This is a genomic window from Arthrobacter sp. B2060 (assembly GCF_059090445.1).
This window is the reverse complement of sequence record NZ_JBNHFR010000013.1, coordinates 1-112,313: the sequence shown is the minus strand read 5'-3', so window position 1 is coordinate 112,313 and position 112,313 is coordinate 1. Positions and strand designations below refer to the sequence as shown.

General features: G+C 65.1%; 110 protein-coding genes, 1 tRNA gene, 1 pseudogene and 1 riboswitch (1 of these 113 running past the window's edge). Of the genes and pseudogenes, 64 read left to right on the top strand and 48 right to left on the bottom strand.

Translation table 11 applies throughout. The features are described from left to right. The 4 genes in view from AC5RUM_RS19375 to AC5RUM_RS19360 are tightly spaced (each overlapping or abutting the next) and all read right to left on the bottom strand, a layout consistent with a single transcriptional unit that may run on beyond the window. Positions 1-276: the 5' portion of a YbaK/EbsC family protein gene (locus AC5RUM_RS19375; RefSeq protein WP_494036466.1), read on the bottom strand. 225 nt of this gene lie to the left of the window's left edge; only the first 276 of its 501 coding nucleotides appear in the window; it begins with the start codon at positions 274-276; the stop codon falls past the left edge of the window. Then, positions 260-1,135 carry an SURF1 family cytochrome oxidase biogenesis protein gene (locus AC5RUM_RS19370; protein ID WP_494036465.1) on the bottom strand — a complete coding sequence of 292 codons (876 nt, stop codon included), beginning with the start codon at positions 1,133-1,135 and terminating at the stop codon, positions 260-262. The genes AC5RUM_RS19375 and AC5RUM_RS19370 overlap by 17 nt, the downstream gene beginning before the upstream one ends. Further along, entirely contained in the window at positions 1,136-1,399 is a 264-nt protein-coding gene (locus tag AC5RUM_RS19365; protein ID WP_494036464.1) for a hypothetical protein, read from the bottom strand. It abuts the gene before it with no gap. After that, a complete protein-coding gene (locus AC5RUM_RS19360; RefSeq protein WP_494036463.1) occupies positions 1,396-1,800 on the bottom strand; it encodes a DUF3099 domain-containing protein in 405 nt (134 codons plus the stop codon). Before AC5RUM_RS19360 ends, AC5RUM_RS19365 begins: the two co-directional genes overlap by 4 nt. Before the next feature lie 170 nt (positions 1,801-1,970). Here AC5RUM_RS19360 and fabG point away from each other — a divergent pair, with 170 nt between their 5' ends. The 3 genes from fabG (at position 1,971) to AC5RUM_RS19345 (ending at position 4,566) form a co-directional block, all read left to right on the top strand. Then, the gene (gene fabG, locus AC5RUM_RS19355; RefSeq protein WP_494036462.1) at positions 1,971-2,696 is read left to right on the top strand and encodes a 3-oxoacyl-ACP reductase FabG; all 726 of its coding nucleotides are present in this window, start codon (positions 1,971-1,973) and stop codon (positions 2,694-2,696) included. Positions 2,697-2,847: 151 nt separating this feature from the next. Further along, the gene (locus AC5RUM_RS19350; RefSeq protein ID WP_400576434.1) at positions 2,848-3,600 is read left to right on the top strand and encodes an SDR family oxidoreductase; all 753 of its coding nucleotides are present in this window, start codon (positions 2,848-2,850) and stop codon (positions 3,598-3,600) included. 120 nt (positions 3,601-3,720) lie between these two features. Then, the gene (locus AC5RUM_RS19345) at positions 3,721-4,566 is read left to right on the top strand and encodes a VOC family protein (protein ID WP_494036461.1); all 846 of its coding nucleotides are present in this window, start codon (positions 3,721-3,723) and stop codon (positions 4,564-4,566) included. A 51-nt stretch (positions 4,567-4,617) separates the two neighbouring features. Here the strand turns inward: AC5RUM_RS19345 and serB are convergent, their stop codons facing one another. Next, a complete protein-coding gene (gene serB, locus AC5RUM_RS19340) occupies positions 4,618-5,523 on the bottom strand; it encodes a phosphoserine phosphatase SerB (protein WP_494036460.1) in 906 nt (301 codons plus the stop codon). Between the two features lie 157 nt (positions 5,524-5,680). Here serB and AC5RUM_RS19335 point away from each other — a divergent pair, with 157 nt between their 5' ends. From AC5RUM_RS19335 to lplAB, 6 genes are all read left to right on the top strand, one after another. Next, positions 5,681-6,466: an ABC transporter ATP-binding protein gene (locus tag AC5RUM_RS19335; RefSeq protein ID WP_400576426.1), complete on the top strand. Its 786-nt coding sequence runs from the start codon at positions 5,681-5,683 to the stop codon at positions 6,464-6,466. A 17-nt stretch (positions 6,467-6,483) separates the two neighbouring features. After that, positions 6,484-7,269 (top strand): sulfite exporter TauE/SafE family protein, encoded by a 786-nt coding sequence (locus AC5RUM_RS19330; protein ID WP_494036459.1) that lies wholly within the window; start codon positions 6,484-6,486, stop codon positions 7,267-7,269. 7 nt (positions 7,270-7,276) lie between these two features. Then, positions 7,277-8,086 (top strand): TrmH family RNA methyltransferase, encoded by an 810-nt coding sequence (locus tag AC5RUM_RS19325; protein WP_494036458.1) that lies wholly within the window; start codon positions 7,277-7,279, stop codon positions 8,084-8,086. A gap of 134 nt (positions 8,087-8,220) precedes the next feature. Beyond that, positions 8,221-10,266, top strand: a complete 2,046-nt coding sequence (locus tag AC5RUM_RS19320) for an EAL domain-containing protein (RefSeq protein WP_494036457.1) — start codon at positions 8,221-8,223, stop codon at positions 10,264-10,266. 191 nt (positions 10,267-10,457) lie between these two features. Next, on the top strand, positions 10,458-10,715 hold the full coding sequence (locus AC5RUM_RS19315) for a type B 50S ribosomal protein L31 (RefSeq protein WP_028267311.1): 258 nt from the start codon (positions 10,458-10,460) through the stop codon (positions 10,713-10,715). Positions 10,716-10,797: 82 nt separating this feature from the next. Further along, positions 10,798-11,892 carry a lipoate-protein ligase LplAB gene (gene lplAB / locus AC5RUM_RS19310; protein ID WP_494036456.1) on the top strand — a complete coding sequence of 365 codons (1,095 nt, stop codon included), beginning with the start codon at positions 10,798-10,800 and terminating at the stop codon, positions 11,890-11,892. Here lplAB and pepN read toward each other — a convergent pair. Both pepN and AC5RUM_RS19300 read right to left on the bottom strand, forming a co-directional pair. After that, positions 11,889-14,525: an aminopeptidase N gene (pepN, locus tag AC5RUM_RS19305; protein WP_494036455.1), complete on the bottom strand. Its 2,637-nt coding sequence runs from the start codon at positions 14,523-14,525 to the stop codon at positions 11,889-11,891. The genes lplAB and pepN overlap by 4 nt on opposite strands. 4 nt (positions 14,526-14,529) lie before the next feature. Beyond that, positions 14,530-15,615 carry a YeiH family protein gene (locus AC5RUM_RS19300; RefSeq protein ID WP_494036493.1) on the bottom strand — a complete coding sequence of 362 codons (1,086 nt, stop codon included), beginning with the start codon at positions 15,613-15,615 and terminating at the stop codon, positions 14,530-14,532. A gap of 132 nt (positions 15,616-15,747) precedes the next feature. Between AC5RUM_RS19300 and AC5RUM_RS19295 the strand changes: the two genes are divergently transcribed. The 3 genes from AC5RUM_RS19295 (at position 15,748) to AC5RUM_RS19285 (ending at position 19,154) form a co-directional block, all read left to right on the top strand. Continuing rightward, entirely contained in the window at positions 15,748-17,307 is a 1,560-nt protein-coding gene (locus AC5RUM_RS19295) for a circularly permuted type 2 ATP-grasp protein (RefSeq protein ID WP_400576409.1), read from the top strand. 72 nt (positions 17,308-17,379) lie between these two features. After that, the gene (locus tag AC5RUM_RS19290) at positions 17,380-18,306 is read left to right on the top strand and encodes an alpha-E domain-containing protein (RefSeq protein ID WP_400576406.1); all 927 of its coding nucleotides are present in this window, start codon (positions 17,380-17,382) and stop codon (positions 18,304-18,306) included. Then, positions 18,303-19,154: a transglutaminase family protein gene (locus AC5RUM_RS19285; protein ID WP_494036454.1), complete on the top strand. Its 852-nt coding sequence runs from the start codon at positions 18,303-18,305 to the stop codon at positions 19,152-19,154. Before AC5RUM_RS19290 ends, AC5RUM_RS19285 begins: the two co-directional genes overlap by 4 nt. A gap of 33 nt (positions 19,155-19,187) precedes the next feature. On the opposite strand, the gene AC5RUM_RS19280 is transcribed toward AC5RUM_RS19285, so the two are convergent. From AC5RUM_RS19280 to glgC, 3 genes are all read right to left on the bottom strand, one after another. Beyond that, positions 19,188-19,427 carry a pyridoxamine 5'-phosphate oxidase family protein gene (locus AC5RUM_RS19280; protein WP_494036453.1) on the bottom strand — a complete coding sequence of 80 codons (240 nt, stop codon included), beginning with the start codon at positions 19,425-19,427 and terminating at the stop codon, positions 19,188-19,190. Between the two features lie 37 nt (positions 19,428-19,464). Further along, the gene (locus tag AC5RUM_RS19275) at positions 19,465-20,916 is read right to left on the bottom strand and encodes an SDR family NAD(P)-dependent oxidoreductase (RefSeq protein WP_494036452.1); all 1,452 of its coding nucleotides are present in this window, start codon (positions 20,914-20,916) and stop codon (positions 19,465-19,467) included. An 83-nt stretch (positions 20,917-20,999) separates the two neighbouring features. Beyond that, positions 21,000-22,400: a glucose-1-phosphate adenylyltransferase gene (glgC, locus tag AC5RUM_RS19270; RefSeq protein ID WP_494036451.1), complete on the bottom strand. Its 1,401-nt coding sequence runs from the start codon at positions 22,398-22,400 to the stop codon at positions 21,000-21,002. A gap of 100 nt (positions 22,401-22,500) precedes the next feature. Between glgC and glgA the strand changes: the two genes are divergently transcribed. Beyond that, on the top strand, positions 22,501-23,697 hold the full coding sequence (gene glgA / locus AC5RUM_RS19265; RefSeq protein ID WP_494036450.1) for a glycogen synthase: 1,197 nt from the start codon (positions 22,501-22,503) through the stop codon (positions 23,695-23,697). A gap of 74 nt (positions 23,698-23,771) precedes the next feature. Here the strand turns inward: glgA and AC5RUM_RS19260 are convergent, their stop codons facing one another. Both AC5RUM_RS19260 and AC5RUM_RS19255 read right to left on the bottom strand, forming a co-directional pair. Then, positions 23,772-25,904, bottom strand: coding sequence for an acyl-CoA dehydrogenase family protein (locus AC5RUM_RS19260; protein WP_494036449.1), 2,133 nt, complete (start codon positions 25,902-25,904; stop codon positions 23,772-23,774). A 34-nt stretch (positions 25,905-25,938) separates the two neighbouring features. Beyond that, the gene (locus tag AC5RUM_RS19255; RefSeq protein WP_494036492.1) at positions 25,939-26,643 is read right to left on the bottom strand and encodes a TetR family transcriptional regulator; all 705 of its coding nucleotides are present in this window, start codon (positions 26,641-26,643) and stop codon (positions 25,939-25,941) included. A 54-nt stretch (positions 26,644-26,697) separates the two neighbouring features. Here AC5RUM_RS19255 and AC5RUM_RS19250 point away from each other — a divergent pair, with 54 nt between their 5' ends. Genes AC5RUM_RS19250 through AC5RUM_RS19240 form a run of 3 tightly spaced genes read left to right on the top strand, consistent with a single transcriptional unit; the run spans position 26,698 to position 30,338 of the window. Beyond that, positions 26,698-28,083 (top strand): acetyl-CoA C-acetyltransferase, encoded by a 1,386-nt coding sequence (locus AC5RUM_RS19250; RefSeq protein WP_494036448.1) that lies wholly within the window; start codon positions 26,698-26,700, stop codon positions 28,081-28,083. A gap of 9 nt (positions 28,084-28,092) precedes the next feature. Next, positions 28,093-29,430, top strand: a complete 1,338-nt coding sequence (locus AC5RUM_RS19245) for a 3-oxoacyl-ACP reductase (protein WP_494036447.1) — start codon at positions 28,093-28,095, stop codon at positions 29,428-29,430. Further along, entirely contained in the window at positions 29,427-30,338 is a 912-nt protein-coding gene (locus AC5RUM_RS19240) for a MaoC family dehydratase (protein WP_494036446.1), read from the top strand. Before AC5RUM_RS19245 ends, AC5RUM_RS19240 begins: the two co-directional genes overlap by 4 nt. 30 nt (positions 30,339-30,368) lie before the next feature. On the opposite strand, the gene AC5RUM_RS19235 is transcribed toward AC5RUM_RS19240, so the two are convergent. The 3 genes from AC5RUM_RS19235 to AC5RUM_RS19225 all read right to left on the bottom strand — a co-directional run bounded on the left by AC5RUM_RS19235 (position 30,369) and on the right by AC5RUM_RS19225 (position 33,363). Beyond that, positions 30,369-31,433, bottom strand: a complete 1,065-nt coding sequence (locus AC5RUM_RS19235; RefSeq protein ID WP_494036491.1) for an FUSC family protein — start codon at positions 31,431-31,433, stop codon at positions 30,369-30,371. Positions 31,434-31,527: 94 nt separating this feature from the next. Next, entirely contained in the window at positions 31,528-32,589 is a 1,062-nt protein-coding gene (locus AC5RUM_RS19230) for a glutathione S-transferase family protein (RefSeq protein ID WP_494036445.1), read from the bottom strand. Positions 32,590-32,598: 9 nt separating this feature from the next. After that, positions 32,599-33,363, bottom strand: coding sequence for a M50 family metallopeptidase (locus AC5RUM_RS19225; protein WP_494036444.1), 765 nt, complete (start codon positions 33,361-33,363; stop codon positions 32,599-32,601). Positions 33,364-33,481: 118 nt separating this feature from the next. Between AC5RUM_RS19225 and AC5RUM_RS19220 the strand changes: the two genes are divergently transcribed. Beyond that, positions 33,482-33,940, top strand: a complete 459-nt coding sequence (locus AC5RUM_RS19220; protein WP_494036490.1) for a GatB/YqeY domain-containing protein — start codon at positions 33,482-33,484, stop codon at positions 33,938-33,940. A gap of 78 nt (positions 33,941-34,018) precedes the next feature. Continuing rightward, positions 34,019-34,213: a hypothetical protein gene (locus AC5RUM_RS19215; RefSeq protein ID WP_494036443.1), complete on the top strand. Its 195-nt coding sequence runs from the start codon at positions 34,019-34,021 to the stop codon at positions 34,211-34,213. Positions 34,214-34,261: 48 nt separating this feature from the next. Here the strand turns inward: AC5RUM_RS19215 and AC5RUM_RS19210 are convergent, their stop codons facing one another. After that, on the bottom strand, positions 34,262-34,858 hold the full coding sequence (locus AC5RUM_RS19210; protein WP_494036442.1) for an immunoglobulin domain-containing protein: 597 nt from the start codon (positions 34,856-34,858) through the stop codon (positions 34,262-34,264). A 240-nt stretch (positions 34,859-35,098) separates the two neighbouring features. On the opposite strand from AC5RUM_RS19210, the gene AC5RUM_RS19205 reads away from it, so the two are divergent. Then, positions 35,099-36,565 (top strand): APC family permease, encoded by a 1,467-nt coding sequence (locus AC5RUM_RS19205; RefSeq protein WP_494036441.1) that lies wholly within the window; start codon positions 35,099-35,101, stop codon positions 36,563-36,565. A 22-nt stretch (positions 36,566-36,587) separates the two neighbouring features. On the opposite strand, the gene AC5RUM_RS19200 is transcribed toward AC5RUM_RS19205, so the two are convergent. The 3 genes from AC5RUM_RS19200 to AC5RUM_RS19190 all read right to left on the bottom strand — a co-directional run bounded on the left by AC5RUM_RS19200 (position 36,588) and on the right by AC5RUM_RS19190 (position 38,180). After that, positions 36,588-36,884 carry a hypothetical protein gene (locus tag AC5RUM_RS19200; RefSeq protein ID WP_494036440.1) on the bottom strand — a complete coding sequence of 99 codons (297 nt, stop codon included), beginning with the start codon at positions 36,882-36,884 and terminating at the stop codon, positions 36,588-36,590. A 124-nt stretch (positions 36,885-37,008) separates the two neighbouring features. Further along, positions 37,009-37,710: a DUF6226 family protein gene (locus tag AC5RUM_RS19195; RefSeq protein ID WP_494036439.1), complete on the bottom strand. Its 702-nt coding sequence runs from the start codon at positions 37,708-37,710 to the stop codon at positions 37,009-37,011. Between the two features lie 77 nt (positions 37,711-37,787). After that, a complete protein-coding gene (locus AC5RUM_RS19190; RefSeq protein WP_494036438.1) occupies positions 37,788-38,180 on the bottom strand; it encodes a nuclear transport factor 2 family protein in 393 nt (130 codons plus the stop codon). A gap of 211 nt (positions 38,181-38,391) precedes the next feature. On the opposite strand from AC5RUM_RS19190, the gene AC5RUM_RS19185 reads away from it, so the two are divergent. Together AC5RUM_RS19185 and AC5RUM_RS19180 are read left to right on the top strand one after the other, a co-directional pair. After that, positions 38,392-39,144, top strand: coding sequence for a DUF6973 domain-containing protein (locus tag AC5RUM_RS19185; RefSeq protein ID WP_494036437.1), 753 nt, complete (start codon positions 38,392-38,394; stop codon positions 39,142-39,144). A gap of 249 nt (positions 39,145-39,393) precedes the next feature. Beyond that, positions 39,394-39,744, top strand: coding sequence for a hypothetical protein (locus AC5RUM_RS19180; protein WP_494036436.1), 351 nt, complete (start codon positions 39,394-39,396; stop codon positions 39,742-39,744). Between the two features lie 266 nt (positions 39,745-40,010). On the opposite strand, the gene AC5RUM_RS19175 is transcribed toward AC5RUM_RS19180, so the two are convergent. After that, on the bottom strand, positions 40,011-40,355 hold the full coding sequence (locus AC5RUM_RS19175; RefSeq protein WP_494036435.1) for an Hpt domain-containing protein: 345 nt from the start codon (positions 40,353-40,355) through the stop codon (positions 40,011-40,013). A 297-nt stretch (positions 40,356-40,652) separates the two neighbouring features. Between AC5RUM_RS19175 and AC5RUM_RS19170 the strand changes: the two genes are divergently transcribed. Further along, positions 40,653-41,114 (top strand): hypothetical protein, encoded by a 462-nt coding sequence (locus tag AC5RUM_RS19170; protein ID WP_494036434.1) that lies wholly within the window; start codon positions 40,653-40,655, stop codon positions 41,112-41,114. A gap of 28 nt (positions 41,115-41,142) precedes the next feature. Here the strand turns inward: AC5RUM_RS19170 and AC5RUM_RS19165 are convergent, their stop codons facing one another. Together AC5RUM_RS19165 and AC5RUM_RS19160 are read right to left on the bottom strand one after the other, a co-directional pair. Then, a complete protein-coding gene (locus tag AC5RUM_RS19165) occupies positions 41,143-41,343 on the bottom strand; it encodes a PLD nuclease N-terminal domain-containing protein (RefSeq protein WP_494036489.1) in 201 nt (66 codons plus the stop codon). Positions 41,344-41,674: 331 nt separating this feature from the next. Next, on the bottom strand, positions 41,675-42,022 hold the full coding sequence (locus AC5RUM_RS19160; protein WP_494036433.1) for an Hpt domain-containing protein: 348 nt from the start codon (positions 42,020-42,022) through the stop codon (positions 41,675-41,677). A gap of 535 nt (positions 42,023-42,557) precedes the next feature. Here AC5RUM_RS19160 and AC5RUM_RS19155 point away from each other — a divergent pair. Next, positions 42,558-43,142 carry a PKD domain-containing protein gene (locus tag AC5RUM_RS19155; RefSeq protein WP_494036432.1) on the top strand — a complete coding sequence of 195 codons (585 nt, stop codon included), beginning with the start codon at positions 42,558-42,560 and terminating at the stop codon, positions 43,140-43,142. An 851-nt stretch (positions 43,143-43,993) separates the two neighbouring features. Here the strand turns inward: AC5RUM_RS19155 and AC5RUM_RS19150 are convergent. Then, a tRNA-Leu gene (locus tag AC5RUM_RS19150) sits at positions 43,994-44,076 on the bottom strand. A gap of 193 nt (positions 44,077-44,269) precedes the next feature. Here AC5RUM_RS19150 and AC5RUM_RS19145 point away from each other — a divergent pair. Next, positions 44,270-45,574, top strand: a complete 1,305-nt coding sequence (locus tag AC5RUM_RS19145) for a M20/M25/M40 family metallo-hydrolase (RefSeq protein WP_494036431.1) — start codon at positions 44,270-44,272, stop codon at positions 45,572-45,574. A gap of 8 nt (positions 45,575-45,582) precedes the next feature. After that, positions 45,583-46,743, top strand: a complete 1,161-nt coding sequence (locus tag AC5RUM_RS19140) for an acyl-CoA dehydrogenase family protein (protein WP_494036430.1) — start codon at positions 45,583-45,585, stop codon at positions 46,741-46,743. A gap of 51 nt (positions 46,744-46,794) precedes the next feature. On the opposite strand, the gene AC5RUM_RS19135 is transcribed toward AC5RUM_RS19140, so the two are convergent. Further along, positions 46,795-47,028: a DUF5703 family protein gene (locus AC5RUM_RS19135; protein WP_400576333.1), complete on the bottom strand. Its 234-nt coding sequence runs from the start codon at positions 47,026-47,028 to the stop codon at positions 46,795-46,797. Between the two features lie 39 nt (positions 47,029-47,067). On the opposite strand from AC5RUM_RS19135, the gene AC5RUM_RS19130 reads away from it, so the two are divergent. Further along, on the top strand, positions 47,068-47,337 hold the full coding sequence (locus tag AC5RUM_RS19130) for a hypothetical protein (RefSeq protein WP_400576331.1): 270 nt from the start codon (positions 47,068-47,070) through the stop codon (positions 47,335-47,337). A gap of 57 nt (positions 47,338-47,394) precedes the next feature. On the opposite strand, the gene AC5RUM_RS19125 is transcribed toward AC5RUM_RS19130, so the two are convergent. Continuing rightward, positions 47,395-48,333, bottom strand: coding sequence for an aldo/keto reductase (locus AC5RUM_RS19125; protein ID WP_400576328.1), 939 nt, complete (start codon positions 48,331-48,333; stop codon positions 47,395-47,397). A gap of 50 nt (positions 48,334-48,383) precedes the next feature. Between AC5RUM_RS19125 and AC5RUM_RS19120 the strand changes: the two genes are divergently transcribed. Then, positions 48,384-49,217: an undecaprenyl-diphosphate phosphatase gene (locus AC5RUM_RS19120; RefSeq protein WP_400576325.1), complete on the top strand. Its 834-nt coding sequence runs from the start codon at positions 48,384-48,386 to the stop codon at positions 49,215-49,217. Positions 49,218-49,232: 15 nt separating this feature from the next. Continuing rightward, positions 49,233-50,510 carry a cysteine--1-D-myo-inosityl 2-amino-2-deoxy-alpha-D-glucopyranoside ligase gene (gene mshC, locus AC5RUM_RS19115; protein WP_494036429.1) on the top strand — a complete coding sequence of 426 codons (1,278 nt, stop codon included), beginning with the start codon at positions 49,233-49,235 and terminating at the stop codon, positions 50,508-50,510. Between the two features lie 21 nt (positions 50,511-50,531). Here mshC and AC5RUM_RS19110 read toward each other — a convergent pair whose 3' ends face one another. Beyond that, a complete protein-coding gene (locus tag AC5RUM_RS19110; RefSeq protein WP_494036428.1) occupies positions 50,532-50,762 on the bottom strand; it encodes a cold-shock protein in 231 nt (76 codons plus the stop codon). Between the two features lie 30 nt (positions 50,763-50,792). Beyond that, positions 50,793-51,704, bottom strand: coding sequence for a PAC2 family protein (locus AC5RUM_RS19105; RefSeq protein WP_400576322.1), 912 nt, complete (start codon positions 51,702-51,704; stop codon positions 50,793-50,795). 172 nt (positions 51,705-51,876) lie between these two features. Here AC5RUM_RS19105 and AC5RUM_RS19100 point away from each other — a divergent pair, with 172 nt between their 5' ends. The 18 genes from AC5RUM_RS19100 (at position 51,877) to AC5RUM_RS19015 (ending at position 72,743) form a co-directional block, all read left to right on the top strand. Next, on the top strand, positions 51,877-52,605 hold the full coding sequence (locus tag AC5RUM_RS19100; protein WP_494036427.1) for an HAD family hydrolase: 729 nt from the start codon (positions 51,877-51,879) through the stop codon (positions 52,603-52,605). Between the two features lie 13 nt (positions 52,606-52,618). Further along, positions 52,619-53,806, top strand: a complete 1,188-nt coding sequence (locus tag AC5RUM_RS19095; RefSeq protein WP_494036426.1) for a site-2 protease family protein — start codon at positions 52,619-52,621, stop codon at positions 53,804-53,806. Positions 53,807-53,909: 103 nt separating this feature from the next. Next, a complete protein-coding gene (locus AC5RUM_RS19090) occupies positions 53,910-54,989 on the top strand; it encodes a tRNA (adenine-N1)-methyltransferase (RefSeq protein WP_494036425.1) in 1,080 nt (359 codons plus the stop codon). An 81-nt stretch (positions 54,990-55,070) separates the two neighbouring features. Further along, positions 55,071-56,819 (top strand): proteasome ATPase, encoded by a 1,749-nt coding sequence (gene arc / locus AC5RUM_RS19085; protein WP_494036424.1) that lies wholly within the window; start codon positions 55,071-55,073, stop codon positions 56,817-56,819. A 50-nt stretch (positions 56,820-56,869) separates the two neighbouring features. Beyond that, the gene (gene dop, locus AC5RUM_RS19080) at positions 56,870-58,489 is read left to right on the top strand and encodes a depupylase/deamidase Dop (RefSeq protein WP_494036423.1); all 1,620 of its coding nucleotides are present in this window, start codon (positions 56,870-56,872) and stop codon (positions 58,487-58,489) included. An 86-nt stretch (positions 58,490-58,575) separates the two neighbouring features. Continuing rightward, positions 58,576-58,776 (top strand): ubiquitin-like protein Pup, encoded by a 201-nt coding sequence (locus tag AC5RUM_RS19075; protein WP_043418809.1) that lies wholly within the window; start codon positions 58,576-58,578, stop codon positions 58,774-58,776. Between the two features lie 84 nt (positions 58,777-58,860). Next, entirely contained in the window at positions 58,861-59,682 is an 822-nt protein-coding gene (prcB, locus tag AC5RUM_RS19070) for a proteasome subunit beta (protein WP_494036422.1), read from the top strand. A gap of 1 nt (position 59,683) precedes the next feature. Next, a complete protein-coding gene (gene prcA / locus AC5RUM_RS19065; RefSeq protein ID WP_400576307.1) occupies positions 59,684-60,391 on the top strand; it encodes a proteasome subunit alpha in 708 nt (235 codons plus the stop codon). A gap of 1 nt (position 60,392) precedes the next feature. Next, the gene (gene pafA / locus AC5RUM_RS19060) at positions 60,393-61,757 is read left to right on the top strand and encodes a Pup--protein ligase (protein WP_494036421.1); all 1,365 of its coding nucleotides are present in this window, start codon (positions 60,393-60,395) and stop codon (positions 61,755-61,757) included. Between the two features lie 111 nt (positions 61,758-61,868). Beyond that, positions 61,869-62,795: an FKBP-type peptidyl-prolyl cis-trans isomerase gene (locus AC5RUM_RS19055; protein ID WP_494036420.1), complete on the top strand. Its 927-nt coding sequence runs from the start codon at positions 61,869-61,871 to the stop codon at positions 62,793-62,795. A gap of 40 nt (positions 62,796-62,835) precedes the next feature. Continuing rightward, the gene (locus AC5RUM_RS19050) at positions 62,836-63,231 is read left to right on the top strand and encodes an FKBP-type peptidyl-prolyl cis-trans isomerase (RefSeq protein WP_494036419.1); all 396 of its coding nucleotides are present in this window, start codon (positions 62,836-62,838) and stop codon (positions 63,229-63,231) included. A gap of 116 nt (positions 63,232-63,347) precedes the next feature. Further along, complete coding sequence (locus AC5RUM_RS19045; RefSeq protein ID WP_494036418.1) at positions 63,348-65,330, top strand: helix-turn-helix transcriptional regulator; 1,983 nt, start codon at positions 63,348-63,350, stop codon at positions 65,328-65,330. A gap of 10 nt (positions 65,331-65,340) precedes the next feature. After that, positions 65,341-65,703, top strand: a complete 363-nt coding sequence (locus AC5RUM_RS19040; RefSeq protein ID WP_494036417.1) for a hypothetical protein — start codon at positions 65,341-65,343, stop codon at positions 65,701-65,703. Positions 65,704-65,738: 35 nt separating this feature from the next. Further along, a complete protein-coding gene (gene tatA / locus AC5RUM_RS19035) occupies positions 65,739-66,008 on the top strand; it encodes a Sec-independent protein translocase subunit TatA (RefSeq protein ID WP_400576299.1) in 270 nt (89 codons plus the stop codon). Between the two features lie 6 nt (positions 66,009-66,014). Then, on the top strand, positions 66,015-66,851 hold the full coding sequence (gene tatC / locus AC5RUM_RS19030; RefSeq protein ID WP_494036416.1) for a twin-arginine translocase subunit TatC: 837 nt from the start codon (positions 66,015-66,017) through the stop codon (positions 66,849-66,851). 24 nt (positions 66,852-66,875) lie between these two features. Next, a complete protein-coding gene (locus tag AC5RUM_RS19025; RefSeq protein WP_494036415.1) occupies positions 66,876-69,776 on the top strand; it encodes a DEAD/DEAH box helicase in 2,901 nt (966 codons plus the stop codon). 44 nt (positions 69,777-69,820) lie between these two features. Next, the gene (locus AC5RUM_RS19020) at positions 69,821-71,488 is read left to right on the top strand and encodes an amidohydrolase (RefSeq protein ID WP_494036414.1); all 1,668 of its coding nucleotides are present in this window, start codon (positions 69,821-69,823) and stop codon (positions 71,486-71,488) included. 508 nt (positions 71,489-71,996) lie between these two features. After that, positions 71,997-72,743: a polyprenol monophosphomannose synthase gene (locus tag AC5RUM_RS19015; protein ID WP_494036413.1), complete on the top strand. Its 747-nt coding sequence runs from the start codon at positions 71,997-71,999 to the stop codon at positions 72,741-72,743. A gap of 71 nt (positions 72,744-72,814) precedes the next feature. Here the strand turns inward: AC5RUM_RS19015 and AC5RUM_RS19010 are convergent, their stop codons facing one another. From AC5RUM_RS19010 to AC5RUM_RS18995, 4 genes are all read right to left on the bottom strand, one after another. Then, on the bottom strand, positions 72,815-73,162 hold the full coding sequence (locus AC5RUM_RS19010) for an RNA polymerase-binding protein RbpA (RefSeq protein ID WP_003802221.1): 348 nt from the start codon (positions 73,160-73,162) through the stop codon (positions 72,815-72,817). Positions 73,163-73,401: 239 nt separating this feature from the next. Then, entirely contained in the window at positions 73,402-74,352 is a 951-nt protein-coding gene (locus AC5RUM_RS19005) for an SPFH domain-containing protein (protein ID WP_400576290.1), read from the bottom strand. Between the two features lie 106 nt (positions 74,353-74,458). Continuing rightward, positions 74,459-74,920: an NfeD family protein gene (locus tag AC5RUM_RS19000; protein ID WP_400576288.1), complete on the bottom strand. Its 462-nt coding sequence runs from the start codon at positions 74,918-74,920 to the stop codon at positions 74,459-74,461. A 121-nt stretch (positions 74,921-75,041) separates the two neighbouring features. Continuing rightward, positions 75,042-75,926, bottom strand: coding sequence for a putative RNA methyltransferase (locus AC5RUM_RS18995; protein ID WP_494036412.1), 885 nt, complete (start codon positions 75,924-75,926; stop codon positions 75,042-75,044). Positions 75,927-76,063: 137 nt separating this feature from the next. Here AC5RUM_RS18995 and AC5RUM_RS18990 point away from each other — a divergent pair, with 137 nt between their 5' ends. Continuing rightward, positions 76,064-78,166, top strand: coding sequence for a S9 family peptidase (locus AC5RUM_RS18990; protein WP_494036411.1), 2,103 nt, complete (start codon positions 76,064-76,066; stop codon positions 78,164-78,166). Here AC5RUM_RS18990 and AC5RUM_RS18985 read toward each other — a convergent pair. The 5 genes from AC5RUM_RS18985 to AC5RUM_RS18965 form a co-directional block, all read right to left on the bottom strand. Beyond that, entirely contained in the window at positions 78,163-78,828 is a 666-nt protein-coding gene (locus tag AC5RUM_RS18985) for a peptide deformylase (protein ID WP_494036410.1), read from the bottom strand. The two genes, AC5RUM_RS18990 and AC5RUM_RS18985, sit on opposite strands and share 4 nt — an antisense overlap. A gap of 9 nt (positions 78,829-78,837) precedes the next feature. Next, positions 78,838-79,980: an FAD-dependent oxidoreductase gene (locus AC5RUM_RS18980; RefSeq protein ID WP_494036409.1), complete on the bottom strand. Its 1,143-nt coding sequence runs from the start codon at positions 79,978-79,980 to the stop codon at positions 78,838-78,840. Further along, positions 79,973-80,674 carry a class I SAM-dependent methyltransferase gene (locus AC5RUM_RS18975; protein ID WP_494036408.1) on the bottom strand — a complete coding sequence of 234 codons (702 nt, stop codon included), beginning with the start codon at positions 80,672-80,674 and terminating at the stop codon, positions 79,973-79,975. The genes AC5RUM_RS18980 and AC5RUM_RS18975 overlap by 8 nt, the downstream gene beginning before the upstream one ends. A 6-nt stretch (positions 80,675-80,680) precedes the next feature. Further along, a complete protein-coding gene (locus AC5RUM_RS18970) occupies positions 80,681-81,868 on the bottom strand; it encodes a type III polyketide synthase (RefSeq protein WP_494036407.1) in 1,188 nt (395 codons plus the stop codon). Positions 81,869-82,079: 211 nt separating this feature from the next. Then, positions 82,080-82,766, bottom strand: coding sequence for a DUF1345 domain-containing protein (locus tag AC5RUM_RS18965; protein ID WP_494036406.1), 687 nt, complete (start codon positions 82,764-82,766; stop codon positions 82,080-82,082). 396 nt (positions 82,767-83,162) lie between these two features. Between AC5RUM_RS18965 and AC5RUM_RS18960 the strand changes: the two genes are divergently transcribed. Further along, positions 83,163-83,600, top strand: coding sequence for a hypothetical protein (locus AC5RUM_RS18960; protein ID WP_494036405.1), 438 nt, complete (start codon positions 83,163-83,165; stop codon positions 83,598-83,600). Positions 83,601-83,842: 242 nt separating this feature from the next. Next, entirely contained in the window at positions 83,843-84,997 is a 1,155-nt protein-coding gene (locus tag AC5RUM_RS18955) for an NAD(P)-dependent alcohol dehydrogenase (RefSeq protein WP_494036404.1), read from the top strand. A gap of 289 nt (positions 84,998-85,286) precedes the next feature. On the opposite strand, the gene AC5RUM_RS18950 is transcribed toward AC5RUM_RS18955, so the two are convergent. Continuing rightward, positions 85,287-85,919 carry a dihydrofolate reductase family protein gene (locus AC5RUM_RS18950; protein ID WP_494036403.1) on the bottom strand — a complete coding sequence of 211 codons (633 nt, stop codon included), beginning with the start codon at positions 85,917-85,919 and terminating at the stop codon, positions 85,287-85,289. Positions 85,920-86,597: 678 nt separating this feature from the next. Between AC5RUM_RS18950 and AC5RUM_RS18945 the strand changes: the two genes are divergently transcribed. Continuing rightward, on the top strand, positions 86,598-87,017 hold the full coding sequence (locus AC5RUM_RS18945) for a MarR family winged helix-turn-helix transcriptional regulator (RefSeq protein WP_494036402.1): 420 nt from the start codon (positions 86,598-86,600) through the stop codon (positions 87,015-87,017). Positions 87,018-87,072: 55 nt separating this feature from the next. Continuing rightward, positions 87,073-88,008 carry a polyphosphate kinase 2 gene (ppk2, locus tag AC5RUM_RS18940; RefSeq protein WP_494036401.1) on the top strand — a complete coding sequence of 312 codons (936 nt, stop codon included), beginning with the start codon at positions 87,073-87,075 and terminating at the stop codon, positions 88,006-88,008. Between the two features lie 76 nt (positions 88,009-88,084). On the opposite strand, the gene AC5RUM_RS18935 is transcribed toward ppk2, so the two are convergent. Continuing rightward, entirely contained in the window at positions 88,085-88,546 is a 462-nt protein-coding gene (locus AC5RUM_RS18935) for an anthrone oxygenase family protein (protein ID WP_494036400.1), read from the bottom strand. Positions 88,547-88,731: 185 nt separating this feature from the next. Between AC5RUM_RS18935 and AC5RUM_RS18930 the strand changes: the two genes are divergently transcribed. Next, positions 88,732-89,670, top strand: coding sequence for a cupin domain-containing protein (locus AC5RUM_RS18930; protein WP_494036399.1), 939 nt, complete (start codon positions 88,732-88,734; stop codon positions 89,668-89,670). A gap of 163 nt (positions 89,671-89,833) precedes the next feature. On the opposite strand, the gene AC5RUM_RS18925 is transcribed toward AC5RUM_RS18930, so the two are convergent. Next, positions 89,834-90,100, bottom strand: coding sequence for a hypothetical protein (locus AC5RUM_RS18925; RefSeq protein ID WP_494036398.1), 267 nt, complete (start codon positions 90,098-90,100; stop codon positions 89,834-89,836). Positions 90,101-90,387: 287 nt separating this feature from the next. Beyond that, positions 90,388-90,561: riboswitch (cyclic di-AMP (ydaO/yuaA leader) on the top strand. A gap of 3 nt (positions 90,562-90,564) precedes the next feature. Between AC5RUM_RS18925 and AC5RUM_RS18920 the strand changes: the two genes are divergently transcribed. After that, positions 90,565-91,428, top strand: a complete 864-nt coding sequence (locus AC5RUM_RS18920; RefSeq protein ID WP_494036397.1) for a LysM peptidoglycan-binding domain-containing protein — start codon at positions 90,565-90,567, stop codon at positions 91,426-91,428. Between the two features lie 160 nt (positions 91,429-91,588). On the opposite strand, the gene AC5RUM_RS18915 is transcribed toward AC5RUM_RS18920, so the two are convergent. After that, positions 91,589-94,930: a PKD domain-containing protein gene (locus tag AC5RUM_RS18915; RefSeq protein ID WP_494036396.1), complete on the bottom strand. Its 3,342-nt coding sequence runs from the start codon at positions 94,928-94,930 to the stop codon at positions 91,589-91,591. A gap of 310 nt (positions 94,931-95,240) precedes the next feature. Between AC5RUM_RS18915 and AC5RUM_RS18910 the strand changes: the two are divergent. After that, positions 95,241-95,450, top strand: a pseudogene (locus AC5RUM_RS18910) (substrate-binding domain-containing protein); the annotation flags it as partial. 48 nt (positions 95,451-95,498) lie between these two features. Here AC5RUM_RS18910 and AC5RUM_RS18905 read toward each other — a convergent pair. Then, positions 95,499-95,972, bottom strand: a complete 474-nt coding sequence (locus AC5RUM_RS18905; protein ID WP_494036395.1) for a VOC family protein — start codon at positions 95,970-95,972, stop codon at positions 95,499-95,501. A 150-nt stretch (positions 95,973-96,122) separates the two neighbouring features. Here AC5RUM_RS18905 and AC5RUM_RS18900 point away from each other — a divergent pair, with 150 nt between their 5' ends. Together AC5RUM_RS18900 and AC5RUM_RS18895 are read left to right on the top strand one after the other, a co-directional pair. Continuing rightward, positions 96,123-96,539: a DUF3054 domain-containing protein gene (locus AC5RUM_RS18900; RefSeq protein WP_494036394.1), complete on the top strand. Its 417-nt coding sequence runs from the start codon at positions 96,123-96,125 to the stop codon at positions 96,537-96,539. A gap of 71 nt (positions 96,540-96,610) precedes the next feature. Continuing rightward, positions 96,611-96,892 carry an Lrp/AsnC family transcriptional regulator gene (locus AC5RUM_RS18895; protein ID WP_494036393.1) on the top strand — a complete coding sequence of 94 codons (282 nt, stop codon included), beginning with the start codon at positions 96,611-96,613 and terminating at the stop codon, positions 96,890-96,892. A 23-nt stretch (positions 96,893-96,915) separates the two neighbouring features. On the opposite strand, the gene AC5RUM_RS18890 is transcribed toward AC5RUM_RS18895, so the two are convergent. After that, positions 96,916-97,842 carry a siderophore-interacting protein gene (locus tag AC5RUM_RS18890; RefSeq protein ID WP_494036392.1) on the bottom strand — a complete coding sequence of 309 codons (927 nt, stop codon included), beginning with the start codon at positions 97,840-97,842 and terminating at the stop codon, positions 96,916-96,918. A gap of 107 nt (positions 97,843-97,949) precedes the next feature. Then, positions 97,950-98,972 carry an ABC transporter substrate-binding protein gene (locus AC5RUM_RS18885; RefSeq protein WP_494036391.1) on the bottom strand — a complete coding sequence of 341 codons (1,023 nt, stop codon included), beginning with the start codon at positions 98,970-98,972 and terminating at the stop codon, positions 97,950-97,952. A 128-nt stretch (positions 98,973-99,100) separates the two neighbouring features. Here AC5RUM_RS18885 and AC5RUM_RS18880 point away from each other — a divergent pair, with 128 nt between their 5' ends. Genes AC5RUM_RS18880 through AC5RUM_RS18870 form a run of 3 tightly spaced genes read left to right on the top strand, consistent with a single transcriptional unit; the run spans position 99,101 to position 102,080 of the window. Further along, complete coding sequence (locus AC5RUM_RS18880) at positions 99,101-100,165, top strand: FecCD family ABC transporter permease (RefSeq protein WP_494036390.1); 1,065 nt, start codon at positions 99,101-99,103, stop codon at positions 100,163-100,165. Beyond that, a complete protein-coding gene (locus AC5RUM_RS18875) occupies positions 100,162-101,253 on the top strand; it encodes a FecCD family ABC transporter permease (protein WP_494036389.1) in 1,092 nt (363 codons plus the stop codon). Before AC5RUM_RS18880 ends, AC5RUM_RS18875 begins: the two co-directional genes overlap by 4 nt. Next, positions 101,250-102,080 (top strand): ABC transporter ATP-binding protein, encoded by an 831-nt coding sequence (locus tag AC5RUM_RS18870; protein WP_494036388.1) that lies wholly within the window; start codon positions 101,250-101,252, stop codon positions 102,078-102,080. The genes AC5RUM_RS18875 and AC5RUM_RS18870 overlap by 4 nt, the downstream gene beginning before the upstream one ends. Before the next feature lie 35 nt (positions 102,081-102,115). On the opposite strand, the gene trpD is transcribed toward AC5RUM_RS18870, so the two are convergent. Beyond that, positions 102,116-103,174, bottom strand: a complete 1,059-nt coding sequence (gene trpD, locus AC5RUM_RS18865) for an anthranilate phosphoribosyltransferase (RefSeq protein ID WP_494036387.1) — start codon at positions 103,172-103,174, stop codon at positions 102,116-102,118. 148 nt (positions 103,175-103,322) lie between these two features. On the opposite strand from trpD, the gene ctaE reads away from it, so the two are divergent. From ctaE to qcrB, 4 genes are all read left to right on the top strand, one after another. Next, a complete protein-coding gene (ctaE, locus tag AC5RUM_RS18860) occupies positions 103,323-103,961 on the top strand; it encodes an aa3-type cytochrome oxidase subunit III (RefSeq protein ID WP_494036386.1) in 639 nt (212 codons plus the stop codon). Between the two features lie 87 nt (positions 103,962-104,048). After that, complete coding sequence (gene qcrC / locus AC5RUM_RS18855; RefSeq protein ID WP_494036385.1) at positions 104,049-104,837, top strand: cytochrome bc1 complex diheme cytochrome c subunit; 789 nt, start codon at positions 104,049-104,051, stop codon at positions 104,835-104,837. 103 nt (positions 104,838-104,940) lie between these two features. Next, entirely contained in the window at positions 104,941-106,011 is a 1,071-nt protein-coding gene (gene qcrA / locus AC5RUM_RS18850; RefSeq protein ID WP_494036384.1) for a cytochrome bc1 complex Rieske iron-sulfur subunit, read from the top strand. After that, entirely contained in the window at positions 105,989-107,659 is a 1,671-nt protein-coding gene (gene qcrB, locus AC5RUM_RS18845; protein ID WP_494036383.1) for a cytochrome bc1 complex cytochrome b subunit, read from the top strand. Before qcrA ends, qcrB begins: the two co-directional genes overlap by 23 nt. A gap of 138 nt (positions 107,660-107,797) precedes the next feature. On the opposite strand, the gene AC5RUM_RS18840 is transcribed toward qcrB, so the two are convergent. Then, positions 107,798-108,589: a GntR family transcriptional regulator gene (locus AC5RUM_RS18840; protein ID WP_494036382.1), complete on the bottom strand. Its 792-nt coding sequence runs from the start codon at positions 108,587-108,589 to the stop codon at positions 107,798-107,800. Between the two features lie 161 nt (positions 108,590-108,750). On the opposite strand from AC5RUM_RS18840, the gene AC5RUM_RS18835 reads away from it, so the two are divergent. Continuing rightward, positions 108,751-109,062, top strand: a complete 312-nt coding sequence (locus AC5RUM_RS18835) for an HPr family phosphocarrier protein (protein WP_494036381.1) — start codon at positions 108,751-108,753, stop codon at positions 109,060-109,062. Between the two features lie 84 nt (positions 109,063-109,146). On the opposite strand, the gene AC5RUM_RS18830 is transcribed toward AC5RUM_RS18835, so the two are convergent. Genes AC5RUM_RS18830 through ctaC form a run of 3 tightly spaced genes read right to left on the bottom strand, consistent with a single transcriptional unit; the run spans position 109,147 to position 112,158 of the window. Then, on the bottom strand, positions 109,147-109,548 hold the full coding sequence (locus AC5RUM_RS18830) for a cytochrome c oxidase subunit 4 (protein WP_494036380.1): 402 nt from the start codon (positions 109,546-109,548) through the stop codon (positions 109,147-109,149). Continuing rightward, positions 109,545-111,275, bottom strand: a complete 1,731-nt coding sequence (ctaD, locus tag AC5RUM_RS18825; protein ID WP_494036379.1) for an aa3-type cytochrome oxidase subunit I — start codon at positions 111,273-111,275, stop codon at positions 109,545-109,547. Before ctaD ends, AC5RUM_RS18830 begins: the two co-directional genes overlap by 4 nt. A 10-nt stretch (positions 111,276-111,285) precedes the next feature. Then, positions 111,286-112,158, bottom strand: coding sequence for an aa3-type cytochrome oxidase subunit II (gene ctaC, locus AC5RUM_RS18820; protein ID WP_494036378.1), 873 nt, complete (start codon positions 112,156-112,158; stop codon positions 111,286-111,288). Positions 112,159-112,313: the final 155 nt, after the last annotated feature.

The window sequence follows — 112,313 nt, the reverse complement described above, 5'->3', positions numbered from 1 at the left end:
TCCGGCGCCCAGCTGCGCGGCAACGTAAGCGGTATCCACCCTCCCGGCGCCGCTTGCCAAAATGAGCAGGGGAGCGCCGTCCAGTTCGAATACCAGGCTGTTGGTGATCGCCGCGACGTCGCAGCCGAGGGCGGCGGCCGCCGCGGCCGCCGTCGGCACTTTCCCCGGAAAGACCCTGACGGTGTCCGTGACACCCGCGGCGGTGAGGGCGCGCCGCACATTGGCCACCGGATCGGGCAGCGGGTCCGGCATCCCGTGCTCAGTATCCCTGGGCATCCAGGATCGCGTCTTCCTCTTCTTCTGACGTGGCCCGTTTGCGCTTGCGGGCTGCAGAAGGACGACGGCGGGCTGCCGTGGCGGCGTCCCCGTGGTCACCGGCGGCGGCTGCTTCGGCGTCTTCGGCGTCGATCGCGGCGTTCTTGGCCTGCTGGCGGGCCGCATAGCCAAAGCCCACAAACATCAGAATGCCAAAGGCAAACCACTGGAGCGAGTAGGACAGGTGGGTGCCCTCTTCCAAGGACGGCATCGGGAACGGCTGCGGCATTTCGGCGGCGGGCGGCGTTTCTGAGGCTAGCTGCCCGTACGCACCGGTCAGTAGCGGATAGCCCAATTCGGCCGAATAGGCCGGCAGGTCAATGGACGCGAGCTGGCCCTCGGGAGCCCCGCGCTGGAGGGACGGCTCGCCATGCTTGAGCCGAACCACGGCCGTGACCTGGCCGGACGGCGGGGCCGGGATGGAATCCGGGCGGCCGGGATTGTTGTTGCCGATGGGGAGCCAGCCGCGGTCAATCACCACGGTTTCGCCGGAGATGAGCCTGAAGGGAACCACCACCTCGTATCCGGGCTGGCCGTTAAGGGGGCGGTTGCGGACGATCCGCTGCCCGGCTAGGTCATAGCTGCCCCGCAGCTCCACCTGCGTCCATTCCCGGGCCGGGTCCAGCTGGCGGAACTGGTCCGTCGCTTCCGAGAAACTGATCGGAGTGGCCGAATAGTTTGATGTGACACGGTGGATCTCCGCCAGCGCTTCTGCCCGGCGGTCCATCTGCCAGCGGCCCAGGAAGACGCATCCGGTGGCGAAGACCGCAGCCAGCAGAAGATATCCCAGCCATTTGCTGGAGAACAGGAAACGGTACATTCAGCTGTTCCCGCCCGGAGTCGGCGCGGCATCGAGCGGGACGGTTTCCTTCCAGAGCCCGCGCGTCTGCAGGTAGTCTTCCAGCCACTCCCGGTGCTCGCCACACGCCAGCCACACCTTGCGGCGGTCCGGAGTGTGGATCTTTGGATTGTTCCACAGCAGCTGCCAGGCAGCGTCAGCCCGGCAGGCCTTACGTGAGCACATGGCTGCGGAGGCCGGGCCGGTCGCGCCGCCCTCACCGCCGCCCAGGTTGAAAATGTTCATGAAGCTTTCTGTTCCCGGCCCTCGTCGTCTTCATCGCTGATCAGCTCGCCTTGCAGTACCGTCGGCACGTCCTCCCCGGCATCACCGGACTGCAATTCCTCGGATGCCTCCAGTTCGGCATACGGGGTGTAGTCCAGGAGCGAGTCGCTGTGGACTTCCGCCTTGTCCGAACCGTTGGCGATCACCACGGCAATCCACGGCAGGAAGACTGCCCCCGCAACAGCGACGAGCTTGAACCAGCCATCCACCACGAAGATCAGGATCAGGCAGACCATGCGGATACCCATAGCCAGCGCGTACTTGATCATGCGCTCCCGCATGTCCTCGGAATGCGCTGCAGCTGCGTCCGTGATGCTGTGCACCTCCGGATGACCGGATGCGGTGCCAGGCGTCTCGGGCATCGGCTGTCCGGGCTGGTGGTGAGGTGTCACTGCTGTCTAATCACGCTCCAATGGCTTACCTAAATTCTCTCACCATCCGGGGGAGCCGCCCAAACGGGCGCTAAGATCGGAGGCAGTCAAAAATCCCTGCCACCATAGCGGAGCCCTGCTCCGCAGAATCCGGAGCACTTATGTCTGAAGCAGCCACCCAGGCCCGCAGCGTCCTCATCACCGGCGGAAACCGCGGCATCGGCCTCGCCATCGCCGAGGCCTTTCTGGCCAACGGGGACAAAGTGGCTGTGACGTTCCGGAGCGAGTCCAAGCTGCCTGACGGCATCCTGGGGGTCAAAGCGGATGTGACGGACGAAGCGTCGGTGGACGCCGCATTCGCCGAGGTCGAAGCCGCTCATGGTCCCGTCGAAGTGCTGGTGGCCAACGCCGGCATCACCAAGGACATGCTTCTGCTGCGCATGAGCGAGGACGACTTCACCTCCGTGATCGACACAAACCTCACCGGTGCGTTCCGTGTGATCAAGCGCGCCTCCAAGGGCATGATCCGGCTGCGCAAGGGCAGGGTTGTGCTCATCTCCTCGGTCTCCGGCCTCTACGGTGCGCCGGGCCAGATCAACTACTCCGCCTCCAAGGCCGGCCTGGTCGGGATCGCCCGGTCCCTGACCCGGGAACTCGGGTCCCGCGGCATCACCGCGAACGTCGTGGCCCCGGGCTTCATCAACACCGACATGACTGCCGAACTGCCCGAAGCAACCCAGAAGGACTACCTCTCCAAGGTGCCCGCCGGACGGTTCGCCGATGCATCCGAGGTGGCCAACGTTGTCCGCTGGGTCTCCAGCGACGAGGCCGCCTACATCTCGGGTGCCGTTATCCCTGTCGACGGCGGCCTGGGAATGGGCCACTAGCAGCCGGCCACATCCGCGGCGGCCGCACGCCTCTGGAACTATCCGGCCGGGGCTTCTTTGTGGGGGTCAAACAAGGGGATCGGCAGCGCGCGCTGGCATGATGGACTGCAGACCTACAGCGATTTAGACGTTTCGAACAAAGGGAGCATGTATGGGACTGCTGGACAACAAGACTGCCATCGTGACCGGATCCTCGCGGGGAATCGGCGCCGAAGTGGCAAAGATCCTCGCCGGCGAGGGTGCCGCCGTCGTCGTCAACTACCGCCAGAAGGCGCCCCGCGCCAACAAAGTGGTGGCCGGCATTGAGGCCGCGGGCGGCCGTGCCGTCGCCGTCGGCGCCGACCTCACCACCAACGAGGGCGTTCATGCGCTGGCAAGTGCGGCCATGGAGAACTTCGGCTCGCTTGACGTCCTGGTGCTCAATGCCTCGGGCGGCATGGAGTCGGGCATGGAGGAGGGCTACGCCCTGAAGCTCAACCGCGACGCGCAGATCAACATGCTCAACGCTGCTGTGCCCCTCATGAAGGAGGGTTCGCGCGTGGTCTTTGTGACCAGCCATCAGGCACACTTCATCAACACCGTTCCCACCATGCCGGAGTACGAGCCGGTGGCCCGCAGCAAGCGCGCTGGCGAGGATGCGCTGCGTGAACTGCTGCCGAACCTGGCGGAGAAGGGCATCTCGCTGGTCGTCGTGTCCGGGGACATGATCGAAGGCACCGTGACGGCGACCCTGCTGGACCGTTCCAACCCGGGCGCCATCGAAGCCCGCCGCGCGGAGGCCGGCAAGCTGTACTCGGTCGAGGAATTCGCTGAAGTGGTCGCGGGAATGGCCACTGCCGACGTCGAATCCGGCCACACGGAATACGCCGGCGGCGCCGACTACTTCGGCAAGAACGCCGGGTAATTTACGCGGGCTGGCAATTTACAGGTCTCCGGGCGGTACGCTGCCCGGAGACCTGGCGCCCCGAAAGGGGCTGCCTCCAAGGCGTTGCCCAACAGGTCCGGGCCGCTTAACGTCGTAGGCATGGAACAGCAGCGACAGGTGATCCGGCGGAGTTATCCTCCAGGCGTCCCCTGCTGGGTCGACACCCAGCAGCCCGACGTGGGGGCCGCCATGGCATTCTACGGCGGGCTTCTCGGATGGGAGTTCGAGGACGCTGCCCCGCCCGGCGCCACCGGGAGGTACGTCATAGCGAAACTCGACGGCCAGGAGGCCGGCGCAATCGCCGGTCCGGGAACCGGCGTGCCCGCATGGCACACGTATGTTGCCGTCGACGATGCGGACGCTGCCGCGCGGCACCTGCTGTCGATCGGCGCCACACTGAAATCCGCTCCCGCCGATGCGGGCTCAGGAGGCGTGCAGGCGGTGCTGGCGGACCCTCAGGGCGCCGAATTCCGCATCTGGCAGCCAGGCGAACGGCCCGGGGCCCAGGCGGTCAACCTGCCCGGGGGGTGGAACTTCAGCGACCTCCACACAACCGACGTGGAGGCAGCGGCCGCCTTCTACGCAAAGGCGTTCCATTGGCAGTTCGATGACCTTGGTTTCGGCACCATGATCCGCTGTCCAGGTTATGGCGACCACCTGGAGGCCACTGTCGACCCCAATATCAGGGTCCGCCAGTCCGGTGACGCCGTTCCCCGCGGATTCGAGGACGCCGTGGCGTGGCTTGCACACGCGGAGGCCGGGGAGAAACCTCGGTGGCACGTGACGTTCACCGTCGCAGACCGGGACCAGGCGGCCATGGATGCAGAACGCCTCGGCGGCCATATCCTGGGGCAGGATGACACCGAGTGGACGCGCACGGTCCTGATCCGGGATCCCGGGGGAGCGGTATTCACCGCAAGCCAGTACACACCGCCATCCGGCTGAATCGATCCGACGAAGGTGGGTCCGGCGAAGTGGGTCCGGCTAAGGGAACGCTCAGACCCCGGCGATGTGCCGTACGGCGTCCAGGTGCGGCATGTTGATCGCCGCATCCGCCACGGCGCGCACGGCGGGCTTGGCATTGAATGCCACGCCGATGCCTGCCGCACCGAGCATGTCCAGGTCGTTGGCGCCGTCGCCCACTGCAATCGTGTGCTCCATCGCAATGCCTTCGGCGGCTGACCATTCGCGCAGGTACTTCTCCTTGGCTGCGCGGTCGATCACGTCGCCGAGCACTTTGCCAGTAAGGGCACCGTCCACGATTTCCAGTTCATTCGCGATCCAGTAGTCCAGGCCCAGTTCCTCGGCGATGGGGCGGAGGATCTGGTTGAAGCCACCGGATATCACTGCCACCACATGGCCTGCGGCCTTGAATGCCGCCACAAGTTCCGCCGCGCCCTCGCTGAGCTTCACTTCAGCCCGAACGGAATCAACGACGGCGGCCGGCAGCCCCGCGAGGACCGCCACCCGGGCGTGGAGGCTCTGGGCGAAGTCCACTTCTCCGCGCATGGCGGCCTCGGTCACAGCGGTGACTTCGTCGCGTTTGCCGGCATACGCGGCGAGGAGTTCGATGACTTCCTGCTGGATGAGCGTCGAATCGACGTCCAGGATAAGGAGCTTGCGGTCAGCCTTGCGCAGTTCCTCGGGCACGATGGCCGTGTCGACGCCGCCGCGTTCCGGACTCTCTTTCGCGGCGGCGATGCGGTGCCGTAAAGCGGCGATGTCCGCGCCCGAACCTGACGGCACCGCGAAGTCAACCGTGCAGACGTCGTAGCGGTCGTTGCCGCTGCGGGACTCCGCTTCGAAAGTCGTCCCGGAACCGACCAGAAGGGAGCGGAGGTTTTCCGCTTCCGAGTGGGACAAATTCACGCCGTAGCTGACCGCAGTCACGTTCGAAGTCATGTCTGCAATCTTAGCCAGCGCAGGAGTGGTGCCCGAATTCATGTCGCGGCTTCATGTAGCGGCACGGCCGCACCTGTTCGTTCCCGGCCCGCCGCGCAGGGCCGGGACGACGTTTCAGTTATCAGTCGCACCCCGTTTTGTCCTAGTGTCTACTCCTATGAGTGATGTTCTTGAAATGGCGGCCGTCAGCGTTGTCCGCGGAGCCAAAACGCTCCTGAGCAAGGTCGACTGGCAGGTCAGCGAAGGCGAGCGCTGGGTGATCCTCGGACCCAACGGCGCGGGCAAGACCACTCTGCTCCAGATCGCGGCCGCCAGGCTCCACCCCACGAGCGGCATGGCCGGCATCCTGGAAGAAATCCTTGGCACCGTGGATGTCTTTGAACTGCGTCCCCGAATCGGCCTGTCCTCCGCGGCCTTGGCCACCCAGATCCCCGAGCACGAGAAAGTGCTCAATGTTGTCGTTACTGCAGCCTACGGAGTCACCGGCCGCTGGCGCGAAGGCTACGAGAAGGACGACGAACGCCGCGCGTTCGCCCTCCTGAACGACTGGGGAATGGGCCCGCTGCTGAACCGGCCCTTCGCCTCATTGTCCGAAGGGGAGCGCAAGCGCGTCCAGATCGCCCGCGCGCTCATGACGGACCCTGAACTGCTGCTGCTGGATGAGCCCGCCGCAGGCCTGGACCTGGGCGGACGCGAGGATCTCGTGCACCGCCTCAGCGAACTGGCCCGCGACGAGGCTGCCCCTGCCATCGTGCTCGTCACGCACCACCTTGAAGAAGTTCCCCCAGGCTTCACCCACGCCATGCTCATGCGTGACGGTGGCGTGGTGGCTGCCGGACCTGTCGATGAGGTCCTCACGTCGGACAACCTGAGCGAGACCTTCGGACTGCCGCTGGATGTTACCGTCAACGCCGGACGCTACACCGCTACTGCCCGCCGCTAACGGGGCGGCCAGCGCACGTGGAGTTTCTTAGCGGCATCCTGGTGTTTTTTGCCGGGCTCTGGGCCGGCACCATCAACAGCGTTGTCGGCTCGGGCACCCTGGTCACCTTCCCGGTGCTGATAGCCTTGGGCCTGGCGCCGGTGACGGCGTCCATGAGCAATGCCATGGGCCTCGTGGCGGGCGGCGCAGCCGGGGCCTGGGGCTACCGCCGCGAACTCGCCGGCCGGGGACGCCAGCTGATGAGGCTGCTTCCGGCCTCGCTCCTGGGCGGCATTTCCGGCGCGTGGCTGCTGCTGCACCTGCCTGAAGAGGTCTTCCACTACGCGGCTCCGGCCCTGATCGTGCTGGCCCTGTTGATGGTGGTCTTCCAGCCCCGCCTGCAGGCCTGGGTGCGCAACAGGGAAGAGAATCCCGAACACGCCCTGCGGGACAAGCACCACGGCATCGTCCTCGTGGTGCTTGTATACCTGGCGGGCGTTTATGGCGGTTATTTTGTCGCCGCCCAGGGAATTCTGCTGGTCGGCATCCTTGGTGTTTTCATGACCGGCACCATCCAGAACGCCAACGCGATGAAGAACATCCTGGTGCTCGGGGTCAATCTGGTCGCGGCAACCTCCTACGTGCTTTTCGCCGTCGACCGGATTAATTGGATCGTGGTGGCCATCATCGCCGTCAGCTCACTTATCGGCGGAGTCATCGGATCCAAGGTGGGCCGCAGGCTCTCGCCTCCAGTCCTGCGGGGCGTCATCTTCGCCCTCGGCCTCGTGGCGCTGGGCTTCATGATCGCGAATCTGCTGAAATAATCGGCCGGTGACTTTCCACTATCTCGAATCCGCCCACGATCCGCGCGTCTCGGACTACACACAGCTGACGGATGTCCACCTGCGCAAAGTCCGGGAGCCGGCCGAGGGTATGTACATTGCAGAATCCTCCCGTGTGCTCCGGCGGGCACTCGCCGCGGGCCACCGGCCGCGCTCGTTTTTCCTGGCGGAGAAATGGCTCGCGGACCTCGCCGACATCTTCGAGCAGTACCCCGATGTCCCCGCATATATTGGCAGTTCTGCGCTGCTCGAGGAAATCACCGGCTTCCACCTGCACCGGGGTGCCATGGCCGCCATGCACCGCCCGGCTCCCGTGCCGCTGCACGAACTGCTGGCCGGCGCGCGGCGGGTAGCCGTGCTGGAAGACATCGTGGACCACACGAATGTCGGGGCGATCTTCCGTTCCGCGGCGGCACTGGACGTGGACGCCGTCCTGGTGTCGCCCCGCTGCGGGGACCCGCTGTATCGGCGCAGTGTCCGCGTGAGCATGGGCACGGTGTTCCAGGTGCCGTGGGCGCGGCTGCAGAGCTGGCCCCAGGACCTTAAGTCACTCAAGGATGAGGGCTTCACTGTGGCGGCCATGGAGCTGACCGCGGACGCCGTGGACCTCGATGTCCTTGCCGCCCGGAACCTGGATCGGCTGGCGCTGGTACTGGGGACCGAAGGCGCCGGCATGAGCGCGGAGACCCTCGCCGCGGTCGACCTGGCCGTGAAGATTCCCATGCGCACCGGAGTGGATTCCCTGAACGTCGCGGCCGCCTCCGCCGTCGCCTTCTGGGAGCTTCGGCCCCGGGAGTGAAGGCCCGAAGGCCTGCCGCCCACGTGTAGCGGGAGTCGCCGCGGCCTTGGCCCAAACGGCGACGGCCGACAGGCTCCTAGCCGGTTCCCCGTTTCGCAGGTAGGGTGTCCGTATTCCTTGCGGCGGGGGGCGTTGTGGAACATCACCATCACCACTGGGGGACGGGCGCTGACCGCGGCCTCCGGCGTTCGGGCCGGCCGCGCCGCGGCAAGCAGGGGGGTTCCCGGTGGACGGGCCTGTCCTTCGTGGCCCGCTGGACTTTCGCGGTGTCCGCCGCCATGCTCATCGGCGGCGTGATGGAATTCGCACTCGCCCGGCAGCAGGTCATTGACCGGGCGCTGGAGGATTCCCGGCAGGACTACGAGCTGCTCGCTGGAGGTCTCGAGGACGTCCTCGCGGATACGACCGGACCCCGAGAACGTTCGGAAGCGATTGCACACCAGCTCTCCCATGTGCAGCGCCACAACGGGACCGTCTACGTTGGCTTGTTCAACGCCGACGGCAGGCTGCTGGCCAGCAGCGACAGCCAGGCCGACCGCGGCGCCTTGGAAGAGGCCGGTGCAGAGCACCTGAGCGAGGTGCTCTCCACCGGCGTGACCACCGTCAAAACTGAGACCGATCGAGGCGGAACGGGTGTGACCAGGTACGAATTCCTCGTCCCGGTATCCACCGCGGACGGACTCCTGGTCCTGGTAGTCGACCAGGAGGCAGAGGTCATCTCCAGGCTCCTGAGGGACATTGGCCCGAACAAGCTCCTTGGACTGCTGATCGCGATTCTGGTCGCCACGCCGTTGTCCTACGTGCTCGGCGGACGGTCCCTGCAGCGCCGCCACCTGAAGGCCCAACAGCAGGCGGACGCGGATCCGTTGACCGGGCTCTCAGGACGGCGGCCGTTCCAGCCATCACTGGAGGCACGGCTGGCGGACGGGAAGTACCCGGTGGTGACACTGGCCCTGCTGGACCTGGACGGATTCAAGCAGCAGAACGACCGGCTCGGGCACAGCCACGGGGACCGTATCCTGATGGGCCTTGCATCCGCCTTCGTCGAACTCGCTGACCATGACGTGCCGTTCCGGCTCGGCGGGGACGAGTTCGCGGTCATACTGCCCGGGAGCGACGAAGACCAGGCAACCGCGGCGCTCGAACGGGTCCGCGCCGCGCTGGCCCGCCGTTTTCCGGGGGCGACGTTCAGTGCCGGCATCGCCGCCAGCGAGGCCGCGGAGCCGGTCAGCCTTCAGGAGCTCTGGGAGCGCAGCGATGCTGCCCTCTACGAAGCCAAGCGACTTGGGCGGCGTCGCACAGTCACCTTCGGATCCATGGCGGAAGGCCACACCGTCAGTGCCGAGAAAATTGACGAGCTGACCACCCTCATGTCGGGTGACGGTAGGCCTCTCACGGTCGCATTTCAGCCGATCTGGGACCTCCACCGCGGCGTGGTGCTCGCCCACGAAGCCCTGATGCGGCTACCGGATGGCTCCCGGATCAACGGACCGCAGGAGGCCTTCGACCTTGCCGAACGGCTCGGCATCGCAGCCGCGCTGGACGCCCGGGCCCGGGCCGCGGTGCTAGCGTCGGTGGGCAGCCGCCAGTGGGAGGGGTTGCTGTTCCTTAATGTGCACCCGGATGCACTGCACAGCTTCGACCTCGGCGGCCTCGTTTCCGATCTCGCGGCGGCAGGCCTGGAACCCGAGGACGTGGTCCTTGAGGTGACGGAGCAGGCTGCCCTGCACCACGCCGAGCCGGTCCGCACGCTCAGGCAGGCCCAGGACCTGGGCTTCCGCCTTGCCCTGGATGACATGGGGCGGAGCAACGCCGGCCTGCATGCGCTGAGGCTGGTCAGGTTCGACATCATCAAAATCGACGGGGAGGTCGTGGCCCGCCTGGGCATTGATCCGTCATCAATGGCCACGGTGTCCGCCGCCATCACCTTCATCCAGGAAGCCGGGGGGTGGATCGTCGCAGAGGGCATCGAAACACCCGGCATGCTCAGCGCACTCCTGCAGCCGCGCTTTTCCACCGCCCTGCCACGGCCCGTCGTGGCCGGTCAGGGGTATCTTTTGGGGCGGCCGAACGAACAGCCGCTGGCCCTGGAGGCCCGGATTGCCATTCTGGACCGGTACCTGAAGGACCCGGCGCAGGACAACGATGGACTGGATGAGGCGTTCTACCGGAATCCCTAGACCTCCGCGGGGCAGGGACCGGCCGGACAGCCGTCACCGCAGCCGGCACCGGGTTCGTCAGGCCGCGGCTCATGCACTATGATTGATAGCTGGCTGCCCTGCATTTTCAGCTTGCTTGTAATGCAGACAGCGGCCATCCCATTCATACCTGGCAGCTGGCAAAATCCAGCGCTGCGAACAAAGGTCCCATTATGAAGTCTGATATCCACCCGAAGTACGAAGCTGTTGTATTCAACGACCTGGCTTCCGGCGTCAAGTTCCTGACCAAGTCCACCGTGTCCTCCAAGAAGACCATCGAGTGGGAAGACGGCAACACCTACCCGGTCATCGACGTCGAAATCTCCTCCGAGTCCCACCCGTTCTACACGGGCAAGCAGCGCATCATGGACTCTGCAGGCCGCGTCGAGCGCTTCAACGCTCGCTTCAAGGGCTTCGGCGGCAAGAAGTAATCCACTTCTCCCCAAGGTTCCATGGAAAGCCCGCACCGGCAACGGTGCGGGCTTTTTGCGATTCTGGGGCAGGATGGAAGCCATGACGGCCACGCAGTTTTCCGCAGACGACGGCGGCGCCCCGCGCCTTCACGGGGAATACAAGGTACCGGGCGGCAAGCTCGTGGTCGTGGACCTGGACATCGCCGACGGCGCCTTCACCGGCGTCTCCGTCAGCGGCGACTTCTTCCTCGAGCCCGATGAGGCGCTGCTGGATATCAACGCGGCGCTGGAAGGCCTCCCGGAAAGCTCGACGGCCGAAGAGATTGCCGCAGCCGTGGAGGCGTCTCTACCGCCGCATGCTGTGATGTTCGGATTCTCTGCGGACGCTGTCGCGGTCGCGACGCGCAGGGCGCTGGCCAAGGCAACGGCCTGGTCCGACCACCACTGGAGCATCATTGCCCCCACGGTGCTGCCCACCCATCTCAACGTGGCATTGGACGAGGTCCTTACGGAGGAAGTCGGCGCCGGCCGCCGCAATCCGACCATACGCTTCTGGGACTGGGAGGAGCCCTCGGCGATCATCGGCAGCTTCCAGTCCTACCGCAACGAGGTGGATCCCGCCGGTGTGGCCAAGCACGGAATCACCGTGGTGCGCAGGATCAGCGGCGGGGGAGCTATGTTCATGGAAGCCGGCAACTGCATCACCTACTCGCTGTACCTGCCCCAGACCTTGGTGGACGGCGTCAGCTTCGCCGACTCATACGCCTTCCTGGACGCATGGGCGATGGCGGCCCTGAAACAGCTCGGCATCAATGCGTTCTACGTACCCCTCAACGACATAGCCACGGACCAGGGCAAAATCGGCGGAGCCGCCCAGAAGCGGCTTGCCAACGGCGGGATGCTGCACCACGTCACCATGAGCTACGACATTGACGCGGACAAAATGGTGGAAGTGCTGCGCATCGGCAAGGAGAAACTGTCGGACAAGGGAACCACCAGCGCCAAGAAACGGGTGGATCCGCTGCGGCGCCAGACCGGGCTGGCCCGCACCGACATCGTCGCCGCCATGATGGACGTCTTCTCCGGGCGGTACGGTGCCACGCCCTCGGAGATCAGCCCGGCGGAACTGGCGACGGCCCGCGAGCGCGTGGCCGTCAAGTTCGGCACGGAGGAGTGGCTGCACCGTGTGCCCTAGCTCCTCGCTGTTGCCCGCACTGCCTGGGCGGTCAGCGCACGGTGCAGATGGCTGCGCTGCTCGATGATGATCCGGCGCAGTGCCCGCGGCGCGTCCTGACGGGCGGCCAGCCATGCATCACTGCGCACGATGACCGGATGGTCATCAGGGGAACCGGCGCCCGGGAGCAGATCCTGGGTGCCCGGATAGAGGCCGCGCACAATCCGGCTCGCGATCTCGATGCTCCGCTCGGCCCAGACCGTCTCCAGGCACTCAAAGTACGGATCCACAAAGGGTTCCAGCAATTCGGCGGAAGCGGTGTTGAAGCCCGCGATGGTGGCACTGAGCAACTGGTTGGACAGCTCTGAGCCGTGCACCGCGGCATCCCAGGCGGCCGCCTTGACGGCAGCCGAGGGCCGGGCCGCAAGCGCCGTGGCGTGTCCGGCACGTCCGGATGCCGTGTTGTCCCTGGCTACCTCGGCGTCCAGCTCGGCTTCGCTGGCCAGGCCGTGGGCAGCGAGGGCGTGCCAGAGGCTCCACCGCAGCTCGGCGTCCACCGCCAGCCCGGGGACCACGGCGGTGCCGTCCAGCAGGCCGCGGACCAGGGGCACCTGGCTGCCGTCTGTGCGGCTGAGTGTTGCCAGCGTCCGGGCCCATGCAAGCTGCTGGTCCGAGCCTGGCGGAGCACCCTGCAGTTCACGGGCCGCGCCGGCGGCGAACGCTTCCCGAAGGGCATCGCGGTCGGCTGCGGGGACGTAATGTTCCAGCGCTGTCGAGGCGTTCCCCAGGACATTCAGCAGCACGCCGATGCCGGTCTCGGCAGGGGCGAACTGCTGCACGGCGTCCACGTAGCGTGATGCGGGAGTGACTGCGTCCCGGGCAGAATTCCACAGCGCGCTCCAGCACAGCGCCCGGGCCATGGGGTCCACGATCCGGTCCAGCGAGGCGCGCACGGTCGCCTCGGAGGCGGGATCGAGGCGGACCTTGGCGTAGCTCAGATCTTCATCATTGACCAGCAGCAGCGCCGGCCGGGCCTTGCCCGCCAGCTCCGGGACCTCCTCCTCGGCTCCGGACAGGTCCGTCTCCACAGCATCGGTACGGACCAGCATTCCGGTGGAATCGAAGTTGTACAGGCCGATCCGCAGGCGGTGCGGCCGCAGCTCCACGCTGCCGGTCGCGGGGTCCGGGGCGTCCTGCAGCAGCTTGACGCGGGCCAGCACGGAGTGGCCGGCTGTTTCTTCGGCCGTGTCCAGTTCGGCGCTGAGCGTGGAGATCCCGGACGTCTGCAGCCACTGCCGGGCCCACACGGTCAGATCCCGGCCTGACGCCCGGCTGAGTGCCGCGAGAAGGTCGGCCAGCGTGGTGTTGCCGTATTCGTGCTCCCGGAAGTACTGCCGCGACCCCGTTATGAACGCGTCAAAGCCGACATATGCCACAAGCTGCTTCAGGACCGAGGCGCCCTTGGCATAGGTGATGCCGTCGAAGTTCTGCTTGGCCGCCTCCAGATCCGGGATGACCGCCACGATCGGGTGGGTGGTGGGCAACTGGTCCTGGACGTAGGCCCAGGCCTTCCTGTTGTTGGCGAAGTTGGTCCATGCCGTGTCCCAGCCGGTGGCCCGGTCCACACCGAGGGTGCCCATGTAGTCGGCGAAGGACTCCTTGAGCCACAGATCATCCCACCACTGCATGGTGACCAGGTCGCCGAACCACATGTGGGCCATCTCGTGCATCAGCGTGTTCGCGCGGCCCTGGTACTGGGAGTCCGTGGCCCGGGAGGTGAAGACGTAGTTCTCCGTGAAGGTGACCAGCCCGGGGTTCTCCATGGCGCCCAGGTTGTATTCCGGGACGAAGGCCTGATCGTATTTTCCCCACGGGTACGGGTAGTCAAAGAGCCCGTTGAAGAACTCCAGCCCCTGTTTGGTGAGCTTGAAAAGCTCGGGGGTGTCGAAGGATTCCGCCATGGACGCCCGGCAGTAAAGTGCCAGCGGCACCTCAAGCCGAGTGCCGTCGTCGAGCGTCCCCTCCCACAGATCCTGCGCCTTGAAGTAAGGGCCCGCCAGGACGGTGGTGATGTACGTGGACATCGGCAGCGTGGGAACGAAGTCCCACTGGCTCGCGTCCGGATCCCCGTCCACGGGCGTGCATGCGGCCTCGGCTCCATTGGAGGCGACATGCCAGCCGGCCGGTGCGATGACGTGGAAAGTGAACGAGGCCTTGAGGTCCGGCTGTTCGAAATTGGCGAACACGCGGCGGGCGTCGGCGGGCTCGTACTGCGTGTAGAGGTAGCACTGCCCGTCCGCCGGATCGACGAACCGGTGCATGCCCTCGCCGGAGCGGCTGTAAAGTGCGGTGGCTGTGACGGTCACGGTGTTTTCAGCCTGCAGGTTGTCGAGCAGGATCCGGGCGCCGTCCACGCTCTCTGCCACCGGCAGCGGTGTGCCGTTGAGGACCACGCTCTCCACGTGTCCGATGAAGTCCAGGAAGGTCGAGGATCCGGGCTCGCCGGCGGAGAACGTGATGGTGCTCCGGCTGGTGTAGCCGCTGACGTCCTGATCCGGCGCACCGCGCACGTCCAGCAGGACGTCGTACGCGCGGGTCGTGATCAGGGCCGACCGCGCTGCCGCCTCGGTGCGTTGGAGGTTCTCATTCGACACCCCGCTATTGAACCATGAGGAGGGCGGCGGCCAGCCCGAGGACGCCGATCAGCAGCCAGGCCGCCAGCGCGGCCGTCACGGCACGTAACCCGGTACGCAGGAGCGTGTGGATGCGCACAGCGGACCCCAGCCCGAACAGGGCGGCCCCCAGCAAGATGTCCTGCAGCCCGGCGGCGGCCTCCAGCCAGCCTTCGGCAAGCCACCTTGTGGAGCGAAGCGCCACCATCGCCACAAACCCGACGACGAACAGCGGCACCACGGGCGGCAGCGCCTCAGGTGCCGGGAGTGCTGTCTCCCGGAGGGCGCCGTCCCCTGCGTTCCCTTCACGGCGGGCGCGGCGCAGCGACACAATGCGCTGCTGTACCCCCGCTGCGGCCACCATCGGCGCGAGCAGAATGACCCGCGTCAGCTTGACCACGACGGCGATTCCCAGCGCCGCCGTCCCTGCGGTCTGCGCCGTGGCCACCACCTGGCCGACGTCGTGGACCGAGGCGCCGGTCCAGGCACCGAAGACTTCAGCGCTGAGACTGAGCGGATGGACCAGGAGCGGCATCACACCGATGGCCAGCGTGCCGCACAGGGTCACGAGGGCCACCGGGAGAACAGTATCCGGGTGCCGGATCCGCTTCACGGCGGCCATCGCGCCGATAGCGGAGGCGCCGCAGATGGAAAAGCCGGTGGCTATCAGCAGCGAGGCTTCCCGTGGCAGCCGAAAGAGCCGCGATATGCCGTAGGTGCCCGCAAAGCTTGCCAGAACGACGGCCGCAATCAGCAGCAGGGACGTCCAGCCCAGGCCCAGTACGTCCGCGATGCCGACCTTCAGCCCGAGGAGCACGATGCCGCCGCGCATCAGGTGCTTCCCGGCGAAGTCGAGGCCGGGCCTGGCGCGGCCTGCAGACCACGCCGCCGTAAACGGAAGGTTGGCGCCCAGCAGGCCGAGGACCACGGCCAGCGTCATGGCAGGAAGGGCCGGAACGGCAGCATGGACGGTGAAGGCAAGAGCCAGTGCAACCACTGCAGTCAGCAGGCCGGGAAGATTCCGGGTAAAGTGCTGGTGCGCCTCCCTGCGAAACCGCAGCAGCCTCGGCATCGGGAATGGGAAGTCTGGCACGTCCTAACCATGCCGGACGGCGGAGGTAAAAGACCAACCGGACGTACCCGTCAACACGCCACACTCGGTACGGAAGTGAATTTGCAACAAAAAGGTGGTTGGCTTGTGACCATGTCGTCTGACCTATTCCAGGATTACTCCGAGGCTGCCGGCCGCACCGGCGCCTATGACGAGATGTTTGCCCCGGGGCAGACCGCCCGTAAGTCCTACGGGCAGGTCGCCGGTGCCCTCCGTGAGCTGTCCCTGGCTGACGTCAGTGCCCGCGCGGACTCGATGGCGCGGACGTTCCTGGACCGTGGCGTGACCTTTGACTTTGCGGGGGAGGAGCGCCCCTTTCCGCTGGACATCGTCCCCCGGGTGATCCCCGCCCAGGAGTGGGACGTGCTTGAACGCGGAGTGGCCCAGCGCGTCCGTGCGCTGGAGGCGTTCCTCAGCGACGTTTACGACAAAATGACGGTCGTGTCAGACGGCGTGATCCCGCGCCAGCTCGTCACCACCAGCGCCCACTTCCACCGGGCCGTGCACGGCTTCGAACCTGCCGGCGGCGTCCGCGTGCACATTTCGGGCATCGACGTCGTCCGCGACGCCGCCGGAACATTCCGCGTCCTCGAGGACAACGTGCGCGTTCCGTCCGGCGTCAGCTACGTGCTGGAGAACCGGCGCGCCATGGCCAAGGGCCTTCCCGAAGCGTTCGGCTCCCAACTCATCCGGCCCGTGGAGGAATACCCGCGCCGGCTGCTTTCCGCCCTGCGCAAGACTGCGCCCTCCGGCGTGGACGACCCCACCGTGGTTGTCCTGACGCCGGGCGTCTTCAACAGTGCATACTTCGAGCACACCCTCCTCGCCGGCCTGATGGGCGTCGAGCTGGTGGAAGGCCGTGACCTGATCTGCCGAGGCAACCGTGTCTACATGCGGACCACCGCAGGCGAACAGCGTGTGGATGTCATCTACAAGCGGATTGATGATGAGTTCCTCGACCCGCTGCAGTTCCGCTCCGACTCCATGCTCGGCTGCCCGGGCCTCGTCAATGCCGCCAGGGCAGGCGGCGTGACCATCGCCAATGCCGTGGGCAACGGCGTGGCCGACGACAAGCTGGTCTACAGCTACGTTCCCGACCTCATCCGCTACTACCTCGGCGAAGAGCCCGTGATAGCCAACGTGGACACTTTCCGCCTGGAGGAGCAGGAAGCGCGCGAGCACGTCCTGGACCGCCTCGACGAACTCGTGGTGAAACCGGTGGACGGCTCCGGCGGCAAGGGCCTGGTGATCGGTCCGGACGCCTCCAAGGAGGAACTGGAGGCTCTCCGCAAGCGAGTCATCGCGGATCCCCGCGGCTGGATCGCCCAGCCTGTCCTGCAGCTGTCCACGGTGCCCACGCTCAGCGGGGACAAGTTCGGTCCGCGCCACGTGGACCTCCGGCCGTTCGCCGTCAACGACGGCGACGATGTCTGGGTTCTCCCCGGCGGCCTCACACGCGTTGCACTGAAGGAAGGTTCATTGATCGTGAACTCCAGCCAGGGCGGCGGCTCCAAGGACACCTGGGTGCTGGCGGATTCCCCGCAGGTCCCGGTGGAACAGGTGCCGCGGCAGACGGTCACGGTCCGCGAACGCGTGTCCGTCTGGCCGGTGGAGAGCAACTGGCGGGACCGCCAGTCGGAGCAGCAGCAGTGAGGCCGCACGCCTGCTGCACTTTTGTCCTCACGTCTCTTTTCTTCATGACGCTCGCCCAGGAGGTCACCCCACATGCTTAGCCGAATCGCCGAGTCCCTTTTCTGGATCGGCCGCTACGTTGAACGGGCCGACGGAACAGCCCGCATCCTGGACGTCCACCTCGAGCGCCTGAACCACCTGCCCACCGAGGAGCGGCGCAGCGTCGCCCGCGAACTGCTCGCCGTCATGGGGGCGCGCCCGCAGAGCGAGGACTTCGGCCTTGAGGAGCTCCTGCACGCCCTCGCCTATGACAAGCACAGCGCCACATCCATCGCCGGCTCACTCGGCGCCGCCCGTGAGAACGCCCGCCGCGCCCGTGAGACCGTGTCATCCGGCCTGTGGGAAAGCCTGAACACGACGTACTACGGCCTGAACCAGCACCGCAAGGACGTCGTGGGCACCTACCGGTTCTGCCACTGGGTGCTGGAACGCACCGCGATGGTCAGCGGCCTGGCGGACACGACCGTCAGCCACGACGACAGCTGGCTGTTCCTTGCTCTCGGCCGGTCCCTGGAGCGGGCCGACATGACGGCCCGCATGCTCTCCACCCGTGACGTCCTCTCGGCAGGCATGTCCTGGGTGAACATGCTGCGCTGCGCCGGCGCCTACGAGTCCTTCCTGCGCACACGCCGAGCCGCATTCGGGGACCGGCATGCCGCCGAGTTCCTCCTGCTGGACAGGCTCTTTCCGCGCTCCATCGTCTATGCCCTGCGGGACGCCGACGACTGCCTGGCTAAGCTGGACCCCTCGGCCCAGCGCGTCGGCTTCATTAACGATGCCCGCCGGATCGTGGGCCAGGCCCGCACCTTCCTCGAGTTCCACCGCACCGACGACCTCATGTCGGAGCTCCCGGAGCACATGGAGCGCGTGCAGAAGGCTGTCTCGCAGGCTTCGGACGCCATTTCGCGTAAGTACTTCAATCAGGCGGACGAACTGGCCTGGGTGGGAGAAGTTTCATGACCCGGCTAAGCATCATCCACAAGACCGGCTACAAGTACAACAAGCGGGTGACCCTCTCCTATAACGAGGCCCGTATGACGCCGCTGACGGACCCGCAGCAGGTGGTGCTGGAGTCCTCGATGAAGGTTTCCCCGTCGCAGGCAGCCGTGAGCAGCTACCGCGACTACTGGGGCACCCGGGTCACCGCGTTCGACATGCAGATGCCCCATGAACACCTCGAAGTGCTGTCCACCACCACCGTCGAGGTGCACCGCCTGGACCGCGTTCCGTCGGAAGCGGACATCGTCGGCTGGGACGTCCTGGCTTCACCGGAGCGCCTCAACCAGTTCAGCGACTGGGTTCCGCAGTCCCAGCTCACCGGCCCCGGCGAGGAGGTCCTGGACATCATTCCCGGCGTCGTTGCGGGAAAGAACCCGCACGAGGCCGCCATGGCGATCTTTGAGTGGATGCGCGGCGAGATGACCTATATGAAGGGCACCACGGGCGTCACCACCAACGCGGAGCAGGCCTGGAGCCAGCGGCAGGGCGTCTGCCAGGACCTGGCCCACCTGGCCATCGGCGGACTGCGCAGCTGCGGGATCCCCGCCAGGTACGTGTCGGGGTACCTTCACCCGCGGTCGACGGCGGACATCGGCGAGTCCGTTGCGGGCCAGTCCCACGCGTGGCTGGAATGGTGGGACGGCGCATGGCGCAGCTGGGACCCCACGAACCACAAACCGGCCGGGGATTTCCACGTGACCGTGGCCCGCGGCCGGGACTACCGGGATGTCCCTCCGCTCAAGGGCATCCTGTCCGGCGGGGGCGGCTCCACGCTCAGTGTAAGCGTGGAAATCACGCGGCTCGCGTAGCCCGACGTGGCAGCCTGCGCCGCGCAGGGTTACTTATTCGGGGGCGGACTTCACGGCTCCGCTGAGTTGTGTCCACCACGTCAGAGGCGGAGTGACCTTAAAGCGCCTGCCCGTCACGGAGTCCGGAGTGATTCTGACGAAGTGGTCTTTCTGTCCCGCCTGCCAGGGGAAAAGGAAGAGGGATGCGGAGTCCAGAATTTCCTCTGTACCCTTCAGCGCCGCCGCTCTTCCCTTGACCACCACGCTCCACGCCATTCCGGATGTTACGTCCACACTAGGTCCCGGCAAAGCACCTCGACGGGAGCTTCGGCTACCAGGGGCTGGGCTTGTAGTCCTTCAGGAAGACCCCGTACTGGTCCTCGCCGTTCTCGCCCATGACGATGGGGTCATAGACCCTGGCCGCGCCGTCCACGAGGTCGAGCGGGGCATGGAAGCCTTCTTCCATGAGCCGGACTTTGGTGTAGTGCGGCCGTTCGTCGGTGATCCAGCCGGTGTCCACGGCCGTCATGAGGATGCCGTCGGTGTCCAGCATCTCCTGGGCGCTGGTGCGCGTCATCATGTTCAGGGCGGCCTTGGCCATGTTCGTGTGCGGGTGGCCCGGACCCTTGTACGCGCGGGAGAACTGTCCCTCCATGGCGGAGACATTGACGATGTACTTCCGCCGTGCCGTGGAGCGCTTCATCGCGTCCCGCAGCCTGCTCACGAGCAGGAAGGGGGCGGTGACGTTGCACAGCTGCACCTCGAGCATCTCCAGGGGATCCACCTCGTCAACCACCTGCGTCCAGCTGTTGATCGTGGCGAGGTCCGGGACGAGGCCCCCTGCGTCGATGGCAGTGCCGGACGCTATGCGTTCCAGGGACGCGGAACCCGTGGACAAGGCCAGTGACGTGATGGCGTCACCGGCGAGGACCGGGTGCTCCGTGACGCTGCTGGCAATCGCGAGCGGGTGCTTGTCATGGGCATGGCCGAAGGTGACCAGCTCCGGGCCGCCGTTCGCCGCCTCCAATGCGGCCGGCAGGGGCTCGTCCTCGGCGTCCACCAGCGGTTTGTACGCGTTGCCGGACCGGCGGACGGTCTGGGCCGCGTTGTTAATGATGATATCGAGAGGGCCGGCCGCGTTCAGGGAATCCGTGAGTGCCATGACCTGGGAGGGGTCGCGCAGGTCGATGCCCACGATCTTGAGCCGGTGCAGCCAGTCCGCGCTGTCCTCCATGGCAGCGAAACGGCGCGCGGCGTCCTTCGGGAAGCGCGTGGTGATGGTGGTGTGGGCGCCGTCGCGGAGCAGGCGGAGCGCGATGTACATGCCGATCTTGGCCCGGCCGCCCGTGAGCAGGGCGCGGCGTCCGGTGAGGTCGGTCCGGGCGTCCCGTTTGGTGTGGCTGAAGGCCGCACACTCAGGGCAGAGCTGGTGGTAGAAGGCATCCACCTGGGTGTAGTGCCGCTTGCAGATGTAGCAGGGCCGGGACCTGATCAGGTGGCCGGCCACTTTGCCGGTAGCCGACGGCGCCAGCTTATTGCCCCGTGTCTCGTCGTCGATCCGGTCGGGCGCAGCCGTGGCGGTCTGGGCGATGACGGCGCGGTCAGCCTCGGCTATGAGGTCACGCTTGGTGACCCGGCGGTGCCGCTTGACTGCCTTGAACATCTTGCCGGTGGCGCGGCGCACCGAGACGTAGTCAGGGTGCTCCTCGTCATAGACGTGGATGGTGTTTAAAACCTTGAGGCAGGCCTGAATCTCTTCAGGCGTCAGATCGGAGGAGCTCATTGGTCTGATTTTACAGCCTGTTGAGGCTCGGGCCCGCCTCAAGGTTGCCGGGACAACCGCCCGGCGAAGATGGTGGCGGGCAGCTACCTCGAGGAAGAGTCAGAGGTGACGGCAGCCGCCTGGGCCTGACCTGCATGGTTCACGGAATCACGGACCTCGGGGTAGTTTTCCGTCGCGGCCTTCACGGCGTTGGGCACCAGGTGCAGGTTGGCCGCCGAAAGCTTCCGCTCGGCCTCGTCGGGCTCGGGCACAGCCTGGCCCTTGGAGAGCACGGTGATGCCGGAATCGGTGACCTTGAAGCCTCGGGCGCGGTCCAGCTCCGGGTCGAGACCGATCGCGGCGCCGGCGGGAACCTTGACGTTCTTGTCGATGATGGCCCGGCGCACCACGGCGCCCTCGCCGATCTGTACCTTGTCCATCAGCACAGAATCCACCACGCGGCTTGCCGTTTTCACGTAGACGTCGTTGGACAGGACCGAGCCTTCCACGATGCCGCCCGAGATGACCACGCCGGCGGCGACGATCGAGTCGAGGGCTGTTCCCACAGTGTTGTTGGCGCCGCGGACGAACTTGGCGGGCGGGGCGATGCTCTGGCGTGTGTAGATCGGCCATTCGGAGTTGTACAGGTTGAACACCGGAAGCGGGGAGATCAGGTCCATGTGGGCGTCGTAGAAGGAGTCGATCGTGCCGACGTCGCGCCAGTAGGTGCGGTCCCGTTCGGTGGATCCCGGGATGTCGTTGAGCGTGAAGTCGTAGACCCCGGCCTCACCCTGGTTGACGAAGTAAGGGATGATGTCGCCGCCCATGTCGTGCTTCGTGTCGAGGCGTTCGGCGTCGACGTGCAGGGCGTCCACAAGGGCGTCGGCGTCGAAAACGTAGTTGCCCATCGAGGCCAGGAACTGGGTGGGGTCGGCAGCCAGGCCGGGAGTCGAAGCCGGCTTTTCAACGAACGCCGCGATCTTCTGCGGGTCTTCGGGGTCCACCTCGATGACGCCGAACTGGTTGGCCATGTTCAGTGGCTGGCGGACGGCGGCGACCGTTGCCTTCGCGCCGCTCCGTACGTGCTGCTCCACCATCTGCGCGAAGTCCATGCGGTAAACGTGGTCCGCGCCAACGACGACGACGATGTCCGGGTTGGCGTCGTGGATCAGGTTCAGCGACTGATAGATGGCATTAGCGCTGCCCAGGAACCAGCTCTTGCCCACGCGCTGCTGTGCAGGGACGGAGGCGACGTAGTTGCCGAGCTGCGTGGACATCCGCCAGGTTTCGGAGATGTGGCGGTCCAGGCTGTGGGACTTGTACTGCGTCAGGACCACGATCTGCAGGTAGCGGGAATTCACCAGGTTGGACAGCGCGAAGTCGATCAGCCGATAGCTTCCGGCGAAGGGCACGCCGGGTTTAGCCCTGTCCGCCGTCAATGGCATGAGACGGTTTCCCTCGCCGCCCGCGAGGACAATAGCCAGGACTTTCTTATTCAACGGCATGTGGTCGCTCCTGTACGCCTTCGTATCTTCCCCAAAAGTCCGGCACGCCCGGACTCCTTCACACTAGAACAGTTCAACCGTAACGACTACCTTGGGTACCGTGCGAATAGACATTGTGACTAAAGAATTCCCGCCGGAGATTTATGGTGGCGCGGGCGTCCATGTAGCCGAGCTGAGCCGGGTCCTGGCCCAGCACGTCGATCTGGAGGTGCGTGCCTTCGGTGCGCCCCGGGACGCCGACTACCACGGGGCGAACGTGACCTCCTACTCCGTGCCCGAGGATCTCGGCTCCGCGAATGCCGCCGTCCAGACGCTTGGCGTGGATCTGCGCATCGTCCCGGACATTCAGGGCGCCGATCTTGTGCATTCGCACACCTGGTACGCCAACATGGCCGGACACCTGGCAGCGTTGCTGCACGGCATTCCCCATGTGCTGAGCGCACACAGCCTGGAGCCGCTGCGCCCGTGGAAGGCCGAACAGCTCGGCGGCGGCTACGCCCTCTCCTCCTGGGTGGAAAAGACCGCCTATGAGGCCGCGGCCGCCATCATTGCCGTGTCCGAGGGCATGCGCCAGGACATTCTGCGCAGCTACCCCGACGTCGATCCTGCCAAGGTCAAGGTGGTCCACAACGGCATCGACGTCAGCCTGTGGAACCGGGATGAGAACCACGACGCCGTCCGTGCCCTCGGCATCGATCCGGACCTGCCCAGTGTGGTGTTCGTCGGCCGCAACACCAGGCAGAAGGGTGTTCCGTACCTCCTGCGCGCTGCCGCAAAGCTCCCCGCCGATGTGCAGCTCGTGCTGTGCCTGGGTGCAGCGGACACCCCCGAACTTGCTGCGGAAACTGCGCGGCTGATCGAGGAACTTCAAAGCCAGCGCAGCGGTGTGGTGCTTATCGAGCGGATGCTTCCCCGCAACGAACTCATCCAGGTCCTGAGCCACGCCACGGCTTTTGCCTGCCCGTCTATCTACGAGCCCCTCGGCATCGTGAACCTGGAAGCCATGGCCTGCGGCGCTGCCGTCGTGGCCAGCGCGACCGGCGGAATCCCCGAAGTTGTGCAGCACGGCGAGACCGGGCTGCTGGTTGACATCGAACAGGTCACCGACGGCACGGGTACTCCGCTGGATCCGGAGAAGTTCGTCAGCGAGTTCGCCGCGGCCCTGACCGAAGTCGTCTCTGATCCGGAACGCGCCCGCGCCATGGGTCAGGCCGGAAGGCGCCGGGCCGAGGAACATTTCTCGTGGGAGTCCATCACCGAGACCACCCTCGACGTCTACCGTTCCGTCCTCAAGTAGTCCCAGAGCAGTAAAAAGCCCGACGGCGGCGCTCCCTTCAGGTGGGAACGCCGCCGTCGGGCTTTAACCGCCGGTCAGGAAGACCGGGCGTCCCTGGCCTTCCGGGCGAGCACCGACTTTTCGTCCACCGGCGCGCTGCCGCTGGCGCGCTGGGCACGATAGAACTCCCGTGCTTCGTCCTGCCGGACCCTCTCGGCTCCGGTGGCAATCGCGGCACGCAGGTGGTCCTGGCCGTAACAGAAGGCGTCAACCAGGTCGAGGGCGTGCGGCCGGAGCTTCACAAGCAGCCGGTTGATGTATCCGCCCACCGTCCGTGCCCGCTGCATGGACAGCCTGCCGTTCATCAGGTACCAGGACAGGTTCTTCTCGATCAGGGACAGACCGAACAGGTCCCTGAGCCACGTGAGCACGGTCCTGGTTCCGGGATGCGTGCAACGGGTGAGGGCGTCGGTGAAGGCCTCCCACTGCAGGAGTTCGGCGTGGGCCTGTGCGGCGTCGATCAGCTCGTTCTGGTGCCGGTTGAAGACTGCGGCGGCTTCCTTTTGGGGCAGCTTGCTGGCTCCCCTGAGGGCGGTGCCCGCCTCAGCGACCATGCTCTGGACGCGGTCGGTGAGCAGGGCACGCTGGCTTTCCTCGTCCCGGAGTGCGATGGCGGCCTTCTGCGGCAGCCCCGTATCAGCCACGAACTGCGCGACTCCCCGCAGGCCGGTGCGGTGGACAGCGGTGCCGGCCGCCTGGTTGACCACGTAGCGGGCCAGAACACCGAAATTGACGTTGCGGAATTCCTTGGCGTAGTCGGCGAGCAGCCGCTTGGCCACGAGCTGCAGCAGGACGGTGTTGTCCCCTTCGAACGTGACATAGACGTCGAGGTCGGCGCGGAGCGAGGCCAGGCGGTTCTCGATCAGGAACCCGGCTCCTCCGCATGCCTCGCGGCATTCCTGCAGCGTGTCCAGGGCGTGCCATGTGCTGAGCGGCTTCAGGGCCGCCGCCAGGGTCTCGAGGTCCTGGCGGTCCGCGTCGGTGTCGTGCGCGCCGGAGAACACATCATCGAACTTTTGCAGCAGCTGCTCGTGGGCGAAGGCCGCGGCGTAGGTGGTGGCCAAGCGTGTGAAGAGCCGGCGCTGGTGCCGCTGGTAGTCAAGGAGCACCTCTTCGTCGGTGGGCGAAGAGGAATTGAACTGGCGGCGTTCAGTGGCGTAGGTGATGGCTGTCTTGAGGGCGAGCTTGGACGCGGCCACGGCGGCGCCGTCGAGGCTGACCCTGCCCTGGACGAGGGTGCCGAGCATGGTGAAGAAGCGACGGCCGGGGCTGGCGATGGGGGAACTGTAGTTGCCCTCGGCGTCCACGTCCCCGTAGCGGTTCAGGAGGTTGGTCCGCGGGATGCGGACGTTGCTGAAGTGCAGGCGGCCGTTATCGATGCCGTTAAGGCCGCCTTTGATGCCGTCGTCCTCGCCGCCGATTCCGGGCAGGAACTCCTTCGTGGCGGGGTCACGGAGATCCATATAGAAGGCGTGCACCCCGTGGTTCACGCCGCGGGTGACCAGCTGGGCGAACACGACTGCCCCCAGACCGTCAATGGCGGCGTTGCCGATGTAATCCTTCCAGGCCGCCCGGAATGGCGTGTTGATCACGAATTCCTGCGTGCCGGCGTCGTACGTGGCGGTGGTGGCGATACTTGCCACATCCGAGCCGTGCCCCGTCTCCGTCATGGCGAAGCAGCCGGGGATGTCCAGGTTCATGATCCCGGGCAGCCATCTCTGGTGATGTTCCTCGGTGCCCAGATGCAGCACGGCGGAACCGAAAAGGCCCCACTGCACGCCCGCCTTGATCTGCAGCGACGGGTCGGCGGTAACCAGCTCCTCGAAGCCTGCAATGTTGGCGCCGTGGTCGTCGGACCCTCCGAGCGCGGCCGGGAAGGCGCGGTGGACGGCGCCGTGGTCCACCAGGTAGCGGAGCTGTCCGAACGTGCGCCGCCGGTGTTCGGTGTGGGTGAGGCCCTCGGTCTTGTGCAGTTCAGGGCGGGCGGCCAGTTCACGGGCCTGCCGCCGGACGTCCGCCCACTTGCCGAGCATCTGCTCGCCCAGTGCGGCCACGTCGACGGCGGGCGGCGACGTCGGGATCCTGCCGCCAGCACTGGCGCTCGTGGCAGTGCCCGCCGGTGCGGGGCGGAAGGATGCGCCGCTGCGGCGGTCCGCTACTTCAGTCATGTCGATTCCTTCGTTGGTTCGGACAATTCGGGGTTTACTGATCGGATTCTTGGGTGTCGGCGAGTTCGGGGGCGATGCCAACACACAGCCACGCCGTAATCTGGCGGGCCATGGCTTCGTGGTCAGGCTTTGCAGGGGAGTCCGGGCTGGCCAGCCAGCGTTCCCCGGCATTGCGGACCAGCCCAATGGCGGCCGTGGGCCAGTAGCCGATGACCGACTCCTTGCCGGCGCCGAGATGCGTGCGCATTGGCCGGGCGATCATGTCCGCGATGGAGTCGAAGAAATGGCCCAGCGCCCCTGCCGTGGCGATGGTGGTCTGGCCCCCGTCCTGCTCGGCTGCCGGGTAGCGCGTCACGAACGTGTAGACGTTCGGGCTTGTTTCAGCCATCTGGAGGTACGCGGACACCATGGCGAAGAGGCCTTCGCGGGGAGTCTGGGCCGCCTGTACAGCTTCCTGCATGCGCCGCTGCATCTGGCTGAGCACCACTTCGCCCACCGCCTGCTGAAGCCCTGCCTTGTCTCCGAAGTACCGGTAGAAGACAGACTTCGATGTTCCGGCAGCGGCTGCGATCTCCTCCATCGAGGCATCGCTGCCGAGGGCGTGGACTGCGCGCCGGGCGGACTTGATGAGTTCCCGCCGCCGCTCCTCGCGGTGGGACTGCCAGCGGGAGGCCCGGCCGTCGGCAGCAGGCGCGGCCTCGGAATCTCCAAGAGGAAGGTCGATGTTCACGATACTCAGCGTATCAGGTACGCTGAGTATCGATAACCTAGCCCGGATCAAAGGAGACAGCCCATGTCCGTCGATGGACAGTCAGTAACTGGACCAGAAGGCACCATCAGCCCACAGCCTGCGTCTTCACTGCCCGGACTCGGGAAGCCACATACGCCTCGCCGCGCCGTGGTGGTCGGCGGCAACCGGATTCCCTTTGCCCGCACGGGAGGGGCCTACACAAAGTCCTCCAACCAGGACATGCTCACGGCCGCCCTGGATGGACTGATTGCGCGCTTCGGGCTGCAGGACGAGCGGATCGGCGAAGTCGCCGCGGGAGCCGTGCTCAAGCATTCGCGGGACTTCAACCTGACGCGCGAGGCCGTCCTGGGTTCCGCGCTCTCTGCAGAAACGCCTGCCTATGACCTGCAGCAGGCATGTGCCACCGGGCTGGAGACAGTGATGGGCCTGGCAAACAAGATCAAGCTGGGGCAGATCGAGTCGGCCATTGCCGGCGGCGTCGACTCGGCGTCCGATGCCCCAATCGCCGTGAGCGAGGGCCTCCGGGAAGTGCTGCTGGATCTCAGCCGTGCGAAGACCATGCCGCAACGCCTGCGGATCCTTGCCCGCCTGCGGCCCAAGGATCTTGCCCCCGATGCGCCGAACACGGGCGAGCCCCGGACCGGCCTGTCCATGGGGGAGCACCAGGCCCTGACGACCGCCCAGTGGAAAATCTCCCGGGAGGCACAGGACGAACTGGCCTACAACAGCCACCGCAACCTTGCGGCCGCCTACGACGCCGGATTCTTCGATGACCTCCTCACCCCCTACCGCGGACTGAGCCGGGACTCGAATCTTCGGCCTGACACCACACTTGAGAAGCTTGCCTCCCTGAAGCCCGTCTTCGGTCGGAGCCTCGGGGCAGAGGCCACCATGACGGCCGGCAACTCCACGCCGCTGACCGACGGCGCCTCCACTGTCCTCCTTGCCTCCGAGGAGTGGGCGGACCAGCACGATCTGCCCAAGCTTGCCGCCGTCCTGGACGGCGAAGCCGCCGCCGTGGACTTTGTGCACGGGAAGGACGGCCTGCTCATGGCCCCTGCCTTCGCCGTACCCCGCCTGCTGGCCCGCCATGGCCTGACGCTTGACGACATCGACTACTTCGAGATCCACGAGGCCTTTGCCGGAACCGTCCTGAGCACGCTGGCAGCCTGGGAGGACGAGGAATTCGGACGCACCCGGCTCGGACTGGATGGAGCCTTCGGCAAGGTAGACCGATCCAGGCTCAATGTCCACGGATCGTCGCTTGCGGCGGGCCATCCGTTCGCCGCTACGGGCGGACGAATCGTTGCGTCACTCGCCAAACTGCTGCACGAGAAGGGCACCGTTAACGGGCGTCCCGCGCTCGGACTCATCTCCGTCTGCGCCGCCGGCGGCCAGGGCGTAGTGGCACTCCTGGAAGCACAGTAGGGGATCCTGATGACAGACACTTACACGCGGCTGGTCAGCAAGGGCGTCGGCCGGGACGTCGCGAAGAAGCTCGGTCTTCCGCAGCCTGCCGTGCTACGACGCTACGAACCCGGCCAGCCGCTCATCGGTGGCCCGGTCCTTGTCGAGGGATCGAGCCCGGGGGCAGAAGAGCTCGCTGCCGAGCTTCTCTCCTGGGATCTGGACATACGCCGGCACGCAGTCCCGGGGGAAAGGCTCGGCGGGATCGTGCTGGTCCTGGATGACGTAGCCACACCGGACGATCTCGAAAAGCCGGTCCTGACGGCCGCATCCTCCTTGCGTGACCTGGCACCAAATGGACGGGTGGTCACCGTTTCGCGCGCTTCCGACGGCGGCACTCCGGCCCTTGCCGCTGCCAGGCAGGGGGTTGACGGGCTGCTCCGCTCACTGGCAAAGGAACTGCGGGCCGGTGCCACCGGCAACGGCATCCTCCTGGCGGACGGCGTCACAACCACGGCGCCCGCGGCACTAGGGGCACTCCGCTTCTTCCTCTCTGGCCGGTCCGCCTATGTGGACGGCCAGTTCGTCCGCATCAGTTCAACGTCGGGCGAACTCCCCGCCGACGTCGACAGGCCGCTCGCCGGCAAGGTCGCCGTCGTCACCGGAGCCGCGCGTGGCATCGGAGCCGCGATAGCGCGAACGCTGCACAGGGACGGCGCGACCGTGGTGGCGGTCGATATTCCGGCCGCGGGAGACCACCTCGCCGGCGTTGCGAACGAAATCAAGGGTACGGCGCTGCAGCTCGACGTCAGCCGGGAGGATGCGGGCCAACGGATTATTGACCACGCCGTCGGGCGACACGGTCGGCTGGATATCGTGGTCCACAACGCCGGCATCACGCGGGACAAGCTGCTCGTGAACATGGACCATGGCCGTTGGACTTCGGTGCTGGCAGTGAACATCAACGCGCAGCTTCGAATCAACGAGGCCCTGCTGGCATCCGAACATTTCCGTGCCGCTCCGCGGATCGTCGCTGTGGCCTCGACCACCGGGATAGCAGGCAACCGGGGCCAAACGAACTATGCCGCCTCCAAAGGCGGGGTGATCGGGATGGTGCGTGCCACGGCTCCTTTGTTGGCGGGCTACGGCGGCTCGATCAACGCGGTGGCACCGGGATTCATCGAAACCGAGATGACAGCACGCATGCCTTTTGCCACGCGGGAGATCGCACGGCGGCTCAATTCGCTGCAGCAGGGCGGACGCCCGCAGGATGTGGCCGAGGCGATTGCATTCCTCGCCAGCGACGCCGCCGGAGGCATTTCCGGTGAAGTGCTGCGGGTATGCGGACAGCAACTGGTGGGTGCATGAATCCCGGCCAGCCCGTCATCCTGGGCGAAATGCCGTCCCTCTCAAAGCTGTACGTGAACGCGGCCGCAGGGGCTGCCCGGCGCCGACTCCTGGGCTCCCACACGGATGCCGACCTGCCCGCGGCGGGCCATGAAGTGCGGGGCGTGCGGGTTGACGTCGGGAACCTCACCGCCTTTCAGCATCTGGTTGGCGAAACGGCGAGCGACGTGCTGCCCGCAGGGTTCCTCCACGCCATGGCGTTCCCCGTCGCCCTGAGCGTCATGAACCGGGAAGACTTTCCCTTGCCGCTGCTGGGTATGATTCACCTTCGCAATGTCGTTGAGCAGGTCCGCCCGGTCCGGTTCACGGAGTCACTGGACATCAACGCCCGGGCCGAAGCGCTTCGGGCGCACCGGGCCGGAACGCAAGTGGACATTGTTGCCGAGGTCCACAATTCCGGGGACGAAACCGCCTCGTGGAGGGGCGTTTCCACGTATCTCGCCAAGGGCGTCTACCTTCCGGGAATCGACAAAGCGTCGGCCGATGCGCGGACGGAGCAGTTCACGGCTCCCGACCCCACAGCTGTTTGGCAGTTGGGAGTCGATGCGGGGCGGGCCTATGCCGCGGTGTCCGGGGATTTCAATCCCATCCACCTCAGCGTGCTGTCCGCCAAAGCGCTGGGCCTGCGGCGGTCCATTGCGCACGGCATGTACCTGGCGTCGCGTGCTCTGGCGGATGTCGGCGCGGTCAAAGGCGATTCCTTCCGGTGGGACGTTGCCTTTGACGCGCCGGTGTTCCTCCCGGCGCGGGTGGCCCTCGATATTTCCACGGTTCACGCGGAGGGAGCCGCCTGGGTGCGCTCTGACTACGTGGCCTGGAACGCGCGCTCCGGACGAAAGCACTTTAGCGGATCGGTGGCGTCGCTGTAGGGCCGGCCGCGGCCGCCAACGGGAGGCCTCCTAGAGGCCCTCTGCTTCAACCGCACGCAGTATGCGGTGCAGGCTCAACAGAATGGATTCAGCGGCGCCGGGGGCCTCGGCGTCGGCGTCCTCCGAGACGATCCGGGCCCTGAGGGTGTCAAGGGCAGCATGTGCCGCCGTGCTCAACTCGGCCTGCCGGTCGGCGTCCTCCGCCTCGTCGGAGAGCGCCTCCCCGACGGCGGCGAGCGCCTTGGCGAGCGGCTCACTGTACGGAAGCGGGATGGTGAACTGCATGTCCTTGTTCCAGATGACCGCCGCGAGCACCTCCGTGATGTCCTGGATGTAGAACGTGACGCGTTCCAGGTCGCGGAGGTTGCGGTAGTCCAGGTCCATGTCACGGGGGTGGAAGCGGCGGCGGGGGTTGGCTTCCCTGCTTGCGTCTGCCTTCTGGACGGCGTCCCGGACGGACCTCGCCGACCGTGCCAGTTCCTCTGACCGCATGGACCAGTCCTCATGCTCCGGCGGCCACTTTTCGTGGACAGCCGCTCCCATGTCTTCCAGCTGGCGGGCCAGGGCAAGCCGCAACTCGGTGAGGCTCAGAGCTGCCGCGTTGAAATGAAGCGGCGGGAAAACGAGCAGGTTCACGAGGACGCCGACGGCAACGCCGACCCCCATCTGGAACAGGTAACCGAACGAGAAATCGTCAGGATTGTTTCCGCCTACCAGCAGGACCAGCAGCGCTGCCGTGGGAATCCAGTCCCGGCCGGCCCCCAGGCGGGGGAGGCCTGCCAGCAGCACCCCAAGGGCCATGACGATGCCAATTGACAGCGGGGTGGCACCGAAACTGAAGAGGAGGAAAGCCAGCCCAATTCCCGCGGCAAGGCCCACGAGTGTCTGTAGGCCCTGGCGCATCGAACCGGCGACATTTTCGTACATGGCCACCAAGGCGCCCAGCGGGGCGTAGTACGGGTACTGGGCCGCGGCTCCCGGCATGTGGGGAGCGATGAGAAAGGCGAGGCCGGCAGCCAGGCCGGCTTTGGCCGCCAACTGCAGCCGGGGCGCCGTAAGGACACGCCTTGCATTCGTGGCCGTTGCCCGCCCGATCCGCCGCGTCCAATGCCCGTCGGCTGAGGTCTCCTTCTTCAGGGTGCTCACCGGGCCAACCTTAGAATGGCGGGCGGGCACTGACAAATGGATGTCAGCCCGCTCCGTGCCCGGGGGGTACTTCTTCCCCTGCGTGGACCGGCCCCGGGGGAGTGCCCTCGCCGAACGGGCGCCCGCCCAGTGCTTCCCGGCCGTGCGGAGTCAGCCAGCCTGACAGTTCGGGTCCTGCGGGGACGATGCCCGTCGGGTTGATGTCCTCGTGCACGATGTAGTAGTGCTGCTTGATCTGCACGAAGTCGATGGTGTCCCCGAACCCCGGAGTCTGGAACAGGTCCCGGGCATACGCCCACAGATTTGGCATCTCGCTGAGCTTGTTCCGGTTGCACTTGAAATGCCCGTGGTAAACGGCGTCGAACCGCACGAGGGTCGTGAAGAGCCGGACGTCGGCTTCGGTGACAGCTTCACCCACCAGATACCGCTGATCCGCCAGCCGTTCCTCCAGCCAGTCGAGGGCCGTCCAGAGGCGGGCGTAGGCGGCGTCGTAGGCTTCCTGGGAGCCAGCGAAACCGCACCGGTAGACGCCATTGTTGACTTCGGTGAAGACGCGCTTGTTCACGCCGTCGATTTCTTCGCGAAGGTGTTCCGGGTAGAGCTGCGGGGCGCCAGGGCGGTGGAATGCGGTCCACTCGGTGGAGAAGTCCAGGGTTATCTGGGGGAAGTTGTTGGTCACCACTGCGCCGCTGGCGACGTCGACGATGGCGGGGACGGTAATGCCGCGCGGGTAGCCCGGGAACCGCCGGAAGTACGCTTCCTGCAGGCGTTCGATGCCGAGGACCGGATCCTTCCCGTCCGGGTCAAGGTCGAAGGTCCAGGACCGGGCATCGTGGGTGGGTCCTGGCTGGCCCAGCGAGATGGCGTCCTCCAGGCCCAGCAGGCGGCGGACGATGACCGTCCGGTTGGCCCATGGGCAGGCCCGGGCAGCAATCAGCCGGTAGCGGCCCGGTTCCACCGGCCAGCCCGGCTCACCGTTTGGCCCCGCGTCACCGTTTTGGGTGATCCGGTCCTCGATGTAGGTTGAGTCCCGGTTGAACTCTCCGCCTGTGACGTAGGCGCCCCTGGTGCTGTGTTCGTTGACGGTGGTGGCCTTCTCGTTCATGGACCCAGACTATGTGCCCGCTGCAAAGACGCGCGACATGGGTTGCCAGGCGACGAGCCAGGATGCGGCCACCACCAGGGAGAAAAGGACGATCCAGACTGCTGAGGGAACAGCCGTGGCCCGGTACAGGATGTAGGCGTCCGAGGTCCGCAACTGATCCCGGCGGCGGAGGTGCACGTTCGTGAGCTTGGCCAGGTCCCGGACGGAGGCCACGAGCAGTGCCAGCCCCAAGACAATGGCCACGTGCCCGGTAAACACTGCCGGTACCCCGAGGATGAGTGCTCCCGTGGCGGCGACTGCGGCGAGCAGGATGAGCACTCCGGCCGCGTTGCGGATGAAGATTAGCGACGCCAGCAGAACAAGGAGCCCGGCGGACATGGCAGCGGGGCCCCAGCCATTGAACCCGGCCCATACCAGTCCGGCTCCCGTCATGCCCGGGACGGGATACCCCCAGAATCCGGACCACACTGCGGCCAGGCGCCCGCGCGTATAGGAGGTGGTGGAGCCGGAATGGTTGAGCCTCAGCCTGATGCCGCCCAGCCGCTGACCGCTGGTCAGTGCCGCGAAAGCATGTCCCAGCTCATGCGTTACCGTGGCGAACAGGCCGAAGTACCGCCAGGTGGCGGCAGGGACAGAAAGCACGACGGCGGCCAGGACCACGGCGAGCAGTTCAGTAACGGTCACGATGGGAACCTCGGCCCGTGCAAAGCCGGCGGCAACACGGTCCCACCATTGTTCGGGCAGGGTCGGGACAGTTGCGGCAAAAGTAACCATAGGATTCAAGGCTACCGCCGGAAGGCTGGCGTCAATGTTCACCGGAGGCTTTAGGGTGCACGATGGAATCAACACCGCCCGTACACAACCGCAACTGATGGATAAGGAAGATAAGACCATGTTGAAGGAACGCCTGCACGCAGATGTGGTCGCGCACATGAAGGACGGCAACAAGGTGGCTCTCACCACCGTGCGCAATGTTCTGGGCGAGATTGAAACCCGCGAAAAGTCCGGCAAGACGCCGGTGGAGCTGGATGACGCCCAAATCACAGCACTGCTGCAGAAGGAGGCTGCGAAGCGCCACGAGACCGCCCGGATTTATACGGAAGCCGGGGAGAACAGCCGCGCCGCGGCGGAAATTGCCGAAGCCGACGTTATCGAGGCCTACCTGCCGAAGCCCCTCACCGCCGCAGAAGTGGAAGCAATCGTCGATGAAGAGATACAGGCACTCAAGGCCGGCGGCGCGGAGCTGTCGATGAGGCAGATGGGCGCCGTGATGAAGCCCGTAACGGCCAGGGTCGCCGGGCGTTTCGACGGCAAGGCCGTCAGCGAGATCGTTCGTTCCCGCCTGGCCTAGGCCCGGGCCATGCTGAGACTCGACGCGCCTGCCGAATGGGAGGAGGATTTAAGTACACCCACACTAAGGAGGTCGGTGATGTGCTATTCATCGTGCGAGGGGTGGAACTACAGGAAAGATCGCGCCCGGAAATCCGAAGATCGCCGGGAGACGAGGCCCGATGAGGCCCCGGAGCCCCAGGTGCAGGCGGAGGAATCCAGGATGTGGGCCTACCTCGCCCAGTTGGAGAAGAACGCCGCTGATCAGCCTGACCGGATCAGCGAAAAAGTCTAGGCAGTGACGTCGAAAGGCCCCGCACATGCGGGGCCTTTCGACGTCGGGCTATTCGAGGATTCTCTTCTTGACGAATGCCAGATACTCCCCGGCTGCTTCATCGAATCCGAAATCCTGCCAGTACGCCTTCAGGGCCGACTTGGCCTGTTCGTACTCCGGTGTGCCTTCGGCGGGGGAGTCACCACTGTTTGCCGGGACGGCGTGCGCTACCACCAGGTCCACGGAGCGGCCGACTGTTTCAAGGATGGCGTGCAGGATGGTGTAGCCCATACGGTCACCGCGGTACTCCGGGAGGATCTCGAGGGTGGAGACAACCATCAGGTCGCCGCCGTCCTGCAGGTACTCAGTGACCAGGTCTGGACGCTCCTGTGTCAACATTTCAGCGATGCGCGCCATCTCCGGGTCCGCGCCATCCGTGGTGACGAAGAGATTGATCATGCCGGCCTTTGGGACAACCTGGACGACGGCCTCGCCCACCTGGATCTCTTCTTCCCCCTCCCCGCCGGGTTCAGCCAGCGGGCCGGCAGCACTGACGGTGACTTCCCAGCGCATGGGATAATCCCGGGGAACATGCTCCATGCCTGGAAAGCCGCGATAGCGGAGCCTGTACTCAAAGGTCAATGATTCCGGATCAATCACGGTCATGACACTCCTTGGGTTGGCAGCGGCTTCGCTTACACGGGCAGTCTATGCGGGGAACGGGTCTTCAGGAACGGACGCCGGGACGTGTTACAGAGACGCGCTGCCCTCACGGGACGTGCGCGGGCTGTCTGGGTGGCGTCTGTTGCCAAAGTGACTTGGGAGGTCCACAGTGAATTACGTCACATTCAGGCCGGGAGGCCGGCCTGGGCTCCGTGAGGGGCTGTAGCTGCTGTGGAGGTCATTATGAGCACGACTTCTGACGAACTGTACGACGTAGCTCCCGAGAGCGACCAGCCTGCGCTCAAGCGGGTCCTCGGACCAAAGCTCCTGCTCCTGTTCATTGTCGGGGATATCCTCGGCGCCGGCGTCTATGCGGTCACCGGAACCATGGCCGGCCAGGTCGGCGGCATTGTCTGGCTGCCATTCCTGCTCGCGTTCGTCGTCGCGACGCTGACCGCATTCTCCTACCTTGAGCTGGTCACCCAGTACCCGCAGGCGGCGGGCGCGGCGCTCTACACGCACAAGGCGTTCGGGATCCACTTCGTCACATTCCTCGTAGCGTTCGCCGTCGTGTGCTCCGGTATCACCAGCGCCTCGACCTCAGCGAACGTCCTTGCCCAGAACTTCTTCGGGGGTCTGGAGATCAACGGCTGGATGGGCCTGCCCGGCAGGGAGACCATTACTGCGGTTGCCATGGGCTTTATGCTGCTGCTCGCGGCGATCAACCTGCGCGGCGTGGGGGAGAGCGTGAAGTTCAACGTGGTGCTCACCCTCGTGGAGATGATCGCGCTGTGCATCGTGATCGGCGTCGGCTTCTTCGTGCTGACGCAGGGGACCGGGAATGCAGGCGAAATCTTCGTATTCAACGATTACCAGGACAAGGGACTGTTCCTGGCCGTCACGGCGGCCACCTCCATTGCGTTCTTTGCCATGGTGGGCTTCGAGGACTCCGTGAACATGGTCGAGGAGACCAAGGAACCCGAGAAGATCTTTCCGCGGACCATGCTCACCGGCCTCGGCATAGCGGTGCTCCTCTATATGCTGGTGGCCGTTTCCGTAGTCAGCGTGCTCTCGCCCACCGAGCTTGAGAACATCCGCGAGGCCGAGGGCGCGGCGCTCCTCGAGGTGGTGCACAAGGGCTCACCGGACTTCCCGATCGACCGGATCTTCCCGTTCCTGGCAGTGTTCGCCGTCGCCAATACCGCGCTAATCAATATGCTCATGGCCAGCCGCCTGATCTACGGCATGGCCAACGCGCGCGTCCTGCCGCGGCCGCTGGGAAAGGTGCTGCCGGTCCGCCGGACCCCGTGGGCGGGCATCCTGTTCTCCACTGTCCTCGCGCTGGGGCTGATCTGGTACGTCAGCAGCGATCCGGAGAGCAATATTGTCGCCAACCTTTCGGGCACGACGGCGTTCCTGCTGCTGTGCGTGTTCACCGTGGTCAACGTGGCCTGCTTGGTGCTTCGCCGCAAGAGGGATCCAAACCGTAAGGTGTTCTTCACATCGCCCGGGCAGCTGCCGTTGTTGGCGGCCCTGCTGTGTGCCTTCCTCGCGGGTCCGTGGGTGGGCCGGAATCCCATCCAGTACCAGGTGGCGGGAGGGTTGATGGCCCTCGGTATCTTGCTGTGGTTCATCACCTGGCTGATCACCAGGAAGACCAACACCGGGCCGGACGAACCCGCCGATACACGCCGAAGCGGCCATCCGTGATGTCGTGATGTTTGGCTTCGGATTAGGAACGGGAGCGGGCAGGCTCTGAGGCGCGGTCGATCTTCACATCGAAGTCCAGGAGTGAGTCATGGGCGGCGAGCCGGTGAATCAGGTACGCGCGGAGCTGGGCGTTGGTGGCCGTGTGCGCGCCGGGAAGGGCCTCGCCGTTGAGGAGGGCGTAGGTGTCGCCGATGTGGAACACCGACAGGAAGCAGTCCTCAAGCGCATCCGTCTGAAGGTTCAGAACCGTGTCGCGGAAGTTGCCTTGCGCGCCCTTTCTGGGCATAGTCGTCACCGAAAATGTCACTGTGTTTGCCATGGAGCTGATGATCCTTTTAATGCCTCGGGTGCGGGGGGTCGCTTTCCCGGCCATTCGATAGGCTAACTGTTGCTGCCGGCGAAGATAACCCTTACCGAGCAGTAAGTTGTGAAAGACTCCGAGGTTAAGGCCGCTTGGCGGGCCAGGCTGCCCAGCCGTCAGGAATCTCCCGGAGCCGGGCCTTTCCGCTGCGCAGCAGGTTGGCGGGGACAGGTCCGGGGTCACCCTGCCCGCTTTCAGATGCGGAACCGTCGGGTGCCGTCAGCGCGTAACCGAGCCACCGCCGTCGCCATCCCACCGGGTAGCGTTCGCTGTATCCGCCGGCGGCAACCCCGAGGACCAGCAGTTCCAGCCGGGCCGCTGCGGATTCGGCTGTTTCGTCGCATGCGTCGCAACTGCAAGGCGGAAAAACGAAATCGTGGAGGACTCCGGCGTGGACGATCACGGCAGGATGATCAATCAACATGAAGGTCAAGGGTGCCGCCCCGTGCCTTCGAGGCGTCACGCGCACTGACTGCACGACGCCGTCTGGCTGCCTCAGCAGGTCGGCTGCGGTGGCGGGACTGGCGTCCGTATCTGCGTCGTAGGCTGCCGTGAGATGGTCGATGAGGGCGCGGGCGACGATGTGCAGGCCATCGAAGCGTTCGGGATGGCTGATCACGCTGTAAGAATCGGGGGAGGGGCCGTCCTCGCCCCATCGCTGTCCGTACGGGATGGCCGCTCCGTCAGGGGAGTAGTACGTCGTGGAGGGCAGCGGCGGGCGGGTATAGCCAGGTGTCTCTGAGTCACGCGGCGCCGGTCCGGTCCAATCCCCATCTTCCCCCATTTGGCCATCCTAGTTCCACGGCGTCAGGGGAACTTCCCGTCACGTTTGCGCGCGGCGTAATCAGCCGCCGGGCGGGCTCATGACCAGAAGTCAGCCGCTTTGGCACTGTCCTCCAGGAACTCATACACCTCCATGACTTTCCCATCCGAAAGCTTGAACACCAGCGCAGCCCTTTGGTCCAACGGGGTGCCGTTGCGCTCAGCGTGGTTTCTTTGGAATCCAACCGTGTGGTTATCCCCTCCGATGACGTCGTCAAGGGTCACTTTGATCGTCCCATTGGATCGCGAGGCCAGTTCGCCGAAGTAGGCCAGTATCGCGTCCCGGCCTTGCTTGTCTCCGGACAATCCGCCGCTGCCTCCGACATGCCAGACAGCATCCTCCGTGAAGAGTGTCCGGAGTGTGTCCATATCGCCTGCGCTGAACGCTTCATAGCCGCGCCGCACCACCGCAGCGTCTTCCTGTGCTCCCATTTGAGGGACCTCCGTCGTCATTGTCGGGTTCCAGCGAGGAAAGGTTAAGCCCGGACGGCGGGGTTGTCGATAGGCGTTTGGGACCCATGGGGCCTTGTCCCCATTGCACCGGGTCCCGGGCCTAAAGCACGATGGGTCGGGAACATCTCTAGGGGGAAGAATGGCTTTATATGGGGCTGACGTCCAACCACTCAAAGAGCTCTCGAAGCTCTTGGCTTCGGGGTCGGCGCGGCTGTCCGGAAGGGCCCGGGAACTGGACTCGCTCATCAGCCAAAGCCAGTACTGGCAGGGCCAGGACGCCAAAAAGTTCACGGCCGAGTGGCACGGACGACTACGTCCGCTGATGGTAAAGGCTTCCCAGGACATTGAAGAGGCCGCCAAGAAAGCCCTGCAGAATGCCGAGGAGCAGTCTTCGGCCTCCACCGGTGGGACGTCTGCTTCGACAACGGGAATCGGGATACAGACCGCCAGCACGAGGGACGCCAGCCAGGGGCAGCCGGACAGACCCACTCCGGAAGAAATTCTGAAGCAGTACCAGGTGGGCGATGCCGAGACCACGGAATGGCCCTCCGACTGGGACCCGCTTCGCTTGGTCGTCGATCAGAAGACGGTCACTGAGAAAGAGGCGGAACTGCTCAACGGGCTGGGCCCACTGGAATTGGATGCCTTCAAGGACATCCATGACGACGCTTTTGAGCAGGCGGATGCCCGCTTCGAGAGCGTCGACCGGAATGATGATCAGAACGATGCTTTCCGGCACGCTTACTGGAACGCTCTCATGGTCAAGGAGTACGGTGCCGAGTGGGCCGAGGATTACGCCACCGCCCATGAACAGCTCCCAGGCAACCCCGGCCCCCGCGAGGCTATGGAACCTGTACAACAACGAGGTGGGCAGAAACATCGCGGTAGCCAATCCGGATGCGAGCGCAGAGGAACTGGCCGACCTGATCGAAAAGGCGGTTAAGAATGGAGACACCGTAGTGGTTGGCCCGGACCTGCTCCCGCAACCCTCCAACGAGGTCCCTCCGGAGAAGACGGGGGATGCCGGTGATGCTCCACCGGTCAACGGTCAGGACCCGGAGTTCAACGACGAGTCCAGGACCACATCATGACGCTTCCCTTGCAGCGGCCGAATGTCCGGCTGCGCCTGCTGACCCTGCTTTGCCTTGTCCTTGCCTGCGCTTTGGCAGGATGTTCAATTGGAGGAAACACCATGCCCGAAGCAAACGACACGCTGGACGGCCGGGTTCTGGATGCAGCCGCAAACGGTGCGGAGCTCCGGCTCGCCGATGCCACCGATTTCGATTGGGACCAAGCAGGATTCGTCACCGAGGGGACGCCGGCATCGGACATCGAGGCAGCCTTCGGCGACCCTGTCAGCAAGGAGAAGCGGTACACGGCGTCACCTGCGCTGTTCATCTTCCTGAAGGACGGCAAAGTGACGAAGGCCGTCCGTATCACGCCCGACGCGTTCTTTGGCGCTCAGTCACTTAAGAAGTACGGACGCGACGTAGTACTCGCGCCAGCCCAAGGCAGCAAGGGTTTCCTGAATTGGCGCGAATGAAGCACGTCTGAATGCTCAGCGTTCTATTGTGTGCGGCACACCATATGGGAACCCTGCGGCACCTCCAGATCGAAGTGAGCGGAAGCCCTCAGTTCTGAGGGGTCGGGGTTTCGCGGCATCAGGTTGCCCCCGGATTTTCCAACGTCTCCAGTCCATGCTGGTGGTGTCCTGAAGGTGAAGGTAGCCGCGAACCCTCAGCTCAGGCCTTGCCGGGTCCGGAAGCATTCCCCCCATGGCGCCGGACCCGGCTACCGGCCCGGGATACTCTAGGCCCGGCCGCCCTCGTGGAGGGTCAGCCTGGACGTCTTGGACATCCTGACAAGCACTGCCGCGGCATCGGGAAGCCTCCGAACCGCCAGCCTGTCCTCCAACTGCCGGCAGTAGTGCTCCATCCGTACAGCACCTGCCATTGCAGAGGTGACTTTCAGGCTCACGACCGCTTCTTTTGACGCTTCCACATCGCTGCTGGTGAGCCCGCCTATAACCCTGGACACCCGCGTCGGCAGCAGGTCAAGGTACTCGGCAAAGAATCTTTGTGCTGCCGTATTCCCGGCGTCGTCAGCGAGGACCAGCAGCGGCTCGGGGTCCAGGACCGGCAGGGACTCATCCATGACTGGCGTCATATCCCTCCGGCGTGCGGAGGACGGTTCTGCCTTATCTACCCGTTCCATTCGAAGCACCGTCCCTTAATAGTTCAACCGCAGTGCTGCTGCACGACTCTCTACATAATCTTCCCGACGAACATCAAGAAATTGTGCCGGGAGCCGCAGGATCCACATAGGATCGTCCCACTTATAACTGAGGCTCCAACGTGATGTGCGCTGGGCGCTCGGTCACTCGTCCAGCAAGCGCCGGGACCATCCAGATACTGGCACCGCCGGTCTCCGCCTGGGTTTAGGATTGCGTGCATGAGGAACTGGGGCGCTAAACATCCCGTCCTTTTCGCCACCCTGGTCCTGACCCTGACTGGGCTCACGATAATCGCCGTCGACTTCGTTCTGGGACGCCGCCTCGAGGATGCCGTCGCCAGCGCAGTCTTTTGGGTGGCGGTGTTTGGGTTGTCATGGCTTTTCGCCGCAAAGCGGCTGAGGAGCACGGCCGACAGGCTCTCCGAGCGCGGCCAGCTCCTGGCCTATATCCGGTGCCCAAACGACACTTTAGAGCCATCAGGACGCCCAACTTCACTGGCGGTTACAGGGGCAGCTTCTGGGGTACGGAGGATTACCCGTCAGGAGTCGAAGTACGTCTCCCATATGGCGTTCCAGGTCATGACGCTCACCACGCAGAGCGGGGACGTTGAAATAGCTGGCGATCCCGGAACGCTCCAAAAGATCCGCGACGTCGTTATCCCAGCCCCGACCAACGAGTGAAGCCATTGAGGCAAAGCCTTGGGACTGCTTATGTCGCGTGGTCGCGAGGATGAGGGCTCAACGGTTCCCTTCGCCCAATCAGGAACCACAGAATCGAGCCAAGAACTGGCAGCGCAAGAACAATGACGGCCCAAACGACAGTGGCACCAAAGGTGTGATTCCTATTGCGCGCAATGCTCACGAGCGCGGCAAGGAACAGGATTGCGTTGAGAATCAGAAAGAACCCCATGATGCCCCAAGACGGCATCAGTGGTTCAGCCTCCGGCGCGGATAGCTTCAGTATCATCTTTCCCCCAAGACAATCGTGCCGTTATATGAAGGCGTAAACCGGGAAAATGGCCGGAGGGAGCAACCGACTCCCGGGAGTAACTGGTGCTGCCCCTGACTGGGCCGTCAGTGGGTGGGTGTCGTTCGGCGCTACGCCGTCGGCCTGGAAAGCAGTTGTGGGCTTGTCTCCCAACAAATTGCTAGTGATCGTGTCTGACTGCAATGGCATAACGGGTCCCCCTTGGCCTCCAGCCGAAACTCATCCGGCCTTCGTAAGTGAATACTACTTCCTTCTACTTTCCGTTCACCGACCGGACAAACGCCGCCACCAGAACGGCCAGTTCTGTTGTTACGTCTGCCATGTCGGCAATGCTCCCGCGCGTCAGCTGGTCCTGCAGATGCTGGCAGTACGCGCTCAGGCGCAGCGCCCCTACCATTGCCGACGTGACCCTCAGGCTGAGGATCGCGTCCATCGCCTCTTCCACATCGCCATTGGCGAGTTCTTCGAGGATCCGCTCCTGGCGTCGTGGAAGTAGCCCCAAGTAGTCATGGAGGAACCTCTGCGTGGTTATTTCGCCGGCCTGGTGCGCGAGCTCCATCAGCTGCACTGGGTCATAAACGGGAACGGACCGGTCGAACACGAGCCCCACCATCCTTGGTGTGCGGACCCGAAGGAGCTGAGCGCCGGAGACGCTGCAGGTGTCATTTCAGTTTTCCGCCTCTGATCCTGGTGGCCGCGTCGCTGCTGCACGGCCTGAGTCCAGTGTTCCTCCCGTGGCTCAAGAGCCGATCGGCCTTTCCTAAAGGTTGGATCAAGAATCCAAGTTTCCTCGTTATGTTCCCGGATACACCGGCTGCCTGGTCTTACAGCTGTCTGTCCCCGTATCGTTTCCCATCCGTGGCTAGAGCTTGAACCCTGCAAGGAAACAGCTAGCTCCGCCCATATCGAAAGCTCTGCTTATGTGCGCATGCTTGTCATTACAGCAAAGATCGATGGGGGAGATCATGAAAAGGCGCGCAGCAGGACCCGCAACAGCAGGGTTAATGTTTCTGCTGACGGGATGTGCCCAGGGGCCGGGCATTCTGTCCGGTCCCACAGCAGCCGAGGTTCCTTCCCCACCGCCTATTTCCCGCCCGCCGGATCGCTCACCGTCCGGGCAGGGCACCGGGGCGCCGTTGCAGGTCACGACCATCCCACTGGGTAAGAACAGCGGCGTTGAAGCCAGGTTCCCGATCAACGGCTACTTCGCAGCGCCAGGCATGGAGATCACCTTCGATGCCTCGGAGTCTGTTGGCGCGATCAGCACTTATGAGTGGGACTTCGACGGTGACGGCACCTACGATGCGAGCACCACCGAGCCCGTCTTCAAGCACACTTATGCGGACGAGTTCGAAGGAGAGTTGGCTCTGAGGGTCTCGAATCCGATCGGCAGCACCCACGTCCTGAAGATCCCGGTTCACGTCAGTACGAAGCCGTATCGTCAGCAGCTGGCTCCGCCGAAGAACGTCCACGCCGAGGCGCTCACGACGGTCAACGGGATCAGCCAGATCAAGGTGACCTGGGAGTCAGATGATCCGGCTGCTGACTCTTGGGCCATCGCCATCAACGGCATGCCGGTCGGCCGGATCGAAAAGGCAGCGCGCTCCATCACGGTCACCGATATCGAGCGGAAAGAGGACGTGCTCGTGGAGGTCTTCGGAGTCACCGCGGACATGGCCGTTGGACTCCGCGCAGGGACGACACTGCCTGCGGCGAAATAGCCGCTTCATCCCGACCTACCTATCGGAGGCGCGGGCTGAGGTTCGCGGGAACAGCGGCCAGGATAGTAGCCAAAGCATCATCCGGTGTGGTTCCCGGGATGTGCCTCAACGAAGCCTCGAAGATGTGGTCCTCCGTGCAGAGTATTGCCAGCTGAAAGTCGCCGAGGGGTGCTTTCCATGCAGACCAGCCGGGCTGAACCCAGTCAGCATTGATCCTGGTGGCGCCTGGCGCAATCTGACCGTCCTGGCAGTCTCCCTTGAAATGGCGAGGTCGCCCCTGTCCTCGAAAAACATAGAACTGAGGTACGCCACGGGGTTAGATGCGTCACTGGGGACTACCGTGAAAGCGCAGCTGATCGTACCGCGCAAGGCGGTGGTTCCTGACGTGGACTTCACCTGGGGCAAGCCGGGAAACTTTGCGAGGTAGGCCTCACCGTCGTCGCAGAACTTTGCGGACGGCAGCCCGGTGGCCGGTACTTGTTGTGCTGGTCCGGGTTGGGGGCCAGTTGTAGCCGACGCCGGCGAGGGCGCGACCCCGGTGCTCGGCTGATCCCCTGACAGGTCGGTGGGCGTCCCAGCCTTCGGTTGGGGAGGCGTGCACCCAGATAAGGCAAGAGTTGCGAGGGCGGCAATAAGAACCGTGGCAAAGCATTGCTGCATGACGTCCCCCCAGGTCAGCGATGGTTCACAGTAGCAGCCCGTGCTGCTTCAGGGCTCGCAGTCCTCCGTGGAAGTTCAGGTTCCGGTCGGTGAGTTCGATCGGAGCGATCTTTGGGACACTCGCATGGCTGGACACCCGACCCGCGTGGTTTAAGGCACAAAAAAACCCCGGTTTCCCGGGGTTTTCCTTGTGCGCGGAGGGGGACTTGAACCCCCACCCCCTTTCGAGGACTAGCACCTCAAGCTAGCGCGTCTGCCATTCCGCCACCCGCGCAGGTGGTATTTCGGAGGTTCCGATCCGCCTTTCAGCGTTTCGCTTCTCTCCGAAGCAGCGAGAAAAACTCTAACACGACTTTTGCCGAAAGATGGAATCGGGCGGAATGGGTAGGCTGACCCTATGTGTTCCGGCCGCCTAGACCCCGGAAACAAGCGCCTAATGCCATCCGCCAAGCACCAAGGAGTGATCAATGTCTCAGATCCGGCCCGAGGATGAAGTCGTCAGCATCTGCCAGGAGCTCATCCGCATCGACACGTCCAACTATGGGGACGGATCCGGGCCGGGCGAACGCGCGGCGGCGGAGTACACGGCGGCACTGATCTCGGAGGTGGGGCTGGACGTTGAAATCTTCGAATCCGAGCCCGGCCGGGCGAACGTGGTCACACGCCTGGCAGGGGAGGACCCCTCAGCAAGCGCTCTTGTTGTGCACGGGCACCTGGACGTCGTGCCCGCCCTGCGGGACCAATGGACGGTGGACCCCTTCGGCGGCGAAATGATAGACGGGCTGATCTGGGGCCGGGGGGCCGTGGACATGAAGGACATGGACGCCATGATCCTGTCGGTCATGCGGGACTTCGCGCGTACGGGCCGCAAGCCAAAACGGGACCTGATCTTTGCCTTCTTCGCGGATGAGGAGGCCGGCGGCACCTACGGGGCCCGCCACGCCGTCGACAAACGCCCGGAACTCTTCGACGGCGCAACGGAGGCGATATCCGAGGTGGGCGGCTTCTCCGCCACCATCGGCGGTCAGCGAACCTATCTCCTGCAGACGGCGGAAAAGGGACTCTCGTGGCTTCGGCTGGTGGCTCACGGCCGCGCCGGACACGGTTCGCAGATCAACACAGACAACGCCGTAACGCGGCTGGCCAGCGCCGTATCGCGGATCGGTGAATACCGGTGGCCCGTGGAACTGACGCCCACCACCCGGCAGTTCCTCGACGGCGTGACGGAACTGACCGGCGTCGAATTCGATCCCGATGATCCGGACAAGCTCCTCAAGGAGCTGGGAACCGTTGCCCGGTTTGTTGGGGCGACCCTGCAGAACACCACGAACCCCACCCTGCTCAGGGGTGGCTACAAGCACAATGTCATCCCCGAGTCCGCCGAGGCGCTGGTCGACTGCCGCACGCTTCCCGGCCAGGAGGAACAGGTCCTGGAGATCGTCCGCGAACTCGCGGGAACCGGCGTCGAGGTCAGCTACGTGCACAACGACGTCTCACTGGAGGTTCCCTTCGCCGGCAACCTCGTGGACTCGATGATCGATGCCCTGCATTCCGAAGACCCGGGCGCCAAGGTCCTGCCGTACACCCTGTCCGGGGGCACTGACAACAAGTCCCTCAGCCGGCTCGGCATCACCGGCTACGGGTTTGCGCCGCTGCTGCTGCCCGACGAGCTCGATTTCACCGGCATGTTCCACGGCGTGGACGAACGCGTTCCCGTGGACTCGCTGAAGTTCGGCGCCCGTGTGCTCAACAGGCTGCTGACCACCTACTAAGGACAGATATGGACCCGGAACAGCTGCTGCCCGACTCCCTCCTGGAACGCATACGGGGAAGGGCGGCCGGCTACGACGAGAGGAACGAGTTCTTCGACGAAGACCTCGAGGAACTCACCGCAGCCGGTTACCTTAAAGCGTTCGTTCCGGCGTCCGACGGCGGTCAGGGGCTTGGTCTCGAAGGCGTCGCCGGCTGCCAGCGGCGGCTGGCGACGGCGGCTCCCGCCACCGCTCTGGCGGTGAACATGCACCTGGTCTGGACCGGAGTGGCCCGCGTCCTGGCGGACCGCGGGGACACCTCGCTGCATTTTGTGCTGCAGGAAGCGGCCCGCGGGGAGGTCTTTGCCTTCGGGAACTCCGAAGCCGGAAACGACGCCGTCCTCTTTGACTCCCTCACGAACGCCAAGGCCCTGCCCGATGGCGGCTACGAGTTCACGGGCGCCAAGATCTTCACGAGCCTCTCGCCGGCCTGGACCCGGCTGGGGATCTTCGGCAAGGACAGTGCTGCACGCGACGGCGACGGCGAACTCGTTCACGGCTTCATCGAACGCGCGACTCCCGGATACGAAATCCTCGACGACTGGAACACGCTCGGGATGCGCGCCAGCCAGTCCAACACCACCGTGCTGCGCGGCGTCACCGTGCCAGCGGACCGCATATTCCGCAAGCTGTCGGTGGGGCCCAATGCGGATCCGTTGATCTTCGCCATCTTCGCCTGCTTCGAAACACTTCTGGCCGCCGTATACACAGGCATCGGGGAGCGGGCCCTCGTTCTCGGCGTCGAAGCGGCCACGCGCCGGACATCCTATAAAAACGGCGGCCGGAGCTACGCCCAGGACCCTGACATCCGCTGGAAGGTCGCAGAAGCGGCGATGGCCATGGACGCCCTCTACCCCCACCTGGGGCAGGTGGCCAGGGACGTGGACGAGCTGGCCGACCACGGCAGCCAGTGGTTCCCCAAACTCGTGGGGCTCAAGGTGCATGCCACGGAAACGGCCCGAACCGTGGTGGACCTGGCCATTCGCGTCTCCGGCGGCTCAAGCTACTTCCGTGGAACAGAACTGGAACGGCTCTACCGCGATGTCCTCGCGGGCATGTTCCACCCATCCGACGACGAGTCCGCACACAACACGGTGGCCAACGCCTGGCTCGGCCCACTCGAGACGTAGGCGCGGCGCTCGAGACGTATCCTCCTCGACGGTCCTCTGGACCTAAGAGTCCTAGACGGTCCTCTGGACCTGCGTGACGCGCCGCCGCAGCCAGAAGCGGCGGCCCCCGCCAACATAGAGCCGGCTGCGCTCCAGCTCCCACTTGCCGTACTCGGAGTGTTCCACGAGGAGGCGGCGGGCTTCGGGCAGGGAATCGTCAGGACCGACCGTCAGCACGAGGTACTCGTACTGCCTCACATAGTCCCGTTCCCGGAGGACCGAGCCGGTCAGAAAATGTTCCTTCATTGCTCTCCATTTTCGTCCTTTTCCCGCTAACGTGAAGTCATGAGCATCGATCCGCGTGTCGCGCTTCAGTCCCTGACCTCCGCCCTGGAAGAACATCTGGTTGCAGCCTCGACACGAAGGGGCGATGGCGACCCCGCGGTGGAAGCGGCATTCTTCGCCGTTGCTGATGCTTTCGAAGTCTACGAGGACGCGCTGTACGAGGCGTACAACGAAGTCACTCCACTCCAGGTTTTCGACGACGAGGAGGGTGACGAAGACGAAGACCGCGAGGTGGACGACGACGAGGACCTGGAAATCGTCGACGAGTGACATGCGTCGGCTCTGCCCGCCGGCGGGGCTGACGTCCGCGCGCAGGTGGACGCAAACCTAGACCAACGGGCTGGAGACGTCCTCGAGCGCCCGGGCAATTTCCGCCGGCAGCGGCGTCAGCTGTGAATGCAGGATCTCCTTGAGCTGCACCGGCGTCCGCGGCCCCACGACGGCGGTGGCCACACCGTGCTGTGCAAGGAGCCAGCTCAGGGCAACATCGAGCGGAGACCGGCCCAGTCCGCGTGCCGCCATCGCAACTGCCTCGACAACCTGTGCGGCGGACTGTTCCAGATAGGGTTCCACGTACGTGGCAAGGCGGGTTCCGGCGGCGCGCGAGTCGGCTGGAACGTGCCCACGGTACTTACCGGTCAGCACACCCCGGCCCAGGGGAGCCCACGCCATCAGCCCCATTCCCGCATCCTCGACCGCAGGGATGAGTTCCTCTTCGGGCTTGCGCCGCAGCAGCGAGTATTCCGACTGGACGGCCACCAGCGGGAATCCGGCGGTGGCGGCTGCCTTGGCGGTCTGCCAGCTGTTGTAGTTCGCAACCCCGGCGTAACGGGCCCGTCCGCTGCGCACTGCAAGGTCAAGGGCCGAGAGGGTCTCGTCCAGGGGAACGTTGTGATCCCACGCCTGGGCGAACCAGATGTCCACATAGTCGGTCCCGAGGCGGGCCAGGCTGGCGTCAAGGGCGGACAGCATAGCGTTCCGCGATGTGTCGACCTTTTGCCGCTTGTCCGACGCCGACAGGCCGGCTTTCGTGGAGATCACCACTTCCGCGCGGGAGACGACGTCGCCCAGCATTTCCCCCAACATGGCTTCTGCGAGGCCGTCCGCGTATGAGGCGGCCGTGTCCACGAGGGTGCCGCCGCCGTCCACGAACATCCGCAGCAGCTCGGAGGCATCCTGCTCGTCAGTTTCACGGGCCCAAGACATGGTGCCGAGGGAGAGTGCCGAGGCACGGAGCCCACTGTTGCCGACGTAACGCTGCTGCATAGCAGCAAGCTTACGGGGAAACCACCCGTGCCATGACGTAGGGTCTTAGCGTGAACTGGTTTGAAGCGGCCCTGCTGGGTCTTGTGCAGGGACTGACCGAATTCCTCCCGATTTCATCGAGCGCCCACCTGAGGATTGTGGGCTCTTTCCTGCCCAACGCCGCGGACCCCGGGGCGGCGTTCACAGCCATCACGCAGCTTGGCACCGAAACCGCCGTCATCGTCTACTTCTGGCGGGACATCGTCCGGATCGCCAAGGCGTGGTTCGGAGCTCTCGCCGGCCGCGTCTCGAGGCAAGATCCGGACGTCCGGATGGGCTGGCTGGTGATCCTGGGCAGCCTGCCCATCGTTGTTCTGGGGGTGCTGTTCCAGGACCAGATCGAGTCGGTGCTGCGCAGCCTGTGGCTTGTTGCCACCATGCTCATTGTCTTCGGTCTCATCCTGGCCGTGGCGGACGCCGTCGGAAAGCAGGACCGCGACCTGACCCGGCTCACTTACAAGCACGGCATCCTCTACGGATTTGCCCAGGCGATGGCACTGATTCCGGGTGTGTCCCGCTCCGGCGGCACCATCACCGCCGGCCTCCTCATGGGGTACACACGTGAAGCGGCGGCCCGCTATTCGTTCCTGCTGGCCATTCCTGCTGTGTTCGGCAGCGGCCTCTTCCAGCTGTACAAGGTGGTGTCCAAGGAGGGCGTCGGGGGGCCGTACGGCCTCCCCGAGACAGCCCTCGCCACGGCCATCGCGTTCGTTGTGGGTTACGTCATCATCGGCTGGTTCCTGAAGTTCGTTTCCACCCGCAGTTACCGGCTCTTTGTCTGGTACCGCATCTTCCTTGGCCTTGCCCTCTATCTGCTGCTCGGTTTCAATGTCATCAGCGCCTAGCACTAGGCTTGGGCTGTGAAGTCCTGGATATCCCGCCCCGTTCCTGAACTCCCGGGCGCAATGCCCGCCGTGCGCCTGTTCGATACAACAGCCGGCGAAGTCGTTACCCTCGAGGCGGTCGGTGAGCAATCAATGTACGTCTGCGGAATCACCCCGTACGACGCCACCCACATGGGCCATGCCGCCAGCTACGTCGCTTTTGACCTCCTGAACCGCGCCTGGCGGGACGGAGACCAGCGGGTGTCCTACGTCCAGAACGTCACCGACGTGGACGATCCGCTGCTGGAACGCGCAACAGCCACCGGCGTCGACTGGCGCGACCTGGCCGCCAGCCAGATTGAACTCTTCCGGACAGACATGGCAGCACTCAACGTGCTGGCCCCTGACCACTACATTGGCGCCGTCGAAGCCATGCCGTTGATCGTGCCGGCCATCGAGCGGCTGCTCCACCAGGGGCTCGCCTACCGCGTCAACGGCACGCCCGGCGAGCCTGACGGGGACGTCTACTACGACGTGGAAGCCGCCGGGAAACACGCTGTCGACGTCGACGCATGGACGCTCGGCGCCGTGTCCGGCCTGCCCGAACCCGAAATGCTCGAACTGTTCGCCGAGCGGGGCGGGGACCCCGGCCGCGCCGGCAAGCGCCAGGCGCTGGATCCGCTGCTGTGGCGCGTAGCCCGCGACGGGGAGCCCAGCTGGGAAGGCGGCGAACTGGGAGAGGGGCGCCCCGGCTGGCACATTGAATGCACGGTCATTGCGCAGGAATACCTCCCGGCGCCGTTCACTGTGCAGGGCGGCGGCTCCGACCTCATCTTCCCGCACCACGAGATGGGGGCGGGCCACGCCTACTCGCTCTCCGGAGTTCCGCTCGCCAAGCACTTCACCCACGCCGGAATGGTGGGGCTGGACGGCGAGAAGATGAGCAAGTCCAAGGGCAACCTTGTCCTGGTGTCCAGGCTGCGGGCCGCGGGCGAGGAGCCGGCAGCCATCAGGCTGGCCATCCTTGCCCACCACTACCGCTCCGACTGGTCCTGGACTGACGAGGGATTCTCGGAGGCCAAGAAGCGGCTCGAGCGCTGGCGCGCGGCGCTGTCCGCTGCACCGGTCAACTCCGCAGCCGCGCTCCTGGAAGACATGCGGTCAGCCATGGCAAATGACTTGGACGCGCCCGCGGCCTTGGCCGCCGTCGACCGCTGGGCTGACCTGGCGCTGGCCGGCGGCAGCGGAGTGTCCGGAGCAGACCGGACGCTGGTGAGCGACGCCGTCGAGGCGCTGCTCGGCGTCGAACTGTAGGCCCAGCAGCCCAGGTTCCGGCTAAGAACGTTCGATCCGGTCGGCAACGATGGAGAACTCATCCTGCCGCGCCTCGTGCCAGGTGAGCATCACGTGCTTGCCCGGGACGAGCTCAAGAAACTCGTGCCCTCTCGGAACTATGCAGGAGAAATGGGCGAAGCATTCCTGGGCCACGCCCTCAATTTGGATGGACCCCCACCCTTCATCTGAATGCCAGGCCTTCACGGTTCCCTTGCTCAGAAATGCATCCACGTCACCGATAGTAGCCGGATGGCAAGGGACCTACTGCTTGTCCTTGCCTCTGCGCTTCAGGTACCGCTCAAACTCCCTGGCGATGGACTCGCCGCTGGCCTCGGGAAGCTCCGCGGTGTCCTTCGCCTCCTCCAGCTGCCGGACGTAAGCTGCTATTTCCGGGTCTTCGGTTGCCAGCTCGTTGACGCCGCGTTCCCAGGCGTCGGATTCCTCGGCCAGCTCGTGCGTGTCCAGCGGCACCTGCAGCAGCTCCTCGATGCGGTGCAGCAGCGCGAGCTGCGCCTTCGGGGACGGCGCCTGAGCTACGTAGTGCGGAACGGCGGCCCACAGGGACACCGCAGGAATGCCGGCAAGCATGGCAACCTCGGCGAGGACGCCGACGATGCCCACGGGCCCCTCATACTGTGAGGCCTCCAGATTCAACCGTTCACGCAGGGCACTGTCGTCCGTTGACGTGCTCACCGGAATGGGGCGGCTGTGGGGGACATCCGCCAGCAGTGCTCCCACCAGCACGACATAGTCCACATGGAGCGCCTCGGCATGGACCAGGAGTTCGGCGGTATAGGCCCGCCACTTGTAGGACGGCTCGGTTCCCTGGACGAAGATCACATCCACATTCGTCCCCGGAGCACTGGCCTTGTAGATGCGGGTGGACGGCCACTTGATCTTGCGTTCGCCGGAGGCCGTGCGCCTCACAGTGGGCCTCGTGAACTGGAAGTCGTAGTATTCGTCGGCATCAATGGAGGCGACCTTCTTGCCGCCCCACAGCTTGTTCAGATACCGCAAGGCGTCGCTGGCTGCTTCCCCTGCATCATTCCAGCCTTCGAAGGCGGCGAGCATCACGGTAATGCGCTGTCCCTCCGGAACGGGCTGCAGCAGCTGCTCCGGCTCGGCTGCAGGGGTGGCAGCCGGTTCGGTGGTATCTCCGTCGAAGCTATTCATCCCTTCACCCTACGTCCAAGTCCGTTCCCAGTGCAGTCAATGAACCGCCGCACATGTGGTCCGGCCCCCTTATAACGGCCCTGCCGCTGTCGGCAGGGCCAAGATATTCGCCGACGGCGTAGCAGGCAGCTCCGGGAAGGCGCGGCGGAACAGGACCAGTAGACTGGACACCATGCAATCTTCAGCCGCCCAGCCCGTGCTCAAAGCCGTTTTGTGGGATATGGACGGCACCATAGTCGACACCGAACCCTACTGGATTGAGGCCGAGCACGACCTCGTGCACGCGCACGGCGGGACCTGGTCCCACGAACAGGCCATGCGGCTGGTTGGGCAGTCCCTCGTCTATTCAGCGGGCATCCTCCAGCGGGCGGGCGTAAAACTCGAAAGCCGGGAAATCATCGACACGCTCACGGCCCAGGTCATCAGGAGGGTGCGGCAGAACGTCCCGTGGCGTCCCGGGGCGCGTGAACTGCTGGATGAACTTTTCAACGCCGGTGTGCGTTGTGCCCTTGTGACAATGTCAGAAACGCCGCTCGCCCGGGAGATTGTTGCGAGTCTTCCCCGGCCCTACTTCGAGTTCCTCGTTACGGGCGACACCGTCAGCAAGGGCAAGCCTGACCCCGAGGCGTACATCAAGGCGGTCGAACTGCTCCGCCGCGAAGACCCGGAGCTCACCGTGGACCAGTGCGTCGCCCTGGAGGATTCTGCCCCGGGCGTCGCCGCCGCTGTAGCGTCCGGAGCGGTCACCGTCGCCATTCCCCACATCGTGCCGCTTCCCGAGGATCCGCGCCGGGCCATGTGGGACACCCTGGAAGGCCGGGGGGTCGCCGACCTGGAGGAACTGGTCGCGGCCCGCCAAGGGCTGGCCCCGGCCGCAACGACGCTGGACAGCGCCAATTAACGGGGCCCCGCAGGTGTCTGACCCCGCTTCCACCGGCCAGGAGCCCACCGGCCGCAGCCGCCGCGAAGGAATACCGCTGGGCAGAATCGCCGGCGTTCCCGTCATCCTCGCGTATTCCTGGTTCGTCATTGCCGCCTTCACGGTGGCCGTCTACGGTCCGGTACTCCAGTACAACGACCCGTCCCTCGGTGCAGCTGCATATCTTGTGGCTTTCGCTTACGCCCTGCTTTTGCTGGTCTCCGTGCTGGTCCACGAACTGGCCCACGCCCTGACGGCAAAGATGTACGGCTGGCCCAGCGAGAAGATCGTCCTCAATCTTTGGGGCGGCCACACCCAGTTCGAGAGCTTCACCGCCACTCCGGGACGTTCTGTGCTCGTCGCACTTGCAGGTCCTGCATCGAACTTCCTCCTTGCAGGCGCGACCTGGCTGGTTGTCTCTGCCGTGAACCCGACGGGCGTGGCGGACATCCTGACCAACATCTTCCTCTGGGCGAACCTGGTAATCGGCGTATTCAACGTCCTGCCCGGACTGCCGCTCGACGGCGGCCGGCTGGTGGAATCCGCCGTCTGGAAGGCCACCGGCAGCCACGCCAAGGGCACCATCGCCGCCGGCTGGGGCGGGCGTGTCATCGTCATCGCACTAGTCCTCTATTTCGTGGCTCTGCCTCTGCTGCGCGGGGGCAGCCCGGACACGAGCATGCTGCTCATCACAGTGCTGGTGTGCGGATTCCTGTGGATGGGGGCGTCCGCGTCGATCCAGCAGGGCCGTCTTCGCAGCAGGCTGCACCTGGTGAATGCTGCCGCGCTGGCCGAACCAGCCGTCGGCATCCCTGACAGCGCCACAGTGGCCGACATCCTGCAGCTGACCGCGGGCGGCGGGACCGCCGTCGTGCTCTGCGGGCCGGACGGCCGGCCCGGCAGCGTCGTTGACCCGGGGACCCTGGCTACGGTTCCCGCTTCGGCGGCTGCCGCCACCCCTGCCAGCGCGGTAGCCCACGCCCTCGGGGCCGGGGCCTACGTGCCCGAATGGTCCAAGGGCCAGGAGCTCCTCCAGTATCTCTCCCAGCTGGAGGGTCACGACTACGCAGTGATCGACCACAATGGACGGGTGACAGGCCTGCTGCGGCAATCCGCCGTCGTGAGCGCCATTACAGGCAAATGGCCGCGCGAAAACAGGCGGCCGCAGGGCCAGAACCGGTAGAGTTACCTGCCGGTCGTGAAATCGGCAGACAGGTCCCCAGCGTGAGCCTGTCCGAACCGCCATGCAGCACGACGACACAGCTTTACAGGAGCGAGGAACATTCATGAGCAGCGAATCTGCCGCGATCGGAACCAGCACGGACCCTTCCGCCACGGTCCAGGGCACAACGGCCCAGGCCACACGGGACCAGCCGGTCGGCGCTGCACGGCGGCGGGGCCCTTTCCGCGAGGGCGAGCGGGTGCAGCTCACCGATGAACGCGGGCGCATGAACACGATCAGCCTCGAAGCAGGCGGAGCCTTCCACACGCACCGGGGTTTCCTTAACCACGACGACATCATCGGCAAAGTCGACGGTTCCGTGGTGGTCAACAACGTCGGGCAGCAGTACCAGACCCTGCGGCCCCTTCTCTCCGACTTCGTCCTCTCCATGCCCCGCGGCGCTGCGGTCGTCTACCCCAAGGACGCCGCACAGATCGTCACCATGGCCGACATTTTCCCGGGGGCACGGGTGGTGGAGGCCGGCGTGGGCTCCGGCGCCCTGTCCATCTCGCTGCTGCGCGCCGTCGGCGACCAGGGTTACCTGCACTCCTTTGAACGCCGCGAGGAATTTGCCGCCATTGCCCGCGGCAACGTCGAAACCATTTTCGGCGGACCGCACCCGGCGTGGAAGATCTCCCTGGGTGACTTCCAGGATGAAGTGGTCCGCACGGAAGAGCCCGGATCCATCGACCGCGTAGTGCTGGACATGCTGGCGCCCTGGGAATGCCTGGACGCCGTCGCCACAGTCCTGGCACCGGGCGGGGTGTGGATCAACTACGTCGCCACCGTCACGCAGCTCTCACGCACGGCCGAAGCCATCCGCGCTGACGGCCGCTTCACCGAGCCGGACGCCTGGGAGTCCCTCGTCCGGGGCTGGCACCTGGAAGGCCTCGCCGTCCGTCCCGACCACCGGATGGTTGCCCACACCGGCTTCCTGCTCGTCACCCGTCGGCTCGCCGACGGCGTTACCGGCATTTCCGTGAAGCGCCGGCCTTCAAAGACCGACTTCAACGAGGAAGACGTCAACGCCTGGACTCCCGGTGCTGTGGGGGAGCGGCTGGTGTCCGACAAGAAACTGCGGCGTGCCGCCCGGGACGCGATCGCGGGTACCAACGTCAAAGACGATCCGGAGATCACAAACTAGTCCGTATTTCGGATGTCTTCAGCAGTACTCGCCAACTTGGGGCTATGGTCTTAAGAGAAGCGCAGGAAGGGCTGATGCATCATGGAGACGCCGAACAACGACTCTGTACCTACGCCGTCCGAGCAGGCGGCCAATGAGCTGTCTGTTGCAGACCGACAGGTCAATATCCTCCGGGATAAGCTACGGCACATCGACCGTCAGCTGGCAGCTGCCACGCAAAACAACTCCAAGCTCGTGGCGATGCTGGAAACGGCCAAATCCGAAATCCTCCGGCTGAAAAACGCCCTGGACCAGGAGGGCCAGCCGCCGTACAGCTTCGGAACCATCCTCCAGCTGAATCCGCGGCGGCAACCCACTGCCGGCAGCAGCGGGCAGGCTGCCACCGAGGAATCGGTGGACATCTTCAACGCCGGACGGAAGATGAGGGTGGGCATCAGTCCGCTCGTCAACATGAACCAGCTTGCGGTTGGCCAGGAGGTGCTCCTCAACGAGGCGCTCTTGGTCGTGGCAGGCCTGGGCTACGAACGCGCCGGCGAGCTGGTCACCCTCAAGGAAATGCTCGGCCCTGACCGCGCCCTGGTCCTCGGTCGCGCAGACGAGGAACGCGTGATCCGGCTGGCAGGTCCGCTGTTGACGGAAAAGCTCCGTGTCGGCGACGCCCTGTCCATCGATTCCCGGACCGGCTATGCCCTCGAAAAAGTCCCCCGGTCCGAGGTGGAAAACCTCGTGCTTGAGGAAGTGCCGGACATCACCTACGAGGACATCGGCGGCCTTGGCCCGCAAATCGAACAGATCCGGGACGCCATCGAACTGCCGTTCCTGCACCCGGACCTGTACCGCGAACACGGCCTTAAGGCACCCAAGGGCATTCTGCTCTATGGCCCCCCCGGCTGCGGCAAGACGCTGATCGCCAAGGCGGTGGCCAACTCGCTGGCGGCCCGCGCCGCCGAGCGCTCGGGCAACATCGACCAGAAGAGCTACTTCCTCAACATCAAGGGGCCAGAGCTTCTCGACAAGTACGTCGGGGAAACCGAGCGCCACATCCGTCTGATTTTCTCCCGGGCACGGGAGAAGGCCTCGGACGGCAGCCCCGTCGTCGTGTTCTTCGACGAGATGGATTCCCTGTTCCGTACCCGCGGCACCGGCATCTCCTCCGACGTCGAAACAACCATCGTGCCGCAGCTGCTCAGCGAGATCGACGGCGTGGAGCGCCTGGACAACGTGATCGTCATCGGCGCCTCGAACCGCGAGGACATGATCGATCCCGCCATCCTGCGCCCGGGACGCCTCGACGTGAAGGTCAAGATCCAGCGGCCCGACGCCGAAGCGGCGGCAGACATTTTCAAGAAGTACATCACCACCGATCTGCCGTTCCACGAGGACGACCTCGCCGAGCACGACGGCGACGTTCAGGAGACGGTTGACGCGATGATCCAGCGCACTGTCGAGGCCATGTATTCCACGGAAAAATCCAATGAATACCTCGAAGTCACATACGCGAACGGCGACACGGAAATGCTCTACTTCAAGGACTTCAACTCCGGAGCGGTGGTGCAGAACGTCGTCGACCGCGCCAAGAAGTACGCGATCAAGGACCTGCTGACCACGCAGCAGAAGGGGCTGCGCATCGACCACCTGCTGCGGGCGGTCGTCGAAGAATTCCGCGAGCACGAGGACATGCCGAACACCACCAACCCCGATGACTGGGCACGCATCTCGGGTAAGAAGGGTGAGCGCATCACCTACATCCGCACGATCGTCCAGGGCAAGGCGGGGCAGGAGCCAGGCAAGTCCATTGAGACCATGCCCAACACGGGCCAGTACCTGTGACGGGCGGCTCCGAGGCGACTCCCGGGGGAGCACTGCCCCAGGGAGGCGCCATGCGCGTTATGGGGTCCGAAACCGAGTATGGCATCCATGCTCCCTCGGCCCCGGGGGCCAACGCCACCATGATGTCCGCGCGGGTGGTGCAGGCATACGCCCAGGTCACCCGGCTGCGCGCAGCGGGAGGCGCCGAAACCCGGTGGGACTATACAGACGAGGAACCGCTGCACGATGCCCGTGGCTGGACGCTGGAACGCGGGCAGGCCCACCCGAGCCAGCTGACCGACCAGCCTCCCGTGCTGGATGCCGAGGCGGTGGCGCTGGCGTACGGACGGGAAGAGCTGGAATTGGACGGCGAGGATGAGTCAGGCTCGCTCCTGATGAACATGGTCCTCGGCAACGGGGCCAGGTTATACGTGGACCACGCCCACCCGGAGTACTCCAGCCCGGAAGTAACCAATCCGGCCGACGCCGTGGCGTGGGACGCTGCCGGCGACCTCGTGGCGCTGGCGGCTGTCCGGCGGCTGGCCGCCGACCCCGACCTTCCCCCGGTCAACCTGTACAAGAACAACACGGACAACAAAGCCGTCTCCTACGGCTCCCACGAGAACTACCTCATGCCGCGTTCGGTTCCCTTCAACGACATCGTCAGGGGGCTGACGCCGTTCTTCGTGACGCGCCAGATCATCTGCGGGTCCGGCCGCGTGGGGATCGGGCAGGACAGTTCACGCCCGGGCTACCAGATCAGCCAGCGTGCGGACTTCTTCGAGGCGGAAGTGGGCCTGGAAACGACCATCCGCCGGCCCATCATCAACACCCGCGACGAGCCGCACGCGACGGCCGACAAGTACCGCCGGCTGCACGTGATCATCGGCGATGCCAACCTCAGCCAGGCGTCCAACTACCTCAAGTTCGGGACCACCGCCATGGTGCTGAGCCTCATCGAGGCCGGACTGGCGCCCCGGATTGAGGTTCACGAACCCATTGCGGCGCTGCAAACGATCAGCCACGATACTTCGCTTACCGCGACAATCAGGCTGGTGGACGGCCGCCGCGTCACTGCACTGGACCTCCAGTGGATCTATCACGAGGCCGCCGCAAAGCTCGCCCAGGACACCGGGGTGGCAGATGCGGTGGACGGTGACGGCCACACCCACGCCGTGCTGGACCGATGGGCAACCACCCTGAGCCAGCTGGACAGCGACCGCGCCGCCGCGGCCTCCTCGGTCGAGTGGCTCGCCAAGCTGTCCATCCTCGAGGGATACCGGCAGCGGGACGGTCTCCAGTGGGGCGATGCCCGCCTGGGCCTGGTGGATCTGCAGTGGGCAGACATCAGGCCGGAAAAGGGACTGTACTACCGCTTGCTGTCCCGGGATCGCATGCAGCGCATCGTCGACGACGCCGACATCGCCGCCGCGGTGACCGAACCGCCGTCGGACACGCGGGCATACTTCCGCGGACGCTGCGTGAGCAGCTTCAGCAAGGACGTTGTGGGGGCCAGCTGGGATTCTGTCATCTTCGATGTTCCCGGCTATGGAAGGCTCCAGCGTGTTCCGACCCGGGAGCCGCTGCGGGGCACGAAAGCACTGACCGGTGCCCTCTTTGCGCGGCACCGCGACGCTGGTTCCTTCCTTGCGGAACTGCTCGGATCGACACCGGCTCCGCCCCCGGCATAAAGACCCCCGAAGTGCCGCTTTGCGTGGCAATATGGGCATACAGGATGTCCCATCGAAGACGGCGGGACCTGAAGAAGGAGATGAACATGGCAGGGCAGGAGCAACAGCAGCCGCAGCCACGCGACACCGAGGTTGAGGAAGAAGTCCCCGCGCCGCCCGAACCGGCAGAGGGACAGGCATCTGCATCTACGCAGGGTGTCGATGACCTCCTGGACGAGATCGACGGCGTTTTGGAATCCAACGCCGAAGAGTTTGTCAGGGCGTTCGTGCAAAAGGGCGGACAGTAACCCGGCAGCCGCCACACCCCGCACCGGGCACGGAAGCCTGAGGTACCGGACCGCCGCTGAATTTCACGTTGAAGGAGTGCACCAGTGCAGGAGACAACAGCCAACAAGGTAGCTGCCAACGCGACCTCATCGTTCACTGAGCATCTCCAACGCGATCGTCCGGAATTGCTTCCTTTCAACAGGCAGCTCGCAGGCAGTGGTCCAGCCGGCCAGCCCCTGCAGGTGCCGCACGCCACCACCATCGTGGCCATGACACACGCCGGCGGCGTCGTGATGGCCGGTGACCGCCGGGCCACGATGGGCAACATCATCGCCAGCCGCCATATCGAGAAGGTCTTTCCGGCGGACCAGTACTCGGTTCTCGGCATCGCCGGGACAGCCGGAATCGCTATCGATCTGACGCGGCTGTTCCAGGTTGAACTCGAACACTACGAAAAAATTGAAGGGACGCTGCTGAGCCTGGACGGCAAGGCCAACAGGCTTGGCGCAATGATCCGCGGAAACCTGCCCATGGCCATGCAGGGTCTCGCCGTCGTTCCCCTGTTCGCGGGGTTTGATACTGCGGCCGGAATGGGCAGGCTGTTCTCCTATGATGTGACCGGCGGCCGGTACGAGGAGCAGGAGCATCACGCGGTGGGTTCCGGGTCCATGTTCGCCCGCGGCGCGCTGAAAAAGCTCTGGCGGCCCAACCTGACCGAAGAAGAGGCAATCGCCGTGGCCGTCGAGTCCCTCTATGACGCGGCCGACGACGACTCCGCCACAGGCGGCCCAGATCCCGTCCGGCAGCTGTGGCCGGTGGTCTACACCGTCAACCGCGCGGGCGCCCGGCGCGTCGCTGAGCGGGAACTCGCGGACATCGCCGGCACCATCATCGAGTCCAGGGCTGCTGCCCGGCGGGAGGCCTGACATGACCCAGCAGTTTTATGTTTCCCCCGAGCAGCTGATGAAGGACCGTGCGGACTTCGCACGGAAAGGCATTGCCAGGGGACGTTCTGTGGTGGTGGTGAGCTGCGAGGACGGCATTGCCCTCGTGGCGGAAAACCCGTCACCGTCCCTGCACAAAATCGGTGAGATCTACGACAAAATCGCCTTCGCCGCCGTCGGCAAATACAACGAGTTTGAGAGCCTCCGCCAGGCCGGGGTGCGTTACGCGGATGTCCGCGGGTACTCCTATGACCGCGAGGATGTCACCGCCCGGGGGCTGGCAAGCGTCTACGCGCAGAGCCTGGGCGCGGTTTTCACCGCGGAGCAGAAGCCCTTTGAGGTGGAGCTGGCCGTGGCCGAGGTGGGCGCCTCCCAGGACCGGGACCACCTGTACCGCCTCACGTTTGACGGCTCCATCGCGGATGAACACGGCTTCATCGTGATGGGCGGGCAGGCCGACAAAGTCTCCGGAGCGGTGGAGACGGGGTGGCAGCGCGACCTGTCCTTTGCCGGAGCCATCCGGCTCGCCGTCAAAGGTCTCGCAACGGACAATGAGACGCCCGACCTTCCTGCGAAAGCCCTCGAAGTTGCGGTGCTGGACCGGGTGTCGGAAAGCAGCAGGGGCACTCGGCGCGCTTTCCGACGGCTGACGGACGCCGATGTCATGGACCTTCTGGCAGAGGAGAGCTGAGATGGATAAGAGAATATTCGGCATCGAGACCGAGTTCGGCATTTCATATTCGAGTCCGGACTCGCGCCCGCTGGCACCCGAGGAAGTGGCACGGTACCTCTTCCGCAAGGTTGTCAGCTGGGGCCGGTCGTCCAACGTGTTCCTGACCAACGGTTCACGCCTCTATCTGGACGTAGGCTCACATCCGGAGTACGCCACAGCCGAATGCGACGACCTCGCGCAGCTGATCGCCCACGACCGCGCCGGCGAACTTATCCTGGACGACCTCGTGGACGAGGCCCAGTCCCGGCTCGCGGCCGAAGGCTTCAACGGAACGGTGTACCTGTTCAAGAACAACACCGATTCCGCCGGCAACTCGTACGGCAGCCATGAAAACTACCTGATTCCCCGGCGCGGCGAATTCACCAGGCTCGCGGAAATCCTCATCCCGTTCCTGGTAACCCGCCAGCTCATTGCCGGTGCCGGCAAGATCCTCAAGACACCGCACGGCGCAACCTACGCCTTCTCCCAGCGCGCGGACCACATCTGGGAAGGCGTCTCGTCGGCCACCACCCGGTCACGCCCCATCATCAACACGCGCGACGAACCGCATGCCGACGCCGAGTTCTACCGCAGGCTCCACGTCATCGTCGGGGATTCGAACATGTCCGAAACCACAGCCCTGCTCAAGGTCGGCACGGTGGACCTGATCCTGCGGATGATCGAGGCCGGTGTCATCATGCGGGACATGCGCATGGAGAACCCGATCCGAAGCATCCGCGAGATTTCACATGACCTGAGCGGTCGTGCCCTGGTCCGGCTCGCCAACGGACGCCAGCTGACAGCGCTGGAAATCCAGCAGGAGTACCTGAACAAGGTCACGGCCTTCGTACAGGAGAACGGTGCGCACAATCCGCACGTCCCGTTGATCCTGGATCTGTGGGGGAGGACCCTGAGAGCCATTGAAAGCGGTGACACGAGCACCATCGACACCGAGATCGACTGGGCCATCAAGAAGAAGCTCATGGACGGCTACCGGAACCGGCACGGCCTGGGGCTTGACGCCCCCCGCATTGCCCAGCTGGACCTGACCTACCATGACATTTCCCGCAGCCGTGGCCTCTTCTATCTCCTCCAGTCGCGCGGGGCCGTCCGCCGCGTCACCGAGGAGACGTCCGTCAAGGATGCCGTGGATGCGCCGCCACAGACCACCCGGGCGAAACTGCGCGGTGACTTTGTCCGGCGCGCGCAGGAACTGGGACGGGACTACACCGTGGACTGGGTCCATTTGAAGCTCAATGACCGCGCGCACCAGACCATCCTGTGCAAGGACCCCTTCCGCAGCGTCGACGAGCGCGTGGATGCGCTTCTTGAGTCTATGGGCTGATATTCAGGTTCAGGCGTTACTCTGGAATAGGCCGTTTTGCGGTCGCGACTGCTTTGCCGGGCGCATTCCACGCCCAGGCAGCATCCATCTTGCCCCGACGAAAGTTCTTAAGTGCGCCGACTATTAGCAATTCTCATTCCCGGACTGCTGCTGCTGACCGCCTGTGGCGGAGAGCCTGCAGCCCCGGAGCCGACGAGCCAGTCCGCGGGTGAGACAGCAAAGCTGGACTCCCTGAAGCTGACTGAAAACGGAGACAAGAAGGCTCCCACGGTCGAATTTACGAAGCCCCTGGATGTCACCGAGCCCACGGTGAAGGTGGTGACTGAAGGCAGCGGAGACCGGGTTAAAGCCAACCAGGTCGCCGAGGTCTCCGTCTTGGCATTGAATGGCAAAGACGGTGCCACCCTTGATGACAGCTTCCCCAAGGATCCGCAGCCCGTTGAGCTGAACGACGAGCTCAAAACTCAGAGCCCCATCATCTACAACGCCTTCGTTGGCGCGAAGGTCGGTTCGCACCTTGCCTTGGCAGCCCCCGGACAGGCAGCGGCGCAGGGCGGCCAAGCGCAGCCGTCGCAGCTCCTCATCATCAAGGTGCTTTCCGCCAAGGACGCGCCGAAGGTGCTGGACAAGCCTGAAGGCGACAGTGTCACCCCGCCCGCCGGCCTGCCGAAGGTCACCGAAAAGGACGGCGTGCCTGAGCTGGACGTCAAGGGCGTCGCAGCCCCCAAGGAGCTCATCGCCCAGGACCTGATCAAGGGCAAGGGCCCCGAGGTCAAGGCGACGGATACCCTGACGGTTAACTACGTGGGCGTCGCCCTCGCCAGCGGCAAGAAGTTCGATTCGAGCTTCGACCGCAAGGAGAAGGCCACCTTCCCCCTGAACAACGTCATCAAGGGCTGGACCCAGGGCCTGACCGGCAAGACCGTCGGTTCCCGCGTGCTCCTCGTCATCCCCAAGGCCCTCGCCTACGGTGACGCCGGCCAAGGCGAAGCCAAGGGCGACCTCGTGTTCGTCGTCGACATTCTCGGCGCCAAGTAAGTTTCCCGAGCAGTTCACCTACTTAGCAGAAGGAGCAACCATGTCATTTGGTCAGCGAAACCTCGACCGCCAGAAGCCGGAAATCGACTTCCCTGAGGGCCCCGTCCCCACGGAACTCGTCATCACGGACCTCATCGAAGGCGACGGTCCCGAAGCCAAGGCCGGCGACACCGTCTCCACCCACTACGTCGGCGTTGCCTGGTCCACTGGCGAGGAGTTCGACGCTTCCTGGGGCCGCGGCGCGCCGCTGGACTTCAAGGTCGGAGTCGGCCAGGTCATCCAGGGCTGGGACCAGGGCCTCCTGGGCATGAAGGTCGGCGGCCGCCGCCGGCTTGAGATTCCTTCGGAACTCGCTTACGGCTCACGCGGTGCCGGCGGAGCCATCGGCCCGAACGAGGCCCTGATCTTCGTTGTGGATCTCGTGGGCGTTCGCTAATCTCCACCCGCCCCCGGACGACACCAGCCGAAGGCGCGGTAACAATCGGAAGGAATTTCCGCTTTGTTGCCGCGCTTTTGCATTTTTCCGAGCACAGCTTTAGTAACGTAGCCAGAGTGTCCGCGCAACGAACTGAACGTCTGCTGAACCTCCTGATTGCCCTCCTGAACTCCCGGTACGGGATGAGGCGAAGCGAGCTTCGGGACAAGATCTATGACAGTGCGGCGAGCGACGCGGCCTTTGGCCGGATGTTTGAGCGCGACAAGAACGACCTCCGGGATTTCGGCTTCGAGGTCGAAACGGTGACGGACCTCGGATGGAGTTCGGACGATCCCGCGACCACGCGCTACCGGATCGGCAAGGAATCGAACCGTCTGCCGGACGTGGAGCTCACGCGTGACGAATGGACCGTCCTGCTGCTGGCCTCCCAGCTGTGGGAGCAGGCCGCCCTTGGCCCCGCCGCCACCAACGCCATGCGCAAGCTGCAGGCCTCGGGCAGCCTGGCGGACGTTGCCTTGCCTGCCGGAGTGCAGCCCCGGATCAAGCCGGCGGGCCAGGCCTTTGAGGACCTCGTAGCGGCGATGCACGCCCAGCACCCGGTCCGGTTCCGCTACCTTGCCGGCAGCACCGGCAAGGAAGAGGAGCGCGTGGTTGAGCCATGGGGCCTGGGCAGCCGGTTCGGCCAGTGGTATCTGGTCGGCTATGACCGTGGCCGCGAAGCGCAGCGGTTCTTCCGGCTCTCACGATTCACGTCCGCGGTATCGGTGCTGGCGAAGGAAACCTTCACGCCGCCCACCGGATTCAACGTCCGCGCCGAACTGGACAGCCTCCCGGAACTCCCGCTCCGGTCCGCCGTCGTCGATGTCCGGAACGACCGCCTCCTGGGGCTGCGGAAACGGGCCGAGCCGGCCGACGCCGGAACAGCGGGCGGAAGGCCCGACGACGGGTGGGACCGGCTGGCGGTTCCCTATCGGGACGCCGAGCTGCTCGGCGAGGAACTTGCCTCCTACGGGCCGAACGCCAGGGTCGTGGGGCCCGAAGAGCTTGTCACCTCCGTGCGGCGCCGGCTGGAAGGCGCGGCAACGTTCCTTGCGGAGCCTCTGCCTTCCTACGCCTTCTCCGGCAGTGCCTCGGGGAAGCGCGCCCGCAAACGCACCTCGGAGGACCAGTTGAAGCGCATGCTCCAACTGGTCCCCTTCCTGGTGCACAACCAGGGTCTCCATATCCAGGACGTGGCGGACCAGTTCGGCATCACGCGGCAGGAACTTGAAAGCGACCTGCTGATCCTCATCTGTTCCGGACTCCCACAGGGCTATCCCGATGAACTGCTGGACATCCAGTGGGAGGACGACCACGTATTTATCACACAGTCGCTGGAGCTCAACAGGCCGGTCCGGTTCACGGTAGACGAGGCCTGTGCACTTCTGACGGGCCTGGAGACCCTCAACGGCCTGCCCGGACTGGCCGAAGGCGGCGCCCTGGAGTCCGTCACCCTAAAGCTCATGGCGGCGGCGGGGGAGGAGGGGCTCAGGGCAGGCGCGCTGTCTCCGGAGGTGAGCCCCGGCAACACGGCCAATCTGGAGATGATCCGGCAGGCAATCGTGTCCGGCCAGCAGCTTCACCTTGTCTACCTGTCGGCGCAAAAGGATTCCCGGTCTGAACGGGACGTCGACCCTCTCCGGCTCTACTCCATGGACAACACCTGGTACTTCGAGGCGTACTGCCACTCGGCGAAAGGGTTGAGGAACTTCAGGCTGGACCGCATCGAGGACCTCAGCCCGAACGGGCGGCCCGTTTCGACGCCGGAACTGCCCGACGGCGGGTTCCCCGCCAAGCTCTTCACCCCGAACGACGACGACACGCTGGTGACCGTTCAGCTCACCGCCCAGGGCGCCGGGCTGGCGGACGACTACTACGCGGAACGGACGGCCGCCCTGCCCGACGGCGGGATCGTGGCCGAGATTCGGTTCGGCAGCACCTCATGGCTGCCCATGTTCGTGGCACAGCACGGCGGTGCGGTACGGATCCTCGAACCTGCCGCGCTGGCCGACGCGTCCCGCGAGTGGATCGAAGCGGCCCTGGCCCAGTACGCCCGCTAGACTACAAAGCATGCCTTGGTGGACATGGATCCTGATCTGGACTGCGCTGATAGCGCTGTCCCTGCTGTTCTATCTTCTGCTGGGCATCCAACTGTTCCGGAAATTCATGACAACGGTGAAGGAACTTGGCGCCGCTGGCGACAAGCTGGCTCACTTGCCGGCCCCCGGCCCCGCGGCAGGCACAGCGGACGACGACCCGCCGGCGGCGTCGGACATCCTGCCCGGAGCCGCTGTCTTTGCCTCACCGCGGCAGATGCGCCATGATTACCACGCATCCAAAGCGTCCCGGGTGGAGATCCGGCGCCAGCGCAGGATCCAGCGCAAGGCGGAGCGGGGACAGCCCCAGGCCTTGCGCGACATCGAATTGGGATAAACGTAGGATGTACTTAAACGAAAGGACCACCCGCCATGAGGCTTGAAGGCTGGCATCTCATCATTATCATCGTTCTGGCGTTGGTGCTTTTCGCAGCACCAAAGCTCCCCGGCATGGCTCGCAGCCTGGGCCAGTCGATGCGCATCTTTAAGTCGGAAGTCCGCGAAATGAAGAAGGACGACACGGCTGATGCGAAAGACGGTTCCGGTCCTGTTGAAGGCAAAGTCGTGAACCACCCGCGCTCCACCACCCCGGACAGCAATCCGTCTGAGGGTAACGAAACCCAGCCGCCTAACCGCGCCTAAGTACACATGGCAGTAACCATGGGTCGTCGATCCAATCCTGAGGGTCGGATGGCACTGCTCGACCATCTGAAAGAACTCAGGAACCGGCTTTTCAAGTCCGCCATCGCGGTAGTCCTTGCCACAGTCGCAGGGTTCCTGGTCTACCAGCCGATGTTGGCTGCCCTGATCAAGCCCATCCGCGACCTCAATGAGAACGAGGGGCGCCAGGCGACGCTGAACTTTGACGGCGTGGCGAGTTCATTCGACCTCATGATCCAGGTGTCCGTATTCCTGGGCCTGATCATCGCCAGCCCCGTGTGGCTTTACCAGCTGTGGGCCTTCATCGTGCCCGGCCTCCACAAGAAGGAGCGGCGACTGGCGCTGTCGTTCGTCGCCGCGGCCGTGCCCCTCTTCGTCGGCGGCGTCACGCTGGCATGGCTCGTCCTGCCTAACGCCGTCCGGGTCCTGACGGATTTCACGCCGTCCGGCGGCTCCAACTTCATCAGCGCCCAGGTCTACCTGTCGTTTGTGCTCCGGCTACTGCTGGCGTTCGGCATCGCCTTCCTGCTGCCGGTGGTTCTGTTCGGACTGAACCTCGCCGGCATCCTCCGCGGCGAACAGCTCGTGAAGAGCTGGCGCATCACCGTCTTCCTGGTGTGCCTGTTTGCCGCCATGGCAGCGCCGGGTGCCGACGCGATGAGCATGTTCTATCTGGCGGGACCCATGCTTGCCCTGTTCTTCGCCGCCATCGGACTCTGCGTCCTCAACGACCGCCGGCGCGACCGCCGGGCTGCCCGGCGCGAAGCTGAGACCGAGGCCACGGCCGATATCGCAACCCCGGGCAGCGAACTGAAGAATCTCTAGGGTCCGCCCGGCTAGGCTTGAGGCATGTCCACATCACCGGATTCTATGTCGCCAGCCGAACGATACAGGGCCAGCGCCGAACGGACGGCGGAATCCAAAACCCACCTCGGAGCGTTCGCCCGCACCCTTGACTTTGAACTGGACGATTTTCAGCGCCACGCCTGCCGTTCGCTGCAGGACGGCCGGGGCGTCCTGGTGGCCGCGCCCACCGGCGCCGGCAAGACCATTGTGGGCGAGTTTGCCATATACCTTGCCCTGCAACGCGGGCTGAAGGCCTTCTACACGACCCCCATCAAGGCGCTGAGCAACCAAAAGTACACCGAGCTGGCCGACAAGTATGGTGCGGAGAATGTGGGGCTGCTGACCGGCGACACCAGCATCAACGGCGAAGCGCCCGTGGTGGTGATGACCACCGAGGTGCTCAGGAACATGCTGTACTCCGACTCCGCTGCCCTGGACGACCTCGGTTTCGTGGTCATGGACGAGGTCCATTATCTGGCCGACCGCTTCCGGGGCGCGGTGTGGGAGGAAGTCATCATCCACCTTCCGAGCGAGGTCCAGGTTGCCTCACTGAGTGCCACGGTTTCGAACGCCGAGGAATTCGGGGCCTGGCTGGACACGGTCCGCGGAGACACCGACGTCATCGTGTCCGAACACCGTCCCGTACCGCTATATCAGCACGTGATGGTGGGCAGGGAAATAGTCGACCTGTTTGCCGGAGAAACCACCTTCGATGAAATAGCTCCAGCAGGCAATCCCGCCACCGTCTCTGCCGTGCCCGCAGCGCCTTCCCCCGACGACGCCGGTCGGCGTGGCTTCGAAGTCAATCCTGAGCTTCTGAAGCTTTCCAGGGAGGAAAGCCAGCTGAACTTCCAGGGCCGCTTCGGCCATGGCGGCCGCAGCCAGCGGCGGCAGCAGCGCCAGCGCAACGGCGACAGGCCCCAGCAGGAGATCAGAACTGCCGTGCGCAGGGCCAGCAGGCCGCAGGTGATAGCCAGTCTGGACCGGCAGGACCTGCTGCCCGCCATCACGTTCATCTTCTCCCGGGCCGGTTGCGATGCGGCGGTGACGCAGTGTGTATCGGCGGGCCTGTGGCTCACCAGCGAGAAGGAACAGCGGATCATCGCCCAGCGCGTCGACGAGGCAGGGCAGGACATCCCGTCCGACGATCTTGAAGTGCTCGGGTTTTGGAACTGGCGCGACGGGCTGCTGCGGGGCATCGCCGCCCACCACGCCGGTATGCTGCCCACCTTCAAGGAAGTCGTCGAAAAGCTCTTTGCCGACGGCCTGGTCAAGGCTGTCTTCGCCACCGAGACCCTGGCCCTCGGCATAAACATGCCGGCACGCTGCGTGGTCCTGGAAAAACTCGACAAGTTCAACGGCGAAGCGCATGTGGACATCACGGCAGGCGAATACACCCAGCTGACCGGCCGGGCGGGCCGGCGCGGCATCGATGTCGAAGGCCACGCCGTGGTCTTGTGGCAGCCGGGTACCGATCCAGCGGCAGTAGCCGGCCTGGCCTCCCGGCGGACGTATCCGCTGAACTCCAGCTTCCGGCCCACCTACAACATGAGCATCAACCTCCTGGCGCAGTTTGGCCGGGCACGGGCCCGGGAAATCCTTGAATCTTCGTTCGCCCAGTTCCAGGCTGACCGCTCAGTGGTGGGCCTGGCCAAGCAGGTGCGCAGCCGGGAGGAATCGCTGGCGGGATACGCCAAGTCCATGACCTGCCACCTGGGCGACTTCACCGAGTACGCCCGGCTCCGGCGCGAACTCTCCGACGCCGAAAACTTCACGTCGCGCACCAAGTCCAGGGCGCGGAAGTCGCTCAACGAGGATTCACTCAGCCGCCTCCTGCCTGGCGATGTGGTGGACGTTCCGGCGGGCCGTGCCCCCGGTTACGCGGTGGTGCTGAGCTCGGACCACAGCTCGCGCGAACCGCGGCCGGCCGTGCTCACCGTCGAAAACCAGCTCCGCCGAATCAGCATCGACGACCTCGAGGGGCCCATATCCCCGCTGACCCGGATCAGGATCCCCAAGTCCTTCAACGCCAAGGTCCCCAAATCCCGGCGTGATCTCGCCTCGTCCGTCCGCAATGCGCTGCGGGAGAACCGTCCGCCCGCTCCCGGCAACCCGCGCAACACCGACTTCGGGCTCGGTGCCGGCTCTCCCAATCAGGAAAAGAAGATTGCTGAACTTCGGCGTGCCTTGCGCGCACACCCCTGTCACGGCTGCAGCGAACGCGAGGACCACGCCCGGTGGTCCGAACGATGGTGGAAACTGCGCAAGGAAACGGACGGGCTGGTTCGGCAGATCCAGGGCAGGACCAACACGATCGCCAAAACCTTCGACCGTGTCTGTGATGTGCTCTCTGCCTATGGCTACCTGGAGTCACCGGAACCCGGGCAGCACAGAATCAGCGCTGACGGGCAGCGTCTGCGCCGCATCTACGGCGAAAAGGACCTGCTGATTTCACAGGCCCTGCGCCAGGGCGCCTTTGACGACCTCGACGCCGTTGAGGTAGCCGCCCTCGCCAGCGTGCTGGTGTACCAGGCCAAGCGTGAGGATCGGGGCCTGCGTCCCCGCATGCCCAGCGTTTCGCTGGAAACAGCGGTGGACATCGTGGTCCGGGAATGGTCGGCCCTGGAGGACGTGGAAGAGCAGAACAAGCTACCCCTGACCGGCGAACCGGAACTGGGCCTGGTGTGGCCCATCTACAAGTGGGCCCGCGGCCGGCACCTCCAGGAAGTGCTCAGTGGTACGGACCTGGCCGCCGGCGACTTCGTCCGTTGGGTCAAACAGGTCATCGACCTACTCGACCAGCTGGCCCAGATCCCCGGGCTGGAACCACGCCTCGCCAGGCTGTGCAGCGAGGCCATCAAGATTGTCCGGCGCGGCGTCGTCGCCTACTCCACCGTCGTCTAGGCCGTGGCCTGACACGAAACCAGCAGCAAGGAGTTCCACCCCCCATGACCGAGGAAACCACCAGCGGCAAGACCGGCCCCGGCAGAGCCGGAGTCACGCTGTACCGCAACGGCTCCGTCTACACCGCCGCTGACCCCTTTGCCACGGCCATCCTCGTCGACGGTGACACCGTCGCATGGGTGGGGTCGGAGCAGGCGGCCACGTCGATCGCGGATGGCTCCATGAACGTCGTCGACCTCCACGGAGCGCTCGTGGCGCCCGGATTCGTCGACTCCCACGTGCACCTGACGGAAACCGGAATCGCGCTGGAATCCTTGCAGCTGGGCGAAGTCCGTTCCGCGGGACAGCTCCTTGACGCTGTTGCGGATGCTGCCGCGGCTGGCGGGGATGGCCCCATCCTGGGCCACGGCTGGGACGAATCGCGGTGGGCAGACCCCACGCTGCCGGGACCAGGAGAGCTGGACAGGGCTGCCGGCGGCCGGCCGGTTTACCTTTCCCGGGCGGACGCCCACTCCGCCCTCATATCCTCATCCCTCGCCGCTGCGGCGCGGGTCGAAGGGCTGGACGGCTTCGCCGCCGGCGGCCAAGTCAGACGCCAGGCGCACGCCACGGCCCGGCGGGCGGCCCGCAGCCTGCCGGCAGACACGCTCCAGAAGTACCAGCGCCGCGCCCTGGACGAAGCCGCAGCGAACGGTTACGTGGCGGTAGCAGAAATGGGCGCCCCGCATATTGGGAGCATGCTTGACCTGCAGCTGGCCGCGGGCTGGAACGACTACTCCGGCGCGGAATTGCCGGAGGTCCTGCCCTACTGGGGGCAGCTGACGGCGACGGCTGCAGAGGCCGAGGCGCTGCTCGCCGAGCTTGGTGTTCCTGTCCGCGGCCTGGCCGGCGACCTCAACATTGACGGCTCCATCGGTTCACGCACGGCCTCGCTCCGGGAACCATACGCTGATGCACCGGGGGAGAGGGGGACGGCCTATCTCTCCACGGACGAGGCAGCGGCACACCTCGCGGCCTGTTCGCTCCTGGGCATCCAGGGCGGCTTCCACGTGATCGGCGACGCAGGACTGGACGCCGCGCTGGACGCCCTGGAGCAAGCCGCCGCCGAAGTGGGGGGGCAGCGGATCCGTGCCGCGGGGCACCGCTTCGAACACGTCGAGATGGTTGACGCCGAAGCAATCGCCAGGCTCGCGAAGTATTCCGTGACCGTCAGCGCGCAGCCGGGCTTCGACGCCGCCTGGGGAGGCCCGGGAAGGATGTATGAACAACGCCTGGGCTCCAGGAGCCGGAACATGAATCCGTTCGCGTCCTTGTACTCGGCAGGCGTTCCCGTCTGCTTCGGCAGCGACAGCCCGGTGACGCCATTGCGGCCCTGGGCAGCCGTGAAGGCGTGCCTGGAGCACAACAACCATGACCAGCGGATTTCCGCACGGGCGGCCTTCCTTGGCCACACGCGGGCCGGCTGGCGCGCTGCCAGGCACGCCAACCCGATGGCGGGGCAACTGGTACCGGGTGCGCCCGCCACCTTTGCGGTCTGGGAGGTCGACGAGCTCATGGTCCAGGTCGCCGACGGCAGGGTGCAGTCCTGGAGCACAGACCCGCGGGCCCGAACGCCTCTGCTGCCGGCTCTGGACACGGGCACGGCTCCGCGCTGCCTCCAGACCGTGCGGAACGGCCGGGAACTATTTTCGGCCGAGGCCTTCCGCTCCTGACGGGCCCCCGCCGGCCGGCCGCAACAAACGGGGGCGCAGCTTCTCATTTGCCCTGGGCAGCCCGCAAAAACCGGGCGCTGACCTGCGGCGATGAACGTAGCGGCAGGTCAGGTGGCGGTTGACAGGTCAGGGGCCGTCCGTAGCATTGAGGATCAACGGACGGATGCAATTGGACCGGTGTCTGTCTGGCCACTCCCGATTCAATCGGAGCGCGGACGCCATCCGGCCATGTGCGGTGGTGGCATTCCGTGGGCGGGTCCATGGCGCAACAGAAAACAGTTCCCCTACCGGCACCGCGTAATCCGGAACTGGCCCGAGGCGCCTGGACCCGCCCGTGGCGTTCCCGGCCATCCCCGCGGCGCCAGCAGACGGCGGTCCTGCAGCCGGGCTCTTCCGGAAAAGGGAACCTCGAAACGCCCCTATAATGGAGAGTTGCGCTTTGCGAGTCGGGCGGTCCCGCCTCACTCCACGCGTGCTGACCGCTCCCATCCAGGAAAGGCCTCTCCCTGTGCGTGTCCTCACCATCATTCCCACCTACAACGAGCTGGAGTCGCTCCCCATAACGCTTGGTCGCCTGCGTGCGGCGGTGCCGGACTCGGACGTCCTCGTTGTGGACGACAACAGCCCGGACGGGACCGGGCAACTGGCGGACAGCATCGCTGCCGAAGACAGCCAGGTTCACGTCCTGCACCGCCAGGGCAAGGAAGGGCTTGGTGCCGCGTACATCGCCGGTTTCAAGTGGGGACTCGCGGCCGGCTACGACGTCCTCGTCGAAATGGACGCCGACGGATCCCACCAGCCCGAGCAGCTGCCCCAGCTGCTGGACGCCGTGGAACAGGGCGCCGACCTCGCCATGGGCTCCCGCTGGGTGCGCGGCGGCAGTGTCGTGAACTGGCCGCTGTACCGGCAGGCGATTTCCCGCATCGGCAGCACTTACTCCCGGATCATGCTCGGCGTCAAGATCAAGGATGTGACGGGCGGCTACCGTGCCTTCCGCCGCACCACGCTTGAGAAGCTGAACCTTGACCAGATCGAGTCAGTCGGCTATGGCTTTCAGGTGGACTTGGCCTGGCGCGTCGCCAAGATGGGCCTGACGATTGTGGAGCGCCCCATCACCTTCGTGGAGCGCGAACTCGGCGCCTCGAAGATGAGCGGCAACATCGTGGTCGAAGCCATGCTCAACGTGACGAAGTGGGGCCTGACGGCCCGCTGGAACAAGCTGACCGGCAGGAAGCCTGCAACCGGCCGGGAGTAGCCGCCGGCGAAAGCAAAGGCCGGGCCCGCTGCACTGTGCAGCAGGCCCGGCCTTTTTGCGGTTTGGGCTGGCTAGGCTGAGCGCCTCTCGCCACGACGTTCACGCAGAATGGTGAGGCGGTCTTCGAGAATCTGCTCAAGCTCCGGCAGCGACCGGCGTTCCAGCAGCATGTCCCAGTGTGTGCGGACAGCTTTTTCATTGCTGGTGTCGGGGCGTTCGCCATCAACGAGCAGCGCTTCCTTGCCGGTCTTGGAAACCCAGACAGGGGGAATTTCGGCTTCGGAGGAGAAGGTTACAAAAACCTGCTCGCCGTCCTCGCACCGGTACTCAACCCGCTGACGCGGAGCCGGCTCCACACCGGACTCGGTCTCCATGCTTTGGGCGCCAAGACGCATGCCCCGCAGGCTGCGATCGCTCATGATTTCTCCCTCTGGTCGGTTCGCGGAGCGGACTCCGCGCTAGCCGGAGGTTTCAAAGCAGCCTCCGGACTACGTTGTGCTCTACGTAGCATCACTAAATGAAACGCTTTGCCAAGCAATGTTGTTCCGGGCGGAGTGATCCGGCCGGACAAATATCCTATTATACGGAATCGCTGGTCCGGCGGCAATACGGCAAAGGGAGGCACACCCATGGCGCGCCTCCCTTTGTGTCAGCCGAACTAGGGCTGCGGCTGTTTTTCGGTGTCCTCGGACGGTCCGAACAGGTCGCCGGACCGCGGGTCGGGATTGGTCCCGCCCAGCGCGTTGCCGATTCCCTTGAGCGCTTCGCCCACCTCGCTGGGGATGATCCACAGCTTGTTCGAAGAGCCCTCCGCGAGCTTGGGCAGCGTCTGGAGGTACTGGTACGCCAAGAGCTTCTGGTCCGGATTGCCCTTGTGAATGGCGTCAAACACCTTTTGGATGGCCTGCGACTCACCATCCGCACGGAGAATGGCAGCCTTGGCGTCGCCCTCAGCCTTGAGGATGGCCGCCTGCCGCTGGCCTTCCGCCGTCAGAATGGCCGACTGCTTGGTTCCCTCGGCCGTGAGGATGGCGGCGCGCCGGTCACGCTCGGCCCTCATTTGCTTCTCCATCGAATCCTGGATGGAGTGCGGCGGATCGATCGCCTTCAGCTCCACACGCGAAACGCGGATGCCCCAGCGCCCGGTCGCTTCGTCCAGCACGCCGCGGAGCTGGCCGTTGATCTGGTCACGGGATGTCAGTGCCTCTTCCAGGTTCAGTCCGCCAACTACGTTGCGGAGCGTGGTGGTGGTCAGCTGCTCCACGGCCTGGATGTAATTGGCGATTTCGTAGGTCGCCGCACGGGGGTCTGTCACCTGGAAGTAGACCACCGTATCGATGGACACCACGAGGTTGTCCTCGGTAATAACGGGCTGCGGCGGGAACGAAACCACCTGCTCACGGAGGTCCAGCAACGGCAGCAGCCGGTCCACGAACGGGATCAGGAGGGTCAGGCCAGGGTTGAGCGTCCGCTGGTACTTGCCCAGGCGCTCCACCACGCCGGCCCGGGCCTGTGGCACGATCCGCACTGACCGGACCAGCACTATGACGACAAAGACGATCAGGACCAGCATTACGATCGTGAGGGCGAATCCTCCTGGGCTATCCATACTTCTCCTTCATTCCCCAATTTTTCAGTGAAGCTGTACGTGGCGGCTCAGCCGCCGGATCCGCTGCAGCCAGAACGGCAGCAGCAGAAATCTAGACTGCCCGGAACTACTGGACGGCGGATTCGGACTGAGGCGCCACGACCGCCGTCGCGCCTTCGATGGCAGCGACAACTACTCGCTGGCCCTCTGCGAGGACACCGGAATCGGAGCGTGCACTCCAGATATCGCCGCCGATCTTCACCCGCCCGCCGGTGGCGGTCACGGGTTCCATTACCAGTGCGGTTTCACCGATGAGCCGGTCAATGTTCGTGCGCTGTTCAGCCGGCCCTTTATGCAGGTGCTTCAGTGTGACGGGCCGCACGAAGGCGATCATCAGCAGGGACACGACGCAGAAGGCCACGATCTGCAGCCAGAAATCGGCGCCGGCGAAGTCGGCCACCACCGCCGCAAGTGCACCGCCGCCCAGCATGATGAAAAAGAGATCAAGGGTCAGCATCTCGACGGCGGCGAACACCAGGAAGACCGTGAGCCACAGTGCCCACCAGTTTTGGCCAAGCCATTCGAACATTCGATTCCCCCTTGATCCCGGGGGCTGCGAGGCAGACCCTCAGTGACTTTCTTCCATCCTAGACCGGCGGAGCGGCACTGGGCAGGTGAGGGGCGGCCGGGGCCAGAACGTGGCCAAGACGTTATTCGGCGGCTCCATCGCGGGGGAGGAAGACGCTGATGCGGAACCTGGCACTGACGGCGGTCACGGCCGGAAAGTCCGCCAGCCTCTTAGCCAGGGCAGCGCGGTCGGTGTGGTGGCCCGCAGGACCCATGAGGGCCAGGTTGGCCACATCGGCGGGGGAGAGTTCCAGCTCAAGGTCCAGGTCCTGGGTGGACAACAGTTCAAAGTGGCCCGACAGCGAGCCGGCCAGCCGTTCGTCCTTGGCCGGCTCTATCCCGAGCATTCCGGCCTGGCTTGCGATCTCAGCGAGGTGGCCTGGCCGGGGCGTCACTACGACCAGCCGCCCCGAAGGCCGAAGTACGCGGGCGAACTCACTCGCGTTGCGGGGCGCGAAGACGACCGTCACGACGTCGACGGCGGAGTCCGCCAGCGGGATCGGCTGCCACACATCTCCGACCAGGTTCACCGCCTCGGCGTTGAGCCGCGCGGCCCGGCGCAGGGCGAACTTGGAGATGTCCAGCCCCACGGCGGCCATGCCGTCCCCGTGCCCGGGAAGGTCAAGTATCGCGCGGAGGTAATGGCCTGTGCCGGTCCCGGAATCGAGCACGACCGGCTCCGGACCCAGCAACGCGGGTTCGGCCGCGGCGGCGACTGCCGCTGCAAGCGGGCGGTAGTGACCGGCGTCGAGAAATGCCGTCCGGGCCGCCACCATCTCGGCGGTATCCGCCTCAAATGCGGTTCCCTTGCCGACCAGCAGGTTGAAGTAGCCCTGTTTGGCGGCGTCGAAGCTGTGTCCGTTGCGGCAGGCGAGGGCCTTGCTGCGGGTTCCCGGCGCGGATGCAGACACAGGCGACAGCCCCTCCCGGCATACCGGACAGAGCAGGGGTGGCAGGCGGAAAGGCATGCTGACAATCCTAGGGCGTACCGGCCACGCTGACATGCTGGTGCGCGTCAGTGCTGGCGCCCGTCACTGCCGGCGCCAGCGGGCCCCTGGGTGAGAGGTGTTTCACACGCCTGCGGCGAGGCGCTAGGCTCACGTGGGTGAAGCCAGAACACCTGCCGCTGCTCAAATCCGTTTCCGCCCCTGCTGTCCACCCGGATGGTACGCGCGCCGTCGTCTCAGTGACCCGCCCAGATTTTGATGCCGATGACTACGTGGGCCAGCTCTGGACTGTTCCGCAGGATCCCGAGAAACCGGCACGTCGGGTGACCCGCGGATACCGGGACACGGCGCCGGCTTTTTCGCCGGACGGCCGGGTCCTCGCCTTCCTCCGGACCATGCCGGGCGGTAAGCCGCAGCTGTATGTTGTGGAGGCGGCCGGCGGGGAACCCCAGGTCCTGACGGACCGGCCCCTGGGGGTATCTTCTTTCGCCTGGTCTCCTGATTCGCAGCGGCTCGTGTTTGGCTCCCGGCAGCCCGAGGCCGGCCGGTACGGCACCCTCGACGGTGTACCCGCCGGCGGTGAGGATGCGCGCTTCATAACGAGCTTCAAGTACCGGATGAACGGTGTGGGTTACACGCAGGACAAGCCGCTCCAGCTGTTCATCCTGGACGTTCCCGACCTGGGCGACGAGCCGAAGGTACAGCCTGCAGGACGTGCGGTAAAGGACAGCCAGGTCAGGAATACCGGAAATGACTCCGGGGACAGCGGCCCGTCCGGGGCCGCGGGCGGCCAGGCAGCAGGGGCCGCCCCCCGCCTGCCCGAGACGAGGCAGCTCACCTCTGCCCCCACAGACCACACCGGTGAATCCTTCAGCAGCGACGGCCGGTGGGTGTATTTCGTTGCCGCGCTCCATGACGCGAGCGATGCGGATCTGGCCAGCGGGATCTACCGGGTGGCCCCCGCCGGAGGCGAGCCCGTGCCGGTGCAGGCGTCCAACACGGGGCCCCAGACTGTCAGTGGCGTCCGGGAGTCGCGGGACGGGAAGTGGCTGTTCTTCACCGCCCAGGACCTGGGCGACTCCGGGTTGGATTTCGTCGCAAAAAACACGGTTCTGCACGTGATGCCGGCCGCAGGCGGAGAGGCACGGGCGCTCAGCGATGCGGAGAATATGGATGTCGCCGCGCCGGGCGGCCTCATCAGCCTGCGGGGCAAGGATGCAGCCCTGGTGCTGAACAACGCCCAAGGGACGGTGGAACTGCTCGAGTTCAGTGCCACCGGCAGCCATGCCCTCCTGGTTCATGGAGACAGGGTGGTCACCGGAGCCGGAGCAGCCGAGGAATCCTTGTTTATCAGCTTCTCGGACGCCGCGACCGCCGGCGATGTGGCCTGGCTCAATGACGGCCAGCTGCGGCTCCTGACAGATTTTTCGGCGGCCCTCCGGACGGAAGCCGGGGTCATCGAGCCGCAGGCGCTGGTTGTCCCGTCCCCCGATGGCTACGAGGTCCACGGATGGGTGCTGATGCCGCCCGGGAAGGGCCCGCATCCGGTGCTGCTGAACATCCACGGGGGTCCGTTCTCGCAGTATACGGTGGCGCTCTTTGACGAGGCGCAGGTCTATGCGGAGGCCGGCTACGCGGTGGTGATGTGCAACCCCCGCGGCTCGGCAGGCTACGGCCAGGCTCACGGCAGGGCCATCAAGGAGCGGATGGGCACCGTGGACATGCAGGACGTGCTCGCCTTCCTGGAGGGCGCGCTGGAGAAGTTCTCTGTGCTGGACGCCAAGGCCCTGGGGATCATGGGTGGTTCCTACGGCGGGTACCTCACCGCCTGGACCATAAGCCAGGACCACCGTTTCAGGGCCGCGATCGTCGAGCGGGGCTTCCTGGATCCGGTCAGCTTCACCGGCTCCTCCGACATCGGCTGGTTCTTCGGCGGCGAATACACTGGCACCCTGCCTGAGCAGGTGGCGGCTCAAAGCCCCATGGCCACCATCACCCAGGTCAGGACGCCCGCGCTGGTGATCCACAGTGAGGATGATCTCCGCTGCCCGGTGGAGCAGGGTCAGCGGTACTTCACTGCCCTCAAGCAGCAGGGCGTCGACTCTGCCTTCCTGGTTTTCCCGGGCGAGAACCACGAGTTGTCCAGGTCAGGCACGCCGCACCACCGCCGCCAGCGGTTCGAGCACATCCTGGCGTGGTGGGCGCGGTACCTGCCGACGGCGTCCAACGGCGGCGGGCAGAATCCGGGCGCCGGGAACTAGCGGGGTTCCGTCAGGAACCCCAGCTCCCGGCGTGCCCGGTCGATTCCCGGTTCAGCCCAGCGCGCCGCATATTCGCTGTTGGTGCTGAGGGACCGTAGCTCGGCCCTGTCGATGTACAGCGTTCCGCGCAGGTGGTCTGTTTCGTGCTGGATGATCCTCGCCTGCCAGCCTGTGAACTCCCGGGCCATGCTGTCTCCCGACGGCGTCTGACACTCGAGCCTGACGCTTTCCGGTCGCTCCACGACGGCCTGCAGCCCGGAGAGGGATAGGCAGCCTTCGAAGAAGGCGGCTGTCCCGGACGGCAGTGGGCTGTACGAGGGGTTGAGCATCGCGAAGAATTCGAGGGGCGTGCGGCTCCGTGCCGCCGCGGCATCCTTATCGATGTCAAACTGGTCCTCGAGGACGGCGAGCTGCAGCGGAATCCCCAGTTGGGGCGCTGCGAGACCGACTCCGGGCGCCTCGTGCATGACCTTCCTCATCAGGCCGATCAGTTCGGACAGCTCCGTCGCGTTCAGTTGCCCCTCGAAGGGAGCTGAACGCTGCCTCAAGACCGGGTGGCCGGCCTGGACGATGGGCGGCAATGCGTCCATCGCCAGCAGTTCCTGCACGGTCTCCCGGATACGGGCAGCACTGTAGGACGTGGGCGGGGATGCGTGGCTCATGAAGCCAGCCTAACGGGGCCACTGCATGGTGAAGCGCCTGGCCACGAGGGCATTAAGGGCCGGCACCGCAGCCACGCGGGCGATGGCCGCGTTCCGTGCGCGAAGCCGGGCGCCGGACAGCGGCCTGCCAAGCGCCATGTTCACCTCGGCCTGGCGTTTCGCCCCAGCCGCCGCCCGTCGCCGTGAGGCATCGAATCGGCGAAGGCCGCTTCCGCATGGCCGGCCCCGCAGGGAAGCCATAATGACGGGCAGCAAGGATTCCGCATCCATCCAGCCAAGGTTCATGCCCTGCCCGCCGATCGGGCTTATTTCGTGGGCGGCGTCCCCGATGAGAGCAGTCCTTCCGTCGATCATGCGGCTAACCAGGCGTGAGCGGACTCCGAAGTTGCTCAGCATGCTGTTGGCGCCTGTGTCCACGCTGATGCCCGTCCGTTCTTTCACCAGGTCTGCCAGCAGCCGCGCATCGGGACGGACCGGCGGGCCGGACAGCCTGACCACCCAGCGGCGCACACTTCCCGGCAGGGGAAAGGACTCAACGATCCCGCCGGCTTCGAGGAACAGGGCAGCGTCCTCGCCGTACGGGCTGGAATCAGGAAAATCACCCATCAGGTAGTGGTCCGGGTAGCGTGTCTCCAGCGTGGGCAGCCCCAGCAGCCGCCTCACCGTCGAATTGGCGCCGTCGGCACCCACGGCAATCGCAGCGGACATCTTTTGCCGGGTCCCCGCGACGGTGGCGTCGACAGTGACCCGGTCGCCGTCGTCGTACATGTCCGTCACCTCAGCCCCGCGAAGCAGGGCATTGCCGTCCAACTCCAGCAGCCGGGCCTCCAGGACCGCCTCCGTAACGGGCTGGGGTACGGCCAGGACAAACGGAAAGCGGTCCGATACCGGAGCGAAATTCATGTGCGCGATCTCTCGGCCGGCCCAGACGGCAAGGCCGCGGCGGATGCGGACCCCGCGGGCGACCAGGGGAGCTGAGGCGCCGACGCGGTCCAGTGCGGCAAGGGCGGGCGGATGGATTCCGATGGCCCTCGTGTGTGCATTCCGGCCGGTGCGCTTTTCGAGGACCCGGACATCTGCGCCTTCCTGCAGCAGCAGCGCGCCGAGGTACAGCCCCACGGGACCGCCGCCGACGATCAGGACGTCAGTCACGGCCGGCGTCCGGGCTGTAGGTGAGCACGCAGTGGAAGGGGGAGTGCCGTTCAGCCCGCCATCCAGCAGGAACGACGGCGGCAAGTTCCGTGACGGTATAGCTGCGCCTGATGGAGGTCAGCCCGTCGCGGCGGATGTAGGATCCGGTCATCGGCAGCGCGCCGGCCGCAAAAAGTGCGTAGGCGAGGGCGTTGCGCCGGAGGTCGTTGTGGACCGCCAGGCGCCGGGCGAGCTTCACGGAATCGGTGAGCAGGCCCTGGAGTTCGCCGTCGGTCAGGTGGTGCAGCACGTGATTGGATATCACGAAGTCGAAGGTCTCGCCCTCCGCCACGAGCTCTGCACTCGTGGCCTGCCGGAACCGTACTCCCTGCACGGGCATCCTGTGCTCGGCGAAACGGTATGCGCGGGGATCGGGGTCGATGCCCGTGATGTCGAGCCGGACGCCGTCCCGGGCGGCCCAGCGGGCGAGCATTAGTGCCAGGTCCCCGCCGCCGCAGCCGATGTCCAGCAGCGTGGCCGGGGCGGCAGGCGCCAGCAGCGGCCTGAGCCTGCTGCGGTAGAGGCCATGCCAGCCCGAAATGGCACGGTTGACCAGTGCGAACTGGCGGTAGGTGCGGTCGAGGCGCTCCGGATCGCAGTCGGCCCGGTCCATGTCCTCAACAGCGTTGGCGTCTCGCGCCCCGAGCATGCCCATGGCGGGTCAGGCCAGGGACGATTCGGCCTCGTCGGCGAGCCGGTGCTCTGCCGGCGCTTCCTGCGGCTGGCCGATCCTCGTGAACAGCCCTGTCTCCACCGTCAGCCCGGGCCCGAATGCCATGGAGCAGATGCGTTCGTCCCGGCTCTGCGGCGAAAGGTCGAGGATGTGCCGGAGCACAAAGAGCACCGTGGCGCTGCTCATGTTGCCATAGTTGCGAAGGGTTTCTCGGGCTGGGATGAGCTGTTCATCGGTGAGGCCCAGCCGAGACTGCACCTTGTCCAGGATGCTGCGGCCGCCGGGATGGATGGCCCAGTGCGTGATGTCCCGGTAGGGGAGTTCCCTGAGTGAACTGTCCCTGGCCAGCAGCGGTTCCAGGGCGCCGATGATGTGGTCGTCGATGATGTGCGGAACGTAGTTGCCCAGGACCATCTCGAACCCCTCGTCGCCGATGTTCCACGCCATGGAATCCTCACCAACCGGCGTCAGGACAGTCTCGAAGTGGTCCAGCTGCAGGAGCGCCCGTGATTCGGGTACTTCGCGCGCGGTCACGACGGCGGCGGCGGCGCCGTCCGCGAAGAGCGCCGAGCCCATGATGGTGTCGGGATCGTTGGAGGTGCGGACATGCAGCGAGCAGAGCTCCGCACACACGACGAGGACTACCGCCTCGGGGTCCGCCTCGCAGAACGACTTCGCTGCCCGGAGTGCGGGGAACGCGGCGTAGCACCCCATGAAGCCCAGGTGGTAGCGCTGCACGGCAGGGCTGAGCCCCAGCGCCCGGACTATTTTGTAGTCCGGGCCGGGGTTGAAAAACCCGGTGCAGGAAACCGTGATCAGGTGAGTTATGTCAAGTGGATCGATGCCGGCACAGTTGGAGACGGCGGAGGAAGCGGCCTCGATGAAGAGCTTGGTGGCCTCACGGGCGAACAGGTCATTGCGTTCCTTCGTGCTGGGGCTCCGGAGCAGGCCCGTGGCGGGGTCGAAGAACTTCGGGTCGTCCGAGCGTGAATCCAGCGTCAGTTCCTGGACGGCCGTGTAGCGCGTGTCGATCGCGGCCGAGTCGAAGCAGGTGGCAACCAGCCGTGAGCCGAGTCTCGTCAGGCCGGGTTGGGCGGCAAACACGTCCCGGGCCTGCGTCTGGATGAGCTTCGTAGGCGGAACAGCTGTCTCGAGGGCTCTCACGTAGACCGTCATGGGTTTCATTCTTAACGAGAGCGCCACTTAAGACAATGGATCTGGCCGGCGTGCACGGGCGTCCTCGCAGCTACTTCTACTCCTGTTCGTTTAACGCCGATAATGTACATTATGTAAAGTGATAGTTTTTTAGGCCCTCTCCCGCGGAGTCCAGAGTCCTTCCTCTTCTTTGGAGGATCGTCGATCCCTTCGACTACTTGCCCCTTCGTCGCTAGCCCACCAGGCCAATGAGCAGATTGATGGTGGCGGCCAGGATGACGGTCCCGAAAAGATAGGACAGGAGCCCGTGCTTCAGCGCCTCGGCCCGTATCCTGTGGCTCTCCAGGTTGGTGTCGGAAACCTGGTAAGTCATCCCCAAGCTGGTGGCCACGTAGGCGAAATCCGAATACTGGGGCGGGCGTTCCTGATTGAAGTTGATGCCGCCGGGCTCCTCTCCACGCTTTTCCGGGTCGTAGTACAACTCTGCATAGCGCAGGGTGAACAGCGTCTGGATCAGCATCCACGACAACGCCACACCGGAGAGGGCGAGCAACCCGGCGCCCACCACCTCATCTCTGCCGCTTGAGGCGCTGCGGTGTGAGTCAAACACGACGGCGGCGACTGCCGCCAGGCTGGCAAAGTTGGCAGCGAGAATGAGCAGATCGGTGACACCCCGTGAAGGATCCTCTGTTACCGCATGGAGGCGCGTCCCCTCAGGGTCAAGCCGTCCGATCACAGCCCAGACCCACACCACGTAGGTCAGCGACGCCACGGCCCACCCTATGGCAGGGGCTTCGATCCAACGCCCCGAAAGACCGGCAGCCAGCGCGGCTGCCATCCCAAAAAGCACCATGACCACGAAGCGAAGCCGGCTGCGCCTGACGACTCCGGCTGGCAGTCCTGGAGGGGGCAAGTTCATGACCTGTACTCTAATCAACCCCTCACGACTTCAGGGTGAACCTGGCACGTGGGGTCCACTGTGCGCTTACCCCACGTGCGCCCAGGTTCGGCTGCTTCAGGTGTGATCGGGGGATTTCGCCTTCTCATCGCAGCTCCCCTGCTCACCTCATCGGTGGGGCGCAGCAGGACCGGATCTATCTTGATCAACTATTGATCGTCGATGGTGAGGTCCTTGAGGTTGGGCGTGCAGTCTGTTTGATACCGGTAACGAAGACCGGCCTTTCGCAGCATTGTCGACCTGGCCTGCACAGGCATGGAGTATTCCTGGGTTGACAAGCTGCGCCTACACGTCCCCTCCGTCGCCTGTAGCCCCCAAGCACGCGGCGGAGGGGGCCCGACCGGAAGGCAAGGCGCCATGACAGCAGCCAAAACGACAGCGATGAGACCTAGGCACGAAATCAGAAGTGAGCGTCCGAGGCCGACGCTGGATGCACAACACCTGGAGAAACTCGCCGAAGAGTCCTCATGGGAGGTCGCAGAGTCCTTCGCCACGGAGTACACCGCCCTCCTCCCCCGGCGCGTTGACCGGATCGTCGGCACGGTTACTGTCCGGGACCGGGACACCGCCATGCATGCCTCGCTTAGCCTCAAAACGACGTCGTGGCTTGCCGGCGCCCTGCGGATGAACCAGCTGTGCCGCGAACTGGAGCTTGCCCTGGCCCTGACGGATGTCGCTGCAGTGGCATCCATTGTGCAGGACATCGAGCAGCACCTTCCGCGCCTGCAGGAGGCCCTCGCCGGCCGTCGGCGCCACCCCCTGGCAGCGTCGTCCCTGGCAGCGCTTCCCCGCTGATGGACTACGCATGTCACCAGACGCGGAGCTCCCCTCCCACAGCGCCAGGTTTTCGGCAGACAGATGCAGGGCGTGGCGGGCTAGCAGCGCACCAGAGAAGGTCGTAGCCCATGCGCCCGGACCAGGAAACCTGAGGGATATCGAGACACGGGTGAGCGGATGCCCCGGAGCATGAGTTGTAGATTGCTGACAATCGTCACAGAAATTGGAAACCTCCCGCGTGTCGGGCGTAGCGTCGCACTATGACTCCAGGACGCTCCAGCTCACCTCCCCTTGCCAAGCCCTTGCCCCCTGTCGTGGATGGCCGCGAGGGGCACCAACAGCGGTTGGCGTCCGGTTACGGCGCGCGGTCCAGCAACAGCGGACTCGTGCCGTTGACCGTGGCCCGGCGTGCGCCCAAGGAAGACGACGTTGAGATAGCGGTGGAGTATTGCGGACTGTGCCACTCCGACGTGCACGCTACGAGGGGGGAATGGAGCTCCCCCAAGTATCCGCTTATTCCCGGGCACGAAATTATTGGCCGTGTTAGCCGTGTAGGCTCCGCCGTCGACGACCTCCCTGTTGGGGAGCTGGTAGGCGTAGGGTGCATGGTCGATTCCTGCCGCGAATGCGAAAGATGCCTGGATGGGTTTGAGCAGTATTGCGACACGGGCGTTGTCAGTACTTATGGTGCAGCCGACCCGAGAAATGAAGGAGCCATCACTCAAGGCGGTTATTCCTCCTCGGTGGTAGTGGACAGGCGCTACGTGCTTCGTGTCCCAACCAACCTTGACCCTGCCGCCGTTGCTCCCTTGTTGTGCGCAGGGATCACTACGTATTCCCCGCTGCGGCACTTCGGTGTCGAGGAGGGTGACGTCGTGGGAGTTGTGGGGCTCGGCGGGCTCGGACACATGGCAGTGAAGCTTGCCAAGGCGATGGGGGCCAAAGTGAAGGTCTTCACAACCTCAGAGGCCAAGATCGCGGCGGCCAAGGAGTTGGGGGCCGACGACGTTGTTCTGTCCAGGGACGCTGCCTCCATGGCGGCGGCCGAGGACAGTATCGACGTCATCATCGATACCGTAGCGGCCCCGCATGATCTCAACCCATACTTTCGGACTCTTCGCCTAGAGGGGGCGCTGTTCCAGCTAGGCCTGCCCTCTGAGCCCATGCCGCCGGTCAATCCCTGGACCCTGAGCCGCCGCCGGATCGCATACTCCGGGTCGTACATCGGAGGCATCGCTGAGACACAGGAGATGCTGGACTTTTGTGCCGAACACGGAGTGGTTTCCGATATTGAGATTGTCTCCGCGGCACAGCTGAACGATGCCTATGACCGGATGGTTGCCGGCGACGTCAAGTACCGGTTTGTCCTGGACACCAAGACTCTTCCGGCAGCGGCGGCCAACGCAGACGCATGAGGGCAAGAATTGATTCGCTTTAGTCAGTCCCGCTCCACATGCTAAGCCGCGATGCCGAGAACACTCAGACCGGCTTTGGCCGCGGCAGCAACAACGATGACAAGAAGAACCGCCGCAGGCGGCAGCAGTCGGGAAAAGCTAGCTGCCAGAGGTGACACTGGTGACCAGTGAACCTGAAGGCGCAATCTTTTCCTCTATTTCTTTTATAGCTGCTTTTCACGCTTACTCAGCTGGTCCGGACTGTCGGCCCAGCTTTAGCCGGCGGCTCGGCGATGCCGGGTCGCCGCGGCTAGAACACGCGTTCGGGGTCGACAATGGACGTTGCGTACTCCGGACGACCGAGCGGCAGATAGGACTGGATGGTGATGCCCCGGGACGTGGTCCGTGAGCTTACCAGATCGAGCGCGAGGTCCGGGCCGGAATCGGGGAACAGCCGTGTGCCTTGGCCGATGACGACGGGATAGGTGATCAAGTCGAGCTGGTCCACCAGGCCGTTGCCCAACAGCCACCGGACGAGGGCACCACTGCCCGGCACCAACAGGTCGCCATCTTGATGCGCCTTCAGATCACGCACGGCCGTGGCAATGTCGCCATGCAGGACAGTTGTGCCTGCCCACTGCGGGTCGGTGAGGCTGGTCGACACCACGTACTTCGGCCGGCTATTCAGGGCAGAGGCAATCGGGTTGGTGCTCGGATCGGCCATCGCGCCCCAATAGCCAGCGAAAATCTCGTATGTCCGCCGGCCAAAGAGAAACGCGGCCGCGCTGCCATAGGCCTGGTTGAGATAGTCCCCCGTTTCGGTGTCGAGAAGTGGTATGGCCCATCCGCCGCGTTCGAAGCCGCCGCTGCGATCCTCGTCAGGTCCTCCCAACCCCTGCATCACACCGTCCACCGAGACATTGGTCGTGGTCGTTAGCCTCATGTCGTGTCACCCCGTCGGACAGCAGCCGCGGACCCCTTCTGGACCCGCCAACTTGCTACAGACAAGCACACTTGCGGGAGCTTGGGGAGGGCGAGATCGTCACCGTCGCCTCGTTGGTGGTTCCGTGGAGGTCGTTGGCAGTTCGTTGCCACTCGACACCCTCATCTGCGATGTGCATTGCTTTCGCTTCGGATGGCAATAATCGTCCCAGCCGGCGCCTCCTCCCCCGCCCGGTGCCCGACCCCGGGCTTGCCGAAATTCAGGCAGGGAACCAGTCTCAGCTGGACATTCGATTGGGACCCAGACCCAACGGCCTAGTGTTGGGTGGGTCAGGCGGCCTGGCCAGTGATGGATATCGGACGTCGGCCAGTGGAATACCAAAGGGAAGCTACACAATTACCGCTGCCTGCATCGGAGCGCCAAAAGCGATGCTTACCATCTCGCAGCCCGACCGACGCGGAGGAACAGCGCATGAGGTGGCTCTGGACTGCGGAACCACAACGAGCGTGAAACTCGACCTCAGCGCGGGGCCAGTGTCCGCCCACGCCACCCGCATGACCGCCGAGCCCGGCCGCACCGCCGTCGCCGGCTTATGGATCGTCCCAGCGCCCTGATGGAACAAGGCTCCGCCGCTCCCCCACCTTGCAGGTGTGGAACGGCACCTGCCACTATGGCAACGTGAACAGGCCTGTTGGATACTGGGTCAAGCGGCTGGACGTGGCACTGGAGGCGGTGCTCGATGCCACGCTCGCCCGGCTCCGCCTGACCAGGAGACAGTGGCAGGTCCTCGGCACTCTCAGCTCGGGCCCCGTAACACCTGCCGAATTAGGGGACGCTCTGCGTCCGTTCAGTCAAACCAACGGCGTCGACGCACAGCAACGGGACATGGCCTCACTGGTCCGAAGGCAGCTGGTGTTCCTACAGGACGGCTACCTCACGTTAACAGAAGCAGGTAAGGCACTGCACGCCCAAGCAACCGGCCTGGTGGAAACCACACGACGGGACCTCACAGCGGGCATCGGAACCGATGAATACGCCATGGCCGTCAGCGTTCTCGAACGCATGTGCAACAACGCAGACCGCATCATCACACGCTGAGGGCGGGACCCCTGTTAAAATGCCGTCAATGAGTCGGCGAGCCTAAGGAGCCCCGATGGTAGAGGCATCCCAGCCCTGGACACCCAAAGATCCTTGGTGGGTCAGGGATAACCTGCGGGAGGCTATCGACCGCCTCGTGGACTTGGGATATATCGTCGCCGGCGGGCAGGGCGAGGACCCTGAGCTCATCGACCCCGGCGGCTCTGCCGTGGAAACCTGGCGCGAGGATTACCCGTACCACGAGCGGATGACCCGGGCGGAATACGAAATCGAGAAATACCGGCTGCAGATCGAGTTGCTGAAGTTCCAGTATTGGGGCCAGGACAACAACCGCAGGAACGTGATCGTTTTCGAAGGCCGTGACGCTGCCGGCAAAGGTGGGACGATCAAGCGCTTCACGGAACACCTCGATCCCCGGTCGGCACGCACGGTCGCCCTCGCCAAACCATCCGACCGCGAACAGGGCCAGTGGTACTTCCAGCGCTACGTCCAACACCTGCCGACCGCTGGAGAAATCGTCATGTTCGACCGCTCTTGGTACAACCGGGCCAACGTCGAAAAGGTGATGGGGTTCTGTAATGAGGAGGAATACCGGACCTTCATGAACCAGGCCCCGATCTTTGAACAGATGCTGGTCGACGCCGGCATCCACCTGAACAAGTTCTGGTTCTCGGTGACCAGGCACGAACAGCGAACACGCTTCGCTATCCGACAAATCGACCCTGTCCGGCGTTGGAAGCTCTCACCCGTGGATCTTGCCTCACTGGACCGCTGGGACGAATACACCGAAGCCAAGGAACAAACGTTCCTTCATACGGATACAGACCACGCGCCGTGGATCACCATCAAATCCAACGACAAGAAGCGCGGCAGGATCAACGCCCTGCGCTACTTCCTCAACCAGTTTGACTATGAGGGAAAGGACACCTCAGTCGTGTACGACGCCGACCCGCTGATCGTACGCCGAGGCCGCGAGGCAGTGGGAGACTGAGCTGTCCCGTCCGGCGCCCCTGACCTGTTCGAGCCTGACGCGCCAGCCGGCCGAGCGCCGCATCATGTGCATGAGACTAGGACGTCGACACCGGGGCCAGGAGCCCGGCGGCGCCTGCGACCGAGAGGGCGGCACGCAGATGGTTGGCCTTGGTCCAAGGGCGTTCGTAGCTATGCCACTGTCCTTCCAGATGACCAGGTCCATTCCGGGAAAGGCTGTTGTTGAGCGGCACATTGATCGCCATGGTTGACGCCCAACCCACCAGGTAAGCCGCTGCGCCGGCGGCCCTCAGCGGCGTTTGGGGCCGGGGGTCGATGGCTGCTGCAACCACAACTGCCGCGCAGGCGGCAGCGGTGCCGAAAAACAGGACCATGAATGGAGGCCGCACAGCGTTCTCATTGATTGATGCCATGGTCGCGATCGCTTCGCCGGACTGCCGACGGCGCAGGGCGGGCATCACTACCGCCGAGAAGGCCAGGTAAAAGCCGCCGACCAATGCGGATCCGGTCCCGGCCGCGACCGGTAACCACCCGCTCACAGCCGTGCCTCGGCATGCGCGGCCCGGACGCCAGTTGCGGCGGTACGGACCGCATAAGTGACTCCGGTGACAAGAAGAGGAGCGGGCGAGGAAGTTATGGTCATGGCTCCAGAGTGCCAGCCACTTTGTGGACGCTGAATGGCTCAGCGTCCACTCTGCATATCCTATCGTCTAGAATCGGCTACATGGATCCCTTGTCGGCGTTCCTTAGCGGGCCCCGGGCAGGCGCCGCGTTCACTCTGCGAGTAGTGATGGATCCGCCGTTCGCCATTGACGTTCGGGACGAGGCCGCCCTGACCGTGATAGCTGCCGTCCGAGGGACCTCGTGGATCGTCAGCCAGGGAAGCCCGCCACAGCTCCTCAGCACGGGGCAGGCAGCGACGGTCCGCGGCCCTTCCCCGTACCTGGTGGCCGATGCCCCAGACCGGCCGCCGACGGTGCTGATCGGCCCCGGCCAGTCCTGCCGCACGCCGACCGGCGACCACTTGGAGACCACAATGGCCCAGGGGGTGCGGACCTGGGGCAACGCCACCCACGGGGAAACCGTCCTGCTGATCGGCACCTACCAATCAGAAGCGGCGGCCGGCCGGCTGGCGACCTCCGCCCTACCAGACCTGGCAGTCTTCACTGAAAAGGAAACCGATCCGGCACTGCTCCAGATGCTCGAGCGAGAGCTCACCTCCCCCGGCCTGGGGCAGGCGAGTGCATTGGACAGGGTTCTGGATTTGCTGCTGCTGCACCTCGTGCGCGGCTGTGTTGATCGGGCCACGTCCGACGTCCCAAGCTGGGCGGCAGGCACCCGTGACCCTGTCGTTGCCCAGGCACTGACCCTGCTGCACGAGGAGCCGGCCGTGCCGTGGACCGTCGCGGAACTGGCCCGAAGGTCGCACGTCTCCCGGGCTACCCTGGCTGCCCGGTTCCACACCGCCGTCGGGCAGCCGCCGATGACCTATCTCACCGCCTGGCGCCTGGCTCTGGCAGCTGACCGACTGGCCAGCAGTACCTCCACGACTGCCGTCATCGCCGCCGAGGTCGGCTACAGCAACGCCTTCACGTTCAGCACCGCCTTCACCAGGGCCTATGGCACGAGCCCGACTAGCTACCGCCGCGCCGGGCGCGGCTAGCCGTCCACAGGCGAGGATAGGTCCGGAGCATGTCAGCCGAGCAGTTCGGGGCGCTCTCTGACAGCCTCACGTACCAATGACTCTCCGCGGTACCAGATTGGGACGGTGGACCGTCCCGATCAGAGCGTATGCCCTTCCACCTGCGGGGAGGCCGGCATAGAGGTTAGGCGTCTGCCTCGGTTGCATCTTCCAGTGTCGCCGGGGCGAAGATGGCCGCCGCCACGTCTTCCCGAAGGAAATAGTTCCGGCGTTCCAGGGGCTCCAGACTGCCGCGCACGACGTAGTAGCCTCGCCCTTCCCCGGGCCCACCCGCGGCCCGGTCGAGGGCGTCGACCATGTCCCTGTCCAGGCGCTGGTCCGGGCCACGGTCCTGCAGCACAGCAAGATCTTCCGGCAGCAACGCACTGATGAGTCCCTGAATATCCGTCATGGCAGCTTCCTCGCCGGCACCGCTGGAACAATAACTGATTCCCCCGCGGGCGTGTCCGGGGGTGCCCTGGCCGGTTGCGTCCACAGCGATTCTAGGACCCGGAGGACTTCGCGGCCAGACTTGGCATGGCACTGCCGCCATGGTAATCAGCGGCGGTTTTGGACACGTCGGACCCTCCGCGCCGTTACCGAAATGTGACTTTTGGCGCACAGGTGGGTTAGCCTGTAGCGGTGCCCCGGTTCATGCGGGGGCATTCCCGGGCAGAATGCCGAGCCCTGCCGCTGACCGGGATCCGTTCGCAATATCCAAGAGGCAGGGACGGGGGAACCACATTAATACTGGCCTTGCTCGCCAAGGCCTAGGGGTTAAGTCCAGACGCTCCCGTGCACATAACGGGGCAGGACCGGGTGACTCCCATCCGAACCCGACAGCTCACCCCGCAGGCATGGGAGAGGCAATCCACCATGTCACGTAAGTCCATGTCCGCGCGCCACCGCGCCACCCCCACGACGTCCATCGCCCTTCAGGGCCTGTCGTATTCCCTCAAGTCCAACGCCGCATCAATAGCTAAGCCTGCGGCAGCAGCGGCTGCTGCGTCCGGACTGCTCTTCAGTGTCGGGGCACCGGCTCAGGCAGGCACCTACGCTCCCGAGGCCACGGGCAGCACCAGCGCCCAGGTGCAGGCCGCACCCCAGGTCCAGGCTGCCCAAGACCTGGCACCCGTAGGAGGATCTGGCGTAGCAGGCGCATCACACGCTGTTGTATCTGGCGACACGCTGGGGGCGATCGCAGCACGCCACGGCGTGAGCCTCGATGCAGTACTCGCCGAGAACAACCTGTCGCTGGCCTCGGTAATTTATCCCGGCGACCAGATCCTGATCCCGGGTCCCGGACAGCCTGCAGCAGCACCGCAGGCACCCGCTGCCCCGGCTGCGCCGGCAGCACCCCAGCCGGCCGGCATGGGGATCTACCATGCGTCGTCGTCGGTCACGCCGGCACCGGCTGCTCCGGCCAGTGGCGTCGGCGCCGCCCTCGTGGCTTCGGCCCGGGCACAACTGGGTGCCACACAGGACTGCACCATCCTGGTGGAACAGGCCCTGCGCTCCGTCGGCAAGTCGGTCGGAGACCTCGCTCCCCTGCAGTTCCACCAGTACGGCACACCGGTGTCCACGCCCCAGGCCGGCGACCTGATGATCCGCGCCGGACACGTTGCAATCTACATCGGTGGCGGGCAGGCCATCAGCAGCGGCATGAATGGCGTCAACGAAACCATCGTCCACCCTGCCTCCTGGCTTGGGGGCTCCACTTTCGTGCGGGTAAACGCCTAAAACGTCAGAGCAAGCATAGACAGTGGCAGGCGCGGCAGCGCCTGCCACTGTCGCGTCTGCCAGGGCTGCGTACGGGCCTGACGACGACGGGTCCTCCGGCACAAATTCCGGAGGACCCGTCGAGATCTGTCTACTTCAAGTCATGGCAGTGTCGGTCTGGTTAACCTGCTGGTTTCAGGGCGGTACGCCATGCTCCCACGGCCTTGGCGGTGCTGAAGGTCCAAGTGGCGGTGCCGGTGGCGCCGGCGGTGGCCTGGGTCCTGTCGGCCTGCTCCGCGACCTGGCCACCGGTGGTTTCCCAGCGCTCGGTCCAGCCGGTGGGAGCGGTGGCTGCCGGGCTGGAACTGTCGAAGCCGAGGCCGCCGATGAGCAGGGCGCCATTGCTGGCCGTGGTGACGCTGCCCACCGCGACGCTGGTCGCCGAGAAGCTCGAGTTGACGGCGGTGGCCACGGTGCTGTCCAGCGGCGTGGTGGTATTGACACCGGTGTAGGCGGTGATGCCGCCGCCCCACTTCACTGCCGTGCTCAGCGTCCACGTGTAGCTCGCCGGGTCGGCGGAACCAACCACCCGGTAGTAGGCGAAGACGCGGGCGCCGCTGCCGATGGACAGCCCGCTGGTGATCGCGGTCCAGCCCGCCGGGACAGCGACCGTGGGGTTCTTGTCCGCGGTGAAGGACGCCACCAGGACGTCACCGGCGGCCCGGCCGGTCGGCGCGGGCAGGGAGACGGTGGTGGTCGCCGTTTCGGTGGACGCGGTCCGGGTGCTGCGCACGGCGATCCCCGGGCTGCCGACCGGGTTGACCGTGATGGTCCGCGTGGTGGAGTTCGAGCCGCCGGCGTTGGTGGCGGTCAGCCGCGCGGTGTAGGTCCCTGCCGTGGTGTAGGTGTGGGACGGGTTCTGCGAGGTTGACGTGGAGCCGTCACCGAACTCCCAGGCCCACGACGTCGGCGAGCCGGTGGAGGTGTCGGTGAAGTTCACCGCCAGCGGTGCCGTGCCCGTGGTCGGCGAGGCCGTGAATGACGCGACGGGCGCGGCGGGCCCGCTGACCGGGTTGACCGTGATGGTCCTGGTGGTGGAGTTCGAGCCGGCGGCGTTGGTGGCGGTCAGCCGCGCGGTGTAGGTCCCGGCCGCCGTGTAGGTGTGGGACGGATTCTGCGTGGTCGCGGTGGCGCCGTCACCGAACTCCCACGCCCATGACGTCGGCGTCCCGGTGGAGGTGTCGGTGAAGTTCACCGCCAGCGGGACCGTGCCCGTGGTCGGCGTCGCGGTGAACGACGCGACCGGCGCGGTGGGCCCGGGCGGCGGCACCGTCCCGCCCGGTTTCAGGGCGGTGCGCCAGGCGGCGACGGCTTTGGCGGTGCTGAAGGTCCAGGTGGCGGTGCCGGCGGCGCCGGCGGTGGCCTGGGTCCTGTCGGCCTGCTCCGCGACCTGGCCGCCGGTGGTTTCCCAGCGCTCGGTCCAGCCGGTGGGAGCGGTGGCTGCCGGGCTGGAGCTGTCGAAGCCGAGGCCGCCGATGAGCAGGGCGCCGTTGCTGGCCGTGGTGATGCTGCCCACCGCGATGCTGGTCGCCGAGAAGCTCGAGTTGACGGCGGTGGCCACGGTGCTGTCCAGCGGTGTGGTGGTGTTGACGCCGGTGTAGGCGGTGATGCCGCCGCCCCACTTCACGGCCGTGCTGAGCGTCCAGGTGTAGGTGGCGGGGTCGGCGGAGCCAACGACCCGGTAGTAGGCGAAGACGCGGGCGCCGCTGCCGATGGAGAGCCCGCTGGTGATCGCGGTCCAGCCCGCCGGGACGGCAACCGTGGGGTTCTTGTCCGCGGTGAAGGACGCGACCAGGACGTCACCGGCGGCCCGGCCGGTAGGTGCGGGCAGGGAGACCGTGGTGGTCGCCGTTTCCGTGGACGCGGTCCTGAAGCTGCGCACGGCGATCTCCGGTGAGGTGCCGCCGTCGGGATTGACGGTGATGGTCCTGGTGCTGGTATCGGAGCCTTCGTCGTTGGTGACGGTCAGTGTCGCGGTGTAGGTCCCGGCGGTGGTGTAGGTGTGCGAGGGGTTCTGCGCGGTGGCGGTTTCGCCGTCACCGAACTCCCACGCCCAGGACAGCGGGCCGCCGGTAGAGGTGTCGGTGAAGTTCACTGCCAGCGGTGCCGTGCCGGACGTCGGCGAGGCCGTGAACGACGCGGTCGGGGCGCCGTCGGGCGGCGGGGGCGGCGTGCCGAGGCTGCGGTCCGAATACCAGTAGCGCTTTGCGACGTGGTCGGTGGCCATGACGACGATCCCGGTGGCCGCGTTCACGCTCTGCTTGGTGCTGGTCACGTTGTTCATGTTGGCCGAGTTGGCGTCCTCGATGACCGGGGTGCCGCGGCCGGTCCCGAAGACCGGGTTGTCCATCGACGCGGTCTTTTCATAGATGCTGCCGGCCACCCCGGAGAACGGGCAGCCGCTGACCGTGGTCGAGGGCGCGGTGTGGAAGGCGCGGACCAGGTTGTTCTCGGTATCGAGCATGATCTGCGGACGCGAGACGCAGTCCCCGGTCCGGGCGATCGTGGTCTGTTCAAAGGCCCCCGTGCCCGGCTTGAACACCACCAGCACCTCCTGGGCCAGGTTCGGGTCCGTCGAGCCGTCATTGAGGCTGGTCTTCACCGCGGCGTAAACCCGGCCGGTCGGGTCGGCCTGCAGCGTCTTGATGTTCAGATGGTCATCCACCTGCCGGTTCCCGCGGATCGCTTCCCGGTGCCGCCACGAGGACGCCGCCCGGGGATCCTCCCCGTCGGTATGCGTAGCCCAGTGCGCGGTCCCGGTGGCCTGGTCCGTCCACATGATCCCGATCTGGTCGTTCCGGAACGCCACGATGGCGGACAGGTCATCCGGCGTCGGGTTCGGATCCGCCGCGCCGGGCACCACGAACGGGGTCCCCCAGCCCGTGCCGCCGGGGCCGGAACTGTTCACGAAAACGGTGTTCGTGGTGCTCGTGGCCTGGGTCCAGGTGGCCCAGATGACGCCGGTGGAGTCCTTATCGATGGTCAGCGACTCGCTGCTGTTGTTCGAAATGGTCTCCGGGAACCCGCCGTCCAGAGAGTAGCTCCCGCCCGAGTAGCTGTAACGGTACAGCCGGGCGGGCTGCCCGGACGCCGACGAACCGGAAGTCACCACGTTCGAGGCGATATACAGCTTGCTGCCGTCCCACAACGTGTCCGAGGAACTGCTGCCCCGGCTGTCGCTCCGCACCCCGGTATCCACCCACGTGTCGGTATCCCGGTCCAGCCGGTAAATGCTCCACCCGCTGCCCGTGGTCCACATGTTCGCCCACCAGGACCCGTCATTCCACCACAACTTGCTCTGCGGTTTATCCGCCGTCGGAGGGTTGCTCACCCCCGAATACGTGATGCTCGGAGTGCCGACGGTGGCCGCCTGCGCTGGGCCAGAAACGCCCACCAGGCCTCCCGCGGCGACAACGGACAGAACGAGCAAACGGCTGAACCAGCGGAGCGTTTTTTTCATCATTTCGTAGTTTCTCTTCGGCGATGAAAGTCATCCGGACGAGGAAAACCAACCCGTCCGGGATCAGCTACGGCCCAGCCCGGCGTGCGGCTGAGGCTGCTGGGAAGCGTCATTAGTCCACCTGAGGATGAAACATCACCCATCGTGCTCCCGCTAAGTTCTGAAAACCTTGGGGTTGCCATGGAGGCGCACAGCTTCCCACCCGAATTAGGGGATCATCTCCCGGATTTGACCGGATGTTAGTACAAAGTTTTGAGGTGGCGAGTTAGAGCGCTCTAATCCGGGGAGGACGTGATCTTGCGCACCCGCATGCATCCCCTCAACGGCCCTGAATTCCGGCCGACAGATCCAAGGAGTCAACAATGTCGTTGCATACAGCACGCCCGACATCCTTGCCATTGGCGCCCTCTCGGCCGCCGATGAGCGGTCCGTCCGGGTCCCCGCAGAATTTTCGCTGGTCGGGTACGACAACACGTATCCGGAACACCACGGCTCCCGCCAGCCGCCCCTGACCGGATACCGGCCGCATGCCCCACGTCCGAGAAGTGGTGCCGAAGGGCACCCAACCGCTTCAGCCGCCGTCGTACGCCTTTTGAATCTCACCGATGTCCAGTTTCCTCATCGAGAGCATCGCCTGCATGGCCCGCTGGGCTCCGGCGGCGTCCGGTCCGCCAAGGAGCCCGCCGAGCGCTGACGGGACAATCTGCCAGGAGACCCCGTACCTGTCCTTGAGCCAACCGCACTGGCTCTCCGTCCCGCCGTCCGTCAGGGCGTTCCAGTAGCGGTCCACTTCGTCCTGCGACGCGCAGTCGACCGAGAACGAAACAGCCTCCGTGAACGAGGACGCAGGTCCCCCGTTCAGCGCCTGGAACTCCTGGCCCTCAATGGTGAACTCCACAAACATGACCTGCCCTTCCGGGCCGGGGCCGCCTTCTTCGAAGCGCGAAACGCTGTTGATCCTGGCATTGTCAAAGACGGACACGTAGTACTCGGCCGCTTCTTCGGCCTGGTTGTCGAACCAAAGACAGGCAGTGATCTTCTGCATGATGCTTTCCTTCTCCCGGTACTCTTCCGACGCCGGACCAGCCGCTGGCCCCCGATGCTTGCCGGCTCGAGCGTAGCCCTGCGCGGGAGCCCTGACAACGGGTCGGGCCAGATGGGCAACACCATGGCCGAAACGGCTAGGCTCAATGGCATGCGCTCGACGAAAAGTCCCACACGTTCGGAGCGGTCCATCCCCGCTGTCACCGCCTGCGCGGCAACGGCTGATGCCCTGCTCATCATGGTGTTTGCAGCCATAGGCCGTGACGCCCACGCACGGGGCGACGTCATTACGGGAGTCCTGCTCACAGCGTGGCCCTTCCTCGCTGGCGCAGCAGTCATGTGGCTGCTGCTGCGGCTGTGGCGGGAACCGCTCGCGCTGTGGCCGGCCGGCATGGCCGTATGGCTGGGCACGGTGGGCGTGGGGATGGCGCTGCGTGCCCTAACCGGGCAAACCGTGGTGCTGCCGTTCGTCATCGTCGCGCTCATCAGCCTCGCTGTGTTGCTCCTTGGCTACCGGGCTCTGGTCCTCGGGTTCCTGCGGCTGCGGCGATCACGACGGCGAGGCTGATGTACTAGGCTGGCAGCACAGTATGCACCCGCCGGCACTGCCGGGGCACAACAGATCCGGAAGGGTTACCAGTGATTACCGCCTTCGTCCTGATTAAGACAGACGCCTCGCGAATCCCCGAAACTGCCGAGGAAATTTCCGCCATCCAGGGCATTAGCGAGGTCTACTCGGTTACCGGAGAATGGGACCTCATTGCGGTGGCCCGGGTATCACAGCACGAGGAACTTGCGGATGTCATCGCGGACAGGCTGTCAAAGGTCCCGACCGTGGTCCACACCACTACCCACATCGCCTTCCGCGCATACTCGCAGCACGACCTTGACGCCGCGTTTGCGCTGGGCTTCGAGGAGTAGCAGCGGTCATCCGCCCACGAGTATCAGCTGACCTGTTGTTTGACCGGGATGCCGTTGGCGCCCGATCCTGCCTTCCCGAGGCTCCAGTAGGCCCTTAGCTCGGATCGTTTGGGGTCGATGCCCAGATGCTGTACGAGGTGGCTGCGAAGGTTCTTGACCGTGCTGGCTTCCGCTGCCACCCAGGCATACAGCTCCTCCGAAGCCGCACCGGCCGCATACGAACGCCGGATGGCGTCACACAGCAATTGGCCACGGGGTGCTTTCGTCGGGTTCCGGGCCAGCCAGGTGACCACTACTCCGGATTCGGACCTGAGATCCTGGAAGTCGCTGTCATCGGGCACCTCCAGGAAGGCCCGGCCGGTGGCGGCAACGGGCAAAGCTTCGAGGATTGAGCTGACCGCCGGGACCGCCGTTTCGTCCCCGGCGAGAAGAACCTGGCGTGCGCCCTGGGGATCCCACCTGATGCCTGTCGCGGCGGTCGGGGCCGTTCTGCTGCTGAGCGCATCGGGGCCGACCAAGACAGCAGTGCTTCCGGGTTCGGCAGCCCGCGCCCAGTCAGACGCCGGGGCGGAACTCCCGTCGCAGAGGGGGTGGGACGCGGCATGAACGACGAAATCGACATCGAGTTCCTGCCCATCCGGGGCGGCACGGAGTGCCCGCACGGTGTAGCTGCGCAGCCAGCCGCGCTCGGGCTGGGCGATGCGGAGCCAGTCCTGGTACCACCCCTCCTGCAGTTGGCCGTCAGAGGAGCCCGGCCTTGACAATGCGTGTCCCGGAACAGGCAGGAGCAGTTTGATCCTCAGGTCCAGCGTCGGGCCCGGGACTCCAAACCTCTCCAGACCAGGACCGCCGAAGGTGATTCGGCGGACATGGGGGCTCAGCTGCCGGACGCGGCGGACGACGACGTCAAAAACCCGCAGCGGGCAGGTGCTGGATCCGGGGCTGCTCATTTTCCTCTTCCTTTGTTTCCGCTTGGATCAAGACCAAAGCAGTGGCCGGCAGCATGCCGAGCAGCTAATGCTGCCTCAGCTGCTGCCGGCCACCGCTTTCGGTCGGGCTACGGCAGGTGGGGATCCACTCCATAGTGCTTGGCCAGGTCCGTGATGACGGCATGGGCGCCCTGGATGCTCACGGAGGCGAGGAACGTTGCGTCGTCGACGGCGACGACATCGCCTTTCAGCTTCTTCCACAGCGGGTTGGACTGGAACTTCTCCTGCTGGGCCCGGGCCGTGTCGCCCTCCGGGCCGGGAGGCGTGAATGCACTCACCATGACGAGGCCGGCGTCGCCCTGGAGGATCTGCTCGGACGAAAGCGGGACAAAGATTTCCTCGGTGCTGTCCGGAGCGGTCTTGGGGCGCGGGATGCGCATGTCCGCCATGATCTCGCCAATGAACGAGTTGGACGAGTACAGCCGGGCCGTGTCTCCGCCGGTGAAGCGGACGAGCGAGTACGTCGCGTCCGGCTTCTTCTTCAGGATCTCCGCGCCCACCTTCTGGGCCCTGTCCTCGTAGGCCTTGACAAACTCTTCGGCTTTCGCCTTCTTACCGAGCGCCTCGCCCAGGAAGACGACGTTTTCCTTCCAGGTCGGACCGGTGCTGACGGAGAAGATGGTGGGCGCGATCTTGGACAACTGCGGGTAGAGGGCCTCGTGGCGGACCTTGGCCGAAACGATGAGGTCCGGCTGCAGCTCCAGGATCTTTTCCAGGTTCGGCTCGGCCATGGTGCCCACGTTCACTGCGTCCTTGGTGGCGTCCGCGACGTCGCCGAGGTAGGGCGAGAAGGGTGCTTTCGGGTCCTGGCGGTACTGCACGTAGCCGACCAGGTCAGCGCCCAGCAGCAGAGCAGCGTCGATGTAGCTGGGATCCAGCGCCACGACGCGCTTGGGTGCCGCTTCGATCGTGGTCTTGCCCATGGTGTGTTCCATGGTCAGTGGATAACCGGCAGACTGCGCGGCCGCCGCCTGTGTGGCGTCCGACCCCGCGGGTCCGCTGGTGGCGGCCGAGGTGCCGCAGGCCGCGGTGGCGAGCAGAGCCATGCCGGCGGCCGCCGCGCTGAAGTTCTTGAGGATGCGTGTTTTCACTGTTTCGCTTTCAAACGATGTGACGGGGGGTTCGACTTATTAGGCAAGGCTTACCTGTGTGTCTGCCGTAGACTGTAGCAGCCCTGCGGGAAATAGATTACAAAGACATGACTTAATGGAAGGACCGAGTGAAAACACTGGATCCGACCGACGCTTTGGCGGAGCCGGAGCGGACGGAAGCATCCCGGCGCGGACGGCGCCCGGGCAGATCAGCTGTGCGCTGGCTGGCCGCATCCCTGGCGGCGATGATTGCGGCGGCCGTCCTGAGCATTTGCATAGGCGGGCAGCCGTCGTCGCTACCGGAGGTCTGGCACGCACTGTTCACCCCGGACGGCACCATCATGGATGTGACCGTGCGCGAGCTTCGCTGGCCGCGCACCGTCCTGGCTGTCTGTGCAGGAATCTGCCTGGGACTGGCCGGTACCCTGATCCAGGGACACACGCGGAATCCCGTTGCTGACCCCGGACTTTTGGGCATCAACCAGGGGGCGGCCTTGGCCATCGTTACCGCGACGGCGCTCGCCGGTGAGGCACCCGCGCTGGTACAGGCCCTGCTGGCCTTCGCCGGAGCACTGGCCGCCAGCGTCCTGGTTTTTGCCGTTGGTTCTGCCGCCCGCCACGGCGCCACCCCCGTGACCCTGGTCCTGGCCGGGGCAGCGGTGACGGCGCTGTGTTCCGGGCTGGTGGCCGGCATCGTCCTGCTCAATGACCAGGCGCTCGACACTCTCCGGTTCTGGCAGGTCGGATCGCTGGCCGGGCACAGTGATGTGCTCACGGTGATCTGGCCGTTCATCTGCGCCGGCGCCATTCTGGCCGTGCTGAACATCCGGCCCCTGAACGCGCTGGCTCTGGGGTCAGATGCGGCTGTTTCGCTGGGGATTTCCGTATTCAGGGCACGCGCCGCCGGAATCGCGGCAATCACTCTGCTGGCCGGTTCAGCGGTCACGATGGCAGGGCCGATTGCCTTTGCGGGGCTGCTGGTCCCCCACATCACCCGCACCCTGACCGGACCCGACTACCGCTGGCTGATACCGCTGTCCGCCGTGACGGGAGCGACGCTGCTGCTCTTGGCCGACACCGCGGGACGCGTCATAGCCCGTCCCGGCGAACTTTCCGTCGGTGTGGTCCTCGCCGTCGTCGGAGCCCCCTTCTTCGTCCATTTGGCGCGCCGCCGCAGGCTGGCAACGCTATGACGGTCATTGAAAGCGGCCGGCGGACCGGCGCCGCCACAATCCGCGCGCTGCGCGTGGGGCCGGTGTCCGTTCGCGTCAATCTCCGCCTGCTGCTGGTGGGTGCCTTGCTGGCCGCAGTGCTGGTTGCCGCGATGGCGTTGCATGTTGCCTTCGGGGGGACACCCCTGCCATATCCGGATGTTCTCCGGGCGCTCTTCGGTGACGTCTCCAGCCCCCGGACACACCTGGCTGTCACGGAGTTCCGCGCACCACGCATGGTGGCAGCCGTCCTGGTCGGCGCCTCCCTGGCCGCGGCCGGGGCCATCACCCAGACGGTGGCCCGCAATCCCCTGGCCAGCCCGGACCTGCTGGGGGTGACGGCAGGAGCGTCACTCGGCGCGGTGGCAGTCCTGGTGATCGCGGGCGGAGGACATGCAGGGCTCAGCGGGCTCGCCGCCACCGTGGGAATGCCTGCCGCGGCGTTCGCTGCCGGCATTGTCAGCGGTGTAGCGGTCTACGTGCTTTCCTACCGCAGGGGTTTGGACAGCTATCGGCTCGTCCTCGCCGGGCTCGGCATTTCCGGCCTTGCCGCGAGCCTCACCACCTGGATCCTGACTCTGGGCGACGTCACCAGCGCGGCACAGGCCCTGACCTGGATGACCGGCTCGCTCAACGGCAAGGACTGGACGACCGTCCAGCCGATGGCATTCAGCTCCGCGGTGCTCATCGCCGCTGCAGTCCTCAGTGGCCGGTGGCTGCTGCTGACCGGATTCGGCGAGGACACCGCCGTCGGGCTCGGCACCCGCATCGGGGCCGTGCGGCTGACCGTGCTGACCATTGCGGTGCTGTTGGCGTCCGTTGCCACGGTGACGGCGGGTCCGGTGGCCTTCGTTGCCCTGGCCAGCCCCCAGATCGCCCGGTCCCTGACCTCCGGCGTTGTTCCCCCGGTCGGGGTCTCAGCCTTGGTGGGTGCGGTGTTCGTCCTTTTGGCGGACACGGTTTCGGCCAACGCCCTCAGCGTTCCTTTGCCCGTCGGCGTCGCCACCGCCGTTCTGGGCGCACCGTTCCTGATCCACCTGCTCCTGAAGTACCAGCGGAGGCTGAGTTGAACATCGCCACACAGCGGCATGAAGGGCTGCGGACTGAAAACCTCAGCCTGGGCTACGACGGTCCCAACATCATCCATGACTTGTCCCTGACAGTCCCGAATGGACGGATCACATCCATCATCGGGCCCAACGGATGCGGCAAATCGACGCTCCTCCGCGGCCTTGGCAGGCTCATTGCGCCACGATCAGGCGAAGTGCTCCTGGACGGCGCGGCGCTGGGCAGCCGGTCCACGCGCCACATCGCCACGAGAATCAGCATCCTGCCGCAAACGCCCACGGCGCCTTCGGGGCTGACCGTGGCAGACCTGGTCTCCCGCGGCAGGCATCCGCGGCAAAAGTGGTACCAGCAGTTCTCGCCCGAAGACCAGTCGGTTGTTGACGAGGCGCTCCGCGCCACCGACATCGCGGAACTGGCCGACACTCCGCTCGAGGATCTGTCCGGAGGCCAGCGGCAACGGGCATGGATCTCCATGACCCTGGCCCAGGAAACCGGGATACTCCTCCTCGACGAGCCCACGACCTACCTGGACCTCGCCCACCAAGTGGACGTCCTGGAACTTGTGCGCCGCTTGAACCGCCGCCACGACAGGACGGTGGTCATGGTGCTTCACGACATCTCGCTGGCAGCCCGCTACTCGGACCACATTGTCGCCATGAAGGACGGCCGCATCGTGGCACAGGGAACGCCCGCAGAAGTGGTGACGCCGGAACTGCTGCGGGAGGTTTTTGGCCTGGAGGCCCAGGTGGTGAGGGAACCGACCGACGGGCGTCCGCACGTCATTCCCATCGGGCAGCCTTCAACCGCCCCGTCGGTGGTGCGCAGTTAGCTGTTCGAAAATAAGAGTGCTGGAATAACTCAGCCTCACCCTTGCGTGAGGCTGACCCACTTGTCCAGGACTGCGGCTGCCGCCCCCGAGTCGATGGACTCAGCGGCGCGGGCCAGCGCCTTCCCCATGCGCTCGGTCAGGGGGCCTTCGGCGTCCATGTCATACGCCACCAGTCCGGCGGCCGCATTAAGCAGGACAGCATCGCGTGCCGGTCCGGCGTTGCCGGCCAGCACTTGGCGGACGACGGCGGCGTTCGCCTGGGCGTCTCCGCCGCGGAGTTCCTCTACGGTTGCGTGACGGATCCCGAGCTCTGCCGGCGAAAACTGCTGTTCGGTGACCCCGCCGTCGCGGATCTCCCAAACAGTCGACGGGCCGGTGGTGGTCAGTTCGTCCAGGCCGTCGCTTCCGCGGAAGACGAGTCCGCGGCTGCCGCGCTTGGCCAGCACGCCGGCCACCAGCGGCGCCATCCGGGCGTTGGCTACACCGACGGCCGAGGCCTGGACCCTTGCCGGGTTGGTGAGCGGACCGAGGAAATTGAATGCCGTGGGTATCGCCAGCTCCCGGCGCGGCACAGCGGTATGGCGGAACGACGGATGGAACACCTGGGCGAAGCAGAACGTGATGCCTGCCTCTTCGGCGTTTCGTGCAACGTCAGCAATGGAGAGATCCAGCCGGACGCCCAACGCTTCGAGCACATCGGCCGAACCGGACGACGACGATGCGGCGCGGTTGCCGTGCTTCACCACTTTGGCACCGGCACCGGCACAGACGAGCGCGGCCATGGTGGAGATGTTAACGGTGTTCAGCTGGTCGCCGCCCGTGCCCACGATGTCGAGCTTCTCGCCAGAGATGTTGATGGGGTTGGCATGGGCAACCATGGCATCGACAAGGCCTGCGATCTCGTCCACGGTCTCGCCCTTGGCGCGCAGCGCCACAAGGAATCCGGCGATCTGGGCAGGGGTGGCCTCACCCGACATGATGGTCCCCATGGCCCAGCGCGTGCTCTCTGCCGTCAGGTCCTTACCGTCAATCAGCGTGGAGATGAGCCGCGGCCAGGTGTTACCTGCCGCCTGTGCCGATACCTGTGAAGTCACCACCCGATGCTATCGAGGTGGGGCTTCGGATGACCAATGTGAACCCCCCAGGGAACTTTTCCGCGCGATTTCGCGTCTTTGTAGAAAAAGTCCCCCGAAAAGGCGGTTTGCGTTGGGCAGGACGGAGTTTTATAGACATAATGTCTATGTGACATCTGCGACCCATGCCCCCAGTACCCCGGCGCACCCCACGCTGAACCGCCCCAATATGGTTTCCGTTGGAACCGTAGTCTGGCTGTCCAGCGAGTTGATGTTCTTCGCCGGCCTCTTCGCCATGTACTTCACCCTCCGCTCCACTTCCGGAGAGATGTGGGCTGAAGAGACGGCCAAGCTCAACTTCCCCTTTGCGCTCGTTAACACGATCGTCCTCGTGGCAAGTTCCTTTACTTGCCAGATGGGCGTCTTCGCCGCAGAGCGGCTCCAGCCGCGACGCAGCGGCGGTCCCCTGCAGTTCACCCGCTGGGGCATGAACGAGTGGTTCACCCTGACGTTCCTCATGGGCGCGTTCTTCGTGGCCGGCCAGTCCACCGAGTACGCCATGCTCGTCTCCGAGCACGTGACGCTGTCGTCCAACGCCTACGGTTCGGCGTTCTACATGACCACCGGCTTCCACGGCCTGCACGTTCTCGGCGGTCTGGTCGCGTTCCTCCTCATCATGGGCCGCTCCTTCGCCGCTAAGAAGTTCGGTCACTTCGAGGCAACCTCGGCGATTGTCACCTCCTACTACTGGCACTTCGTGGACGTCGTCTGGATTGGCCTCTTCCTGGTCATCTATGTCCTCATGTAACCAAGACTTCCCTCTTGTCCCCCAAGAGACTGAAATTCAAGAAGCGGCTCCCGGAGCCGACGCACGATCAAATAAAGGAACCACCACGTGAAGGCACTCTCGCAGAAGCGACGTCACCCACTGGCAGCAATAGCCCTGCTGTTGATGGGCCTCCTCCTCACTGGTGGGCTGTATGCCGTTGCCACCACCGTCAACGAGGCGAAGGCCAGCACCACCAACTTCAGCGCCAGTGATGTCGAGGAAGGCGAAAAGCTCTTCGAAGCGAACTGCGCCACCTGCCACGGCATGGGTGCCGGCGGTACGCAGGACGGTCCGTCCCTGGTAGGCGTCGGCGCCGCTGCCGTCGACTTCCAGGTCGGCACCGGCCGCATGCCCATGCAGATGAACGGCCCCCAGGCCTACGAGAAGCCTGCCCAGTTCAACGAACAGCAGACCCACCAGCTGTCCGCCTACGTCGCCTCCCTGGGCGCCGGCCCCGCCATCCCGGAAGCCGGCGTTCTCGATGAACAGGGCGACGCCGCCAAGGGCGGCGAGCTGTTCCGCGTCAACTGCGCCATGTGCCACAACGCTGCGGCAGCAGGCGGCGCCCTGACCCGTGGCAAGTTCGCTCCGGCCCTGGCCGACACGTCGGGCAAGCACATCTACGAGGCGATGGTGACCGGTCCGCAGAACATGCCGGTCTTCAGTGACTCCAACATCACCCCCGAAGACAAGCGGGACATCATCACGTTCCTGAAGCAGATTGAGACCACGGGCTCCCCCGGAGGCGCCGACCTTGGAGCCCTCGGCCCGGTATCCGAAGGCCTTTTTGTCTGGATTGCAGGCCTGGGCGTCATCATTGCCTTCACCATCTGGCTGACGTCCCGCACGTCCTAGCACGCGCAGGACATTCCAAATAAACGTCCTGCTGACCGTTCAGCGGGTTTGAAATTGAACACTAACTCGGCACCGCCGAGACGAGAGAAGGATGAGGCGAATCATGGGCAACCATAGTGACGGCAGTCCGATCCACTCGGGCACCGTAGCTACGGCTGGTCAGAATGAGGTGGAGAAGTTCCAGGATCCTGGAATTCCTCCGCATCGTTTGCGCCTGGCTGACACGGACCCGAAGGCCGCAAAGCGAGCAGAACGGCAGGTAGCCGTACTCTTCGGCTCGTCGGTCGTTGGCACCGTGATCTTCCTGGTGGCGTATTTCGCCATCGACCTGGGCGATGACTCCACGATCGCCACCATCAGGCTGCAGAACATGTTGCTTGGGATCGGCACAGCCTTTGCCATGCTTGGCATCGGCACGGGCATCGTGCACTGGGCCAAGGCCCTCATGCCGGACCACGAGGTCTCCGAGGAACGCCACGCCATCCGCGAAGAGGATGACCGCGCGGCAGCAGTCCGGATCGTCGACGACATCGTCGAGGAAACCGGAATCAAGCGCCGTCCCCTCATTCGCAACACCCTGCTCGGTGCTGTGGCATTTGCCCCGCTCCCCGCCCTTGCCGTCTTCGGCGACCTTGGTCCCCGCCCCGATGACAAGCTGGCCCACACGCTCTGGGCACCGGAGGGTGACAAGCTCAAGCGCCTGGCGCGTGACCCCGACGGCACGCCCATCAAGGCGTCGGATGTCACTATCGGCTCCGCCTTCCACGTCATCCCGGAAGGCCTCAACGACCTCCACGAAGGCAAGCTGAACGAGAAGGCGAAGGCCGTCGTGCTGCTCATGCGCCTCGACCCGGCGAAGCTCAACCCTTCTCCCGGCCGCGAAAACTGGGGTTACAACGGCATCGTCGCCTACTCCAAAATCTGCACCCACGTTGGTTGCCCTGTCGCCCTCTATGAGCAGCAGACGCACCACCTGCTGTGCCCGTGCCACCAGTCAACCTTCGACCTGACAAAGGAATGCAAGGTTATCTTCGGCCCCGCCAGCCGCCCTCTCCCCCAGCTGCCCATCGCGGTTGATGACGAGGGCTACCTGGTCGCTACCAGCGACTTCAAAGAACCCGTCGGACCAAGTTACTGGGAGCGTGATCAGCATGAGCGCAGCATCAACAGCTAAAGCCCCCGCTTATGTAGCCAACACCAAAGTCGGACGCGTTACCGACTTCGTCGATGCACGCGTCGGCGGATCCGGTATTCTCCGCGAATTCGGCCGCAAGGTGTTCCCGGACCACTGGTCCTTCATGTTCGGCGAAGTGGCGTTGTACTCCTTCGTCATCCTCCTGCTCTCCGGAACGTTCCTCACGTTCTTCTTCGACCCGTCCATGGCGGAAACGCACTACAACGGCTCGTACACACCGCTGAAGAACGTTGAAATGTCGGTGGCGTACAGCTCCTCGCTGGACATCTCCTTCGATGTCCGCGGCGGGCTGTTCATGCGCCAGGTGCACCACTGGGCGGCCCTGCTGTTCGTGGCGTCCGTCGCCGTGCACATGCTTCGCGTGTTCTTCACCGGCGCCTTCCGCAAGCCCCGTGAACTGAACTGGGTGGTGGGCGGCGTTCTGCTCATCCTGGCCATGGCTGCCGGCTTCACCGGCTACTCGCTCCCCGACGACCTGCTGTCCGGTAACGGTCTGCGCATCATCGACGGCGTGATCAAGTCCATTCCGGTACTCGGTACGTACATCTCCTTCTTCCTTTTCGGCGGGGAGTTCCCCGGCACGTTGATCATCGGCCGCCTGTACGTGCTCCACATCCTGCTGGTCCCGGCACTGATCCTCCTGATGATCGTCCTGCACCTCTTCATGGTGGTGGTGCACAAGCACACCCAGTACCCCGGGCCGGGGCGCAACGACCACAACGTCGTCGGCTACCCGCTTGGTCCGGTCTACGCTGCCAAGGCCGGTGGATTCTTCTTCATCGTCTTCGGTGTCATCGCTCTGATGGCAGGCTTCTTCACCATCAACCCGATTTGGAACTACGGGCCTTACGACCCTTCCCCGGTTTCCGCAGGCACGCAGCCTGACTGGTACATCGGCTGGGTTGACGGTGCGCTTCGCCTCATGCCCGGTGTCATTGGCGATTTCCACTTCGAGTACGTCATCTTCGGTTACGTGCTGACGCTTAACGTCCTGCTTCCGGCCCTGGTGCCGGCTGGCATCGTCTTCACCGTTCTGTTCATGTACCCGTGGATCGAGCGCTGGATCACAAAGGACGACCGCGAACACCACGTTCTCGACCGTCCGCGCAACGCTCCTACCCGAACCGCGATCGGCATGGCAGGGTTCACGTTCTACTGCGTCATGTGGGCGGCAGCCAGCTCCGACCTCATCGCAACCCACTTCATGGTTTCGCTGAACGACGTCACGTACTGGCTGCGGGCGCTGTTCTTCGTCGGCCCGATCATCGCGTTCGTCGTAACGAAGCGCGTCGCCTTGGCCCTGCAGCGGAAGGACCGTGAGATCGCCCTCCACGGCCGTGAAACCGGCCGCATCGTGCGCCTCCCGCACGGTGAATTCATCGAGGTGCACGCTCCGCTGGACGAGTACAAGCGGTACAAGCTCGTGGGCTTCGAGTCTCCCGTTCCGCTGCCGGCCGAACCGAACGAACACGGTGTGGTGACCCGCAAGGAAAAGCGCCGCGCGGCGCTCTCCCGCTGGTTCTTCGAGGACAGGGTTGCCCCGGCAACCCCGGCCGAGCTGGAAGCCAGCCACGGCCACCACGAGGCTGTCGAAGCAGGCGCCGGGCAGAAGACCCTCAGCCACTAGGAACAGCCAACGCGGCTAGCACTGCAGAAATGCCCGGTCCCTTGGGACCGGGCATTTCTGCGTCCATGACTGGGGCACAGGCGCCCCACGCGGGGAGGGGCCGGCCGGCGGCCTTCCGGCGCCTCAGCCGGCTCCTGGCTACTGGTTCCGGTACCCGGAGGCGTGATTGCGCGTGGGCCGTACGCCAGGGCGCTGCAGAGGCACCCAGAGCTTGTAGCGGTCGGCACGGTAGAAGGACACGGAATAGTCCACCATCGCGCGTGCAACGAAGGCGTGCCGCTGGATCTTCAGCAGCGGCGCACCGATTTCAACATTCAGCAGCCGTGCGGTGGAGGGCGAAGCGGCGGTGGCTTCGATCATGTCCTCCCCCCATTCCATCACCAGGCCAAACTGCTCGCTCAGGACGTTGTAGAGCGAGGTTGGAGGCTCGCCGTCCAGCAGCCCTGGTACACGATGGGCCGGAATGAAGTTCTCGTCCACGCTCATCGGCTCATTATCGGCCAGCAGCAGGCGCCGGAAACGCACCAGGGGCGTTCCCTCCTCCAGCTGGAGTTCTCGCGCGAGAAAGGCACTGGCGGCTATCTGTTCGAAGCTGAGCACCCTGGCCGCCGGAACCATGCCGCGGCGCTGCATTTCCTCGCTGTACGAGGTGAGTTTCACCTGCAAATCGAGCTTGGGCTTGCGGACGAACGTACCCAGGCCCACCACGCGCTCAATGACCTCTTCACCCACCAGGGCATCAATGGCCTGGCGGACGGTCATGCGGGCGAGTCCGAACCTTTCGGCCAGGTCCCGTTCCGACGGAAGCCCCGAACCCGGCGGACAGGACGTCGCAATGTATGTCCGAAGGATTTCCCTCAGCTGAACATAGATGGGGACGCCCGACTTCCGGTCGATCTCACCAACGATGCCCGCAGCGCTAGCGGCCATGTCGGCTGGTCCTGAAAGTCATATTCACACTTCAAGAATATGCCACTTCCCTGCGAGGTCTAGACCAGCCTCCGGCGAACGGTTGGGCTGTTCCACAGCGATATTCTTAAGGGCGAACGATAAAGACGACGGCGTCATTCCGTCCAAATAGAGGAGTCCAGTTGCCAGTTCGCAAGGCAATCGTTTCAGCAGCCATAGGGCTGCATGCCCGCCCAGCGGCGGTTTTCGTCCGTGCCGTCACGGACACAGGTTTGCCGGTGACCATCAGGAAGGACGGCATAGACGCCGTTGACGCCAGGTCCCTGCTGGAGGTGATGACCGCCGACTTCATCTGCGGCTGCGAAGTGGAACTGGGAATCACGGAATCCGCTCTGCCGGCAGGCCGCAGCATCACCGAGGCCGAAGCCGCGTTGACCGGCCTGGCCGAGCTCTTGGAGTCGCAGGCATCCCGGGAGTCTCAGGCGACTGCCTAGCATGCCACCAACCAACGACGGCGGGCCCCACCAAAAAGGTGGGGCCCGCCGTCGTTAGCTGTCTGAGAGCCGGAAACCTACAGCCTAGTGGGCGTGATCGCCGCGGCTGTACTCGTAGACCCAGCCTACGAGGGTGATGATCGCCATGCCTGCGGCAATGAAGGTCATCCAGAACCCGATGGCGAGACCCAGGAAACCTGCCGCGCAGGTCAGACCGAGCATCAGGGGCCACCAGCTCCAGGGGCTGAAGTGCCCCTGCTCGCCGGCACCCTCGTGGATCTCGGCGTCATTGCGGTCCTCAGGGCGCATGCCGACGCGCTTGCCGGTGAACCCGAGGTAGGCGCCGATCATGCCCGCAAGGCCGCCGACGAGCAGGATGCCGAGGATGCCCACCCATTCAGACCAGTCGGTGAGGAACCCGTAAATCACCGAGACCGGTACGAAGAAGAAGACTCCGGCTCCAAAAATCCAAGATTCAATCTTCACTTCGCAGTGTCCTTCTGATCGGCGTTACCGAGTACCGATGCTGCCGGCGCCGGTGACTCAACGGTGTGTGACTGGGAGAGTTCAGGGTGGTGGAGGTCCAGAGCCGGGCGTTCCGAACGGATGCGCGGCAGGGACGTGAAGTTGTGGCGCGGCGGCGGGCAGGAAGTGGCCCACTCCAGCGAAGCGCCGAAGCCCCAAGGATCGTCCACCGTGACTTTTTCGCTGTTGCGGGCGGTGATGTAGACGTTCCACAGGAACGGGATCAGTGACGCGCCCAGCACGAAGGAGGAGATCGTGGAGAACTGGTTCATCCAAGTGAAGTTGTCCTCGATCATGTAGTCCGCGTAGCGGCGCGGCATGCCTTCAACACCCAGCCAGTGCTGGATCAGGAACGTGCCGTGGAAGCCCAGGAACAGGAGCCAGAAGTGGATCTTGCCGAGGCGCTCGTTGAGCATCTTGCCCGTCCACTTCGGCCACCAGAAGTAGAACCCGGCGAACATCGCGAACACCACGGTGCCGAACACCACGTAGTGGAAGTGCGCCACGACGAAGTAGGAGTCGGAGACGTGGAAGTCCAGCGGCGGGGAGGCCAGGATGATGCCGGTGAGGCCGCCGAACAGGAACGTGATGAGGAAGCCGATGCTCCACAGCATCGGGGTCTCGAACGTGATCGAGCCCCGCCACATGGTGCCGATCCAGTTGAAGAACTTCACGCCGGTGGGCACTGCGATGAGCATGGTCATGAATGCGAAGAACGGCAGCAGCACCGAACCGGTCACGTACATGTGGTGCGCCCACACGGTGACCGACAGGGCGGCGATGGCGATCGTTGCGTACACCAGGCCCTTGTAGCCGAAGATCGGTTTGCGGCTGAAGACCGGGAAGATCTCGGACACGATGCCGAAGAACGGCAGCGCGATGATGTACACCTCGGGGTGGCCGAAGAACCAGAACAGGTGCTGCCACAGGACGGCGCCGCCATTTTCCGGGTCAAAGATGTGGGCTCCGAAGCGGCGGTCCGCGCCGAGCGCGAACAGTGCGGCAGCCAGCGGCGGGAACGCCATCAGGACCAGGATGGCCGTGACCAGCGTGTTCCAGGTGAAGATCGGCATGCGCCACATGGTCATGCCCGGGGCACGCATGCAGATGATGGTGGTGATGAAGTTCACAGCACCGAGGATGGTGCCGAAACCGGACAGCGCCAGGCCGAAGACCCACAGGTCACCACCGATGCCGGGGCTGAACGTCGTGTTGGACAGCGGCGCGTAGGCGAACCAGCCGAACGAGGCGGCACCCTGCGGGGTGATGAAGCCGGACACGGCAATGGTTGAACCGAAGAGGAAGAACCAGAAGGCCAGGGCGTTCAGTCGCGGGAAGGCGACGTCGGGGGCGCCGATCTGCAGCGGCATGATGACGTTCGCGAACCCGGCGAAGAGCGGGGTGGCGAACATCAGCAGCATGACCGTGCCGTGCATCGTGAACAGCTGGTTGTACTGTTCCTTGGTCTGCAGGATCTGCATGCCGGGCTCGAAAAGTTCGGCACGGATGAGCAGCGCCATCACGCCGCCAAGGCAGAAGAACACGAAGGACGCGATCAGGTACATGTACCCGATGGTCTTGTGGTCAGTGGACGTAATCCAGTTGACGACCACGCGCCCCTTGGATTTCGGTACTACGGGTGCTGCGGGAGATTCCAGAATCCCGGCGGATTGAGTGTAAGTAGCCACGTCGCTCCCCTTACTTCGTCTCGGTCAGGCTCGGGTTGCGGTCGTACTCTTCGCCGAGCAGGCCCGTGTTGCCGTCCTGGCGGAGCTGGTTCATGTGCGCCTGGAATTCGGACTCGGAAACAACCTTCACGCGGAAGAGCATTTCGGAGTGGTATTCACCGCAGAGCTCGGCGCACTTGCCGTCGTAGGTGCCTTCCTTGGTGGGCGTGAACCGGATGTAGTTGGTCTTTCCCGGGATCATGTCGCGCTTCTGCAGGAAGGCGGGAACCCAGAAGGAGTGGATGACGTCGCGGGAGTTCAGCTCCACGTCGACGGACTTGCCAACGGGCAGGTATAGCGTGGGGAGCTTCTCCTTGTCCACGGCTTCACCGGTCAGGTGTGCCTGGACGCCGGCTTCGTGGACATCCTCCTGGATGACCTCGCCCTTCTTGTAGTTGAAGTCCCAGGCCCACTGCTTGCCGCGGACGTCGACGACGACGTCGGCTGGCTGTGAGCGGTCATCGATGGCCTGCTGGTCGCGGTCGGTGAAGTAGAAGAACACCAGCACCATGAACAGCGGGATGGTCAGGTAGAAGACCTCGAGCGGCAAGTTGAAGCTGGTCTGCCGCGGGAATCCGACGGTTCCCTTGCGGCGCCGGTACGCGACGAGGCACCAGACGATCAAACCCCAGGTAATGATGCCCACCACGAGCGCGGCAATCCATGAGTTGACCCAGAGGTCCATGATGCGGTCGGTATTACTGGTGGTCCCCCGCTCAGTGGGCAGCCACCCCTTCTCTACCACTGGCGAACATCCAGTCAAAACCAACGCGCCGGCGATTGCCAAGCCAGTGATCGTAGTGATCGTTTTGCGTCGGCTGCCGGTTCGGTTCTGCGAACTCACAGACGGCCCTTCCTACTTGTTGCTGTTGCCAGGGCAGCCTATGGCGTCCCGGGCACACTAAAGGTTTTACTACTCGGTGTAGAGCTTACCGCTCCCCGCGCGTTTTCGCCCACATGTCGGCGTCAGTGTGGCGGCGCCGGTGATCACCGGCGCCG

Excerpts from the sequence above, each read along its gene's own strand:
- AC5RUM_RS19370 (WP_494036465.1), bottom strand. The coding sequence starts at position 1,135 with ATGTACCGTTTCCTGTTCTCCAGCAAATGGCTGGGATATCTTCTGCTG.
- AC5RUM_RS19365 (WP_494036464.1), bottom strand. The coding sequence starts at position 1,399 with ATGAACATTTTCAACCTGGGCGGCGGTGAGGGCGGCGCGACCGGCCCG.
- AC5RUM_RS19360 (WP_494036463.1), bottom strand. The coding sequence starts at position 1,800 with ATGCCCGAGACGCCTGGCACCGCATCCGGTCATCCGGAGGTGCACAGC.
- fabG (WP_494036462.1), top strand. The coding sequence starts at position 1,971 with ATGTCTGAAGCAGCCACCCAGGCCCGCAGCGTCCTCATCACCGGCGGA.
- AC5RUM_RS19350 (WP_400576434.1), top strand. The coding sequence starts at position 2,848 with ATGGGACTGCTGGACAACAAGACTGCCATCGTGACCGGATCCTCGCGG.
- AC5RUM_RS19345 (WP_494036461.1), top strand. The coding sequence starts at position 3,721 with ATGGAACAGCAGCGACAGGTGATCCGGCGGAGTTATCCTCCAGGCGTC.
- serB (WP_494036460.1), bottom strand. The coding sequence starts at position 5,523 with ATGACTTCGAACGTGACTGCGGTCAGCTACGGCGTGAATTTGTCCCAC.
- AC5RUM_RS19335 (WP_400576426.1), top strand. The coding sequence starts at position 5,681 with ATGAGTGATGTTCTTGAAATGGCGGCCGTCAGCGTTGTCCGCGGAGCC.
- AC5RUM_RS19315 (WP_028267311.1), top strand. The coding sequence starts at position 10,458 with ATGAAGTCTGATATCCACCCGAAGTACGAAGCTGTTGTATTCAACGAC.
- lplAB (WP_494036456.1), top strand. The coding sequence starts at position 10,798 with ATGACGGCCACGCAGTTTTCCGCAGACGACGGCGGCGCCCCGCGCCTT.
- AC5RUM_RS19300 (WP_494036493.1), bottom strand. The coding sequence starts at position 15,615 with ATGCCGAGGCTGCTGCGGTTTCGCAGGGAGGCGCACCAGCACTTTACC.
- AC5RUM_RS19295 (WP_400576409.1), top strand. The coding sequence starts at position 15,748 with ATGTCGTCTGACCTATTCCAGGATTACTCCGAGGCTGCCGGCCGCACC.
- AC5RUM_RS19290 (WP_400576406.1), top strand. The coding sequence starts at position 17,380 with ATGCTTAGCCGAATCGCCGAGTCCCTTTTCTGGATCGGCCGCTACGTT.
- AC5RUM_RS19285 (WP_494036454.1), top strand. The coding sequence starts at position 18,303 with ATGACCCGGCTAAGCATCATCCACAAGACCGGCTACAAGTACAACAAG.
- AC5RUM_RS19275 (WP_494036452.1), bottom strand. The coding sequence starts at position 20,916 with ATGAGCTCCTCCGATCTGACGCCTGAAGAGATTCAGGCCTGCCTCAAG.
- glgC (WP_494036451.1), bottom strand. The coding sequence starts at position 22,400 with ATGCCGTTGAATAAGAAAGTCCTGGCTATTGTCCTCGCGGGCGGCGAG.
- AC5RUM_RS19260 (WP_494036449.1), bottom strand. The coding sequence starts at position 25,904 with ATGACTGAAGTAGCGGACCGCCGCAGCGGCGCATCCTTCCGCCCCGCA.
- AC5RUM_RS19250 (WP_494036448.1), top strand. The coding sequence starts at position 26,698 with ATGTCCGTCGATGGACAGTCAGTAACTGGACCAGAAGGCACCATCAGC.
- AC5RUM_RS19245 (WP_494036447.1), top strand. The coding sequence starts at position 28,093 with ATGACAGACACTTACACGCGGCTGGTCAGCAAGGGCGTCGGCCGGGAC.
- AC5RUM_RS19240 (WP_494036446.1), top strand. The coding sequence starts at position 29,427 with ATGAATCCCGGCCAGCCCGTCATCCTGGGCGAAATGCCGTCCCTCTCA.
- AC5RUM_RS19230 (WP_494036445.1), bottom strand. The coding sequence starts at position 32,589 with ATGAACGAGAAGGCCACCACCGTCAACGAACACAGCACCAGGGGCGCC.
- AC5RUM_RS19225 (WP_494036444.1), bottom strand. The coding sequence starts at position 33,363 with ATGGTTACTTTTGCCGCAACTGTCCCGACCCTGCCCGAACAATGGTGG.
- AC5RUM_RS19220 (WP_494036490.1), top strand. The coding sequence starts at position 33,482 with ATGTTGAAGGAACGCCTGCACGCAGATGTGGTCGCGCACATGAAGGAC.
- AC5RUM_RS19215 (WP_494036443.1), top strand. The coding sequence starts at position 34,019 with ATGTGCTATTCATCGTGCGAGGGGTGGAACTACAGGAAAGATCGCGCC.
- AC5RUM_RS19210 (WP_494036442.1), bottom strand. The coding sequence starts at position 34,858 with ATGACCGTGATTGATCCGGAATCATTGACCTTTGAGTACAGGCTCCGC.
- AC5RUM_RS19205 (WP_494036441.1), top strand. The coding sequence starts at position 35,099 with ATGAGCACGACTTCTGACGAACTGTACGACGTAGCTCCCGAGAGCGAC.
- AC5RUM_RS19200 (WP_494036440.1), bottom strand. The coding sequence starts at position 36,884 with ATGGCAAACACAGTGACATTTTCGGTGACGACTATGCCCAGAAAGGGC.
- AC5RUM_RS19195 (WP_494036439.1), bottom strand. The coding sequence starts at position 37,710 with ATGGGGGAAGATGGGGATTGGACCGGACCGGCGCCGCGTGACTCAGAG.
- AC5RUM_RS19190 (WP_494036438.1), bottom strand. The coding sequence starts at position 38,180 with ATGGGAGCACAGGAAGACGCTGCGGTGGTGCGGCGCGGCTATGAAGCG.
- AC5RUM_RS19180 (WP_494036436.1), top strand. The coding sequence starts at position 39,394 with ATGCCCGAAGCAAACGACACGCTGGACGGCCGGGTTCTGGATGCAGCC.
- AC5RUM_RS19175 (WP_494036435.1), bottom strand. The coding sequence starts at position 40,355 with ATGGATGAGTCCCTGCCGGTCCTGGACCCCGAGCCGCTGCTGGTCCTC.
- AC5RUM_RS19170 (WP_494036434.1), top strand. The coding sequence starts at position 40,653 with ATGAGGAACTGGGGCGCTAAACATCCCGTCCTTTTCGCCACCCTGGTC.
- AC5RUM_RS19165 (WP_494036489.1), bottom strand. The coding sequence starts at position 41,343 with ATGGGGTTCTTTCTGATTCTCAACGCAATCCTGTTCCTTGCCGCGCTC.
- AC5RUM_RS19145 (WP_494036431.1), top strand. The coding sequence starts at position 44,270 with ATGTCTCAGATCCGGCCCGAGGATGAAGTCGTCAGCATCTGCCAGGAG.
- AC5RUM_RS19140 (WP_494036430.1), top strand. The coding sequence starts at position 45,583 with ATGGACCCGGAACAGCTGCTGCCCGACTCCCTCCTGGAACGCATACGG.
- AC5RUM_RS19135 (WP_400576333.1), bottom strand. The coding sequence starts at position 47,028 with ATGAAGGAACATTTTCTGACCGGCTCGGTCCTCCGGGAACGGGACTAT.
- AC5RUM_RS19130 (WP_400576331.1), top strand. The coding sequence starts at position 47,068 with ATGAGCATCGATCCGCGTGTCGCGCTTCAGTCCCTGACCTCCGCCCTG.
- AC5RUM_RS19125 (WP_400576328.1), bottom strand. The coding sequence starts at position 48,333 with ATGCAGCAGCGTTACGTCGGCAACAGTGGGCTCCGTGCCTCGGCACTC.
- AC5RUM_RS19105 (WP_400576322.1), bottom strand. The coding sequence starts at position 51,704 with ATGAATAGCTTCGACGGAGATACCACCGAACCGGCTGCCACCCCTGCA.
- AC5RUM_RS19100 (WP_494036427.1), top strand. The coding sequence starts at position 51,877 with ATGCAATCTTCAGCCGCCCAGCCCGTGCTCAAAGCCGTTTTGTGGGAT.
- AC5RUM_RS19090 (WP_494036425.1), top strand. The coding sequence starts at position 53,910 with ATGAGCAGCGAATCTGCCGCGATCGGAACCAGCACGGACCCTTCCGCC.
- arc (WP_494036424.1), top strand. The coding sequence starts at position 55,071 with ATGGAGACGCCGAACAACGACTCTGTACCTACGCCGTCCGAGCAGGCG.
- dop (WP_494036423.1), top strand. The coding sequence starts at position 56,870 with ATGCGCGTTATGGGGTCCGAAACCGAGTATGGCATCCATGCTCCCTCG.
- AC5RUM_RS19075 (WP_043418809.1), top strand. The coding sequence starts at position 58,576 with ATGGCAGGGCAGGAGCAACAGCAGCCGCAGCCACGCGACACCGAGGTT.
- prcA (WP_400576307.1), top strand. The coding sequence starts at position 59,684 with ATGACCCAGCAGTTTTATGTTTCCCCCGAGCAGCTGATGAAGGACCGT.
- pafA (WP_494036421.1), top strand. The coding sequence starts at position 60,393 with ATGGATAAGAGAATATTCGGCATCGAGACCGAGTTCGGCATTTCATAT.
- AC5RUM_RS19050 (WP_494036419.1), top strand. The coding sequence starts at position 62,836 with ATGTCATTTGGTCAGCGAAACCTCGACCGCCAGAAGCCGGAAATCGAC.
- AC5RUM_RS19040 (WP_494036417.1), top strand. The coding sequence starts at position 65,341 with ATGCCTTGGTGGACATGGATCCTGATCTGGACTGCGCTGATAGCGCTG.
- tatA (WP_400576299.1), top strand. The coding sequence starts at position 65,739 with ATGAGGCTTGAAGGCTGGCATCTCATCATTATCATCGTTCTGGCGTTG.
- tatC (WP_494036416.1), top strand. The coding sequence starts at position 66,015 with ATGGCAGTAACCATGGGTCGTCGATCCAATCCTGAGGGTCGGATGGCA.
- AC5RUM_RS19025 (WP_494036415.1), top strand. The coding sequence starts at position 66,876 with ATGTCCACATCACCGGATTCTATGTCGCCAGCCGAACGATACAGGGCC.
- AC5RUM_RS19020 (WP_494036414.1), top strand. The coding sequence starts at position 69,821 with ATGACCGAGGAAACCACCAGCGGCAAGACCGGCCCCGGCAGAGCCGGA.
- AC5RUM_RS19010 (WP_003802221.1), bottom strand. The coding sequence starts at position 73,162 with ATGAGCGATCGCAGCCTGCGGGGCATGCGTCTTGGCGCCCAAAGCATG.
- AC5RUM_RS19005 (WP_400576290.1), bottom strand. The coding sequence starts at position 74,352 with ATGGATAGCCCAGGAGGATTCGCCCTCACGATCGTAATGCTGGTCCTG.
- AC5RUM_RS19000 (WP_400576288.1), bottom strand. The coding sequence starts at position 74,920 with ATGTTCGAATGGCTTGGCCAAAACTGGTGGGCACTGTGGCTCACGGTC.
- AC5RUM_RS18995 (WP_494036412.1), bottom strand. The coding sequence starts at position 75,926 with ATGCCTTTCCGCCTGCCACCCCTGCTCTGTCCGGTATGCCGGGAGGGG.
- AC5RUM_RS18985 (WP_494036410.1), bottom strand. The coding sequence starts at position 78,828 with ATGAGCCACGCATCCCCGCCCACGTCCTACAGTGCTGCCCGTATCCGG.
- AC5RUM_RS18975 (WP_494036408.1), bottom strand. The coding sequence starts at position 80,674 with ATGGGCATGCTCGGGGCGCGAGACGCCAACGCTGTTGAGGACATGGAC.
- AC5RUM_RS18970 (WP_494036407.1), bottom strand. The coding sequence starts at position 81,868 with ATGACGGTCTACGTGAGAGCCCTCGAGACAGCTGTTCCGCCTACGAAG.
- AC5RUM_RS18965 (WP_494036406.1), bottom strand. The coding sequence starts at position 82,766 with ATGAACTTGCCCCCTCCAGGACTGCCAGCCGGAGTCGTCAGGCGCAGC.
- AC5RUM_RS18960 (WP_494036405.1), top strand. The coding sequence starts at position 83,163 with ATGACAGCAGCCAAAACGACAGCGATGAGACCTAGGCACGAAATCAGA.
- AC5RUM_RS18955 (WP_494036404.1), top strand. The coding sequence starts at position 83,843 with ATGACTCCAGGACGCTCCAGCTCACCTCCCCTTGCCAAGCCCTTGCCC.
- AC5RUM_RS18950 (WP_494036403.1), bottom strand. The coding sequence starts at position 85,919 with ATGAGGCTAACGACCACGACCAATGTCTCGGTGGACGGTGTGATGCAG.
- ppk2 (WP_494036401.1), top strand. The coding sequence starts at position 87,073 with ATGGTAGAGGCATCCCAGCCCTGGACACCCAAAGATCCTTGGTGGGTC.
- AC5RUM_RS18930 (WP_494036399.1), top strand. The coding sequence starts at position 88,732 with ATGGATCCCTTGTCGGCGTTCCTTAGCGGGCCCCGGGCAGGCGCCGCG.
- AC5RUM_RS18925 (WP_494036398.1), bottom strand. The coding sequence starts at position 90,100 with ATGACGGATATTCAGGGACTCATCAGTGCGTTGCTGCCGGAAGATCTT.
- AC5RUM_RS18920 (WP_494036397.1), top strand. The coding sequence starts at position 90,565 with ATGTCACGTAAGTCCATGTCCGCGCGCCACCGCGCCACCCCCACGACG.
- AC5RUM_RS18915 (WP_494036396.1), bottom strand. The coding sequence starts at position 94,930 with ATGATGAAAAAAACGCTCCGCTGGTTCAGCCGTTTGCTCGTTCTGTCC.
- AC5RUM_RS18905 (WP_494036395.1), bottom strand. The coding sequence starts at position 95,972 with ATGCAGAAGATCACTGCCTGTCTTTGGTTCGACAACCAGGCCGAAGAA.
- AC5RUM_RS18900 (WP_494036394.1), top strand. The coding sequence starts at position 96,123 with ATGCGCTCGACGAAAAGTCCCACACGTTCGGAGCGGTCCATCCCCGCT.
- AC5RUM_RS18890 (WP_494036392.1), bottom strand. The coding sequence starts at position 97,842 with ATGAGCAGCCCCGGATCCAGCACCTGCCCGCTGCGGGTTTTTGACGTC.
- AC5RUM_RS18875 (WP_494036389.1), top strand. The coding sequence starts at position 100,162 with ATGACGGTCATTGAAAGCGGCCGGCGGACCGGCGCCGCCACAATCCGC.
- qcrA (WP_494036384.1), top strand. The coding sequence starts at position 104,941 with ATGGGCAACCATAGTGACGGCAGTCCGATCCACTCGGGCACCGTAGCT.
- qcrB (WP_494036383.1), top strand. The coding sequence starts at position 105,989 with ATGAGCGCAGCATCAACAGCTAAAGCCCCCGCTTATGTAGCCAACACC.
- AC5RUM_RS18840 (WP_494036382.1), bottom strand. The coding sequence starts at position 108,589 with ATGGCCGCTAGCGCTGCGGGCATCGTTGGTGAGATCGACCGGAAGTCG.